We start from the raw sequence: 115343 nt of genomic DNA on the forward strand, positions 1-115343 counted from the left end.
GATCGTGCAGTTACGGAGTTAGGTCGAATTGATATCTTGGTAAACAATGCAGGCATCATCCGTCGTAACGACGCCATTGACTTCTCTGAGCAAGATTGGGATGACGTGATGAATATCAACATAAAGTCGGTGTTCTTTATGTCACAAGCGGTAGCGAAACAGTTTATCGCGCAAGGCCAAGGTGGCAAAATCATTAACGTCGCGTCAATGTTGTCATTCCAAGGTGGTATTCGAGTACCATCTTACACCGCTTCAAAGAGTGGAGTGATGGGTGTGACTCGACTAATGGCTAACGAATGGGCAAAAGAAGGCATTAATGTTAATGCTATTGCGCCGGGCTACATGGCAACAAATAACACAGTAGCACTGCGCGCTGATGAGCAGCGTAATGCTGAAATTTTAGAGCGTATTCCAGCTGACCGTTGGGGCACTCCGGAAGATCTAGCGGGGCCATGTGTATTCTTGGCATCGAAAGCATCTGACTATATCAATGGTTACACTATTGCCGTTGACGGTGGTTGGTTGTCTCGCTAACAGGCTTAAGAGAAGGTGATGGATCTATTTTCTGTCGGACAGGTATTAGGTTTTTTGAGTTTTGGTTTAGGAATTTCTACCTTTTACCAAAAAGACGACAGGCAGCTCAAAATTTTAATGTTTGTCTTTAATATCAATCATCTTTTCCACTATTTACTACTAGGTTCAACCGTATCTGCCGCGGCAGCCGGACTGTCGGCAGCAAGAACGTTGGTATCGATACATACACGGTCCAAGCTTGTAGCAGTATTGTTCATTGTTGTTGCAGGTGGTATAGGGCAGCTTTGGTCAATTTTTGGCACGATGATCGGGACGTTCTCAATGTTTGTTCTCAGCGGCGTGGCAATGCGTATTGGCTTTTTGCTTGGTGCGACATGTTGGCTAATCAACAATATATTGGTTGGTTCAATAGGTGGTACCTTACTTGAAGCGACACTTATAGTGACGAACCTAGTAACCATTTATCGATTACGCAAATCAAGTGATTTGGTGTCTAGCGAATCACAAACATAATAGGTTTTTACACATGTTCGTATTCAATAAAAATGTGCAGTTAGAAGACTTAGGTGATGGTGTCAGCCGAAAGGTGCTTGCACACAACGACAACATGATGTCGGTTGAAGTCCATTTTGAAAAAGGTGCGGTTGGTGCTATGCATTCGCACCCACATGAGCAGCTTACTTATGTGCTGTCTGGCGCTTTTGAATTCACGATTGGCGAGGAAATGCACATCGTTAAGGCCGGTGACACCATGTATAAGCAGCCAGATATTGAACACGGTTGTGTGTGTGTTGAGGCAGGTACGCTAATCGATACGTTCACACCAATGCGCAAAGATTTTGTTTAAGATTAAACTAATGACGAGCCTTCTCGTCGGGGAACTACTATGAAAATTGCACTAATGATGGAAAACAGCCAAGCACCAAAAAATGCGATGGTTGCTTCTGAACTAAACCTTGTGGCAGGTAATTTAGGCCACGACGTATTCAATGTCGGTATGACAGATGAAAACGACCACCACCTAACTTACATTCACCTAGGTATCATGGCGAGCATCCTACTGAACTCAAAAGCAGTAGACTTTATCGTAACTGGCTGTGGCACAGGCCAAGGTGCGTTGGTGGCAAGCAACCTTCACCCAGGTGTGGTATGTGGTTACTGCTTAGAACCATCAGATGCATTCCTTTTCAACCAAATTAACAATGGTAATGCTATTTCATTGGCGTTTGCGAAAGGCTTTGGTTGGGCTGGAGAGCTGAATGTTCGTTATATCTTCGAAAAAGCATTTACTGGTGCTCGTGGCGAAGGCTACCCTGTAGAACGAGTTGTACCTCAGCAGCAAAACGCAGCAATTCTTAATGATGTTAAGGCTGCTGTTTGCAAGGACGTTGTAGCATCACTAAAAGCGATTGATCAAGATCTAGTCAAGCAAGCTGTTGGTGGCGCTCAGTTCCAAGAATGTTTCTTTGCTAATTGCCAGGTCACTGAAATTGCTGAATACGTTCGCACTTTGATTGATTAATTTGATCTGACTTAAAGTGGCCTCAGAACTCCTTGAAATTTTATATCTGAGGCTGCTTCAAATCAAACGTAGCACCACTTATTGGCTATTTTATTATTTGTTTTGATGTCCATATCGGGATTTGGCCAGCCAGTGTTATCATTGGTTTTTTTATTTTTGATAGTCAACAGACTTATGGTCGTTGTCTCATAGTTTCACTAGCTTTCCTTTCTCATTCTCATTCTCATTCTCAAAAGCAAAGATTCACATTGAACGGAAAAGTCTATTCTTAAGGTGGCATCTGAAGTCTATTATTCCAAGCAAACTATGCCGTTGTATCATTGGCATTTGCGAACAAACGGTTAGTGTGTAGGCTTATTTTCATTGAGCTCCCTGTTAGATGCATGGACTTGCTTTGGACGCTTAATGTCTTGACTGTCATCTGCTGCGTAACTGTGTAACTGCGTCGGCGGTTGAGGTAAGTAAATTTGAGCTGGGTGCGGTTTCGTTAAAAATAGCGGTTAGAGCGGATGTTTTTTTCCTTATTATCCCATCATGATTGATTTTTCAAAAAGAAATTAGCCCCATGGCCAAAGCTCGTGGGGCATAGTTTCCATAAGCGGGGGGGCGAATTAGTTAACGTGCGCAACCGCACCTTTAACCAACTGACCTAGTTCATCCCAGCGACCCTCGTCGATAAGGTTGGCTGGAACCATCCAAGTGCCGCCGCATGCTAATACAGACTTAATGGATAGATAATTATCGACATTCTTTAGGCTTACACCACCTGTTGGCATAAATTTCACTGGGTATACGGCTGTTAGTGCTTTTAGCATACCCACACCGCCAGATGGCTCTGCTGGGAAGAACTTCAACGTACGCAGACCCATTTCCATTGCTTGCTCAACAAGGCTTGGGTTGTTTACTCCAGGCACGATTGGTACGTTTTTATCGATGCAGTATTGAACCGTGCGTGGGTTGAAGCCTGGGCTTACGATAAAATCAACGCCAGCTTCAATCGCTTGGTCCACCTGTTCGTTGGTAAGAACGGTACCCGCGCCAATCAGCATTTCTGGATACGCTTGACGCATTGCAGCGATTGCGTCTGCTGCGCATTCGGTACGGAACGTGATTTCTGCGCAAGGCATGCCGTTGTCTACTAATGCTTTACCTAGAGGAATAGCATCCTCCACTTTGTTAATGGCAATGACGGGAATCACTTTAAGGCTTGCTAGCTGTTCATTTAGAGTTGTCATTTGTTTTGTCCTACTAATCAAGAGTTGGCGTTGCTGTATTAGGAATGATTGCACCGCGGTACTGAATCACAGTTCCGGCGACTTTGTGTCCTATTTCCGCTGATCTAAATGCATCACCACCTGTTAGGCGCTTGGCAAGATAACCGGCGCTAAATGAGTCCCCCGCAGCTGTGGTATCAATAACGGAGTTAACTGGCTTAGGCGCGACATACTCTGCGCGACCTTCGCTAAGTACTAGGCACTCTTTTGCGCCACGCTTGATGGCAATTTCAGAGACGCCTGCTTGCTGAGTGCGTTCAATGCACTCATCTAGACATGTGTCACCGAATAAGTATTGATCATCTTCGAAGGTGAGCAATGCGGTATCCGTGAAACCGAGCATCGCAAGGTACGTGCGCTGAGCGGTATCTCGGTTCGCCCATAATTTTGGTCGATAGTTGTTGTCAAAGAAGACGCTGCCGCCTTTGGCCTTGAACTTCTCTAAGAAGCTAAACAGGGTGTCACGTCCAGTGTCAGTTAAAATAGCCAAGGTGATGCCGCTTAGGTAAACCGCATCGTAATCCATCAATGAATCGACAAGGGATTGGCTCTCTGGCTGATCGAACACGAATTTAGCCGCTGCATCGCCGCGCCAGTAAAAGAAGGTGCGTTCGCCAGTTTCATCGGTCTCGATGTGATAAAGGCCGGGCATTTTGTCGTCTAGACGCAGTACCTGATCGGTATCAATGCCCTCTTCAGACCACGCTTTTAGCATTTCAGCAGAGAAAGGGTCATTACCTAATGCGGTAATGTAGCTCACTGAAATGTTGTAATTTTTCGTCAAACGAGAAAGATACAGCGCGGTGTTTAGTGTATCACCACCGAAACTTTGCTTTAGTAGTTCTTCTTTGCGTTGTAGCTCCACCATGCATTCGCCGATGATCGCTATTTTGTATTGGCTCATAGTCAAATATCCAGCTTGAGAGTGACCCGTTTTATCAGTATTTACTGAGTTAAAAACGTTTGGTAAGTATCTGATTTTAAATTTCTAACTGATTGTTTCTTTGTATGTTTATTGTGTTGATAAACGTTAGAGCGTAGATGTTGACTAAAGGATGTCGTGTTTAGCATGGTTTTACCATCATCCGCGCCTTCAAGAAGTAATTAGAGGTTGCATTTTATTTGAAACAGCGTTCCAGGTAATTGTAATCTATCAGCGTAACTTGAAGGCGAGGTAGTAATATTTCTACTTTTAACCATTAACTGTGATTTGAGTCGAGTTTCATTGTTGCGGTCATTGAGTTCCGTATGGACGGCGAAACCAATAGGACTAATCGCAGTGAATGAATAATCTGTGATGTATAAGGAGTGATATAGAGCTCATTGATACTGTTATTATTGTAGGTTACTTTGCTTTCTTATTGTTCGCCGCTTTAGTGTTCAAGCTTTTTGCCACAGATAGTTCGAGCTTTATCCGCGGTGGTGGAGCAATGATGTGGTGGATGGCGGGCGCTACTGCTTTCATGACACAGTTTTCCGCGTGGACCTTTACGGGGGCTGCAGCCAAGGCCTATGAGGATGGGCTGACAGTATTGTTCATTTTTTGGGGTAATGCCTTTGGCTTTTTCGTCGCGGCTGGCTATTTTGCTCCCCGTTATCGCAAGATGCGCGTTGAGACGGCTATGGAAGCTATCAAGGTTCGGTTCGGACGAGCATCTGAGCAAGTTTATACCTGGCTCTCTTTTCCTTTGACTATTATGTTTGCGGCGATCTGGTTAAACGGTTTAGCGCTTTTCGCAGCCGCGGTTTTTAACATTGATCTTGTAGTGACGATTGTTGGCGTTGGTCTAATCGTGAATTTTATTGTCACGAGTGGCGGCTCGTGGACTGTGTCTGCGACTAGTGTCATTCAACTCATTTGTTGGTTGCGATTAGGGGCATTTGCGTTGCTCGAAGTTGGTGGGCCAGTGACACCAATAGATGTTACCCAACCTATAGTTATATGGGTGCTAATTTGAGTTATTGGCAAGTGTTTTGGCTTTGGGTTGTGATGATGCTACTTAAGCAAACTATCAACGCGAATAACGCGCTTTCTTGCTATCGATTTTTGGTGACAACGAACGAAAGATGAGCAAAAAAGCAGCCTTGTTCGCTGGTATCCTATTTATTTTTGGTCCTGTCATGTGGATTGTCCCTCCGTGGGTGACTGCGTCGATGGAATGGATCTTATGGCGTTATTTTGTTGGCAGGGACTCATCTCTGTCGGTATGGGAATGTAAAGGCTACCTCGCCGGCCCCCACAACAGATTAATTACGCTTTTCAGCCTGTGTGAATTGTTGGCTTTATTTTTGTCGAATCTTGGTCGTTAAGCTCCCGAACTATTGTTCTCACTGGTTGTACTATTCGTCTGGCACTACGACCCTAAAAGGGAGGTGTGCCCATCACCTTAAAGCCTACTTCATTTGGTGTTCACTAAACTGGGTGCCGACCGTCGCAAAAATCATCCCTGATTACACCAAAAACAGACATGTTTTTTCCAAGGTGATTACCCTATATTTGAGCTATGAACTAAACGTAATTATCACCGAAAGAAGTAGAGGGATAAAAATGGATTCAGATAAAACGTGGGCAAATAACGCTTGGAAAAGTGTGTTTGAGAAAGTTAAATTTACTAGTGAAGACATTTCAGTACAGTTTCCTTCCATGACGTCTGAAGGTAGGTATGAAGATACCCACGCTCCTTGGGCTTGGGTTGTCGGTTTTTGGCCTGGTTTGTTGTGGCTGCTTTATGAGAAAGAGCACTACCAGCCATTCAAAGGCATCGCCATAGCACGCGAGAACACGATGGATGGCCCGCTTGATGAATATGTTAATATCCACCATGATGTTGGCTTTATGTGGCAACTTACTTCAATCAAGCAGTATGAACTATTTGGCAACGAGCGTTCTAAAAATCGTGCACTTAGAGCAGCGAGTCACCTAGCGAGTCGATTTAACATCAATGGACGTTTCTTAACCGCTTGGAATAAAAATGATGTAAGTGCCGCAGACCCGAAAGGTTTGAGTATTATTGACAGTATGATGAACTTACCTCTTCTCTACTGGGCTGCTGACCAACTAGATGCACCGCGATTCAAACTGATTGCCATGGCGCACGCAGATACTGTGCTTAAAGAGTTTATTCGACCAGATGGTTCGGTAAGGCATATGGTTGAGTTTGACTATATTACTGGTGATGTGAAAAGCTACTACGGTGGTCAAGGCTACAATGAGAATTCTGCGTGGAGTAGAGGCGCATCGTGGGCGGTTCATGGCTGTGCATTAAGTTATAAATACACTAGAGAGCCAAGATACCTAGAAGCGGCCATGAGAACCGCTGACTTCTTTATTGACCAGTTACCTGAAGACGCAGTCCCACATTGGGACTTTAGAGCTCCAAGAGATGAGAATACGCCAAGAGATACTTCTGCAGCGGCGTGTGCTGCGAGTGGTATGTTACTCATCTCTGAGCTTGTTGAAGATGAAACAAAGAAAGCACATTACTTTGAAGCCGCCAATAGGATCCTAAAGAGTCTTTATGACAACTACTGTACAGCAGGCGAGGATAATCAGCAGGGAATCTTAACTGGAGGGGCGTTCAACTGTCCGAAAGGTTTGGGTGTTAATTGCTCTCTCATCTATGGTGACTACTACTTTGTAGAAGCTCTATCCAAACTGGTGGCAAAACTCTCGGTTGAGAAAGAAGAAACTATCGCCCAAGAAGCGGCGGTATGATAGTCAGTAATAGATAGTAAATTCTACGTTACGATCTATGAATAAGAACGCCTGATCTGGAATTTCGGGCGTTTTTTTATGCGCCGAGCATAGCACCAACCTAGGAGGTCAAAGCCCTCTACGTGCCTTATCGAGCAGGACACGTTAGCTTATGCAAGGGTGTCTATCGTGAGGTGGAATCTGAAGGAAGTAAATGGCAAAACATAGCTTGACGAACAGATATCTGATAGTAGGTATAGTCAGCTTGGGTAACCTAGCTACAGATAGAATAGCCCGAAGTCGCGAATAGAAGTGCGACTATGTAAATCAGACTGAGCTATGAGAAAGGGGATATCTTACCTCGGGAGTTCTTAACAATTGTCCCTTAGACTAGGCTAGTAGTGATGCTAGACAAAGATTGATAAGAAATCAGCAGAGTGAATAGAAATTTTTAAGCTAAGTTACCCTCCTAGCAACTGTTTAATTCGACACATCGCTGCTTCTGAAAGTGAACGTTTGTGGTATCCATACCGCACTTTTCAATACTTATTTGAACCATATAATTTTTGGCAGCCCACGGCGAGATTTCGATGGCTCCCATAATCTTATTAGCAGTGTGACATAATCTAGTGTCATAAGAACCATCACCAGCCACCGCAAGGATACTTCGGCGTATTTGTTTTCGTAAGTTCGGGAGTACCTATCGATATGTAATCGTTGGTAAAACTAGCTCGGCGGCAATGAACTCATGAGTAATTGTATCGACTGGGATATGAAGCTTTCGCCAAACTCTACGCTTGCCATCCGTCCCGTTTTTTGCCTTTCCATTCGCCTTTTCCATAAACCTTAAGGCCAGTAGCATCAATGGCTATGTGCTGTATCGCTCCTTTCGTTTTAGTCTTCAATGAAATCTCAACTTGTTTGGCTCTACGACTGATACAGGTGTAATGCGGACACCTTAATGGTACATGGGCTAACCTAAATATTGAGTCGATAAATCCTTGCAGCGCTCTCAGTAGCATAGAAAAAACCGTTTCACCATGAGTGCCGTCGTGATAGCTAAATCATTGAACTGACGTGGTCACCGGCGCTTATTCTGTTTGTTTTACACTGACTCTCATCAATCTAAAAGATCAGAGAGCCATGAGAGGTAGTGGGTGTGGCTGGTCAGGTCGCAGGTTCTGGATTTATTCCACTGAATTACGCAACAAAGCCCTAGCTATTAAATGATGATCCTAGTCAGCACCATTAACGTCATTTTATGTTTGAGTCGAATCGCCAATTACACCGTAAATTGCGACATCTCTTTATTGAGAGCGACTACATTTTGCTTCAACTCTTCGCTAATCCTAGCGACCGAATTCACCTCAGATTCAGTATTATTCGTAAGCTCAAATAAGCCATGTAGATTAGAATTTAACTCTTCCGTAACCGAGGTCTGCTCATTGGCAGCCGTCGAAATCGTAGCATTTACCTCATTCAACAAAATGATTGCTTGATTAACCCGAACCAGGGAATGGTTAGATTCTTCCGTGACTGTTTTAGCATGAACACTCGATGCTCTACTCACTGTCATAGATTCCACAACATTATTCGCGCTAATCTGCAGTTTGTCGATCATCACACGAATCTCTTCGGTGCTAGCCTGGGTCCTGCTGGCAAGTGTTCTTACTTCATCCGCTACAACTGCGAACCCTCGCCCTTGATCACCTGCTCGGGCAGCTTCAATGGCGGCATTAAGAGCCAGCAGGTTCGTTTGTTCAGCTATTTGTTGAATCACCTCAAGTACTGAGCCGATTGCTTCAGTCTCTTGTCGTAACTCATTCATTGCATTGGAGGACAGATGAATATCTTCATTGAGCCTGCTCAGTTCTTGCACAGCATCGCATAGCGAAGCAGATGTTTTTGTTGCTTCCTCTGTTGCCTTATTAGCAGCACTAGCGGCTTGAAGGTAAGGAATCTGAATGATTCCTTACCTGAACGATCGCGGCATAACTCACGTCAGAATGAGTCGCTGACTCATTTAACTTCTGCTCTACAATCTAAACACGGATGTTTGTTGAACACTTTCATGCTGTTTTCGCTATTTCAGATACACCCATCCTGTGAAACGCCTAAATTGACCTGATTTGGGCTTGAACCAGAGCATGGTGGACCAGCTCTGACAGCGGCTCCCCAGCCCTAAAGCGAAGAAACGTTAAACGGTGCCCACAAAGAATGCACTCAAACGGATCAACCTTCACATACCCTTTCAACATGGCGGCGTAGCCGGGCATTTCAGGTGCGTCTTTAGGGGCGATGCCTAAGGCATCGTAGACCTTAGGGAGCATCTCACCACGACGTCGGTTTGATAGAAAACCGAAGTATCGAATCATTTTGAAGTGCTTATCAGGAATATGCTCAATCATGCGCTCTATCAGAGCTTCTGGACTCAAAATGAGGGATTCCGTCTGACCATTCCTATGATTAAGATAATCAAATGTCACTAATCCTCCTTGGAAATCATGTCGTAACCTAGACGCCGATATCGGTGGCCGCTTTAGGTATCGACCCATGTAGGTCATGGTGGGGGTCACATTGGCCGTTTTCTTAGCAAAGTGCAGTTTCCATCGACGGCAATATTGGCTGGTTAAAAATCGGGACCAATCTTGCTCATTACGAATGAAAGGGCAGCCCTCTCCACTCAAGTCTAACTCTGAGTAATTGGAGCTGAGAAGTTGAGTGATGGCACCGCGCCAACACTTCTCAGTGGTCTTAGCTTTAAAGAAAATGGGCTTCCATAGACCTGTCTTCTTACATAAACCCCCACGGGTGACAGACAAATGGATGTGCACATTCCAATTCAGCTTTCTGCCGTAGGTATGAAGTGCACAGAACACGCCAATATCGATATCGAGTTGCTTTGCCCATCCTAAGAAGATTTTGGCTGCACAACTAAAGAGATGATTGAGAAGAAAACGATTATCCCGAAAGATTGGCCACAGCGTGTGAGGAAGCGTCAACGTAACGTGTTGATACTCACACTCAGGAAAGACATGTTGTTGCTTTCGTATCCACCGCTCTGTGGCTTTTATGCCACAACTGCTGCAAAAGCGAGATTTACACGTCTGGTGAATGTATTTGTGATGGGTGCAGTCAGCATGACTGCATCGATACTCTTTAGAGCCAAAAGCAGCGGTACTGCAAGCGAGCATCTTGGTGACGTTTTCAATGACGACGGTTCGGAGGGTTTCTCGGTACTTATTGAGGTAGTTCAGCCAAGTATCGTTGGCATTGAAGAGTTGTTTGATGGTAAGTGTTCACCAAACCCTATTGACATAAAAACTGTGACCTCTAGCACTTGATCCCACTTTAGGTATTGAGTGATCATTTTTGAGCTTCATCATAGTTATATGACTAGAAAAAAAGCTCCTAAATACCAAGACGCACCACCTAAAATCTCTGATCTGAATGAGGCTAAGGTGCTTATTGATGAGCTGTGGGAACAGCTCCGGCACTATGAAGATAAGCTTACCACTAGCTCCAAAAACTCTTCAAAATCGCCCTCATCAGACAGTCCTAAAGATCGCCATGAGCGAAAAAAGATGAAAGCTCTGGTGGTCGCAATTCGAGAGGAGCTAAAAAAGGCCACACAGGGCATCAACGAAAACTTTCCCCGTTAAAAGACACGGATATCATTATTGATTGCTTCCCTGATAGTTGTCCTTGTTGCGAACAGTCTGACATTGATGTTCATGACGGCCCTTACTACCGACACCAAGTCTTTGATATTCCCAAGCCCACTGTCGATATCACCGAATACCGTTTATTTTCAGGTCAATGTCGGCACTGCAAAGAAGCCGTCAAGGCTCAAAAGCCTGACGATGCATCGCAAGGGATTATAGGGCCGAACTTATTAAGTTACATTGGGGTTCTTGCGGGGCAATATCACCTCAGTGTTCGAAAAATCCAATCTCTTCTCAAAGAACAGCTTGGCACAACCTTTTCAGTTGGCGCGATCAGCGAAGCTCAAACGAAAGTCGCTTCAATGCTAACGCCATTACATCAAGCGATAAAACAAGCATTAAAGAAAGCGCCTTTGATTCATGCTGACGAGACCTCTCATCACCGAAATGATGAACAAAGCCTTCGCTGGTGTTGGTTAGTGGCAAGTGATGACCTTGTCTATGAGCAAATACTTTATTCGCGCTCGACCTCATCAGCGAAAAAGGTCATTGATGAAGACTATGCAGGCATTGTGGTCAGCGACCAGTGCCCTAGCTATAACTGGATAGCCGCAGACCGTCATCAGTTATGTTGGGCACATGTGAAGCGTAACCTTCAGCAAATGGCGGATTATAGTGGCGGTGGCCACACCGCTTATATTGGCAGACATCTTTGTTTGCTGACGAACGCCATTTTCCATACTCGGCATCGTTATGAACAAGATGAGTTAAATTATGCGCTGTACTTACGAAGAATGCGTAGGTTGCAGAAATCGTTCGATCATTGGTTGAGCAAAGGGACTGATGTCATGGTCAAGCGATATCGGGGGCGATGCAAGTTACTGCTCAAACATAGAGAGAGCTTGTGGGTTTTCCTCAAGAAAGCGTCAATCCCCTTAACCAATAATGAAGCTGAGCGATGTATTAGAGGTTTTGTAATCCAAAGGAAAATCAGCTTCGGAACGACCTCGGATGCAGGCGATAAATTCCGCAGTAGGATACATACCCTCATCGAAACCTGCAAAAAACGTGGCTTGTCGACAATGTCAGTGTTGAGTGAGATCATCACGGCTGTTGTGGCGAAGAGACCGTACCCCAACATCTTTGATCTATAGGCTGTTCCCCCCGTTAATATCGAGTCAAGTTACCTTGGTGAACGATTACCTTATTTGAGCCGTATAATTTCTGGCAACCCACGGCGAGATTTCGAGGGTGACCACGCTCCCAAAAGGCAGCCCCTTCTCTTGGGGGAATAAGCGCAATAGCTCCCTTAATCTTAATAGCAGCGTGACACGCTCTCGTGTCGTAAGCGCCATCACCAGACACCTTAAGGATACTTCGGCGTGTTTGTTTCAGTAAGTTCGGGAGTACTTCTCCATCTGTAACCGTCGATAAACTTAGCTCGGCGGCAATGATCTCATGAGTGTTGGTATCGACTGCAATATGCAGCTTTCGCCAGACTCTACGCTTGCCATCCGTCCCATGTTTTTTGACTTTCCATTCACCTTCGCCATAAACCTTAAGGCCAGTAGCATCAATAGCTAGGTGCTGTATCGCTCCTCTCGTTTTAGTCTTAAATGAAACCTCAACTTGCTTGGCTCTACGACTGATGCAGGTGTAATGCGGACAACTTAACGGTACATGGGCTAACCTAAATATCGAGTCGATAAATCCTTGCAGCGCTCTCAATGGCATAGAAAAAACTCGTTTGACCATGAGTGCTGTCGTGATAGCTAAATCACTGAACCGACGCGGCCTCCCGCGCTTATTCTGTTTGCTTTGCGCCCATCCGCTTATTGCTTCTTCATCAATCCAAAAGGTCAGAGAACCACGGTTAATGAGTGATTGGTTGTATTGCTTCCAGTTAGTTGTTTTGTAACGTGGTTTAGGCATAGGGCTACGAGATAGAGTGGACGTAGCTGCTCAGATCGTAGGTTCTTGATTTAGTTCCATTGAATTACGCAACAACGCCTGTTACCTATCCCCGTAGCTTCAATCGGGCCAATAATGACCTCACGGTCGGTTTCTGCTTTTATCAGTTCATTGAGGAACTCATTTTTGCATCCACCGCCAATAATATTGATAACACTAATTTCCTGGCCGGTTATCTCAGATATTTCATCAATATATTTCTTGTAACAGCTTGCCAAACTACGGTAGACGCACGCACTGACTTCTCCTACTGTCGACGGTGGTATTTGGCCCGATTCTTTACAATAATTGACTATTTCCTCGATCATATTATCGCTTACAAAGAATCTTTGATCGTTCACATCAATTACTGAAGTAAAGTCTTTAGCTTCTCGAGCTAGCTTGACTAGTTCAGAGTACGAATATCTATGATCCAAATTTCGCGACACTTCTTGGACAATCCACAACCCCATTATATTCTTCAAGAATCTATAGCGCCTGTCGAAACCACCCTCGTTGGTGAAGTTCTTCAATCTTGACTGTTCGTTGACTATAGGATCGAGCAACTCCTTGCCTAACAGTGACCATGTACCCGAACTAAGAATGACACCGTTATCTTCTATGTTCAAAATACTAGCTATAAAAGCAGCTCCGGTATCGTGAGTGGGGGGTAGAATCACTTCACAATCAAAGCCGACTTCATCTACTAACTCTTGTGTTAACTTGCCGACTTTTGATAACGGAGGAAGTGCTTCATGAAATACCTCTTTTTTAAGACCAACAAATTCAATCAGCTCTTCGTCCCATTTATTGGCTTCGACGTTATAAAGTTGTGTGGTGGTGGCATTAGTATATTCGTTGACTTTTTTCCCCGTCAGTAAGTAATTTAAGTAGTCAGGAATCATGAGGAATGATTTGGCTTGTAACTTAACCTCCTCTGGGAGTTTCTTTAACTGGCAGATGGTATTGAAGTCCATAAATTGAATACCAGTTTTGGCATAGAGCTCCTCATCACCAATTTGTGAACAAATCTCGTTCATAACGCCATTGGTTCGCTTGTCTCGATAAGACACTGCATTACCAATCAAACGATCATCACTATCAAGAAGGACAAAATCTACCCCCACGTATCGATACCAAGTGCTGTTGGCTTCTTTCCCAATTTTGCACACTTCTTTAGGCCGGTTACTATTTCAGAGAACAGATAACCAAGATCCCAGCAAAGCTGATCGTCTACATTAAAGATTTGATTTTCAAATCGATGGATTTCTTCAATCTTGAGCTTGCCATCATCTAGATGGCCCAACAAGTGTCGTCCGCTTGAAGCACCAATATCAATTGCTAAAAAGTAATTCATTACAACCTCCAATCGTCACTGATCGTTGATTATAATTGGGTAAAACTGTCCTATAAATACAAAGCTTTGCACTCCAAAACATCATTTTTTGCTAGATAGCCTGACCGTTGTCACAACTTGTCTTGGCAACGCGTATAGCGCTATGTTGTCGACTCCTCCGTGATATGGTTGCTTAAACAATAGCGTACGGATAACGAATGAATACAAGATGATCTTGTCGATGGCAAGGATAATCACCCCATCGTGATCGATACCAAAAAAAACACACCTCGAACCGTGCCATTGGAGACTGAATTCACACTTAAAACGCGGGTTCAATTATTTGTTTTTTTTTTGTGTATATTTAAATATCAGTACGGCGCATCGCAAAAGTTGGTCGTTAGAAAGGCAATATTTGCGCAGTGTCACACGAGTAAACTAGGGACTAAGCGGGGTTTATTATGGAAAGAGGACTGTACGATTTCATGGAAAAGATGAGGTCTACCACTATTGAAGAACAAGCGATAATCAATGAAGTTTCAGGCATCGATAATAGCATTTTTACGGATAGATACCGAAACATCATATCTTTTGATAAAGTTTGTCCAAAAGGGAAGATGATATCCATAAGAAAACATACTCGTTTTATCCATTACCCTGAACATAGCCACGATTACGTAGAGATCTGTTATGTACTGAGCGGGCGTTCGCTACAAGTTGTAGAAAATGAAGAGGTAGAGTTACAAACAGGGGATTTATTGTTCTTAGGCCCAGGAGTCACGCATGAGATATATCCTACTGGAGATAAAGATATCTTAATTAATTTTATTATCCATAAAAAGTTCTTTAGTTATATCTTTGAATTTATAAGTGAAAACTGTAGCTTATCTAACTTTTTTACTGATGTCGTGTTTAAAAAGTCCTCGACCTCAGCGCTAATTTTTTCAACCAAAGGTAATAATAGGCTTGAGACGTTGCTCAATGAGATGCTTTCAGAGTTAGACGGTGACGAGCCTCTAACCGAGCCACGTGTTAAGTTCCTACTCGGTATCCTTGTACTTGATCTGACGCTTGAAAAACCCCAGCGAATTGAAAAAGTGACTTATGATCAAGGTGTTCTTTGCAAGGTCATCACCTATATGGAGAAAAACCTCAGATGTGCTAACTTAAACGAAATTTCTGACCAGTTAAAAATGAAGAATTACAATCTTTCTAAGCTTATAAAAAAAGAAAGTGGTGTAACATTCAATAATTTATTAAGAGAGATCAGGTTTAATAAATTTTGCGACATTATTAAAATAAAAAACATTAGCATTAATGATCTAGCAATAGAGGTCGGTTTTTCAAACACCAGTGACTTCTATAAAAAGTTTAAGGCTAAGTTTGGTGTATCTCCAAGAGAATATCGAAACACTCATTAATATATCGGTGACATTTATTTTTATTTGGTTGCGTAATTCCTTGGAACAAAACCAGGAAGTTACGATCTGATTAGGCTTAAGTTGCTGAATTCAACTTAATAGTAAATGTGATCTGTTCCAGCCAGAAATCGGGCTTAACTAAGCGATATATTGTTGTCCAAAGTTAACTGGGTTTAGATACCCAAGAGCACAGTGCCTTCTAGTCCAATTATAACAAACCTCTGTGTATTCGAAGATCGCTTGGCGCATATCTTCTTGTACTGAGTAGCCTTGTGACGGTACTTAATCCAGTAATGCCCACTTCGAGAAACCCCGAACAGTTTACCCATACGGACAACACTGAAGCGCAGTAGGTCTTAGAGCATAAATTCGTAGCAATCTACTTTAGATTTTTCGCGAAGTAGATTACGGCCTTTACTATATCTAGCACTTTTGGTTGCTCAGTCAATTGTCTGTTGAGCTAGGACTTCAGCGGCTAGATATTTTTCCCGCTTACTAGTGCTAGTGTCTTTCTTGACCGCCCCACGCAGCAGTAGATCTGAGATTCGTGTAAGCCGAGTGTCTCGCTCTGAAGCAACCCCTACTTTCTCTGCTAGCTTCAGGGTTTCTGCTTTAAATCCAGAAAATGGATAACACGTCTTTTCTTGCTTGTCATGGTTCACCACTTTAGTGATTGTACTCACTTAACTCAGTGTCCAAAACTGCTGGTACGGGTCACTAAAGCAATATGAGGCCACATCTCAGCCTAACCTCAGCCCCAGCATGAAAACGTCAAATGAAGCGCACAAAAAAGCCAACAGCTAACTCTGTTGGCTTGATGAGATACTGTTAACGTATTTAAGGTAGATACATATAGAACACCCTGATTATTGCTGGCCCGCTACCGTAATGACAGTAGCTTGAGCACTCTCTCCGCGAAAGCCATGGTCTCCACCAAGCTCGTAACCATCCTCAAAGCTTTCAAAGTCGTTATCAAACAAAACCGTTTCACCTGTCACCGATTTTACGTTATCTACAAGCACTTCGTGAGAAGATACTGTCTTTTTAGCCGCAATTCGAACCGGCGACGGTGTCGCCTGAGCGGCCTACGGCCGAAAACAAAGAGACTCAACCTACTAGGGTGCTTTACATGGATCGTTTATCCTATAGGTCATGCATCCGAATAAGCCCATCAAACGTAATCGTTCACCAAGGTAACTTGACTCGATATTAACGGGGGGAACAGCCTATAGATCAAAGATGTTGGGGTACGGTCTCTTCGCCACAACAGCCGTGATGATCTCACTCAACACTGACATTGTCGACAAGCCACGTTTTTTGCAGGTTTCGATGAGGGTATGTATCCTACTGCGGAATTTATCGCCTGCATCCGAGGTCGTTCCGAAGCTGATTTTCCTTTGGATTACAAAACCTCTAATACATCGCTCAGCTTCATTATTGGTTAAGGGGATTGACGCTTTCTTGAGGAAAACCCACAAGCTCTCTCTATGTTTGAGCAGTAACTTGCATCGCCCCCGATATCGCTTGACCATGACATCAGTCCCTTTGCTCAACCAATGATCGAACGATTTCTGCAACCTACGCATTCTTCGTAAGTACAGCGCATAATTTAACTCATCTTGTTCATAACGATGCCGAGTATGGAAAATGGCGTTCGTCAGCAAACAAAGATGTCTGCCAATATAAGCGGTGTGGCCACCGCCACTATAATCCGCCATTTGCTGAAGGTTACGCTTCACATGTGCCCAACATAACTGATGACGGTCTGCGGCTATCCAGTTATAGCTAGGGCACTGGTCGCTGACCACAATGCCTGCATAGTCTTCATCAATGACCTTTTTCGCTGATGAGGTCGAGCGCGAATAAAGTATTTGCTCATAGACAAGGTCATCACTTGCCACTAACCAACACCAGCGAAGGCTTTGTTCATCATTTCGGTGATGAGAGGTCTCGTCAGCATGAATCAAAGGCGCTTTCTTTAATGCTTGTTTTATCGCTTGATGTAATGGCGTTAGCATTGAAGCGACTTTCGTTTGAGCTTCGCTGATCGCGCCAACTGAAAAGGTTGTGCCAAGCTGTTCTTTGAGAAGAGATTGGATTTTTCGAACACTGAGGTGATATTGCCCCGCAAGAACCCCAATGTAACTTAATAAGTTCGGCCCTATAATCCCTTGCGATGCATCGTCAGGCTTTTGAGCCTTGACGGCTTCTTTGCAGTGCCGACATTGACCTGAAAATAAACGGTATTCGGTGATATCGACAGTGGGCTTGGGAATATCAAAGACTTGGTGTCGGTAGTAAGGGCCGTCATGAACATCAATGTCAGACTGTTCGCAACAAGGACAACTATCAGGGAAGCAATCAATAATGATATCCGTGTCTTTTAACGGGGAAAGTTTTCGTTGATGCCCTGTGTGGCCTTTTTTAGCTCCTCTCGAATTGCGACCACCAGAGCTTTCATCTTTTTTCGCTCATGGCGATCTTTAGGACTGTCTGATGAGGGCGATTTTGAAGAGTTTTTGGAGCTAGTGGTAAGCTTATCTTCATAGTGCCGGAGCTGTTCCCACAGCTCATCAATAAGCACCTTAGCCTCATTCAGATCAGAGACTTTAGGTGGTGCGTCTTGGTATTTAGGAGCTTTTTTTCTAGTCATATAACTATGATGAAGCTCAAAAATGATCACTCAATACCTAAAGTGGGATCAAGTGCTAGAGGTCACAGTTTTTATGTCAATAGGGTTTGGTGAACACTTACAGCGGAACATCCATTAGCTCAAAGATAGAGTCGATAAAGCCTTGAAGAGCACGTAATGGCAGAGAGAATATACCCTTAATCATCAGGGCAGTTTCAATTGCTGTATCAGAGTACTGGAAGCCTCTACCACGCTTACCATGATGGGTTTTGCATCGCCATGCATCTACGGCTGAATCATCTATCCAGAACGTAACCGAACCACGTTTGCACAAAGCCTTATTGTACTCCGCCCAGTTAGTTATCTTCTTTTTAGCTTTACCCATATCACCACCGCTCTAACCATTACAAAGGATCAGATCGCAGGACTTGGAAAAGGTTCAATTGATTTAGGCAACAACGCCATTTTGAGGGCAAAATTTGCATAGTGCGTGGGTTTAAATAACAAAGAGATGTTCGCATTTCTGGATGACCAATGTGAATCGCGTCAAAAAATGCAATCAGTAAGATGATTCTCCTTTGAAACCTTAAAAAATTGCAAACAAATGAGCCCGCCTTGAATGACGGGCTCATGTAATCAACGTAATGGTGTTAACTACCCAAGCGACTTGATATACAAAGTGAGCACATCGTCAGGGGTCATGCTGACGGGGTTGCCTCCGGCGCACGGGTCTGCCAACGCACTATCCACCCAGACTTTCACATCATCTTCTGTGACACCTAGCTGGCCAAATCCAACGGGGATACCAACACGCGAGCTAAGTTCACGGATCGCCTTCACAGCTTCGATACTCGCCTGCTCTTCAGATATTCCATCAATTTTACACCCCAGAGCAACAGCCAGTTTGGCAAATTTCCCTATCCGATGTGGTCGGTTAAACTCACACACTAGTGGCAAGAGAATAGCGTTACAGACCCCGTGTGGTAGGTTTTTATGTGCGCCTGCTGGATGTGCCATGGCGTGAACCATACCCAATCCAGCACTATTAAATGCCATACCTGCTAGGAACTGACCTAATGCCATCTTCTCTCGCGCTTCGATATTTGAACCATCCTCTACAGCATGAGGTAAGTATTGACTAATCACGCGAACAGACTCTAGCGCAGAGTGATCGGTTAGGGTGTGTGCACCTACTGAAACGTAAGCTTCGATAGCATGAGTCAGGGCATCCATACCAGTTGCTGCCGTAACATCAGCGGGTAAGCCAACCATAATGCTAGGGTCATTCACAGAAATATCCGGAATAATATTGCTATCGATAATAACGCACTTTACTTTGCTCTTTTCATCGGTAATGACAGCATTACTGGTCACCTCTGCAGCAGTACCTGCCGTGGTATTGATAGCAAATAGTGGTACGCCTTGATTCTTTACATTGTTCACCCCTGTATAACGAGTGATTGGTTGTGGATTCGCAGTCAGGATCTTTACAGCTTTCGCGGTATCAATTGCACTACCTCCACCAAATCCAATAATGTAGTTCGCACCGGACTCTTTGTATGCCTGATAAGCACTATCAACAACGGCTACAGTTGGATTTGGAACCGTATCCGTGAAACAAGTGAAAGACAAATTAGATTCTTTGAGCGCTGTAATCAGTGGTTCAAGTAAACCCAGATCTTTTAATGCATTGTCCGCAATAATAAAGCCATCACCAACCTCTTTGGAGACTAAATGACAAACCAATTCGTTGATCGCATTTTCGCCAGAGATATTTATTTTGGGTAGTGCCAAAGTAAATGCCATATTTAATCCTTGTAATTAACAACAATATATTTACAAATAATCACAGGTCGACTTTTTAAACTCGACCTACACTTTTAGGAACGCTGATTCACCAGCGACAGTAATTTAAAGCAAACTCTAAGCTCGATATCTAAAGCATTAGATATGCAATCAAACTAACCAAAATAACAATCATGGTCGCCGAATAAACGTGACGTTCAGACATGTGTTTCATCAAATGAGCAGCCACAGGAACGCCAAGAAATGAACCGATAAAAAACAAGATTGCGGTATGAATATCTGACTGTCCACCCTTTGCATAACCAGCTGCGGCAATGGCAGACAGACACAATGCCAATACTACCGAAGAGCCAATGGCTTTCTTAATATCCAAATGCAACACATTGTTGAGTACAGGGAGAAGCAAAACGCCCCCACCAACACCCGTCGAACCCAAAACTGAACCACAGAACATGCCAGAAACAATCGCTTTTTTGGTGTTTGTTTTAGGCTCTGAAATTAAGCCCGGCTCAACCTTAGACATGCTTTTGTATTTAGAGAACACTGAAACCAGTGACCCAACCATCACAATTGTCACAAGCCAAGTCACCATCTGTTCTGTACTTTGCGAGTAAAGCGGATGTGTACTGTAGTAAACTACCAGCTGAGTGACCACCAATGTAACCGATACCGCACCAACAAACAGTAGCGCTATCTTGTTCCAAGATACGTTCCGAGCTTTTATATGAACTAGGGAAGCGTTGATCTTAACCATCGCTGAAATCAAACTTGCTGTGCCGACCGCCAACACGGGAGACATTCCGCAAAATAACTGCAACATTGGTATTAACAGCACTCCTCCGCCAACCCCGGTTAGCCCTAAACATAAACCAAAAATGCTTCCTAAAAGCAGCTTCAAAGCCACTGCATCCGCAGACCACACGTTCATCAACAGCTCATTGAATGGCATAAACCACCTTCGTTAGCACTAAAAACAAAACACCTTTTTACTAAAAACAATCTAACGTACCAATTAGTGTTTAGTTTATGGCGTTGATCATATTTCTTCTGTTTTTTTTGCAGTACACTATCGCTTCCAGTAACACGCAATGACGGCAGTATGACGATACCGATACCAACATCACTGAAAGAGATGACCAGTAAACTCACCGTTTGCAAACAAGAAGCTGTCTACTTTAGTAACAACAAAGCATCTGGGTTTTATCGCGTTGAAAGTGGATTTATAGGGCTTTACCAAGTGGCAGAAACCGGAAAAGAATCGTTACTCAGACTGTACGGGAAGGGCTCATACTTCGGTTATCGCTCTCTGTTTACTCATCAGCGCTACCCAGCGACGGCTAGAGCGATGGAGAACAGTGTTGTTAGTCGAGTAAATATTCACACCTTTGAAGATCTGCAACAGCTGGCCCCTTCACTAACCAAAGCGTTAACGACCGAAGTTTGCCAAGAGTTAGGGGAAGCTGAGCGACGTCTTGTTCAATTTAGTGCTTTCAACGCTAAAAACCGAATAATCGATGCGATACAGCATTTCTTCGCATACTACCCACACTATCCCTGGACTTATCGCGAAATTAGCGAGTACAGCGCTACCGACGTGACGACTGTGATTCGTTTTTGTAAATCACTCAAACAATCCGGAGTGCTGAGCATGCACCATCGCAGCCCCCATCCTGCCGATCTATCAAAGCTCACGAGTCTTAACTCGTTGTCCAAGGAAAAAGTAGAATGAAAAAGTTCCGCTCTAAAAAATCACCATGGCGGGAGCAAGGTAGCGCTCCGGATTATCGCTTCTCACTCGCCAATGAACGAACTTATCTAGCATGGATTAGAACATCACTTGCTTTGTTAGCGGGCGCTATTGCTCTCGATCAGCTGACTCCGGAACTAGCGAACCCACTTGTGCGACTGTTGCTCTCGTGTTTTTTATGCCTCTGCTCTGGAGCGGTCGCTATCTATGCTTATCGACGATGGTCTCGCAACGAACAAGCGATGAGGCTAAACCAAGACCTCAAATACACATCGAACATGAAGATTATTAGTGCAACCATTTTAGTGCTCACCTTCATTATCACGTTGGCCATCACTCTATGAGTGCGGTTAAAGGGCTACAGTTTGAACGTACTGCTCTATCCTGGCTACGAACTCAGTTGGTTCTATTTGCCATTGGTGTGGTATTGCTAAAGGTCTCGATAACTCAAGATGCCACTCTCACATATTTATGTGGTGCAACCGCAATGCTGGTTGCCATCATGTGCTCTTTCTCCCATGCGCGAATTATCAAGTTTTTAACTTCAATAATAATAATGCTGATAGCAGTGACCTACGCCCTAACCATGCTATCTGATGTCTTCATAGGAAAACTACAATGAACCAAATTACCAACTGTCATGTGATGGCCAAGCCATCTGGCTCGGTATGTAATATCGACTGTGACTACTGTTTTTACCTAGAGAAAGAAAAACTCTATCCAGATAGACAAAAAAACTGGCGTATGGATGAAGAAACGCTTGAGGTGTTTATTCAACAATATATCGACGCGCAGCAGGGCGATACCGTTCAGTTTGCATGGCAAGGGGGAGAGCCGACACTACTCGGTGTGGGCTTTTATCGCACCGTACTTCAATTGTGCGAACGCTATCGGGGTAATAAAACGATTTCTCACGCCTTTCAAACCAATGGGATTTTGATCAACGATGAGTGGTGTGAGCTCTTCAAGCAAGCTAACTTTCTTATTGGCGTTTCAATAGATGGCCCTGAAGATCTACATGATGCCTATCGCACCAACACCAGTGGTAAGGGGACTCACAGTAAAGTCGTCGCAGCAATCGAGCTATTGAAAAAGCATCAAGTCGAGTTTAATACCCTCACGGTTGTCAATGACAAGAACGTCAAGCATCCTCTCAGGGTCTATCAATTTTTAAAAAGCATCGGTTCGAACTTTATTCAATTTATCCCATTAGTTGAACGACAAGAATCTGATCAACTGACAAACGATACCTGGTTAGTAAATCCAGACCAAAAATATGGAAAAGTCACACCTTGGTCTGTCCAACCCGTTGATTATGGTCAATTCCTCAATACAATCTTCGACTACTGGGTAACCAAGGATGTTGGACACGTCTTTGTTCAACAATTTGATACCACATTAACCACTTGGCTTGGTCAACCCAGCCCTATATGTGTATTCGCACCTCGATGTGGGCATGCGTTTGCCATCGAAGCAAATGGAGACCTTTATCAATGTGACCACTATGTGTACCCAGAGTACAAACTAGGCAATATCCATGACCGCACCATCCTTTCGATGAACAATAGTCAAGAGGCCATCGACTTCGGACTCAACAAGTCAAAACAACTGAATAGCAAGTGCCAATCATGTCGATATCGATTCGCCTGTCACGGCGGCTGCCCGAAACATCGATTTTTGCCTGGACCAACAGGGGAACTCGACCATAACTACTTGTGTGAGGGCTATTATAGTTTCTTCGATCATTCTCAACATGCGATGGCTTATATGGCGAAGCTAATAAAGAATGGTAAGTCCCCTGCAGAGATCATGGCACAGTTTGCCAATAAACAGGCTGAGAAAGTGAGTAGAAATGACGCCTGCCCATGCGGCAGTGGCAAGAAATACAAACGCTGTTGTGCATAACAACTAGGTGAAAACCCGCCTTCTTAGAAGGCGGATTTGACTTTTAGTCCCCTCCAGAGGAGAAGCTCCGCGCATTTAGTTCGTGTTCAACTCCAATAGAGGTTCATACTCAACGTCTTTTTTCTTGCGGTATAATACCAATTCCATTAATTAACTTATCAATCTAGTCCAGTCTCTAAAGCAGAGAGATTGGACTCTGCGTTTATCTTCACAAAAACTGTTCCAAGCTTCGCACACCGAGTTCACTATATCGTTATAGTTCTCAAAACACCGATTCGCTAACCTGTACTGACGAAGCCATTGCCAAACTTGCTCTATTGGGTTTAATTCTGGTGAATAGGGCGGGATATGGATTATCGTGATGTTCTTAAAGTGATTGGCTAAGTGTGTTTGATGCCAGCTTGCTTGATCCATAATAATCACTGAGTGTTTACCAATAGGTGTCGCCGTTGAGATCAATTCAAGGTGCTTCGTCATGGCTTCCATGTTGCTTAACGGTGAAACAATCGCTTCAGCTTCGCCCGTATTGACACAAATAGCTCCAAACAAATAAGCGTACTCAAATTGCTGCTGTTGAACGGCTCTAGGTCGAGTTCCTTTTTCAGCCCAAATCTTGGTTGTGGTATTGCGCTGACCAAATCTAGCTTCGTCTTGAAAGCAAACAAGTACTTCTTGTAAGTGGATATGGCCAGGGATCTTAAGGATCGTTTCTATTTGGAATTTTTTTAAAAGACTCTTGGGTTTCTTCTGATTGTTTTGGGTGCTTTGAACGCGTTGTTATCCAGCTCAAGTTAAGTTCATGCAACAAGCGGTATACACCGGATGGTTGGTAAGAAACGTCAAATTCATCAAAGATGAATTGTGCGATATCACTCCCTTGTAAACGCCCACCTTCAGGTTTTATCGCATTTGAAGTGACGTATTCTTTAAGGTGTGCTTTTTGCTCAGTAGTCAGTCTGGAAGGCCTTCCCGTATGAGGTTTTTCTGTTAGTCCCTCAACGCCATAATCGAGATAGGCTTTTATCCATTTGTTCACACTAAGGCGACTGACTTTAAGAAATGAAGCGATTTCAGTTCGATTTTTACCATCAATAAAGTGAGATGCGGCGAGTAATCTTAGTCTTAACCTAGCGTTGGAGGTTGTGCTGATAAGTTTTGATAAATCTGAGTTCATATAGACTCCTTTCAGAGTCCATATTAGATCACAAATTTAATGGAATTGGTATAAATACCACGTGGTGTTTATCCCGAAGAAAAGACAAAAAATGATTTACGGTGCAATCAGGAAACACTTAGGTGCAACATTTCATGAGTTAGCCAAACGTAAAGGCGTAACGATAGAAGAGGGGCATTTGATGAAAGATCATGTTCATATGTGCATCAGTGTTCCGCCACAGTATTCAGTATCTAATGTTGTTGGTTATCTCAAAGGCAAGAGCGCTATATCGATAGCTAAGAAGTTTCGAGGCAGGCAGCGAAACTTTAATGGTGAGCACTTCTGGGCTAGGGGGTATTTTGTATCTACAGTCGGTTTGGATGAAGAGACAGTGCTTGAATATATAAGAAATCAAGAACAGGAAGATGAGCAGCGTGATCAATTGAAGTTTGGGATCTAGCGCCTTGGGCGCTTACTGAAGCCCTTAGAGGGCGTCATCCAATAAGCCTCCGGCTCTGCCGGAGGTCATTTAACTATAAAGTTCATTAGGGCTTGCTAACTAGATCTAATGACCAAATTTAATTGGTCATTAACTTATTGATATAAAGAGTAAGATATGAAATCTGCAGCTTTACTTCTTGCATCGGGATACGAGGAAGGAGAAGCGATAAATATTATTGATATTCTTCGTCGTTTAGGCATTAAATTAACTATTTTATCGTGTGAAAATGACATTTTTTTGACTTCTTATCATGATGTAGTGATTCGTGCGGATGATTATTTGTCCAATAACATTGATGCCATTTATGACGTATTAATTTTAGTTGGTGGGCCACCTAATACAGATAAACTGGGATCTGATTGTACGGTTATTAACATTATTAAAAAACATATCAATGCCGGTTCATATATCGCCGCGATATGTTCATCTGCAGCCAAAGTTCTGGCGAAAAATAATCTATTAAATAATCATCATTATGTTTGTTGTAGTGACTTTTATAAAAGTTTTAGTGATGGTATTTATACTGATTTCCCACTCGTTTTGGACGGGAAATTTATAACGGCGTTGTTGCCTAAATCAATTGAACCTTTTCCAAGTCCTGCGATCTGATCCTTTGTAATGGTTAGAGCGGTGGTGATATGGGTAAAGCTAAAAAGAAGATAACTAACTGGGCGGAGTACAATAAGGCTTTGTGCAAACGTGGTTCGGTTACGTTCTGGATAGATGATTCAGCCGTAGATGCATGGCGATGCAAAACCCATCATGGTAAGCGTGGTAGAGGCTTCCAGTACTCTGATACAGCAATTGAAACTACCCTGATGATTAAGGGTATATTCTCTCTGCCATTACGTGCTCTTCAAGGCTTTATCGACTCTATCTTTGAGCTAATGGATGTTCCGCTGACCTCTCCCGACTACACCTGTATTAGTAAACGCTCGAAGACGGTTCAGGTCAAATATCGCAATAAATCTAGAGGCGCTATTCGCCATATAGCCATTGATTTCACTGGGCTTAAAGTCTTTGGTGAGGGTGAGTGGAAAGTAAAAAAGCACGGTGCAGAAAAACGCAGAACATGGCGTAAGCTGCATTTAGCTGTAGATGTGGATACTCACGAAGCTATTAGTGCGGAAGTCAGCCTTGTAAATGTTGGCGATAGTGAAGTGCTACCGACGTTGCTCAACCCACTACGCAGAAAGGTCACAGCCGTATCTGCCGATGGAGCTTATGACACAAAAAGTTGCCACGAGGCTCTGAAAAATAAAGGCTGTACTCCGTTGATACCCCCTCGAAAGAATGCAGCACCTTGGGAGGACGGTCACCCCAGAAACGAAGCAGTAGCAGCTCTGAAAAATGGGACAATAGCGGAGTGGAAAGCTGAGTCTGGATATCACTATCGTTCAATATCTGAGACCGCGATGTCCCGATACAAGGGACTAACAAGCGGTAAATTGAGTTTGAGATGTTACAACGCTCAAGTGGGTGAAATCATGGCGAACGTCAAGGCTATAAACAAAGTCATAGGACTAGGTATGCCCGTCAGAAACTAACGGATAGTCGTATATGGCATCGTTGTTCTTCAAGATGATTTGATCAACAACGCCGTTAATAGTTAATAAAAAACAAATAAGGATATTTTGTAAGTGTTCACCAAACCCTATTGACATAAAAACTGTGACCTCTAGCACTTGATCCCACTTTAGGTATTGAGTGATCATTTTTGAGCTTCATCATAGTTATATGACTAGAAAAAAAGCTCCTAAATACCAAGACGCACCACCTAAAGTCTCTGATCTGAATGAGGCTAAGGTGCTTATTGATGAGCTGTGGGAACAGCTCCGGCACTATGAAGATAAGCTTACCACTAGCTCCAAAAACTCTTCAAAATCGCCCTCATCAGACAGTCCTAAAGATCGCCATGAGCGAAAAAAGATGAAAGCTCTGGTGGTCGCAATTCGAGAGGAGCTAAAAAAGGCCACACAGGGCATCAACGAAAACTTTCCCCGTTAAAAGACACGGATATCATTATTGATTGCTTCCCTGATAGTTGTCCTTGTTGCGAACAGTCTGACATTGATGTTCATGACGGCCCTTACTACCGACACCAAGTCTTTGATATTCCCAAGCCCACTGTCGATATCACCGAATACCGTTTATTTTCAGGTCAATGTCGGCACTGCAAAGAAGCCGTCAAGGCTCAAAAGCCTGACGATGCATCGCAAGGGATTATAGGGCCGAACTTATTAAGTTACATTGGGGTTCTTGCGGGGCAATATCACCTCAGTGTTCGAAAAATCCAATCTCTTCTCAAAGAACAGCTTGGCACAACCTTTTCAGTTGGCGCGATCAGCGAAGCTCAAACGAAAGTCGCTTCAATGCTAACGCCATTACATCAAGCGATAAAACAAGCATTAAAGAAAGCGCCTTTGATTCATGCTGACGAGACCTCTCATCACCGAAATGATGAACAAAGCCTTCGCTGGTGTTGGTTAGTGGCAAGTGATGACCTTGTCTATGAGCAAATACTTTATTCGCGCTCGACCTCATCAGCGAAAAAGGTCATTGATGAAGACTATGCAGGCATTGTGGTCAGCGACCAGTGCCCTAGCTATAACTGGATAGCCGCAGACCGTCATCAGTTATGTTGGGCACATGTGAAGCGTAACCTTCAGCAAATGGCGGATTATAGTGGCGGTGGCCACACCGCTTATATTGGCAGACATCTTTGTTTGCTGACGAACGCCATTTTCCATACTCGGCATCGTTATGAACAAGATGAGTTAAATTATGCGCTGTACTTACGAAGAATGCGTAGGTTGCAGAAATCGTTCGATCATTGGTTGAGCAAAGGGACTGATGTCATGGTCAAGCGATATCGGGGGCGATGCAAGTTACTGCTCAAACATAGAGAGAGCTTGTGGGTTTTCCTCAAGAAAGCGTCAATCCCCTTAACCAATAATGAAGCTGAGCGATGTATTAGAGGTTTTGTAAGGCTTTGTTGCGTAATTAAATTTAGAGATAGAGCCAACCCGTTTCGCTTGTTTCTTAGTCAATGCGACAAGTTTCAGGCATACCTAACCCAGTAAGCTTGTTCAACGCTTTTATCATCGCGTAAGTTTCACCCACCTGGGCATTGTAATTTCTTAAGCTCAGTTTCCCTCCTAGCAACTGTTTAACTCGATACATCGCTGTTTCTGAGAGTGAACGTTTGTGGTATCCATACCGCTCTTTCCAATACTTATTTGAGCCGTATAATTTCTGGCAACCCACGGCGAGATTTCGAGGGTGACCACGCTCCCAAAAGGCAGCCCCTTCTCTTGGGGGAATAAGCGCAATAGCTCCCTTAATCTTAATAGCAGCGTGACACGCTCTCGTGTCGTAAGCGCCATCACCAGACACCTTAAGGATACTTCGGCGTGTTTGTTTCAGTAAGTTCGGGAGTACTTCTCCATCTGTAACCGTCGATAAACTTAGCTCGGCGGCAATGATCTCATGAGTGTTGGTATCGACTGCAATATGCAGCTTTCGCCAGACTCTACGCTTGCCATCCGTCCCATGTTTTTTGACTTTCCATTCACCTTCGCCATAAACCTTAAGGCCAGTAGCATCAATAGCTAGGTGCTGTATCGCTCCTCTCGTTTTAGTCTTAAATGAAACCTCAACTTGCTTGGCTCTACGACTGATGCAGGTGTAATGCGGACAACTTAACGGTACATGGGCTAACCTAAATATCGAGTCGATAAATCCTTGCAGCGCTCTCAATGGCATAGAAAAAACTCGTTTGACCATGAGTGCTGTCGTGATAGCTAAATCACTGAACCGACGCGGCCTCCCGCGCTTATTCTGTTTGCTTTGCGCCCATCCGCTTATTGCTTCTTCATCAATCCAAAAGGTCAGAGAACCACGGTTAATGAGTGATTGGTTGTATTGCTTCCAGTTAGTTGTTTTGTAACGTGGTTTAGGCATAGGGCTACGAGATAGAGTGGACGTAGCTGCTCAGATCGTAGGTTCTTGATTTAGTTCCATTGAATTACGCAACAACGCCGTTTTGTAATCCAAAGGAAAATCAGCTTCGGAACGACCTCGGATGCAGGCGATAAATTCCGCAGTAGGATACATACCCTCATCGAAACCTGCAAAAAACGTGGCTTGTCGACAATGTCAGTGTTGAGTGAGATCATCACGGCTGTTGTGGCGAAGAGACCGTACCCCAACATCTTTGATCTATAGGCTGTTCCCCCCGTTAATATCGAGTCAAGTTACCTTGGTGAACGATTACGATATTTTTTATAAATCGTGAGCTAATTCAATCTTTATTTTTCACTTTAATGTTATTGACAATTTCTCAACGCACCTCTACCACTTTATAAGTGATTTTTAAAAAGTGTTATTTTTAAAAATGGATTGTTGTTTTTTATACGAATATTTTGCAGCTTTATTAAATCCATTATTTGCAAAAATTGACATGTAGAAGTTCAAAAATACGCATTTCATGCACGACGATAAATTAGCTTAAATTAGAACATCACGAATTAATAAAAAACACCAATAACATGATAAATTTCATTAACTAATTTAAAACCAGATGATAGATGATAGATGACAGATGATTAAATTAAGCATGAAAATAAAGGGCGACATTAATTTCAGCCCTATAGTCTGAAATTAAACACGACAAAACGTCCCTGGAAAGTCATGAATCAGCATGTTCGGAACAATATTTACTCTCCTGAACTACGCTCATCTGAGCCATCGAAGAATTGTCAGCCTAAGTTTCATACTATCTGACAACAAAGATATCACTTATTTATCAAAAGCTTACATACCAAACATCAAATTGAATGGGTATGAATACAAAACTTACGTGAATCAATATAAATATAGGATGGAAATATATGAAAATAATATTACGGCTATTTTTTGCTTTTTTAGCAATTTCTAGTAGTTGGACACAAGCTTCAGAACTACCCATAGTAGGTTTAGCTCATGTTGCGTTTCAATCTTCTAGTTTGGAACGAACACGAGTTTTTTACACTGGGTTTACAGGATATGAGTACGCTTTTTCTGTAACTGAAGAACAACCAGCATGGTACCTAAAGGTAAATGATGATCAGTTTATTAAATTGGTTCTAGCTCCAACCCCAAGTAAAATACAGGACGATAAGCTTATTGAGATAGCTCTACAAGTAACTGATGCTAAAAAGACTTTTTCGTTACTTAATAGCAAAGGACTTAAACCGACTAAGATTAAGAAACGAAAAGATGGAACTTTAGCCACAACTATTAAAGATCCTGATAATCATATTATTGCATTTGTTGAATATACGAAAAATAGTCTTCAACAGAAAAGTAAAGGGAAATATTTAGGCCAACGTCGAATTGCTAATCGTATGTGGAGAGCTAGTTTTATTGTGTCAAATGAAGCTAAATCTCAAGATTTCTACACAAAAAAGCTTGGTTTTAAAGAGGAATGGCATGGAATTTCAGCTCATGATAATGCCAGTAAATCTGCTTTTTTGAAACTTCCAGGCAATCGAGGAGATCTTCTTGAATATGTTGTCATTAACAAGAAACCAAGCCGTTCACAATTTGATGAGATGCAACACGTTACTTATCTAACTAAAGATATTGCTGGCATCTATGAAGAAACAGGGAGATATGGGCGCCCTAACCTTGACAAATATGCAGTAGAGAAAGATTCATTAGGAAGACCTTTCTTTAATCTTTACGATACAGACGATATTCGTGTTGAATTTATACAACCAACTCCAACCTCATCGACTATTAAACAGGAGCAGTAAATGAAAACTGTTGCTTATACTCTAACGTTTTTTGCTTGCTTTTTAAGTTTTGGTCAAGCACATGCGGGAAATTCTGACGTAAAATATTATGGTGCAGATAAAGGAGCCTTAACAATTACTAAGGCGAAGATTAAAAGTCACGATAAAGATGTTTCCCCTGCTTACTTGAAGCTTATAAACGAAGCAGATAGCGCGCTTAAATTAAAATGTCCAACAGTTACTGACAAAACTATTAGTGCTATTAGTGGTGATGTTCATGATTACTACAGTACGGCTCCATATCTATGGCCAGATCCAAGTAAACCGAATGGTCTCCCTTACATGCCAAGAGATGGAATGATCAATCCTGAATCTCGAAATCCGTTATACACAGATAAAATGCGTTTAGACCAATTTGGGAAGATGATAGATTCTCTATCTTTAGCTTACTACTTCAGTGATAACACTAAATACGCTGAAAAGGCTGCGAGCTGTTTACGTACGTGGTATATCAATCCAGCTACTCGCATGAATCCAAATATAAATTATGGGCAAGCAGTTCCTGGTCTCCTTCCTGGGCGAGGAATAGGTATCATTGAAGGTAAAGCAATAATTTCTACTATTGATGCTGCGTCATTACTTGATAGTTATAAAGAGTGGGCTCAAGCAGATAAAACAGCCTTACATAAATGGAGTACTGAATATTTTGATTGGTTACTTACCAGTGAAAATGGTCAAGAAGAAGCCAATATGAAGCAAAATCACGGTAGTATGTATGATCTACAAACTGCTCGGCTTGCATTAGTTTTAGGTCTCAATGACACCGCTAAATCTATTCTTGAGCAGGTTAAGAGTAAACGAATTGCCTTACAAATTGAACCTGACGGTGCACAACCGATGGAGCTTCGTCGAACTAAAGGTTTTCAATATTCGTTATTTAATCTTGAATCCTTATCTGAGTTGGCTCAACTTGGTCAATGGGTAAACGTTGATTTATGGAACTATGAAACTAATGATGAAAGAGGTATCTTAAACGCAATTGAGTTTATGCGACCTTATGTTGAAATTCATAAAGATGGTGTTCCTCTTCCTGTATGGCATTATGAACAGATCCATGCGCTTACACGTGAACGAGCTGCACCATTATTTAGAATGGCTGCAAACGTTAATCAAGATAAACACTATGAAGCTATTGCTTCTCAATTTGAAAAATTTGCAAATAGCCGCGTACAGCTGCTTCGTCCTAGCCGAATTCAATAATTAAACCCGAAGTTTATTGGAATTACTCACATAGGTTGACAGTAACAACGGTATAACCTCTTTACTCAACCAATAGTAAAGAGGTTATATCCTATACGAGACTACAATTTCTTGCTCCATACTCGAAGAAATTGTAAGCACCATGTGGTATTTACAAAAATTGATCTACGAACAATCAGGAAACTTATCCCGTTTAGTTTTACAATTATCATCTATCATGCAATACGACCATATTAAGTTAAATGACCTCCGGCAGAGCCGGAGGCTTATTGGATGACGCCCTCTAAGGGCTTCAGTAAGCGCCCAAGGCGCTAGATCCCAAACTTCAATTGATCACGCTGCTCATCTTCCTGTTCTTGATTTCTTATATATTCAAGCACTGTCTCTTCATCCAAACCGACTGTAGATACAAAATACCCCCTAGCCCAGAAGTGCTCACCATTAAAGTTTCGCTGCCTGCCTCGAAACTTCTTAGCTATCGATATAGCGCTCTTGCCTTTGAGATAACCAACAACATTAGATACTGAATACTGTGGCGGAACACTGATGCACATATGAACATGATCTTTCATCAAATGCCCCTCTTCTATCGTTACGCCTTTACGTTTGGCTAACTCATGAAATGTTGCACCTAAGGGCGTTGTTGATCAAATCATCTTGAAGAACAACGATGCCATATACGACTATCCGTTAGTTTCTGACGGGCATACCTAGTCCTATGACTTTGTTTATAGCCTTGACGTTCGCCATGATTTCACCCACTTGAGCGTTGTAACATCTCAAACTCAATTTACCGCTTGTTAGTCCCTTGTATCGGGACATCGCGGTCTCAGATATTGAACGATAGTGATATCCAGACTCAGCTTTCCACTCCGCTATTGTCCCATTTTTCAGAGCTGTTACTGCTTCGTTTCTGGGGTGACCGTCCTCCCAAGGTACTGCATTCTTTCGAGGGGGGATCAACGGAGTACAGCCTTTATTTTTCAGAGCCTCGTGGCAACTTTTTGTGTCATAAGCTCCATCTGCAGATACGGCTGTGACCTTTCTGCGTAGTGGGTTGAGCAACGTCGGTAGCACTTCACTATCGCCAACATTTACAAGGCTGACTTCCGCGCTAATAGCTTCGTGAGTATCCACATCTACAGCTAAATGCAGCTTACGCCATGTTCTGCGTTTTTCTGCACCGTGCTTTTTTACTTTCCATTCACCCTCACCAAAGACTTTAAGCCCAGTGGAATCAATGGCTATATGGCGAATAGCGCCTCTAGATTTATTGCGATATTTGACCTGAACCGTCTTCGAGCGTTTACTAATACAGGTGTAGTCGGGAGAGGTCAGCGGAACATCCATTAGCTCAAAGATAGAGTCGATAAAGCCTTGAAGAGCACGTAATGGCAGAGAGAATATACCCTTAATCATCAGGGCAGTTTCAATTGCTGTATCAGAGTACTGGAAGCCTCTACCACGCTTACCATGATGGGTTTTGCATCGCCATGCATCTACGGCTGAATCATCTATCCAGAACGTAACCGAACCACGTTTGCACAAAGCCTTATTGTACTCCGCCCAGTTAGTTATCTTCTTTTTAGCTTTACCCATATCACCACCGCTCTAACCATTACAAAGGATCAGATCGCAGGACTTGGAAAAGGTTCAATTGATTTAGGCAACAACGCCCCTCAAAATTACCAAAAATTATCATTTAACTTAGCAAGTATAGATTGTAACTTTACTATGTTGGTTTTAATTGATGGTGAAATTAATTCTCAAAATGAAATTTTTGTGGCTCATAAATAAATGGAATAGATTGTTTATTCTAATTTTTCATGTCACTTATTTATTCAAATGAGATTGTGATTAATGTTCGGATAAAACGGGCAAATTAAAATAAATTACGTTGAAATAAAATAAATGAAAGGGAAGAAACATGATTGATATAGCAATCGTACTGGTTTACTTTGGCTTCCTTGTGGCAATTGGGGTCTTATTTAAATCCTTCAGTAACTCCACAAGTGATTATTTTCGTGGGGGCGGTAAAATGCTGTGGTGGATGGTGGGTTCCACATCATTCATGACAGCGGTTAGTGCCATGACGTTTACTGGCCACATGGGGAAAGCATTAACGGGTGGATTCGCAGTAGCGACAACAGTTTTTTATGCAAATGCACTTGGCTACCTGTGTAACTATCTGTTTTTTGCTGCAAAAGCGCGTCAAATGCGAGTGGATACACCACTCGAAGGCGTACGCATGCGATTGGGTGCCGTGAATGAGCAGGTTTTTACATGGGCTAACGTACCATTAAGTGTTCTTCAGGCCGCGATTTGGATCAACGCACTTGCGGTATTCTGCAGTGCAGTCATTGGGCTTCCTCTAGAATTAACAATCGTAGTTGCCGGTTCTGTTGTGTTGTTTATGTCTCTTGTTGGTGGTAGCTGGGCTGTTATCGCATCAGACTTCATGCAAATGATCATTCTAACGACAATGACGTTGGTAACAGGTGCTGTTGCGATTTGGAAATCTGGTGGCTTAACACCATTGCTTGATGCAGGCCTTCCTGAGCAGCCATTCATTGGTGACGGATACAACCACGCATACTTGTTTGTTGGTTGGTTTATCTTCATGTTTATTAAACAGTTCTTTAGTACGAATAACATGGTGGATTCATACCGTTATATTGCTGCAAAAGACACCAAAAACGCACGAAAAGCGGCTATTCTAGCTGGTACCTTGATGCTTATCGGTCCACTACTATGGTTTGTTCCAGCTTGGTATGTGGCAGCTCACTACCCGGATACAAGCACTTGGGGCTTGGATGGTTTGGGTAACAAAGTCGCCGACGCGACCTATTTTATGTTTGTAAGTCGCGAAATGCCCGTCGGAATGGTTGGATTGATGCTCGCTGCTATGTTTGCTGCAACCATGTCTTCGATGGACTCAGCGTTAAACCGAAATGCAGGTATTATTCTCAAGAGTGTATATCAACCATATTTCTGTAAAAATCACTCTGAGTCACACCTCATTTTTGTGAGTAAACTGCTGACGGCTCTATTTGGTATCATCATTGTTTCAGCGTTGTTCCTAACATCATTGAAACAGTTTGGTCTGTTTGATTTAACGATGTTGGTGAGTACGCTAATCGGCTTCCCAATCCTTATTCCGTCGATCATGTGTTTCTTTGTCAGAAAAACACCTGATTGGGCAGGCTGGGGTACGGTTATTGTAGGTATGTGTGTGTCAGGATTTATTGCCATTGTTCTAACACCGGAAGTACTACAATCAATTTTAGGTTTAGATCAGCCACTGACGTCTCGTGAATACACAGAAATGAAGTCGGTAACGTTAGGCTTGATAGGACACATGTCGATTACACTACCGTTCTTTGTTTGCTCACAGTTCTTTTATAAAGGACTACCAGCGAAACGAGAAGCTGAAGTTAAACAATTCTTTACCAACGTAGACACTGAAGTTGTCGTTGAAGATTGTCCAGAAAGTGTTGCGATGGATAATAAGCAAAACACTGTACTAGGTAAGATGGTACTTATCGCGTCTGTCTTTATCCTTTGTCTGACTCTCGTTCCTAACCCTTTGTGGGGAAGAATGCTGTTTGTCTTTATCGCAGCAATTCTAGCACTTATCGGTACCTTGTTAGTTAGGTCTGAACGTAAACTTGAAAGTACAAAAGTAACTCAATCTTCAGCAACCGTTTAGATATAAGATAATACTGAAACCCTTAATGAGTTAATTCCCATTAAGGGTTTTTGGGTTTACAGCGAACCATAGTTATTTTTACATCTGGGATTCTAGTTTTGTGGGCAAATTATGATATTGCTATGGGCAATAAGTTACCTTGTTGAGTGGTTATTTATATCAATTAATTAGGTAAGATAGATGCGGACGCCTTACTTTCTACTATGACAATAAAAATATTCATATAAATAGTAACTTAAATAAGATGAGACAAACTTATGAACCACAGTCATTTAACAAAAAACCTATCTCTCTTGATTCTCAGCTTAGTATCGAGCACCGTAGCCGCCGAAGACTGTACTTCAGCGCCGATAAACCCAAAGGGTGATACAAGCAAACTTCAAGCTGCGCTCCAACAAGCCACCAATACAGGCACTGAACTGGTACTTACGGGTACTTATTACATCAGTCAAGATACAAAAGTTTACTTGAGAAACGATCTTAAAGTAGATGCTAGCGAGGCTAGCTTTATTGCTACAAAGCAGTTGGATGGTGATATGTTTAGTTTCGATACGCACACCTCAAAATCGGATGAGTGTGGTGGCGCGAGTGTGCTAGCGAACTTTGATTGGACTGGTGGCACATTCAATATGTCAAAAGCCAAGGTTTCTACTGTTGTTCCACTTCGCTACAAAACCCCTGCGGGAAGAGAGGGAACAAAGCAGACAGCAGATGCGCTTTCAATCCGAGGTGCGACAAATTCAGGCAGGAGCAAACTTAACGAGTTACTTATTGAAGATATTGTTTTTATCGGTACTGAAAATGACACTGACCCTTATTATCTAGCTGGTGGAGATAGCGGAATCCTCATGACGGGGGCACTAAAAGCAATTATTAGAAACAGCAGCTTCTTTGGCGTTCGTGATGCAGCAATCTATGTTTCTGCTGGGGGCGTATCAGGAGAATATGGAGATCACTTCACACTGGTTAACAACTACGTTGAAAGAGCTTATGATGGCATCACGAGCAAACGAGGCGCTGATAATATCAAGATGCAAAACAATATCATGAACGATGTCGTAGTAGGTTTGAGTATCAAGAGAGTGTATGACGGTTGGACTGCAACCAACATTCATATTTCTGAAAATAGTGTGTCAAACTCGGTTAGACCGATTAGTGTAGAGCGAGCTAATGATGTTGTGATAGACAGTAATCGTATCGATAATCTTGGCTCTATTGTTGCTGATTCTCCGAAACCAACAAACAAGTATGGGCAGCAATATGAAGGTATCGCACTCAACGGCGCTCAAGGGAGTAATCGTGTGACGAACAATATAATCAACGGAATCACGCAAGACGACTCACGCGAGAAAGATACAACGACATGGGGTATTGTCCTTCGTCCGGAAGATGGTCGAGAAACAACGAATGTTGTTATCGAGGACAACAGTTATTCTAGGCTCGATAAGTGGGTAAATAGAATATCGCTTTAGTCTGCATTTGAGAGTGTCTCTTTTTATCTGAGTGGCTCTTCAGGTTTCGCGACCACGATGAATCCAAAGAGCTAGATTGGGTAATGGTGATACCCGAGGTTCTTAGAAATGTTACGAGCCGCATGATGCAATGAGCTAAAGTAATCGCGTTTTCTTTTTTCATCAAATCGATTTGTCGGAAAAGAGATTGAAATTGCCGCTGCGGCTTCTCCAAATCGGTCAAAAACTGGCACTGCAATACATCGTAACCCTGGCTCTTGCTCTTCAATATCTTCCGCATAATGTTGATGTTTGACCCAATCTAGCTCCGCTAGCAGATGCTCTACAGTTTTGTGTGTTTTGTCTGTGTGAGCTTTGAATTCCACAGGAGAGAGTAGCCCCCTGATTTCGGACTCAGAGAGGTAACTCATGATAATCTTGCCAATTGCGGTACTATAGAGAGGAGCTTGTCGCCCGATTCTAGAATGCATTCGAAAGTGATAGTTTGAATCTACTTTGTGAAGGTAAATGATCGCATCTTCATCGATCACGCCTAGGTGAACGGTTTCATTAAAGGCACTGCAGACAGTCGCCATTTCCTTGTTTGCTGCGTCGACAAGATCAACATGAACAAGCGCTTTTGAACCAAGCTCAAACAGCTTGGAAGTTAGTTCGTACTTCTCTGCATCCCTATTTTGCTGCACAAACCCTAAACTCGTCATCGTTTGTAAAAAACGGAAGGTCGTTGCTTTCGACATCCTCAATTGCTTTGAGAGCTCAGATAGGCCAGCCTCTTTTTGGTCCGCTAAGGCAGAGACGATATTAAATACCTTTAGTACTGAGGAGACGGCTCCTGGCTGGGTTGTTTTTTCCATTTCATGCCCTCGGCTTCGTTTAAATCAAAAAGTCATCACATATAGTTTTGCTAACTCTGCGATCTCATTTTGATAAACTTTAGTGTTGAGTAAAAGGCTAAGGTTTGCAGTGTTGACTGGCAGATTTAGTGCTAGCCTTAATCATTCTAGCCAGGGAGCGGCGTTATAGGTAATTAAGCTTGTACTAGCGCAAGTAGAGGTCTGGTATCAGTTGCGACAAAGACAAGCTTTACCTTGCACTTTGAATATTCACGTATTAGTAGGTCAATGCAAAGCCTGATGGTTATATCTTTGAGTTAAAAGAATGTAATGAAAAAAGGATTTATCAGATTTTTTGATCTAACTGATGAATGTCCTCTTTATGATCACAAAGCGATTCGGGAACACATCTTTGATCAAACTTAATTTTCAGATATTGAGCTTTCGTTCATGTAATCTAATACAGAAATGGTCAAACTATTGTCCTCCGACAAGATGTACCCTAGGAGTTCTTCTGGTGGCATTCCATTTACTAAAAGATGTATTTTGGCCGCAAGTTCTTTCATTTCTTTCAGAATGTCTGCCGCAACTTGTGCTTGTTCAATCAATTGAAGTGCCTTATAGATAAAGTGGAAATTTAGCTCGTTACTGAACCGCTACGAAATCGATGGACACAAGCATGCCTGTACGATTACCCAACTATTAGCATATTGAGTCATAAAGGAAATTTGATCAAATAATGAGATTCAAGAATGTTGCGAGTAATGACCCTAAGTAAGAATGAAGCAAAACCTTCTCAGAACGAAAGACAAACGACGATAAAAAGCATCGAAAAGTTTCGAGCTTTATTGTCGAGGGAACAAACTATCAATCTTTGTTGTTCCCCAATGTTTTAAAAGGCCAACAAAGTTGGTTTTGGAGGAACCAAGCATACTGAGTTGTGTGGTAAAAAGGTTCGGTTTCGTTAGTTATTAGCGCATCAATGGATAATAAGTGAATCGAGGGGTAGACCTTGGTCAGTGATTTGCTATCACTGACCAGTCGTTTTATGTACTTTACTTAACTCTACCCAAACACGATCGGATTCTTTCTTGTTGGACTCCTGAAGCCACTTGCCGTAGATCTTCGCAACCATTGTAATATCCGCGTGACCCATTTGTTGGGCAAGGTAGCTAATATTGATGTTTGCATGAGTGATCATCCAACTAGCGTAAGTGTGTCGGAGTTGATATTGATTGCGGTACTTTATACCAGCATTATCACAGAGCGAGCGCCAAATTCGACCGATGCCACGAAGCCCGTAGTAATCATAGTCACTTCCTTTTTGAACTCGGACCGCTTTAGGATTGAACACAAAATGGAGTTGTTCACATCTCTTTGCCTTACCGGGTAACTCCACTGCATACTCTTTCGCTGGAAATGAGTCCGTAAGTAGAAGCTGTGACTTTAAAGCTTCAATGGCTGGTGGTAATAGATCTACATGTCTCTCTTTATCGGTTTTGGTTGTTTTCATGCCACGGTCTACATAAGTCGATCTGCGGATGTGGAGCGTGCGCTTTTTAAAGTCGACATCCTCCCATGCTAGTGCACATAGCTCACCAGTTCTAATGCCTGTATAAGCAAACAAGGTAACTATGTTTCGGTGCTGTAACTGCATGCAGTTGGAGATTGCATCATGAACTTCTTCTATTGAGAATGGCTCGATATTCGGCTCACTTTCCTTTACACGAGCTAGGATAGTAGAGAGGTCTCGGGGTACATACTCCATAGTGAAAAGCCATTTAAGAAATGCATTCACCGTGACTAAGTTACGATTAATTGTTCTACCACTGCGGCCATTAACAAGTTCTCTTTTATACTGCGCTAATGATCTAGGTGATAGGGTATCAGTACTGCGGTTACTACCGTAGATCTTGCAGAAATCTCGAAGTACCCAGTCATAACGTTGTAGTGTAGAGCGCCTTACATCTATAGAAACCTCGTCGATGTATTGCGCGGCTAGTTGGCTGATCTGTTGACCTTTAGGCCTCCCAAACCCATGCTTAGAATCAGGGAAATGCTGAGCATAATTGAAAGTGCCAATCTTCATCTCATGCAAGATAGTCTGGCGCTTTCCTGCTGCAAATTTTATGTTCTGCTTAGTTGGACTTAAGCCGAGAGCTTCTCGGTAACGCTTACCTTTGTAATAGAAGACAATTCGTAACGTTGAACCGTGACACTCAATACCCGATGGTAGAGCTATTGATAAGTTCGATGCCATCTGTTCCACTCCTCTATATCGGCCATCCATGTGCCATTCACTTTCTTGAAAACCGTAGATGGATAGACACCTTCGTGAATTCGGTTGCGTAATGTCTTCGGAGAGAGACCAATAAGCCCCGCAGCTTTGTTAAGCGTTATGATGGCTACTTGTGTGTTGTTCATAAAAGCCTCCGATTTATTTGTTCGGAAAGATGCTATCGGATTCAACATAGTGAACTGAGCCACAATAACCTTGTGGGTTTGTTTCACTTGCCTTAGCGTAATTACGGTGGTGCTTGTCAATTAATTTAGAAAGTGGATACATCAAATAGTCCGAGCATGATTGAGTACCCAATTGAATATCATCGTGGACGCAAATACCGCCACTTGTTGACTGGGATAGATGAGAAGAGAGGCAACGAACTTCAACGTGGTTATAGCTACCATCGACTTTATTGATCAGCGTGAGACAAGACCTTCCAACATCGATATTGTCGATAAAGTAGTGATCTGTTAGTAGTAACCCGGCTAGGTGAAGTGCTTTTTGGTCGGTCGTTGGGAGCAGGGCATCAGAAGTTTTAAATAATGACACTGAGGGGTAATGAGAACCGGTTGATAGCTCAACCGTAAGACCGTTAATAAGAGTGTTGCCATTACTATATTGCTTTTCGATCTCTTCAAAAAACATCTGGTAGATCATGTAAGGAATAGTGATTTGTTGCCCAGGTGAATAGCATACGCCATGAGCAGCTAGCCAGTCAGAAAAACCATATTCTGAGAGTCCTAGTGAATTCTTGAACTCGTCTAGACAACCAATGGTCTTATTGAATTTCGTTGTGTTCATGCCACTGTGCAGCAGTTCATCAATCGTCAAAAAAGGAGCTTTACACAGCACCTTTGATACATAGTCAAGTAGGCGAACTTGCTCCTCAGTTACTCCCATGTTGAATACTGGTGTGAAACTGACAGAGCGGGCAAAGGTCTCTTGCTGTTCGAGTAAGTACATTACGGCATTACGTTGGTATTGATTGAGTGTCTTCACTGGTCTACCCCTCAATTAAATTAGCACCCAAAGGTCATTATTAACCCTCTTGAGGTACATAATAGTCCTCGATTATTTGCTGTCAAGGTTCTTTTTGATTCTCTAGGGTGTTATTTTATGGCTATAAAGGTAGGTTAAATTGAAGGAATAGATTTCGGATAGAAATTTTGCGTATAATGAAAAGATAATTCAGCGAAGATATCCCTATGATTAAGTGCCATTTATCGACCATTATGGGGTCGAAAAAATTAAAAGTATCTGATGTAGTACGAGCGTCTGGAATCAACAGAAATACTATTACTCGCCTTTACCATGAAACGAACAATCGGATTGATTTCGATACTTTAGATATTCTTTGTAAGTACTTAAATTGTACGGTGGGGGAGTTACTGGAGCGTGTCGATGAGAGTGATCTAGCAGAAAAATAAGAGCCAAACGTTGCTGATGCTATAAAGCATCGCGCTCGCATCAGCAACGTTTGGAGTGTTAGAGAACAGCCAATTTTTCCTGCCAATGACCAGTGGTTTAATTGCGCGTTCAGCGCGATTATTATCGATAGATAAGTGACCATCGTCGATATAACGAATGAGTTTAGGCCATTGCCCGAGTGTGTACTTTATCGCTTTGCCTAGTGGGCTAGAGCCTATCACCTTCTGGGTTGTCATCCATTGGTAAAGATCATCCAGTATCGGCTTGGCAAGCGCTTGACGCTCTGCTTTTCGCTCTTCGGCAGGCGCACCTTTTAAGCGTGATTCTATCCCGCAGAGTTTTTGGGTTTTAGCCAGCGCCTTATCAGCCTTACCTTTACCTTGAAGTTTCTTCGCGTCCATGAACTTGCGACGAGCATGCGCTAAGCACCCCACATTGGTGACTTTATGAAGTCCATCATAAGCTGCGTAGCCATCGGTTTGTAGATAACCGTTGTAGTCACCTAAACAGTCCACGGGACACGCCCTCGCGCGACTGTTTTGGTAGTCGTACAAGGCGATATTTTTCACATTAGGCAGTGCCGCTTCGGGCGAGTCAGCGCCTGAGCAGTATAGCCACATATAACACTGCTTCTCTTCTTTGAGCACATTGAGCGGCGTTTCATCCGCCTGAACCACCACTTGTTGAAGTAGGTGCTCCTTCAAGGCGGCATACAGCGGGGCGAACTTCTCGCTGACTTGGATGACCCACCTTGCCATCGTAGTGCGTGAGAGATCGATACCCGACTGGGTAAGCAGCGATTCTTGGCGATAAAGTGGCATTGCGTATTGGTACTTACCAAGAGTGATGCTGGCCAACAAACTTTCTGTGGCGAAGCTTTTAGGAATAAGGCTCTGAGGGGATGGTTTCTGAACGATACGGCTGCTGTCGCTTGTTTTCTCGCACTGGCGGCAAGCGTATTTAGGGCGAACATATTCCAACACCTTGAGTACCGCAGGCGTGAACTCAAGCTTCTCGCTACGGTCTTCACCGATTTTATGCAGGTTATGATTGCAGCAAGCGAACGGCTTTTCATGGTCGTCTAAATCGAGTTCGATAACCTCACGAGGTAAGGTCTTAGGCAGAGGTTTACATTTTTCGTTGTGGTGATCGTCGTGACTTCAACTTCTTCTTCCTTAGCGGCTTCACATTCCGCTTCGTTGAAGAGATCACTTTGGGATTCATCGTAAGGCTTTAATGCCTCCGAGCGTTTCGCGAACTGGCGCTCTTGTTTCCACTCATTTTTCTCCGACATCAGAGCGGCTACCATCGCTTGTAGCTCGGCAATATTTTGGCTTTCTGGGTTGATATTTGGCGTCTTTTTCATGGCATTGATTATACTGAAATCGCGCCGTTAACGCTTGGTTAATAAGGCTTTATTCTCGATTGACTCATTGTAAAATAGTTTATTTTCACGGGTTCATGGCCGATAGCTGTGAAGCCTGAAAGCAGTCTATCAAGCTCAAATTGTGTCAGGGTAAACACCTGATTGTTCTCTTTTGAAGGCCACTTATACTTGGCTTTTTCAAGGCGTTTGTACCAGAGGGCGAAGCCTGTTTTATCCCAGTACAGCACCTTAATCTTATCGCGCTGTTTATTGGTAAATAGGAACAGCGCACCGCTGCCAAGAGGCAAGTCCGTGTCATTTTCGATAATCGCGGCAAGACCATTAATGGATTTTCTAAAATCGACGCTTTCACGATAAAGGTAAATGTCTGGCGGGCTGAGCATGCCTTTCATGACAATGCTCCAATGAGTTCAGCAAGATAGGTGGCTGGCGTACCTTGAGGAATGCTCAGTTCCACATCATTGATGGTAAGTGTCATGTTCGCCGTGGCTATCTGCGCCTGATACTTGGTTGTCTTTTCAACGATTTCAGCTTTAACAAATCCGACAGATTCCGATTGGTTTGCTGTTTGGAGTTGACGCCGCTTGGTAAAGAACGTGGATAAACTCAGTCCATGTTGTTCGCAAAAAGCGCGCTGGGTAATATTGCTGCTTTCATATTGTTCAAACAGTGTTTGCCATTCTAGGTTGGTGCGTCGTTTTGCCATTTCAACTCTCCTTTGGGTTGGAGAGTTGATCTTATTCTTCATGCTGAAAGATTAGAATGCGGGGTTCATGACACGCTTACGGACAAAGACATCGAGGCTGTAAGTCCAATGAACCACTTCTGAAGGCCTGAACCAAGGTTTTAGATAAACGGGTAACAAATTCTCAGTGTGTGCGGAGTCTCAGTAAAGAGTAGAAACCCTACAGCTACGTTAGGAATAGGTGGAGAAGTCGGAAACGGATCTGCAACTAACGAAGAGAGGCAAGACACAGTGGCGTTGAAGTTAGGCAGTTCATCTAAGCCAACGAATGTTGGTATACCTTGGAACCGGCGTATGCGACCCACGCTTGTACGGTGGTGTGAGAGAACGGAGGCCGCGAGGCCTGCTCCTACTCGATTGGAGTTGACGCCGTTTGGCAAAGAACGTGGATAAACTCCGCACTGCTGCTTTCATATTGCTCAAACAGTGTTTGCCATTCTAGGTCAGCGCGTCGTTTTGCTATTTCAAATCTCCTTTGGGTTGGATAGTTGATCTTAGTTTTCGTGCTGAAAGATTAGAATGCGGGTTTTATGATGCGCTTACTTTACATCAATATAGAAGTGAAAGTTATCGCAGTGGCTCGTTGTTACGGGTGTCATCAACACATTATTCTTCTTTTAGTAGTAAAACAAAGTGCTTTCTACGTTCATTATTTGTAAAAATGACGCGATTTTTGTCAATGTCAAAGCCCCAGAGTAGTTCGCCGTCAGAATAGTTTAAGACAGAAACCAAAGACCATAAGCTCAAAGATATAGGTGTTGCTAACGTGTTGGGTGGAATCGGCATTGGGTAATCAATAGATGAATGTACATTATCCTGCGAGAGACTAAGAGTCGTGAGATCTGATTGAAAGTGCTGATCTATATGTAACCGAGCTTTTTTTTCATCGTTGGCAACATTGAGGTTTACCAGGGTTTCTTTCAATGTGTGCGTACTAAATGAGTTGAAATACTCATTGTCCAGTGAACGGAATTGTTCGGCAACGCTTGCTCCATCCCAGGTGGGTTGAGTTTGTCTAAAAGCACATTGCCATTGACCTCTAGACAAAGATAAGTGGGACTGACAAATATCAACCCGAACTGAGCCTGAAACCTGACTTAGCAGACCCGTTAATTTGCTAAGGGCAGATATGTTGATGTGTGCCAGTCGGTTATTATAGGCGAAATTTTGTGTATCGCATTGTATATCAAGCTCTTGGCTGGCAAACCATTGAGATTTCCGTGAATACAAACTGATGTAATTATGTGACTCATTTATTTTAGGCTCTAGAATTAGCTCGCAGCTTTTAAATTTGTTGTTATCCGGTTTGATGTCGCCTCCTTCTTTAGCCAATAGCTCAATCAATTTGAGCTCTTTGCAGAGCGTCGCTGCATCGACTTTAAACGAGCACTCATTGCCATTAAATAGAAAATCATATTCATTGAGTTTTCGATGCTCGATAGATTGAATACTGTAACGTGGACCCGTTCTATTCGTGATCTTAGGAGTATATGCTGGTGGCTCAAAAAGTGATATTTGTGATGGGTGAGTTTCTTGGTAGGTTGCAATATAGATTTTATTTTCATCTGGCAGTCCCAGCCATACAGGTTCATTAACGCCTACCTTACTAAGTATTGAAACGAACCCCCGAGCGGGCACCTCTAAATAGCGGTTTTTGAGAAGAGTAGATTGTACGATTGGCCACCGATAAGTCGCATAGAGACCTGAGTGAACGGATAAGTGAGTGCTGATTTCAAGAACTTGTTTTTGGACATCAATATATACACCAAAATAAACGTGGGTGGAGTCAGTCCCAATAATGGCTCTGACCATGAACTCTAATAATTTAATTCTACCGCCTACTTCTAACACGAGACTGTTGCGACATTCCATTAGTACCCTTTATCCTTTACAAAAATGAGAAAATCAAAGTAATCAATGATTTGTTTGATAATTAGTTCAATATGAATCCATAATGGCCACCTAAGCCGATAAGGACGCAATGCAGCAGTGAGTTGCCCACTGATTTCAATTTCAAAAATAGGCGAACCAAATTTTTGTATTAGCTTTTGCCACTGATCTATTGATGTGGAATGAGCGTCCCCGACCAACTTGATGGCAATTGGTTGCAGGTTGAGTGATTGGTAAATGGTCAAAGCGTTGTGTAACTCTCTATACTGGGTAATGTCTCGTTTTTGGCTGAGCAACCGAAGAAATTTTTCGCATCGGTTTCTCATTCTGTTTAAGTTTTTGAGAGGCTTGGTGTGCCATGTGTCTAGGTGCAACGATAATGTCAACCACGCACTGGCTTCGTTAGCTTTGGGGATGAATACGTTAGGAGCGCACTGAGTGGATTGTAACCATGCAATTAAAGTACTGTTGCAGTCTTTATCGTCAGCGTGATGATGCAGTTTTACGAGCTCAGTCGTGTAAACGGAAAATGGGAGATTACTACTAATACGGGGGGCATTGTCGACGAACGTTGTCGAAATATCGTAATAAGTGCTCACACCCCAATGGTGTTTGACCCAATGGCGTAGAGAGTCTAGATGAACAATACCAGTTAGGCTTCTGTCGTTTTCCGATTGAAATAGCTGTTTTTGACGCTCGAAGCCATAATTTGAGTCTGATGTCCAATAGCGAAGGGCTGCTTTGGTGACAGGACGCGGCTTTGCGTTGATTACGATAGAGACCCAGTCTAATAAATGAAGGTAGCTTCCAATCGTTATTGAAGGCGACGCATGACCGAGTTGGCTACTCACCCAACTGAGTATAGAAAAATACGGTGTTAACCTCTGACCACATATTTTGAATGACTGTTTGATTTTTTCTCTCTGTTCACTGGAAAATAGAACGTGTTGATTGAAGTGTAATTTCGGTTCAATGGGAGGTTTAAAGGCTATGACCGACAATAAATAGGTCCAATTGTTAGCAGTACAGTGTCGTAATGAATGTGTGACCAAATCAGGATCTTTGAGTTCATCTCTTAGGTACTCGATAAATATCTTCTCTTGATTAGCATACAAAGATGAATCAAAAAGCGTATTATCTTCGTCCTGTGTTGACCTTAAAATGATACGACGCTCGTTTATTAAAGTGCTGATACTTTTAAGTGCATGATTTGGAATCAGCGCCAATGGGATCTTCCGGTGCGCGTTTTTTGACTTTCGTTTTTTAGCATCAGTAACATAAAGCAATCCGGTATTGAAATCGATGTCCATTATTTGTAATGAAAGCGCTTCATCTTCTCTTAACCCTGCGTAGTAACAAAGCTGCATAAATACGACAATCGGAAGAGGGCTATGGGCATGAGGTGGGTAATAACGACGACATAAAGCATCAAACATGGCTGGCGGAATATAATGTACGCGGGTTAGTTGTTCATGATGAGAGAGCTCTAAAGCGTCGACCTCAATCCTAGGAAAGTCATCGAATTGTCTACAGTACGTTAGGAATCGAATAACGGTACGTTGTCTATCGTTGTTTTTTAATGCATCAAGCCCATATTGGCATCGCGCTTCAAGCTCATGCAGTGGCAGATCTAACACCCCATCCTCAAATCCTGCGACCTTAATAAAAACACTAATGGCCGATTGATAGGTGAGCAGTGAGTCAACAGCAAGTGTGGCCTTCCAAGGTGATCCATATAGAAAAAGGCTCGTTATCCAGTGAACGGGTAGTGCAATTGTCCAATGGTGCCTTTCATTCTGTATGCGTATTAGTGAAGACTTACAGTACTTGGCAGCGGCACTTCTCCGATCTTGAGTTGGGGATTGAGTTTTAAATTGTTCAAGTGCTTCCCTAAGTTGTCGATGAGTATTTTTCGACCTTGATTTATCTTCGCTGGTGAGAGTGTTATTCCAAATAATGCTACTGGTAGGCAAAACTTTAGGTGATGGTCTACTTGGCTCTGGGTTCTCAACTACCGTTCCTGCAAATGTTCTTACGAAGGTATGCGGTTTTAATGGGTGATGATTTTGCCATAAATGACTTATCCCTTCAGAACGGTCTAGTATCGACAAATTCTGTACCATCGCATCGATGGGTAGTGCCTCGATAAGTGTTGCGATGTGCTGTGGGTACTGGAATTTAGCGAATGTTTTCCAGTCTATTAAGCTCTCCTTAAGCCGTATTTTTTGACGTGAACAAGGCAGTGCGTTCATGGTCAATTGTACGCGTCTTAATGCGAGAATCGCCTCTTCTACTGCGTAGATTCGTCGATTTGAATTGGGGAGTAATGTACTGACAATAGGGTAAGTACCAATAATTGTTTGCCATGCTTCGTTCGGTAGCATAATGAGCGCCTCTAACTCCTGCATTGTTTTCAATTCACAGCGATAGGCTACGGTTAAAATCGCATGCCCTAGACTTGCGCTCTCGATATTGACAAGTGGTACAGCTGACACCTTCGATGTAGGGTGATGGTTGAAAAGACAATCCTTTAATGCCTCGATAACCCTTATAGGGGGAGTGGTGTCATTAAATAGAGGTTTCTCATCTCGAAGTGGCAGGGAAACAGTAGGGCTGAATAGATTTGGATTTAGCTGCTGGTGAGCCTCATACAAAGTGATAAGTACATGGCTAGTGGCGCGCAGTTCATGTGCAGTTTCCGCTTGCGCCGTGAGCAGCTTTGCTAGTTTTTTAAGAATGTGTTTCGGTAAATCGACATTTTTGTAAAATAGGCGAGATTCCAATTTATAAGCTCGATGAATGACGATAATGAGTGCATCTCTAAGCTCGGAAGGCTCCGTATCAGGCAGTGCTGTGTCAATTTTGAAAATCCACTCTTCTAGACTACCTAACATCCGCCCCCCTTAGGTTTATATTGCCGCATTTTGTTCGTGATAATGACATCCCATTTTTCTACTGATGCCCAGAAACCATGAGTATGGTTAGCAGCATTGTAATGCTTGACTTTTTTTTGCATTCGCCGTTGTACTTCTACCGAAGTACTTATCGAGCACAATGAGAATTCGCCTAAAGTATTCTGCCCACGCTTGTAGTGATTCATTTTCTGATTGAGTTCGCTCTGTTGAAAATCACCATGGGGCTCTAATGCTATTTGGATAATTTGATGTGCGCATAAGTGACGAAAACTACCAGGGTCAATTGGTGCGAGGTATCTCTCACTTAATCGACTAATGACTTGAGGAGACATCGCTTGCCACTGGTCATCAATCAGCACAGACAAACAGGGGGCGTGAGAAGGGCAATAATGAGGCCTGAGATTTTGAGAAAATTTCTGATAGTCTTGCAGCAATCCTGATAACTCTTCAGATAATATAAGTAGTCTTCTTTCTTCATTATGGTGTACTCGTTTATCTTGCACTACCATGATGCCCGCACTCCAGGCGCAGTTTTTATCGAGGGGGTAAGGGGCTTTTACGGGGCGCAGTGCAAGCTCAACCGCAGTGCGAATATGCAAGTACAATCCAATCCGTTGTGAGCAGTCAGTGTCAGAGATTTGTCTATCTTGGCTTTCTATTGGTGAGAGTAATGCTTCAAATAAGTCTCGAAAAAGCGTATCTCTGAGAGTAATCGCACTGCCGATCTGCTGATGAAAAGTGTCATTAAGAGTCGAACCACTGTCTGTTTGTGAAGACCATCCAAGCTCATTAGGTACGCCAACAAGCGTTATAAAATGAAACCAATGCCGATTAAGCAAAGATGAAAACGCGGATGTTTCAACATTCACATAGTGCATGAGTACGCTGCCATTTTGATTCAAGTAGTCGCTCCACACCGAAGGCAATGATTGTGCATAAAAGTGCTGAAAGGCATGGAATAGAGCATTTGGGGTTACTTTAAAAGGGAAGGTTGGTTTGCTTTCTTTTATTAAAGTTGAGAGCCATTTATTTTGTTCACTAGCAGATCGAGCAAGCGCCGAATCAAGTGAGATGTTGTGTCGCTTATTTGCGGGCAATGTTCGTAATATCAGATTCAACAGCGTCCCTAAAGGCCAAGGAAGTTTGAGTTCAATATAAGTTTGGTTTGAGTAATACTGTTTGGCTCCCTGTGGGGCTTGCTTACCCTTGAATAAGTGGCGAGTAGATAATCGAAGTGAGGATGCACAGTCTCCTTTTTTATCAAGGATGTAGGTAATAGAGGTGTCTTCTGGTGAGTCTCCGAGTTTATTGGCTTGATTGAATAATATGGGATTGAATTTGATGTTCCCTAACAATAACCGTAAGAAAAATAGAAACCAACAAATACGATCTTCCTCGGTAAGCCGATTGAGTTGATTCGTAAAAAGTTCGGGGCAATGATGAGTTAGCCAGCATTGCAATTCGCTCGGTGTTAGTGCTGCCATACTCATTGGCAGTTTTTGGTTGTTCCGAGCAATAGCGTTCTCAACTCCAACTCGATGAAATTGATAGTGTCTTTTTGCTTGATCGTGGGTTAATGAAGGTGAGCCTTTGAATGTGGGATCGTCTAATTCATAAAAAGCACTTTTTTCATTGCCATCTCTATCTACAGGGGTACAAACAGTGATTGATTGACCCAGCGCTGTCGTCATGTTGTCTTTGTATTCATTGTCACTTTTATATGGGTGGTATGGTTTCCGTTTTCGAGTTGGGTGAGGTGGGGAAATAAAATAGTGACTGAACCTACGCAGTTCAGGGGATGAGCGGCATAAGTTTGACAGTTCAATTTGAGACAGCTCTTTAATGTCACTTAATATGACGGTATCTTCTTGAGATAATGTTCGCCTCGCATTATCAAAGTCCAATAATTGTTCATAAGTCAGATTTTCCATGCAGAGTTGCAAGCGTGCTAGCAGCCAGAGCCAAGTATTCTTTTGCCCTTCATCTGGTATGGAGTGGATAAAAAGCAGTGTGCTGTAGAGTGGGTAGTCGGTGAGGTGTGTATTTAGTTCAGACCTCTTAGCATTGCATGGAATAGTTCTGATATCTTGATTATTAATAGACATGCAATGGCATAGTTCATCAATGCAATTTTTTAATAGGTATAGTCGATTCTGTTGCAACTGGTTAGGGTGATTTGTAAGTTGAACATGGATATCTAACCAGCGATAGATAATGCTCTTATAAGAGTCGATAAAGCGAATACTGGCAGGAGTAGGGCACAGTTGCCATAAATAATTGAGACCTATTCGCCTATGTTCTATGTGCAGAGTGCTTGCAAACTCTGGAGATAGGAAGTCTAGATAGACTCCTGATTGGGTTAAATCGACTGGAAATACGTTAGATTGTTGTAGAAACCACATAGCAATCTTCCGTTCATTTTTTAGTGTTATTTGAAGGTATTTGTCGCGTCACTTTTTGCCACGTGAAATCGCCGGAGTGGATATGTGCTTCTGGAGATATTTCTTGTGATTCAGTTAATTGCTTATGATGCCGACGCAGCAAACTACGCTCACAATTTATTAGTTGGGCCCACTGTTTTTGGTTTAAGAAGGGAGAGTAGTCACTGTTGATTTGCTCTTTCCGTTTTTGTTCGAGTCCATAGAGATCTTTATTATTTATGGAAGACAGGTGTTTAAGGATGAGTCGTGTATAGATATGTTGGTTAACTTCAGCGATGCTATTGACTACTTCAACAGTGATAGAGACTATTTGCGTTTCTGGATAATGAGAACGAAGCCAGAGGAGTTCATCGAGGTACTCGACAGGGTAGAGTTTTCTTCTGTATTGAACGACTTTTATTGGGCTTATGCAGGCGATAAGGCAGTCTAAAACATGCGGATGTGCAGTAAGGTGATTCAAGTAACGAGCGATTTCATCATGTGGATATATCTCAGTCTGGATGTTGATTTTTTTTAATGAGATTGCCGTTACCATAAATGCCCCACCTAACCGCACAGTGTTATGTAACGTTTATGTTACCAGACTTATTTATGAGACGTAAAGGTTTTTGGTTGAAATTTAACCGCAATGAAAGAGGGAGGACTGTTAAAAACAGAGTTTTTCAGTTAAGCAACGTTTTAATTATGCAGCATAAATGCAACATTATAAGTCAGGTTTTTGCTTAACATTTAAGATTTTTGTTTTAAATTTATCGCCCCAAATTCGCCCCAAATAGAGGTTGTTTTATAGCAAGCTATTGAAATTAAATTACTTTTTTTCTTGGTTCGTAAAATGTTCGAAACTTGGTACAAGATGGCTTCACTAATCCAGTCAGGTCTAGATCTAACGCCAATCATTACTCACCACTACAAAGTGGACGACTTCCAGAAAGGCTTCGACATGATGCGTTCTGGTATGTCAGGCAAAGTCATTCTTGATTGGGAATAGCGCTAAAATAGTAGACGGTTTAGCTCTCTATTGACGTTCAAAAACAGTTAAATGTTAAAATTAGCCTCAATTTAGCCCCAAATTGCCCTAAGGTTGTTGGAGGTTAAAATGGGGCTTTTATGTTTATATTTGAGTTGGTTAGAACGGCGATGGTATGGGTAAAGCGAGAAGAAGATAATCTAATTAGGCAGAGTACAGTAAGGCTCTGTACAAACGAGGTTCGGTTAGGTTCTGGGTAGATGACTCGGACCCGTCATGGTGAGCGCATTATAGGCTTCCAGTACTCAGGTACAGCGATTGAAATCGCCTTGGTGGTTAAGGATACTTAAGTGTGCCTTAAGGCTTTGTCGACTCGACGGACCTCAAAGTCTTTGGTTCATGGAAAGTGAAAAAGCATAGTGCAAAAAACGCAGAACATGCGCAAATTGCACTTAGCTGTTGATGTCGACAACTATGAAACTATCAGTGTTGAAGTTAGCCATTGTCAATGGTGGCAATAGTGTGAAGTGCATACTACCTACATTACCCAACACACTACGCAGAAAGGTCACCACCGTCTCTGTCTATGGAGCATATGATACCAAACATTACCACGAGACTTTGGAAAAGAAAGGTTGTATCCCGTTGATACCGCCTCGAAAGAATACAGCCCTATTAGAAATAGTACTTTAAGCGTAAGCGTGTGCCCAAATCATTAGCACTTTTTTCTGTATCATTTTGAGAGTATTGAGAATAATAAGCACCTAAGTAGGTATCAAAATTATCAAATCCTAGCACCTGTTTGAATTCATATGACGTATAAAAGGTATCAAGTGAACCAGATGGTCTATTTAATATACCATTCTTATTAACATCATTTATGCCCTTAATATAGCCCAAACCAAATCCATATACTGTAGTATTAACTCCTATAGAGCGGTCTGTTTCATCTTCAGCATTCATTTGAGCATAGTTAGCTAGTACTGAAAAGTTATCTGTAGAATAACCTGTCGTTACACCAAAACCAATTCGTTTGCCGATGTCTTTACCATTAACGACGATAGTGTCTGAAAGCACTTGGGCTTCCATACCTCCTGAAATGGTGAAGCCTTCATTTGTGTATGTAACTACAGGACGAACATACAGAGAATCATCAATTGTTGTTTTTGTTATGTCTGCGATATCAGAGCGTTTGCCAAACACAGTAGAAACTTCAACTGTAATATTCTCAAAATATTGAGTTATCATTATTTGCCCCGCTTCTTTTGCTCGACCGCGTCCTTCTTTCATTTCATAAAGATAGAAATTTGGTGTCAAAATTGAATTGTCTGCAGCATCACCTGCATTATTGACAAAAATATCCTGCCCTTTAGGGAATAGGTCGGCGGCTTCAAAACGTCCCACTTTAAAATCAGTGTTATTTCGTGACAGGTTTAGCCACACATCATCGACTCCGACTTCACCTTCGGTATTATACGTAGGATTAAACTTGAATGATAAAGTATTAGATCCAAGCGTTTTTTCTCCCTCAACTGCAAAAGATATACGACCGTCCTGATTGAAACTTGTACCTGGGTCAGTTACTTTTAATCCATTTTCTGTATCAGTTTTTCTAGCGTTAAAGTTTAATTCGACATCACCACTAAAAGTAACTTGTCCGCCTTTTGCATAATCAAGAGTCGTGCCTGCTGCATAACTTGATGAGGCTAGAATAATAGAACTAGTTAATAAACTTAATTTCACTGCTTTCATTTTATACTTCCTGTTTATATTAAATGCGATTAACTTAAGGCTTTGATGCCTAATTCAAATTGAAGGGAGGTGCGTATTCATTACACCAAAGGTTAACGAATCTCAATGTGCTTTATTTTTGACAGACACGCTCTGTGTGATGCTAATCACCTTTGTGTGTTTTTAACGCGTGTTAAATATCTCTATCGATCTCCTGTTTTATACCGTTTTACAAAAGCTAGCGAGCCAACAAAAAACTATTTAAATGAAGATTCGCATACTAGCGCTTGCACACTTTAAAGAAGGCCACTCGCGTACTCAAATTGCCAAATATCTTCTAGTTAACTGAACCAGTGCGAATAAATGAGGTAACCTTTTTTTGAAGAAGGTTTGGAAGGACTTCAAGAGAAAGCCCGCGCAGTTAGATGTTCCTACTTCAATGAAGAACAACGACAACAACTCAGCGAATTTATAAAGAAAGAAGCCTAATCACCTTCTGGCGGGTGTCTTGTCGATAGCGATATACATGACTATATCGTTAAACACTACCACCCTAATTCCATCTATTATCTCCTCGACCACATTAGGTTTTCTTGGATAACTTCTCGTTCAAAACACACTCGGGCTTATATTCAGGGATATCTATATTGTTTTAAGTTCGACTTTTTCTTGTATATTTTCTGAGTGATCAACAAATAAAGTATTATTCCCCCAAACTTCTTCATATTTATATCCAGTTAGATCTTCAACCACAGTGCGACTTTCATCTGTAACATCAGCCATTGAACCACCACTTTTCAAACGGTCAATCTCAGAGATAAGTATGCTATGTGTATGCTTATTTAGGTTATATTTGAAAACTGTAAATAACGCGACGAATAAGCCACCCACGACGCCAACACAAAGTATCCATGCCATCATAGTATTCAATGATTCTGGTTGTGCACTTGAGTTTTTCACTAGCCCACCTAAATCAAGCAATACCCCTAATAACATCATGCTTAGTGCTTGGGTAAATTTTCTCATCAATGTCATGAATCCCGCATAAGTCCCTTCACGACGCTGTTTGGTTACAACCTCATCAACATCAGGAATAAATGAGTATAAGCTCCATGGTAAGAAATAAAGAGGACCTTTAAACACCACAAAGAATACCGTAGTAATAGATATAATGGTCGTCATCATAGTTGAATCGAAGTCGGTATAAGAAAGCAATGTAATTATAATAATGGATAATAATACTACTCCATAGCAGATCGTAAACATCTTTCTTGGACCTAACTTAATTAAGAACCATGCTGATAAAAAACCTAGAGGTAAAGATATAAAACCACCTAAAGCCATGCTGTCTGCGACTACCACTTTATTTAAATTAAGTGAATATAGAACCCAAAAAACAAATATCCCACCGAATAAATCTAATGCCGTAAAAGAGCTAATGTAAATGACGAGATGTTGACGCCACGCTCGGATTTTTAATGTGGAAAATGATTCATATATAGTTGATTTGATCAGTTGCCAAGCAACACCTTTTTTAGATTTATCTATATTTAACCTAGAAACCTCTTCAATGTTACATGTCTCATCTATATCACTACGTTCCCATGTGCATAGATAAGTAACAAGAAATGCTATTGCAAATATAATGCTAAATATAATTGCGTTATAGAAAAAGACGTCTGGGTCATGTTCACCTAAGTATTTGAATAGCTGTCCTGGAATAAAGTTTGCTAATGTATATGCTAATCCAGCCCAGATAAATCGCCAGTTAGCCATGTATGAACGACTATTAAAGTCTGTTGTCATTTCAGTTGGCAGTGTTTCCCAAGGAATTAAAACCATAGTTGCAACAGTTTCTATTGCTATGATCATTAACAAATAATAAAGATAGGGCATGTCAGTAACCCAAAGTGCAGCATAAATAGGCACTAAAGGTATTGCTAGCAATAAGAAAAAACGTCTACGCCCGAAGCGACGGCCTAGTCGAGTCATACCAAATTTATCAGATATCATCCCCATGATTGGATTTAAACCAGCATCAAGAATTCTTGAAATAGCAAAAATTGATGCTGCTTGTGTTGCGGATAACCCAGCATAAGTAGTTAAAAAAATCATGTACCAAGCAGAAATAACAGCAAATGCTCCACTGCCAAATAAGTCGGTCATACCATAACCGACATAGGTTAACTTATTGAACTTTTTCTTCTTCATAATCTCGCTCTGCAATTTATGTTTAAATTATTTTCAATCGATAAGTTATTTATCTTATAGAACGAGAATATATTCATGTACCCAGTTGTTGCTGTGATGGTAATCACGTAAATCATTTATGGTAATAAATCATAAAAGCGATGTTAAAAATATGAATTCTTAAGGTGTTTCATTATTCGTTACAATTAACACATAGGTTTTAACTAGTTGAAAAATGTAAAACCTCAGTTTACTAATTAAACGTGATATTAAGGATGTAGCATATGAAAATGAATTTTCGCTGGTACGGTGAAGGCAATGATGAAATAAGTTTAGACAAAGTAAAACAAATCCCAGGTGTCGAAGGCATTGTTTGGTCATTACATGATATGGCGGCTGGGGAGTTGTGGCCCGAAGAGAAGGTGAAGCAAGCCATTAACTATATCCAGCAGCATGGTTTTAATGCCGATGTGGTTGAAAGTGTTAACATTCACGAAGACATAAAGCTAGGCTTAGGATCACGAGACCAATACATTGAAAAATATAAAGAAACATTACGGTTACTTGGTAAATATGGAGTAAAAGTTGTTTGTTATAACTTTATGCCTGTTTTCGATTGGACACGAAGTGATTTATATAAAGACCTACCTGATGGTTCAAATGCGTTATTTTTTGAAAAAAGCAAGATATCTAAAATAGACCCGATTGAACTTATCGAAGATATGGCTAAAAATACTGATGTCACCATGCCTGGTTGGGAGCCGGAACGACTATCTCATTTACGAGAAACTTTCAAAAAATATGAAGGGTTTACCGCGGAAGATTTATGGTCAAATCTGAAACACTTTTTACAAGAAATAATCCCTGTTGCTGAAGAGTCAGGGATAAAAATGGCTATTCACCCTGACGATCCTGCATTTCCAATCTTTGGCTTACCTAGAATTATTACCAACAAGGAAAATATTGGCCGATTCCTAAAGTTGGTCGATAATCCACATAACGGTCTGACAATTTGTACGGGCTCACTTGGCTCTATTGCTAATGACTTAGTTGATATTATTGATAGTTTCCATGATCGTATTCACTTTATGCACATTAGAAATGTCAAACGCTTCGACAACGGGGACTTCATTGAAAGTTCACACCGTACTTGTGATGGATCTGTTGATATCACAGGTGTCGTTCGAGTACTGCATAAACATAACTATGAAGGCTATGTAAGACCGGATCATGGTCGTCATATTTGGGGTGAGGAACAATGGTCTCGTCCGGGATATGGTTTATATGACCGAGCACTCGGCATCATGTACATCCATGGCACTTGGGACTCGTTAGAGCAATTAAAAGGTGAAAAGGCATGAATACAATTCGTAATTTCGCAGCGTTAACTTCTCATGCTGAACAAAACGATATTCAATTACAGTTACCCAAATACGATCGCAGCAAATTAGAAACCAAAATTGTTCACTTTGGTTTCGGGGCTTTTCATCGCGCTCACCAAGCGTTAATTCTGGATGAATTACTTAATCGTCAGGGTTCATCACAGTCACTTTGGGGCATTTGTGAGGTTAACCTATTAGGTAATAATGAATTAATAGAACAGCTCAGAACGCAAGATCATCTATTCAGTGTGCTAGAAAAAAGTCCTGATGGTGACACAGTTAAAGTGATTGGTAGTGTAAAAGAGTCACTAACACTCTCTCTCGATGGGTATCAAGCCATTCTAAATAAATTATGTGAGCCACAAATCTCGATTGTTTCAATGACGGTGACCGAAAAAGGCTACTGTATTGATGCAGCAACGGGGAAATTGGATCTATCGCATCCTGTAATTCAAGCTGACTTAGCGACACCAGAGCAGCCTACATCAATGCTTGGCTTTCTTGTCATTGCACTCAAGTTGCGTAAAGATTCAGGTTTAGCGCCTTTCTCCATTATGTCTTGTGACAACATTCAAGAAAATGGCCATATTACCCGTCAAGCCGTGTTGGATCTGGCCACTGCCCAAGACCCAGTATTGGCTGTATGGATTGATGAAAATGTCACGTTCCCCAACACTATGGTTGATCGAATCGTGCCTGCTATCACACAACAAAGTCTAGATGATATTACTCATTCATTAGGTTTGAACGACTCTGTCGGTATTGCTTGTGAACCTTTTTTTCAATGGGTAATTGAAGATAACTTTGTTAATGGCAGACCAGATTGGGATAAGACGGGTAACGATAAGATCTGCGCGCAATTTGTCGGAGATGTTCTACCTTTTGAAACCATGAAACTGCGTATGCTTAATGGTAGTCATTCCTTCTTGGCTTATCTTGGTTATTTATCTGGGTACAAGACCATTTATGAAACGATGCAAGATAGTCGATTTAAACAAGCAGCTTTAAATCTTATGTTAGATGAACAAAAACCAACGCTCAGTGTTCCTGCAAGTTTTGACTTGCAAGGTTATGCTCTATCATTGGTTAATCGATATTCTAATCATAAAATTGAGCATAAAACTTGGCAAATCGCTATGGATGGTAGCCAAAAACTGCCTCAGCGCGCACTAAAGTCCATAGAAGAACTTATTCAAAATAATAAGAATTACCGCTACTTGGCATTACTAGTTGCGGGATGGATCCGTTATGTCCGTGGTGAAGATGAAGATAATCAACCTATTGATGTTCAAGATCCTTTAGCCAAAGAACTCAAAGCACTTGCAACTGAGCATTCATCTTTAACGGGCTTGGATCTAGTGAATAGATATCTTAATGTTAGTCAAATCTTTTCTCAGAGCTTAACTAACAACAAAGCCTTTCAAATTGAGGTGTCTTCTTTCTACCAAGCTTTGTGTGAGAAAGGTGCGAAAAAGACCGTTCATGACTTAGTCAATCTTTAAACTAATACTCAACAATATAAATAAAGAGAAAGCTATGGCCTCTTTTTTAACAGAAAATTTTTTATTGAGTAATGATACCGCTCAACAGCTTTATCATGAATACGCCGCTCTACAGCCTATTTATGATTACCATTGTCATTTAGACCCTAAGGAAATTGCTGAAAATCGTCGCTTTGACAATATCAGTCAAATTTGGCTTGAAGGTGATCACTATAAATGGCGAGCGATGCGCTGTGCTGGAATTGAAGAAGAACTTATCACAGGGCAAGGTTCTGACTATGACAAGTTCATAGCTTGGGCACATACTGTTCCTAAAACGTTAGGGAACCCGCTGTTTCATTGGACACATTTAGAACTCAGAAATCCGTTTGGCATCAAAGATATGCTATTAACGCCAGAAACTGCTGATAATCTCTGGCACCACTGTAATGAATTACTTGCAACTCCCGAGTTTTCTGCACGAGGGATAATGCATGCAATGAATGTCAAAATGGTTGGTACAACAGATAATCCCATCGATTCTCTGGAACACCATCGAGTTATAGCAAGCGATCCGTCAATGACATGTAAAGTGTTACCAAGTTGGCGTCCTGATCAAGCCTTTAAAATCGAATTAAATGGCTTCAGCCAATATTTGAAACAATTAGGTGATGTAACAGGTATTAAAATCACCCGCTTTACTGAGTTGCTTCAGGCATTAGATATACGTTTACTCCATTTCAGAGCACATGGCTGTCGCGCTGCCGATCATGGCATAGAAACGATGCGTTTTGCTGACATTCCTACAGAGTCGACATTAGATACTATTCTTTCGCGTCGTTTAAACAATGAGTCGCTAACCGAAACAGAACATGCTCAATTTTCAACTGCAGTCCAAGTATGGTTAGGTAAGCGCTATGCTCACCTCGGTTGGGTAATGCAACTCCATCTAGGAGCTCAGCGGGACAATAATACCCGTATGTTAAATCTAGTCGGTAACAATAGTGGCTTCGATTCTATTGGTGATCAAAACTACGCTTGGGAACTGGCTCACTTACTTGACGAGATGGATAAAACCGATGAGCTCCCTCGCACGATTTTGTATTGCTTAAACCCACGAGATAACGAAATGTTGGCAACCATGATTGGTAACTTCCAAGGTGGAGGCATTGCCGGGAAAGTTCAATTTGGTTCAGGTTGGTGGTTTAACGATCAAAAAGATGGCATGCGCCGCCAAATGGAGCAGTTATCACAATTAGGCTTAATCAGCCAATTTGTTGGAATGCTGACCGATTCCCGTAGTTTTTTATCGTATACTCGTCATGAGTATTTCCGCCGAATACTTTGCAACATGATTGGCCAATGGGCTGAACATGGTGAAGTCCCGAATGATATTAGCTTACTTGGAGAAATGGTGAAGGATATTTGCTTTACTAATGCGCAACGCTATTTCGAGCAAAGAGACTAATTGTCTCCCTTTTCTATAAACATGAAAGCTACCGATAACGTATTGGTAGCTTTCAGTGCACAGTCAGTAAAAATTATAGCTAACTCATTGTTACTCCAATTTTTATGTTGATGGTGCCGTTACGGAAATTTGACCATCATCTAGGAGGCTAATGATTCCACGTAGTTCTGAGTTCTTGACGTTACCTGCATGTGAGTGATTGTATCATAGGAGCTTAAAATCATTTCCCCTACTAAAAAAGTAGGGGAATGAGATTAATTAAAATAAGGTTGAATGGTTTCAATACTTCCATCTTCTCGATGAGTTAATTCAGCCATTTTCATACTTCTTAGATGAGTCTGACCACAAGATAAGCTGCTGTCGTGATAGAACAGATAATATTTACCGTTAAACTGCGCAATAGAGTGGTGAGTTGTCCAGCCTAAGACTGGCTCCAATATAATACCTTGATACGTAAAGGGACCATAAGGTGAATCGCTGGTGGCATAGACTATTTTATGAGTATCGCCGGTAGAATATGAGAAGTAATAAGTACCGTTATACTTATGTATCCAAGGCCCTTCAAAGTAACGGCGATCTAGATCACCGGCTTTAAGCAATTGACCATTTTCATCGAGAATTTCAATATCATGCACTTCTTCAGCTAATTCCGTCATAGAGTCGGCTAGTTTAGCTACTTTAGGCTTTAGGGCGGGTTCATCGTCTGAAGGGTAGGATTCTTCTCTCCATTGACCTTGAGTCCAGTGTTGTAATTGTCCCCCCCAAATGCCCCCAAAATAAAGATAATATTGATTGTCATCATCTTGAAAAACGGCAGGGTCAATACTGAAAGTACCTTCTATATGAGTGTCCATTGGTGTGAAAGGGCCTTGTGGTCGATCACTGATAGCAACACCAATATGAAAGATACCTTGATAGTTTTTAGCTGGGAAAAAAAGGTAATACTTACCGTCCTTTTCTGCAGCATCAGGGGCCCACATTTGTTTTTCAGCCCATTTAACGTCTGTAACATCAAGCGCAACGCCATGGTCTGTCACGATTGAATATGGCTGTTCTAATGAAAATACATGATAATCCCGCATCGCAAAATGAGAGCCATCATCGTCAAGCGGCTCAGCAGTTTCGATGTCGTGTGATGGATAAATATAAATTTTACCATCAAATACGTGTGCAGATGGATCTGCTGTATACATATGAGTAACGAGTGGCGAAGAGATTGGTTTTAATGAAGCGGCTCGTTCAACATCTTGTTGATTGACCGCTTCAGCGTCACTGAGTACAGGGAAGTTCAAATGCGTCATGCCTGATTCCTTCATCGAAAAATCTAATAAATAAAAACTACTCTGAAAATGAGAGCAGCTTTGACCGTAAGTTCTATTTGTAGATAAAGCTGTTTACAATGTTCTCCAAATACTCTTGTTTTCCTGATTGTTTGACAGGTTGAATATTGTTATCCATTGCAAACTTGGCCAGATCTCTTAATGACATTTCACCACTTAAGATTTTCTTACCTATGTCTTCATTCCAGCCGGCGTAACGCTGAGCAATGTTCTTAGATAATTGGTCATTTTCAATCATTTTAGCGGCTCGTTCTAGTGATAATGCCATAGTATCCATTCCACCAATGTGGCCGTGGAATAGGTCTTCAGCATCAATAGATGGGCGACGAACGCGTGAATCGAAGTTAAAGCCACCTGTCGTAAAGCCACCTGCTTTTAAGATTTCATACATAACGAGCGTGTTTTCTTCAACGCTATTCGGGAACTGGTCTGTATCCCAACCCAGTTGAGGATCACCACGGTTTGCGTCGATAGATCCAAGCAAGCCGAGAGATGCCGCGGTAGCGACTTCATGTTGGAAGCTATGTCCAGCAAGGGTTGCATGGTTAGCTTCAATGTTTACTTTAACTTCTTGCTCTAGACCGAAGTCTTTTAAGAAACCATAAACCGTAGCGGTATCGTAATCATACTGATGCTTGGTGGGCTCTTGTGGTTTCGGTTCAATTAAGATCGTACCTCTAAAACCAATTTTATGTTTGTGCTCAACCACCATTTTCATCAAGCGGCCTAATTGCTCACGCTCTTGACGAAGGTCAGTATTGAGTAGAGTTTCGTAACCTTCACGACCTCCCCATAAAACGTAGTTTTCACCACCTAGACGTTGTGTTGCACTCATAGCATTGAAGATTTGTGTCGCCGCGTAAGCGAAAACTTTAGGATCTGGATTTGTGCCAGCACCTGCCATATAACGAGGGTTAGAGAATGCGTTAGCCGTACCCCAAAGCAGTTTTAAGCCGGTTTCAGATTGTTTTTGTTCCAGTATATCGACCATTTCAGCGAAGTTATTAACGTATTCCTTTATAGAGTTGCCTTCAGGAGCCACATCAATGTCGTGGAAACAGTAATAAGGGACGTTTAATTTTCTGAAGAATTCGAAAGCAGCATCGGCTTTCATTTTTGCCATTTCCATTGCGTCACCTGTTTGGTGCCATGGGCGGTCGAAGGCAGGATTACCAAAGATATCGTGTCCTTGCCAGCAGAAGTTGTGCCAGTAACAAGCAGCAAATCGCAAATGGTCTTTCATTGACTTACCAAGAATGAGTTTATCTGCGTCATAATGGCGGAATGCAAGAGGCGTCGTTGATTCGCTACCTTCAAATTTTATGGGAGCTATATTTTTAAAAAATTTACTCATGGGAATGACCTTTTACTAATAAGTAAGTAATTAATTACATTCTTACTATCTATTACTTTGGGGGGAGGGCACAATTATGAATTTTTTTTATTTAATTCTGATATTTCTTTTGTTAGGTATTGCTTGTTATCAAATTATTAATAATTTCTGCAATCATGGAGCCTGCAATTTGATAGCCATCATAATTTAAATGCAATCCATCCGGCATTAAATCCTTATTTATAGAACCATCTGGCATAATAAAAATGTCACCAAAATATTCATAATGGTATTGTAATTTTGACGAATATTTAGATAACAGATGATTTACTTCTTCAATTCTGCTTTGGTAGTCATTAATATAATCATCAGGGGCTCTAGGATACAAACCAATGACAACAATATGTGCTGTATTTTTTTGTTTGATTTGAGTAATCAGGTCCAAAATTCCGGTCACAATAGAACGATTGGAAGGATTGTGAGGGAGGTTATTTGTGCCAATTTGCAGTATGATTACTTGAGGTTCGAAATGATCCAATTCACCATTTTCAACTCGCCACATAACATGTTCTATGTGATCACCACCTATACCTAAATTTAATGGGTGATACTTAGAAAAGTATTTGTCCCAAAGATCAGGGACTTCTTCCCAGCGACGAGTTAAGGAATCGCCAAGAAAAACTACATCGATGATATTTTTGTCAGGAATGGACAGGAAACTTTGGTGTTTAGCTAGAAAAGTGTCATCTTTCTTGATTTGTGGTTTGATTTTCATAACAACTCTTAGGGATAGGAGCTGTTGACCTAATGTATTGGTACATTAGGTCAGCAGTTTGAAGTGTTAATAAATTGTTCGTTTTTGATTATCATTAATACCGGACTTTCTTAAAAAATAAGTATTAATAATATCCCGCCATTGCTGAGCACTTTCAAGTTGCTGTATTAATTTTTCACGAACTTGACCAAAGTCTTCTTTGCTTAGTAAATCTTCAATCTGATCCCAACAGTTTAAATAGCCTTCAACTATCTCAACACCCTCAAAGTGACTGTCGTAAATGTGTTGAATAATGGTTTTTCCCGAATGCAACTGATGTGTGTAGGGTAGGTGATGGAAAAACAACACCAATTCATCAGGACAAGTTGCTAGATTTTCGAATTTCGCCTGATTTTTAGGATGGTATTGAGTAACATAAGCCGTACCATCTAAAGTACGGTTTACACCTATCCCCTGACAATCAGCAAAATGGTAAGTTCCCCAACGGTCATATTCGTAGCCATCGACATTAGGACCATAGTGATGACTAGGGTTTACCATCCAACCAACACCAAGTGGGGCGGTATAACTTTCATAAGCTAGCCAAGACGTATTTAGGATATGGCAGATATTATCATTAACTTCTTGGTTGTTGCCAAAGGTAAGGGTTGTCCATTCTTGAGCAATAGATTCAGGTGAAATTTGATTGTCCCACGCAAGGCGACCATAGCTGTAGAAATTTGCTTGAGCTAGTTTGTGACCACACCAATTAGTATTGTCACCGATATTTGAAACAGCTGCGATCCCGCTAAATTTATTTTGATTCAATTCGCCATCAATAAACCGACGAATAGTGCTGCCTTGCCCCATTAAATGAGTATCAAAATTTAAAATATCCTGCCATTGATGGGCGAGATAACAAATATGAATTTGTTGACCGGTATACTCTTGAGCTATTTGAACTTCCATTATGCAGTTAGTATTTGGCATTGCGCCCAATAAAGGAGAGATAGCTTCTCTTACTTGGAAGTCCATTGGACCACTTTTTATTTGTAAAACTACATTGTCATTAAATTGACCATCAAGTGCGATAAAGTGATCATAAGCTGCGCGAGCACGATCCGTTTTTCTATCACGCCAATCTTGTTGACAGTTATAAACGAAGCAACGCCATATTACAGTTCCACAAAAAGGCTCAATAGCATCTGCGAGCATGTTGGCACCATCAGCATGGCTGCGACCATAGCTAAAGGGACCTGGTCGTCCTTCAGAGTCTGCTTTGACAACAAATCCGCCTAGTGCTGGAATATGTTGATATATAATTTCTGTTTGTTTTTTCCACCAGTTTTTAACTTGCTCATTGAGAGGATCACAGGTATCTAATTGAGATAAGGTCATTGGACTAGAAAAATTAATGGAGAGGTACATCTTAATTGCAAATCGCTCAAAAATATCAGCAAGTTTTTTGAGCTTTGGTAAATATTCAGGTGTGATGAGCCTTGATTCGAGAGCATGAACATTTACATTGTTAATCGATACCGCATTGAGACCTACGGAAGCCAACAAGCGAGCATATTCTTCAATACGGTCTAAATCAGTGGTGACGTCATAATTTTCAAAAAAGATCGAATCTCCAGCATAGCCACGTTCAACACTCCCCATGAAATCATCTTTATTCATGTTATCCCAATGGTTGATCATGCGAATTTGGCTTGAGGGGGATGATGAATAATCATTGATACTTTGGTTTAAGGATAAGCGACTAAGTAACTGGTAAAAACCATAAAGTAGGCCTGCGCTATTGGTTGCGACGATGAAAGTTTGTTGTTCGAGAGTCTTGATATGAAAAGCTTCATTTGAAGATAGTAGGTGGAATGGCTCCTGAAATTGAGCGGGCAGTTTATCACGTAATGCAAATACTAATTTGGCTTCAGTTGAGTATTGTGTTTCCAGTTGGATCTCACTATTTATGTGTTGCAGTTCCCGTTGTAAGTTGTTGCCGATTAGAGAATCATCAAGTAACGAAATAATCCCATCAAAATAGATGTTAATACGGTCTTGATCTAGATGAGTAAACCAACAAGGGTCATTATTAAAAGCTAATTTCATGTTTAATTTTCCATTCATATATATCTTTGTGGGTAAATATAAGGGAGGTGGCGGCAGAAAAATGTGATATCAATTAAATTGAATAAATAACATAAAGTAGATATGAGATTTAGCAAATCATTAGTGCTGATCTCATATTGACTTACAATGTTTGTTCATTTCGCTCATTGTTGATCAACAACGCTTTTTCTATTCGAAAAAATGTTGGAGCAGTCCCGTATTTTTATAGCTACAAGATGGAAAGTGTAGGTACGCCAATAGCTTTCCATTTTGGTTCTCGATTCAAATTTGATTTTGGCTTAAGTCACACAAGCTTTGACTACAGTCACACAGTATGGAATAAAACGGACTATAGCTTTGATGAGCCAGTCACCTTGTCTATTGACATAACTAACACAGGTGAACGCGATGGTGCAGAAATTGTGCAATTTTATGCTCTCGATCAAGTTTGCTCTCATGTTTGGTCGCTCATCACAAGAAATAAAGTCTCGACATGCCATAACAGTTTAATCTGGCAAAAAATGTATTACCAAGAGATTGGAGTATGACAACAGTACCTGCGCATCTTTTTTTACAGTAATGAAATACCCAAATTAAGATTAATCGATTCGAAATGAATTTTATAAAAGATAGATGTGCCTTGGATCACATTAACTTTTTTTATTAATTAGAGACTAAAAAAACATAATAGAAAACAGACGGTTTAAAGAGCAATATTTGATTATTCAAAATGATTAGGATAATTGATTATGACAGATTTAAAAGTGATGAGTTGGGGTGAATACCAATTGTTCTCTTTAGTTAATCAACAAGGCACACAAGTTGATATTTCTGACCTCGGTGGTTTAATTGTCAACTTTTATGTTCAAGATCAGCATGAGCAAACCCGAAATATCGTTCTAGGGTACGACACTCCTGATGAGTACCTTGATGGAGCATGCTATTTAGGTTGTGTTGTCGGCCCTTGGGCAAACCGTATCGCTAATGGTCATTATTCAATTGACGATATTGATTTTACACTCGATCAAAATGAAAAATCCAATCACTTGCATGGTGGTTTAGCTAATTTAGGAGCAAAACGCTGGGCTGTCGAAATCGTTAATAATACAACATTAAAACTCGCGATAACACTCGATGCTGATGAAGCGAGTTACCCACATACCATAGATTTTGTGGTGACCTATCACTTGTCTGAAACCAACGAACTCCGTATCTGCTTTGAAGCGATGCCACACGGAAAAACCCCGATTAATATGACACAACATACTTACTTTAACTTAAATGAAAGTGAAGATGTGTTGAATCACAAAATCCAGATCAACTCTGACCGTTACCTAACCGTAGATAGTTGCGCAATCCCATTAACTAAAGTGTCGGTTAAAGACACGCCATTCGACTTTCGTCAACCTGTTCTAATTAAACAGGCTATGGATCTAAACAATAAGCAATTAAAAGCTGCTGGTGGTTATGACCACTGTTGGTGTTTTGAGGCAATCGAATTGCAGGCGAATGCAACTCTTTCAGAAGAAACATCCGGCCTTCATTTGCATGTAGCAAGCGACCAAATTGGTATGCAGTTTTACACCGGTAATTTTTTAAACAAAGAGCCTGGTCGTCATTCACAAATTTATAATAAGCATGCCGGTGTATGTCTCGAAACTCAATGTTATCCAAACCAGATCAACATGGATAATAAGCAAGATTGTATTTATGGCCCAAACAAGTCGTACCGCCATAACGTTGTATATCAAGTACTAACAACTCAATAGATAGAGATAATTATGATTAACATTCCTCAAGTAAATATGGGCATTGTTGCTGTTAGCCGTGACTGCTTTCCGATTTCACTATCAAAGCAGCGCCGTAACAACGTAGTAGCACAGTGCCAAAAAAAAGAGATTAATCTTGTCGAGCTAGAAACGATCATCGAAAACGAAAGTGACATGCTCAAAGCACTCCAAGAAGCGAAAGATAAATCAATCAATTCTCTTGTTATCTACTTAGGTAACTTCGGGCCTGAAGGTCCATTAACTCAAATGGCACAACGTTTTGACGGCCCTGTTATGTTTGTATCTGCAGCAGAAGAGTCAACGGCGTGCTTGAGTAATGATCGTGGTGATGCCTACTGCGGTATGTTAAACGCGTCTTACAGTGCAAACCTTCGCAATATTCGCCCTCATATCCCTCAGTACCCAGTAGGTACGCCGGAGGAAGTTGCGGTGATGATCGGTGACTTTGTTCCGGTAGCCCGCACGATTCTAGGACTAAAAGGTCTTAAAATCTTCAGTTTCGGTCCTCGCCCCCATGACTTTGTTGCATGTAATGCACCAATCAAAGCGCTGTTTGACTTGGGCGTTGAGGTCATGGAGAACAGTGAATTAGATTTACTGGACTTATTTCAACAAGCTGAAGGACACCAAGATATTCCTGGTATCGTTGCTGAGATGGAGCGTGAATTAGGTGATAACAACCCATACCCAGATCTACTCCCTAAACTGGCACAATATGAAGTCGCATTACTGACATTTCACGAGCAAAACTTAGGGGCTTCAAACTTCGGTATTTTCGCTAACAAATGCTGGCCATCATTTGAGAAGTTCTTTGGCTTCGTTCCTTGTTACGTTAATGCTCGTCTTGCTGAGCGTGGTATTCCTGTCGCTTGCGAAGTCGATATTTACGGCGCACTGTCTGAGTACATGATTACTTGTGCTACCAACCACCCAGCCACTTTGTTAGATATTAACAATACCGTGCCCAAGGATATGGTTGAAAACGCCACAGACCAAATGGGCAGCTACACAGAGAAAGACCTATTTATGGGTTTCCATTGTGGCAACACTGCGCCAAGTTGCATGAAAAACTCACAACTTCGTTTCCAAAAAATCATGCACAGCTTGATGGAGCCGGGACTTGAGCCAAATATTACTCGAGGTACGCTTGAGGGCCAAATTAAAGCAGGTGAAGTTACGCTGTTCCGTCTTCAATCTACGGCAGACACTAAGTTACGTTCCTACGTAGCACAAGGGGATATTCTCGATATTGACCCTGAATCATTTGGTTCTATTGCGGTGTTTGCTATTCCTGAAATGCAACGTTTTTACCGCCACGTACTCATTCAGAAACGTTACCCACATCATGCGGGTATTGCTTTTGGTCATGTGGGTAAAACACTTTATCAAGTGCTAGATTTGATTGGTGTTTCTGATATTGATTACAACCAACCTGTACATGAGCGCTACCCAAATGAAATACCAAGTGTTTTTCTTGGTTAATGCCAATGTAAAATAAGTAATGAAAAAGGGCTTTAAGAGTGATCTTAAGGCCCTTTCGTTATTTATTCTATTGAACGAGATGTCTAACACCAACTAAGTACTTTACAGTTGACTATAATAGGATGAGAAAGTGCCGTGCTCTAGGGTATCAAAGCTTAAGTCCAATAAACTTTGAAAGCAAACTGTCGCTTAGTGGAGAGGCCTACCTGTAGCGATAAGAGTTTTGTTAGTCTTTTTGTTCACATCGAAATTCTTTCGGAGTTCGATTTAAATTCTTTTTAAAGACGGTATACATATATTGTAGAGAAGGGTAACCACAAATCTCGGCTATATCAGAAATAGGTAATGATGTTGTTTTAAGTAAAACACATGCTTTATCTAATTTAGAATTATGAATTTCTTGATGAATAGAATGTCCACGCTCTTCTTTGAATCGTGATTCCATATTTGATCTGGAAATTCCGACATAATTTAAAACTTGATCAACTTTGATTCCTTTGCATGCATTTTGACGGATAAAATGCATAGCCTGAATAACATAGGTATCTTTTAATGCTTGATAATCTGAGCTTTGACGTTGATGCACTTTTGATGGTGGAACTAATACACGTTCATAACCTTTTTTCTGATTGAGAGGCGTATTCTCATTTGATTTAGTAGTGATATGTTTGTGTAATATTTTAGCGGCTCGATATCCCATTTCTTTACAGCCTTGAGCGACAGAGCTAAGAGATACTCGAGTTAAATATCTAGCCAGCTCTTCGTTATCGATACCAATTATCGAGACTTTGTCCGGCACCATAAGATTAAGATGATCACAAACTTGTAAGAGATGACGAGCTCGGGAGTCTGTTGCAGCAACAATCCCTGTTGGGGTGGGAAGCATCTGAAGCCAGTCGGCAAGGCGATTCATATCATATTGCCAATTATGGGGACTCGTATCGCTACCTCGATAAATAGAACAGGCGTATCCTTCTTTTTTTATGATTTTACTAAAGGCTCGTTCCCTCTCGGTAGCCCATCGTTTATTGTCAACATCTGCAAATCCATAGAATGCAAAATTTTGTAATCCTTTGTCTTTTAGATGCTTAAAGGCTAGTTCGACTAAAGCTTCGTTGTCCGTCGCAACATAAGGCACATTAGGGTAGTCATTCATATCTTGATAAGAACCGCCTACACCAACGATAGGAATCGAACTGTCGGCGAGTAACGCTGAAATATCAGGGCTATCGAAGTCAGCGATAATCCCATCGCCTTGCCAGGCATGAATGTTTTCAAGGTGAGTCGTAAAATCATCCTCGAGAAAAATATCCCAATCACATTGGGATGCTTGCAAATACTCCCCGATCCCTTCAATCACTTGACGGTCATAAGTTTTGTTCGCGTTAAATAACAAATTGATACGAAATTTTTTATTCATATTTTCGGGGGGCTCTTATCAATAATTTAGCTGGAGTTTATCAGTCGACCTGATTTTTAGGTGTGATCTTGCACACGTTCATGAAATCCCTGAAATTGACTACTAAATAACGTAATTGTAAGGGGCGATCAATACATCAATACTCTCCATCAGTTACAAACTTTCAGCAAAGGCAAGGCAAGCTAGAGCGCTAAAGAGGACAAATTATGTATATTGGTATCGACTTAGGTACATCAGGTGTTAAGTCTATTGTAATGTCTCGTGATGGGGATATTCTTGCTTCTCAAACGATAAAATTAACGGTGTCGCGTCCCTTGGAGCTATGGTCTGAGCAAGATCCTATGGATTGGTGGCAAGCGACATGCGAATCGATTTCTGGTTTGTCGAATCAAGTTGATTTAGCACAAGTGAAAGCCATCGGTTTATCCGGTCAAATGCATGGTGCAACATTGCTTGATGCTAATGGTGATATCATTCGGCCTGCCATTCTATGGAACGACGGTCGCTGCGCAGATGAGTGTCTTCAACTAGAAGCAGAGGTGCCAAATAGCCGATCTATCACGGGCAATATCATGATGCCAGGGTTTACTGCACCTAAGTTAAAGTGGGTGGCTAATCATGAGCCTCAATTATTCGAGAAAATAAATAAAGTATTGTTACCAAAAGATTACTTACGATTCAAAATGACCGGAGATTTTGCCTCTGACATGTCTGATTCGGCAGGTACACTTTGGCTAGATGTTGAAAAACGTGATTGGAATAACGACTTACTTGCTGCAACGGGTCTTTCGCGTCGCCACATGCCGAAACTATTTGAAGGTAATGAAATCACGGGCGCTTTATCTCAAGACGTCGCCGCTCTATGGGGAATGAAGCAAGTCCCAGTGATTGCTGGTGGTGGTGATAATGCTGCCGGAGCCATTGGTGTTGGTATCATAAGTCCAGGACAAGCGATGCTATCACTCGGCACATCGGGGGTTTACTTTGCCGTCAGCGACACTTTTGTATCAAACCCTGAATCCGCTCTACACAGTTTTTGTCATGCTCTGCCAAATACTTGTCACACTATGTCGGTCATCTTAAGTGCCGCGTCTTGTTTACAATGGGTTGCGGATCTTACCGATTTCGATGATGTCGGCAAGATGCTGATCGAGGTGGAAAATCATGCCGATACTTCTTCCAATGTTGTATTTTTACCATATTTGTCAGGAGAACGTACGCCTCATAATAATCCGAATGCAAAAGGAGTATTTTTCGGGATGAGCCATACAACCACTAAAGTTGAATTAGCTCTAGCTGTTCTTGAGGGCGTAGGTTTTGCCTTTGCTGATGGTTTCGATGCTCTTCATGTGACCAAAAACATACCAGATGAAGTTTCATTAATTGGCGGTGGTGCTCGAAGTCAATTTTGGCGTCAAATGCTTGCTGATATTGTAGAGATGCCACTAGTTTATCGGAAAGGTGGAGATGTTGGTCCTGCATTGGGGGCGGCTCGCCTTGCTATTTTAGGTATGGAGCCTAATGCAAGTTTACAGGATGTATGTCCTGTACCAGAACTCGTGCAAAGACACGAACCTAATATTGAAAAAGCGGCTTACTATCGAGCTAAACGTAAGGTATTTCAATCACTTTATACCAGACTCCAGGATCTATTCTAACCAGAAAAGCGTCATGGGCGTTTAGAAGAGATTGAGTTTTAGTACTAGAATTTTTAAATAACATGAGACAATTACCTGAAGTATAGGCAATGTTCTTTATAAAAAAGGCGACAGTGAAAACTGTCGCCTTTTTGATTGCTCGTCCTAAAACTAAAATGGGGAATATGACTGAGGCTGATATTGCCCACATAAATTTTACGTTAAAGGACTATCAACCTAATGCTGCGGCCTGCATGATTAAGCCACAGATATAAGCGCCGTATGTACCCAACGCGTAACCAAGTACAGCCATTAGGATACCGACTGGAGCCAAAGCAGGGTGGAATGCAGCAGCAACGATAGGAGCAGATGCAGCGCCGCCTACGTTAGCTTGGCTACCGACCGCCATGAAGAATAAAGGTGCGCGGATCAGTTTCGCCATCACGATCATGATAACCGCGTGAATTGTTAACCACGTAATCCCAATAAAGAAGTAACCTGGGTTATCGAAGATCGCCGTGACATCCATTTGCATACCAATGGTTGCGACTAGGATGTAAATAAAAGCAGACCCTACCTTAGATGCGCCACTGTGTTCAAGGCTACGTGTTGATTTGAAGCATGAAGCGATGAGTGCGAATGTCGTTACCATTACGATTAACCAGAAGAATCCAGACGTAAGACTGTACTGTGCCAGTTCTGGAGCATTGGTTGAAATCCATGGTGCAATGATGTCGCTAAAGAAGTGTGCTAAACCAGTAAGACCGAATGCAATGGCAGTGATCTTCATTAGATCGGTTGTTGTGGTCGGGCGAGCGTTTTCATCTTGATACTTAGATACCGTCTCTTTTAGATCTTCGATTGATGAAGTATCCGCTTTTAACCATGCATCAATCTTTTTATGGCGACCGGCCATGATAAGCAAGACAGCCATCCAAATATTGGCACAGATAACATCAACCGTAATCATGGCAGAAAACAGTTTGTCATCAACTTCAAATACTTCTTTCATTGCCGCTTGGTTTGCACCGCCACCGATCCAAGAGCCAGCCACCGTGGTTAGACCGCGCCATACATCACCAGAAACAAGATCAGGGTTAATTTGATCGATAATCAGAATCGCTAATGGTCCACCAATGATGATACCGACAGTACCCGTTAAAAACATGATGACGGCTTTAGAGCCTAACCCAAAGATTTTGCGTAAGTCTGCCGATATGATGAGCAGAACGAGTGCACTTGGAAGCAAGTAACGGCTTGCAACAAAGTACAGTTTAGAATTTGAAGCGTCGATGATGCCTAAGCTGTTCAGTAAAGAGGGAACAAAGTAGCAAAGTAACAAACCCGGAACGAACGAGTAGAATTTTTTTAGTGCGCTATTTTGGCTACTTTCCGTGATAAAAACGCCGCCAAGAATTACAGCTAACATGCCCATTATTACAGCATCATTAGTAATCATTATTATTATCTCCTTTTAGGTGGGCGTAAACGCCTCACTTTTTTGAAGTGCAGGACTATACCGATAACCGCTATTGGTTACAAACTGTAACGACAGACATATATTGGAAATATTTATGTTAATTTTATGAGGGTTAAACTTGTGAAGAAGATGATTCCGCCATTGATTTTGTGAATGTAGCATGGTGAATTACAAGGTGAAGCTGGGTATATGCAAGGTGATTCAACCGTGAAAAAACGGACGCCATGAATTGGGGGGAGACATTGGGTGGCTAAAAAAAGCGCATATTAAACCCGCTAACAAAAGAACTTATAATTCGGTGTTATGTTTCAATAATGTAAAATTCAATTCATCTTTACCGATGTATTCACCAATAAAAATAATGGTTAAGTCACATAAATTTTAGAAATTAATTATCTAAACAGGCTTTATATCGCTAGGTTGGCGCTTTTTTAAGCGGATTGTGTTGGCACTTGGAGGTGTCTATAGCAAGTGAAATGGCCCACAATCACTAAATCAGGTTTTATCTCAAACAGATTTAAGGTCAATCAAAAAGGATGAATAAGATGACGTATTGTCCAAAAAAAACGGCCCAAATGAAGGGCCGTTCTTATCTGTAAATGACGCTCTAAATAGACTTAAGGTCGTTAGCGTTCACTTCAACTTTTTGTGCCGAATAATTAAGTGCGATCTGCGAGATACGCTTCGTAGTCAGGAATTTCAATACTCACTTCTTGTTCAAGCAACGAAGAGTTAAACAGGAAATTTGCAGTTGCACGGTTTGTTGCCACTGGAATATTCCACACACTTGCTATTCGCAGCAAGGCTTTCACGTCTGGGTCGTGTGGAACTGCGTTTAGTGGATCCCAGAAGAAAATCAACATGTCGATTTTACCTTCCGAGATAAGTGCGCCAAGTTGTTGGTCGCCGCCCATTGGGCCACTGATCATGCTCTTGATGGCTAAACCTGTTTCTTTGCTTAGTAGAGAACCCGTAGTGCCCGTTGCATAAAGGAAGTGACTTTGTAGTTTTTCTTTATTTTCTGTAACCCATCTTAGTAGCTCAGGTTTAAAGTGATCATGAGCGACTAAAGCAATATTCTTATGCGTTGGCATAGTACGCGTTGTTTTTTGCATGAATGTTCCCTAATTATTGTTCGTGTTTTTTATTGTTATTGAATACTTTACTCAATATAGCATTATGGATTTACGCTGAACACAGGGCGGAACTCAGAAGGTGACAGAGAGTCCGCAATAACTTGATCTTTGAGTGTTGTAGGAGTCAAAGCTTCTATCGTTGGCACGCTGTGTTTTTTATAAGGTTGATCTCGCAAGTAGCTGACGGCTTGTTTTACGGATAAACGACCTTGCGCGACCATCTTATCTGTTGGAGCAAAGAGGACTTTATTTCGCAGTAGCCCCCTGTAAACTCCGTGGCTCAAATAACTCGAAATCAGACCGATGTCATTGGTTTTTCCTGCAGCTCTAAGCTCACTGATCGCCGCTTCAATAGCGACGGCACTGCCAACAATGTATTTTATGTTGGGTTGCTCTATCACTTGTTGGACCAAATTTCTCTGCAGTTCTTTGTCATTATCAGCCCAATAGTTGACCGCGATCGTCACATCACTTGATTGGATTGCATCGTAGAAACCTAATGCGACTGGTTTAGTGCCGCCACTTGCTTGAGGCCCCAACAACAGAGCGATAGGGGTGTTTCCTGATCCTTTAGGGTGTAATTTCGCCAGATATTCACCCACTTGGAAACCCATTTGGTACCAGTCCACCCCCACCGTACCTTTTAATATCTTTTGTTGTTCTGTATTGAGGACCAATTCATTCACGGTCGCAAACACAGGTGTCGAACCAACCCAGTCGCTGAGATTGTCACGGTACGCATCTGGTGAAACTGTGCCTAAAATAATGGCGTCAGCGCCCCATTTAGTGCAAAGCACCAGTTGCGAGGTTTGCTTATTTACATTTGGATATCCACCGGCTTCTAATACTCTTAGTTCAACCTGTTGATTTTCTGCTTCAGAAACCATGCCATAATTGACCGATAGCCAATAGGAGTCTTTTAAATGCGGGTAAATAGCACAGATCTTTTCTTTTTGGTATTTAGAATTTGAAGGTTTGTTTTGGATTGTCTGCTCATTGGCATATGCCGAAGAAGCCAGGATAGCCAGCAATGAAAGAAGATATTTAGAAGCCAAGGGTTTAGAAAGCATGAATTGCCGTTTTATTGGTTTTAGGTAAGAAACACTGCAAAATATAGCGTATTCTGCATGGGTAAAGAAGAACGTTTTAAGGTTTAGGTTTTATGTTGTTAGCTTCAGCAAGTATTGGACGCAAGCTGCTGGCCTCATTTTTAGTGATGGCGATGCTCGTTCTTTTATCTGCATTAATCGGTGTTTCTGGGTTCAGTTTTGTTGCAAAAACGGAAAGAAATGTTGTTGATTCGGCATTGCCAGCGATGATCGAAGCTCGTCAGGTTTCTGAGTTGAGTAACCGTATTATTTCGTCAGTACAAACGCTTTCCAATGCGAGAAATGAAGCCGAAAGAAAAGAGGCTGGTACTGTGCTGTTCGAGCAACTTGACTCGCTGCTTCAGCATATCAAAGAACTTGGCGTCGACAGTTTTGATTCTCAACTCCTCGATAAACTTGAAAACAATGTCCAAAGTGTCATTAACACACTGGCTGAGCTGGGTGTGTCGGTTGAGCGTAAGCTATGGTTAAACAAAGAGCTTTCGTCTCGTGTCGAAGAGATGCGCTTACTTGCTGAAGAGCTCGAACAGCTAACACGAACCCAAGTTTTGAACACGGCAACCATTGCGGTTGCTAACGTGACGCACATCTACGACCTGCTAGAAACCCAACAAACCGATAAAGCATACCAAGCTCTAGATGCGCTTGTTGAGGTTGACCTTGATTTATCTGAGCGTTTGCATGAATTGCATTTGCTGGCGTTCAAAATGCTTAATCAAATTGAAGAAACGCAAACCGTTACCAACGTTGAACGTATTCATCAAATCCAATCTGAATTTGAATCGAACCTAAGAATCATGGCGCGCCGCGTGAAAGCGGTCGAAGATCCTACTCGTTCAGCGCAGATGACTCAGCTTCTTGAAGAGCTAAGAAAGCGCCAAGTCGTTTTCGATATTTCTTTAGAACAATATGAGAACAACAAAAAGTCCGAGTTTTTGATGCAAAATACGTTGCAGTTGTTCTCTCAGTTGAACACTACCGTCAACCAACTTATCGATGACTCGAATTTGAGTACAAAGAAAGCGGTCGATGAGCTGACATCAACGCTGAGTTTGGCGCAATGGTCACTCTCGGTTATCTCCATTGTTGGTCTTGTTATTGTTGCCTTTATTGTGTGGCGAGTCGTGTATATTTCGGTGGTTAAACGTCTTACCGAATACTCTTCAGCCTTAATGTCTATTGCGCAAGGGCGGCTGAACATTGATATTTCGGTTAAGGGTAATGATGAATTGGCTCATATGGGGGAAGCCATCATTACCGCGAGAAATACGGCTCAAGCGTTGCAAGTGGTTGCCGTCGGTGAAGCGAAAGCGAAAAGGGAGCTTGAAGAGCACAAAGAGCATCTTGAAGAGTTGATCACTGAGCGTACTTATCAACTGCAAAAGACCAACCAAAAGCTCAACGTTGAGGTAACGAATCACGCTAAAGCCCGTCGTGCTGCTGAGCAAGCAAGCCGGGCAAAATCGGCTTTCTTAGCGACGATGAGCCATGAAATCAGAACGCCTATGAATGGGGTGCTGGGTACGGCAAGATTACTGAAAGATACGGGGTTAAATCCATTGCAGTCTGGCTACGCCGATATCATTAATCGCAGTGGTAAGAACCTACTTTCGATTTTGAACGACGTGCTTGATTATTCGAAGATAGAAGCGGGTCATCTAGAGATCCGAGTTGCTTCTTTTGATCTTCATCAGATGGTTCATGATACTTATCAGTTGATGGAAGGACGTGCAGCAGAAAAGCAACTCGAGTTTAACTTCCACATTGAGAGTGATGTGCATCGTTACTGGCGTGGTGACGTGACACGTATTAGCCAGATATTGAATAATTTGGTTGGCAATGCGATCAAGTTTACCGATAGCGGGGAAGTGGATATCTTTGTTAGTTTAGATGTCGAGGACCAGTATCGCGTTATGTTTGAGGTGTCAGACTCAGGTGTTGGTATCCGAGCCAGTGACCACCAGTGCTTATTTGATGCATTTAGCCAAACAGACAGCGGACGCAATAAGACGGGCGGCACAGGCTTAGGTTTAGCCATTAGCCAAAGTATTGTATTCGCGATGAATGGCGACATTGGTGTCCATTCTGAAGAGGGCGAGGGGAGTCAGTTTTGGTTCTCTGTTCCACTTGAATTAGGTGAAAAAGTGGAAACTAAAGTGGTGGCTGTTGAAACCTGTATTCGCGCGAAGGTACTGTTAATCGAAGATAATCCGGTTAACTGCATTGTTGCTGAAGGGTTCTTACATAGCCTAGGGCATGAGGTGGTCATCGCGACAACGGGCCAAGAAGCTCGAGCTATTTATAGCGAACAAGCCTTCGACATTGCATTGGTCGATATTAACCTACCGGACTGTGATGGTGTGGAATTAATTCAGCAACTCAAAGGGGGAGTTGTGATGTCGTTAGATATTCCACAGCCGTATGCTCCACCGATGATTGCGGTATCGGCTCATGTTTTTAATGAAGAAGTGGAAAGCTATTTAGCCTCTGGATTCGATGGTTTTTTACCTAAGCCGTTAGAAAAAGAGGCCCTTGCTCAGCTTATCGTGACCCAACTTGATGGCAAAACTTTACTCCTGCCGCAGCCCGAGCCTCACAACTCTATATGTCGCTCAGATGGTACGCTTCAGCAGGACAAAAGCAACGCGTTGTCTTTATCGCAAACTACGAGTGTTATCTCTGATCTTGCGATTAAGGCTTCGCCAACGGAAGATCCAGGAGAAGCGACCGTGAAACTGATTGATACCAATGTCATCAAGGGCGACTTGTCCATCCTTGGTTTAGAAAAAATGAAGCAGATTGTAGGACTATTCGAAGAGAGTAGTCGTGTTACGTTACGTGAAATGGCCGAAGCGAGTAATTTGGGCAATGGTCGTGAAGTGAAATCGCTCGCTCATAAATTGAAAGGTTCCGCCGGCAGTTTAGGTCTGTTGCAACTTTACAATGCATGCCAAGTTATAGAGGCAAGCAGCGATCCACTCATTGAATATCAAAAGAAAGATAGCGAGTTGGCGGCGTTGGTTCAAGCGTCTATCGAGGCGTTGCAAGCGCAGATCTAAACACGGATTAAAGTGGCGTCAGAACCTTCCAGTGAGCGAGCTAAATTAGAATAGAAAAACCGCCAAAGTCGTCGTTCTTAAATGAAGACATTGGCGGTTTTTGTGTAACAGTGCTTGGTTTAATCCCTACTTTTGATGAATACGTGTATTGATGTCAAGTGTATTAGCGGTTCTCAAAGCGGTTGTAATCTAACAGGCCGTATTCAATCGGTTGATTTTGTTGATACCAACGATGAACTCGGTCACTGAACGGCCAGAATTCGCTTGAGCTGCGTCGTACTGCAAACTGATCCAGTAATGCTACATAGTCTGCTTCTGTCTTTAAGTTTTGCAGCGTTTTCACCAGAGTGGGTATCTCGCTCTCGGTTAAAGATAGGTAAGCCGCAGGGTAGCTACCGACAACACCTCGCACAAGCGTCAGGTCATCATTGGCGTAATCACGGTTACTTTCTTCATTAAACAAGCTAGAAATGTTGCTGTGCGCATTATTGTGAATCATGGTGAAAAGCTGTTCTTCGCCGTTTTCGCCCTCTATCATGATCATCACTAATTGAGGGACATGACGGAGGCCTTCTCCCTTGATCAAATTCACTTGGTTCAGCAGTGCTTCATTCTTTCGACTAAAACCGGTTTCGATAATATCAAAGCGATGATCGAGCACAGGCGCGAGTTTATCTTTAATCATATCGAGCAGTTCACGCTTTGGATCAGCAGTTTTATACACCACGTTAGTTGGCTGATCGAAAGGCGCAACGTTGCGTTGTAGGAAGTCACTTAATTGGACACTCTGATTTTTATACCAGCTCGAATGCTCTATGTGTCGGATATCTTTCGGCAATAATGTTAAAAAATTACTTTCACCTTCTAAGCGTAAAAAATCCATAAACATGCGAGTCATTAACTGGTGGCCGAAGTTACCGTACACGTCAAACCCGGCGACCAGTAGATAATGAATACGCTCTAATAATGCGTAGTCTAAGATCCACGCTGTTTTAGGCTGAGGGCCCACTAGTCCTTGGACAACGGAAGCACTGTCAAAGTGTCTGAATATGGTGAGAGCCGCGTTAGGGTTTGTGCCGTTGCCATCCCAGATCATGCTCGTGTCTAGGTGTACGCCACTTTTAAACCACTGGTTGGCGAAGTCTGATTTCGCATTTAGGTATTGCGCTTGTTGTTTTGCGTATCGTACCCAGTTCGTCACAGGTAAGGTGTTGCTTTTGAGTTCACTCGGTAGCTTTAAGTTTTTCTTTTGGCTCGCGTAGAAAGCGTTAATCTCCGGTACATCGGCTTTCTCGGGATCGATGAAGAAAACCCAAAAACGATCGTTAATCACATTCAAGGCTAATTGCCCACGACACACCGGCCCTTTGATAAAAGCCATGATGGTGTTTTGCGCGTTGTCTAACATGAAGTGAAAGCGTGAGTTTACCGGTAGCGCTTCAAATGATGTCATTGGGTTTGCCGAAACATCAATGTTGTAACTAGGAAGTTGTTTTACAACGTAGTTGGCATCAACAAACCAGGTGTTCCACTTTTGTAGACGTTCTTTATTTAACGCAAAAGGCATATGCGTTTTGTCGACGATAGTGCCTTGCTCTGGAATGATTCGATAATAAACACGATCTACATTTGGATCGTCGTAAGGACGGCGCGTTGTGATGCGTTGTACCGCTTCTCCGGGAGGTGTTGCAGAGCGCACAATAGTAAAGAAACGGGGTGGCTGCGCTAAATCAGAAAAATAAACGTGAGATAGAAATAGGTGTTCATAGATGTAGCGAGCTGAAAGTTGGCTTTTATTGTCATTCTTATTTAAAAAGCTTTCGTAGACATTAACGAGCTCTTGTTCTGCTTCATTTAGCGGAATGTGGGCATTCATCAACGCGCCATTTTCCAACCAACTCATTAGAGTCGCGTATTCTGTTTTATCTAAATTCGGCATCCCATAAGGCATTCCCCACGTCGGGTAATCTCTTTCGTATTGAGCATATTCTTCAATCGTTGGACATTGTTGATCGCGATCCGTTGAAAAGTCGAAACCTGTCAGTTGGGGTTGCTCTGGAAGAGGGTGATTCTGTTTCTGCGTCAACAGACGAGAAATCAAACCCGCTTCGAGGTTCGCAGTTGACGTCTGATCCCGCTCGTTCAGTACAGGATGGAAGTCCGCATCGCGCCACCCTTGTGTGGTGAATGCATCTTCAAACAACCGAGTCGGGGCTGATGCCGTTAAACGGGTGCCTTGATAAACGAGAGCCTTGGTCGCACCACGGTCTATGCCTTCCACTGAAGACATCTTGAGTTGGCAAGGAGCGTCATAACAAGCGTGACAAACTACGCATCGCTTATCGATGATGGGTTTTACTTCGTCAATGAAGAACTGTGCTTTAGCGGAAAGAATAGGCGCTTGGCGCTCGCGGACTTGTTGTTCACCAAACAGTTCATCGAAGTTTAAACCCGCGTAGACGGCACAACCTGAGAAGACACTAACTAAAGCTAAAATGAAGAGTTTTTTCAAATTCATACGTATTTAAATATTAAGCATTTTCTCTAATTATATCGAAAATGATTGAAAATGCTCATGTACTAACGGTTTAAACACGAAATACGAGAGAACAAAATGTGTGGACGAATATGAGCCAGTGACCGGATACAAAAAGAGCCTAACCCTAAGGTTAAGCTCTTCAGTAACACATTCAATGTTTTCTATTGATTAAGCTTGTGATGCTTTTAGTTCAGCAACTTTAGCTTCAGAGATTGGTTTAGTGATGATGGCGAGAACAATACACACTGCCATCATAACGGCAGAGATTGTGTAAGCTAGGCCGTAACCTTCGCCGTTTGACATCGAGAAGCCAACAACTGTGGCACCGATAGCGCCGCCGATACCCCATGCCGTGTAAAGCACGCCGTAGTTAGTACCGTAGTTTTTCAGGCCGTAGAATTCAGCAGTCAGTGTTGGGAATACAGCTAGAAGCGTACCGTAACCAACAGCTGCGATAGCCGTACCAATGATTAGCGTGAATTCAGAGTTGAACGTAGCGAATAGAGCCATGTTCGCGCCTTGAAGGATGAACGCTAGAAGTAGCGTACGTACACCACCGATTTTATCTGCAAGCATACCCGCAGCAACACGGCCGCCTGAGTTGAATACTGCAAGGATAGACGCTAGGTAAACGGCGTTTGGCAGGTTAGCTTGAACGCTAGCAATCGTCGTGATGTTACCGATGATCATTAGACCAACAGAGGCAGCGAATGCGTACATGATCCATAGAGAGTAGAACTGAGGAGTCTTCAGCATGACTTTCCAAGTTAGGTCTTCAGTCTTCTTAACCGCTTTAGGCGCTTGGCCTGCTTTTACTTTAGGCTCAGCTGGCGTGTAATCCGCTGGTGGGTTGTTGATTGTTGCGGCTAGAGGTACTGCGATTGCAAGTACACCAACCCCAAGGATCATAAAGCTCGTTTGGATACCCATGCTGTCGATTAGCGCAGAAGTTACGGGTGCTAGGTAGATAGCCGCAAGACCGAAGCCTGCTGCGATAAGACCGTTAACCATCCCTTTCTTAGAAGAGTGGAACCACTTCATTGCTGATGGAGAAAGACATGCGTAACCGAAGCCGATACCAGCACCTGTCATCACACCGAACGTGATGTTCAGCATCATAGGTGTTGTAGCGAAACCAGAAGCAATCATACCAAAGCCGGTAAGCGCTGTACCTAGGATAAGGATCTTACGTGGACCCATACGGTCTTGTAGGATGCCCGCAACAAGAAGACAAACCGAGAATGTGATCGTAGCAATAGCGTAAGGTGAAGATGCTTCAGCAGCACTCCAACCAGCTTCAGTGACTAGCGCTTTATTAAATACACTCCAAGCATACAGGATGCCAAGACAAAGGTTGATACAGAAGCCTGCTAGCAGGATACGTGTTGCTTTATCAATCTTGCTCATTTTTATTCTCAGTTTTGTCATCGGTTAGGTGAAGCCACTTAACTGAAGACGGGTTATTGTGATGTTTATTAAAAATTAGTTTGCGTTTTCGGTGGTTGACGCAAAAGAGCGCGGATTATAACCAATAAAAATGTGATTGGAATCTCTTTTTCTATTTTCGGCCAATTAAATCCTTGTTGTTAATGAGTTGTTTGGGTTTGGTGTTTGAATTGCTCTTGCTACCTTTCTGTTTTGTTACTTTTAACGACCTGTCTTTAAGTGTTTTCGTATGACCACCTCTTTAATTGGTGTACGTTTTGTGCTGATATCACAAAGTGACGAATAATTTCATGTATTTTCTAATGTTGATTTTATGTAACAAGATGGGTCGAGGCAGCGCATTTTCGGTTTGAGGCAAGGAGTAGCGTACGGTTATAAAAAACAGTATGTTAAGCAGTTGTTAATGGGTTTTTTGTGAGTGTTTCTGCTTACATTTCGATCGCTCTAAGGGGTTGCGTTGTTGAAAAAAAGTGGGAAAATAGAACTGCAAACTGAGTTTGCATATTTGAAAAAGGTTGTATTTCCAACTGAAGGCGAGGTGAGTATATGAAACTGTTTTTAATTCTATTGATGTCCATTTCCGGTGGTTTTGCTGCCGCTGATCATATTCACTCTTTCCTGTTTGGCTTTTATATCGCGACATTGGCTGTGGGTTGTTGTTACTGGTTTGCATTCCGTAGCACGCGTTTCCCTGCTTTAGCTTTAATGCTATTAATGTGTGGCTTTTTTGCGAAAATCGCTGTTACGGTTATTGGCGTTTCTTGGGGTATCTCGAATGATGTTATTCAATCGCCATTCATTTTCTCGTTGTCATATCTGTTCTTCTTGATTGTGGTGAGTTACGTTTGGTTTGCATACCGCGATAAGTTGACTTTAAAAAAACGCGCTAAGCGGGTCGAAGAATCTCGCAAACAAGCGGCAGCCTAACCTTATTTGATTTTAGAAAGCCTTCTTCGGAAGGCTTTTTTGATCTCACCTTAATCGCGATGTAAAGGCTGATAAAATAAACCCCAGCATGTCACCATACTGGGGTTTATTGTTCTCTAGTCTCTAATAAATTTAGATCAGGAAACGTGTTACTTCTTCATCATTTTAGCAAGATCGGCAAAAGGGTTATGAGTTGCCGTTTGATGATCATCGAGGCGCGCTTTTGCATCGACACCATAGCGCTCATGGTCAGTGTATTTGGAGTGTTCATGATCGTGGCAATAGAGACACAATAGCTCCCAGTTACTGCCATCCTCAGGGTTGTTTGTATGGTCGTGATCTACGTGGTGAACGGTCAGCTCTCTTAAATTCGAATAAACGAATTCACGCGCACATTTACCACAAACCCATGGGTACAGTTTTAGTGCCTTTTCACGGTAGCCTTTCTCTTGGCGAGCATACGCTGCACTCGAGCCTGTGTAATCAGAAGACATTGCCAAATCCTTATTAATTTGTAATCTCTCGATTTTATCACAGCTTTTCGCAACCAGCAGGCCTGTTGTCGCGAAATGATGCGTTCACTTTATCGATATAGAATGAGTGCATAGCTTTTCTAAGAATGATTTGGTAATGCGGTTATGTCTTTCTGGAATAAGCCATGCTTAACAGTTTGAAAATAAATCGTATTCAGGGGTTTTAACCAAGAGTATGTGACCTAATATCAGTGGGTGAGACCCTATATTAATAAGGAAATATCATGTCACAACAATACACACCGCCAAAAGTTTGGGTTAACGATGCTGCAGGTGATAACAAGTGGGCAAATATTAATAGTCCTGAATCTGGTGCTCGATTTGATAAAGAGCTTCCGGTTGGTGACCATGCTTTGCAACTGTATTCTCTTGGCACACCGAATGGCCAGAAAGTCACCATCATGCTCGAAGAGCTGTTAGCGGCAGGGGTTAAAGAAGCTGAATATGATGCGTACTTGATCAATATTGGTGAGTCAGACCAATTTTCTTCTGGTTTTGTTGGTGTAAATCCAAATTCGAAGATCCCAGCTCTGCTTGATAAATCAGGCCGCGAAGAAGTTAATGTTTTCGAATCTGCATCCATCTTGATGCATCTTGCGGAAAAATTTGGTCATTTCTTACCTAAAGAAGGGGCTGCACGAACGCAAGTGATCAACTGGTTGTTTTGGGCGCAAGGTTCCGCTCCCTTCTTAGGTGGTGGTTTCGGTCACTTCTACGCTTACGCGAATGAAAAGCAAGAGTATCCAATCAACCGTTTCGCAATGGAAGCGAAGCGTCAACTCGACGTGTTAGATAAGCAACTTGCAAACCACACCTTCGTTGCGGGTGAAGAGTTGAGTATTGCTGATATCGCGATTTGGCCATGGTACGGCAACCTTGTTTTGGGCAAGCTGTATGACGCGGCAGAGTTCCTTCAAGTAGACGCTTATACCAACGTAGTTCGCTGGGCGAAAATGTTAGCAGCACGCGAAGGTTTCCAACGTGGTCGAGTGGTTAATCGTGCATTTGGTGAAGAATGGGAGCAAGTACCAGAGCGTCACTCAGCTGAAGATATTGATTCGGTGTTGAAGTTACGTCCGTAGTCATATAACGCTTTCTCTATAGATACATTACTTGAGTCTGTTTTCGAACGCTTTGAACAACAGACTCTCGCTCTTCTATTTCTCATTGAGCCTTCCGAAAGCAAGTCTAAAATCCAGCTATTTAGCTTTAGCTATTAAAGGCGGTTTAGGTATAAACTTGCCTCATCAGAATTCTAAAGGATGGTGCTATGTACCACGCTCATATCTATTTCCCTCTGCGGTTTGCAGAGCTGGCGGAAACGCTGCGTCAGAAAATTTTAACCGACCGTAAAGATGTATTAGAGACTTTCCCATTGGTCCAGCGTTTGGTGGGTCCACATAAGATGCCAATGTTTGAGATTCATTTTGCTGACAAAGAGTCGGGTATTATTGAATGGCTTGAGCAAGAGCGCGGTGATATGTCGGTGTTGATTCACCCTGTTACGGGTGGTGAAGAAACACTAGACCACACTGTTCGGGCGATTTGGCTTGGCCGTGAGCTGGGTGTATTTGAAGAAACGCTAAGTAGCTAAGCTAATATACTTGTGTTGTTGTGATTTCTTTCAAAACGGAACCGTTCATGAATTAAAAAGGCTCCTCAATTGAGGAGCCTTTGCTTTATGGGAGCCTAACAGACTCGGGGGATTAAGCCTCTGCTGTGACTTTAGTGTCGCTCGCCTTTTTAAGAGCGGCATAACCAAAGCCTGTTACTGCTGTACCGGCTGCAATCGCCACTAGGTACATTAGCACTGGAGAGATGGCTCCAGGAATCAGTAATACGAACAAGCCGCCGTGTGGAGCCATAAGTTGTGCACCAAACATCATTGATAGAGCACCCGTTAGTGCGCCACCGGCCATACAAGCTGGGATAACACGCATTGGGTCTTTCGCTGCGAATGGAATCGCGCCTTCAGAGATGAAACACAGACCAAGAACGAATGATGCTTTACCTGCTTCACGCTCGCCAGCTTCAAACTTGTCTTTCACTAGGAAAGTAGCAAGGCCCATACCTAGAGCTGGCACCATACCTGCGGCCATGATGGCTGCCATTGGTGCGTAAGTTTGTGAAGCCAGTAGACCAACACCAAATGTGTAAGCCGCTTTGTTTACTGGGCCACCAAGGTCGAAACACATCATTGCGCCTAGAATCACACCCAGAAGAATCGCGTTAGACGTTCCCATGTTGTTTAGGAAGTCTGTCATAGCGCTCATCACACCGGCTACAGGGCCACCGACGATGTAAACCATCACCAAACCAGTGAACAAACTCGCGATAAACGGAATGATCAGAATCGGCTTGAGAGCTTCCATCGATTGTGGAAGTTGAACCTTGTCGGCAATGAATTTCGCTGCGTAACCGGCAATGAAACCTGCTGCGATACCCCCTAGGAAACCTGCGCCCGTAGAGCTCGCTAGCATACCGCCGATCAGACCCGGAGCCAGACCCGGACGGTCAGCAATTGAGAATGCAATGAAACCAGCAAGAACAGGGATCATCAGTGCGAACGCAGAACCACCACCGATTGTCATCAGTGCCGCTGCTAGTGTGCCTTCTTCTTTAAACGCTTCGATACCGAATACGAAAGAGAGTGCGATGATCAAACCACCCGCAACGACCACTGGAAGCATGTGAGAAACACCGGTCATTAGGTGCTTGTACACGCCTTTCTTCTCGTCAGTCGGTGCTGAATTTGAAGACGCTGTGTGTTGGTATGGTGTCGCTTCTGCGAAGGCTTTTTCCATCTCTTGCTTTGTTTTCTTAAGCGCAGGACCCGTGGTCGTTTTGTATAGCGCTTTGCCGTTAAAACGATCCAGAGGCACATCGATATCTGCTGCGATGATAACCAGATCAGCGTCTGCGATTTCTTGGTCTGTCAGTTGGTTTTTCGCACCGACAGAGCCGCGAGTTTCCACTTTGATTTGGTGACCTAGGCGTTTGCCTTCTGCTTCAAGCGCTTCAGCGGCCATAAAGGTATGTGCAACACCCGTAGGGCAAGCGGTAATCGCAACGATCTTCTTGCTGCCTGTAGCAGGTGACGTACCAGTCACTTCAACAGCGCTTTCAACTTGTGAAGCGTCTAATACTGTTGCTTCTGCTACTGCTTTCTCTAGGAATGCTTTTGCATCCGCTGTGCATTCAGAGATAGCCGCTTGGTACACTTTCTTGCCGACAAAGCGCGCTTTATCAACGTTTGTGTTGGCTGCGATAACCACAACGTCGCTGCTGTCGATAGCGTCTTGCGATACGGTTGAGTCAGGTAACACGCTTGATTGACATTCAATAGCGGCGTTCCAACCCAGTGCTTCTGTCGCTTGCTCTAACAAGCCTGCTGCGATGATGCTGTTTGCTACGCCACTCGGGCAAGCTGTGATAATGGTAATATTCATAATAAACCTTTTGTCCTATTTGCTTGTGTCTAACTGGCTAGTTGGAGCACTAAGCGACTGTAATTGGATATTTTGTAGTACTGAATCCAGCTCTTGTTGGCTGGTAATGCCCACGCCTACCTGTGAAACGGCTAGAGCAGATAGGGCGGTGGCGAATTGAATAAGTTCTGGTTTTGGCATCTGTTGCATGTGACCCCAACATAGGCCAGCAACTAAGGTGTCGCCTGCGCCTACCGTGCTAACCACTTGCATACGCGGTGGTTGAGCATGTAACCATTCACCTTGGTTTAGCCACATCACGCCTTCTGCGCCAAGTGACACCACGATGTTCTCAATACCTTTTTCACTTAGGGTTTGACCCGCGTGTTGGCATTGGTCACGTGTGGTCAGTTCAGCGTTGAACAGCTGAGACAGCTCTTCATCGTTTGGTTTGATTAACCAAGGTTGTGCATTGATACCGGCTTTAAGTGCGTCACGGCTGCTATCAAATAGCACCTTCTTACCTAAATCGTGTAAACGTTGAACCCAAGAAGCGCAAAGCTCAGGAGAGATGCCTTGTGGCAAGCTGCCAGCAATGACGAAGTAATCGTGCGTTTCAGCTAATTCCAATAAGGTTTCTTCAAACGCTTTAATCGCGTCAGCGTCAACAGGTACACCTGGGAAGTTGATGTCGCTTACTTGGCCTGAATTTTCTACCAATTTTACGTTGATGCGAGTTGCGCCGTCGACACGGATAAAGCGGTCCGTTGCGCCCATCTGTTCGAACAGTTGGCAGAACGCTTCTTCGTTATTGCGACCAAGGAAGCCCGTTACGGTCACTTTCGCGCCAAGCTCTGAAAGCACTTTCGCTACGTTTACGCCTTTGCCCGCTGCGTGCAACGAGCCTTTGTTTACGAGGCTCACTGATCCCACGTTCAGTGCGTCGATAGCGCCTGTCAGGTCTAGAGCAGGGTTAAGCGTTACGGTAACGGCTTTGATTTGTTTATCAGACATATCGACTCCTTAACCTTCGCCAAGGCCTGAAGCGATAGCTTTGCCAATCGATTCAAGTGCTTGTGCTGCGTCGTCACCTTCAGCAACAAACTGAAGTTGGTGGCCGTGTTTAACGCCAAGAGCGATCACTTTCATCAAGCTCTTCGCGTTCACTTCTTTTCCGTCGCCATCAAGGTTTGAAACACGGATAGTGGATTCAAACTTCTTCGCTTCAGCGACTAGCATTGCACCCGGACGAGCGTGGAGGCCGTGTGCGTTTTTGATTTTGAATACAGCACAGTTGTCATCGTCCTGAGACGCTGTAGATACCGCTTCACCTTTTAGAAGGCCAATCACTTGTGCGGCATCAGCGGTTAACAGTTGTTGCTGTTTACCTTCGAAAACCATCTTGCTTAGGTTTGCCAGAATAGATTGGTGTGCGCTGTTGCAAGCAGCAAATGCCACCAGTGCTTTAACAGGTGTGCCTTCAAATTCACAATGGTTTGCAGTTGAAACGAACGATACACCAGTGCGAGTGACGCCTTTATCGCTGCCCAACAACCACAGGCCTTGGCCTAGGTGAGTCGGTGTTTTCGTTACTAGGTCAGCAACGAATGCGTTGTCTGTGCAACCTGTGTTCTTAAGTAGGCCACCCGCAACCGCCGACATTTGAATCATGTCGCTTGCAGGGAACAGTAGTTGAACTAAAGAAGCGTCTAGGTCGGCCTCAAGCTGAACTTCGCCTTTAAGTAGGGCGATGATTTCGTCTTCGGATTTCGCTTGTTTTAATTTCTCTTCAACACCGTCAGCTGCCAGAACCTTGGTCAGTTGCTTAAGGATGCCTAAGTGCTCGTCAGATTTCGCAGCAATACCAATCGCCACGTAAACACGGTTGCCGTCTGCCCAATCAATACCTTTAGGGAAGTGGTGTACCGCAACGCCGGTCTCTTTTACTAGGCCACGAGTATCAGTGGTTCCGTGAGGAATCGCGATGCCGTTACCTAAGAACGTAGAATTCTGGTTTTCACGGTTCAGCATTCCTTCAACGTAGCCAGAGTCAACTAAGCCTTTCGCGGTCAGGTCGCCAGCAATGTTCTGGATAGCTTTGAATTTGTCTTCGGCAGTTTGGCCGAGAGTGATGTCAGATTTTGATAATTTAAGCATGGTGCCTCTTTAGCGTATTGCTTGAGAATTTGTGTATCGCTACGATTCAGTCTAGAGCAAGAATTAGTGAACTTTACTTTTCACTCTTTGCTTTGCGCCTGCTGAATCGGTTCAGCATTCAGGGTAAAAAAATTCAGCAAAGCCGATTTTGGTTTTCAAAATAATTTTGCTGCTTGTCGTTAATCGGTTTCGCTTGGTAAATAGAGAAAAGTTGGTTAACGAACATTGGCTCTCAATTCATTCAAAAGGATGATTGAAGTCACTTTTCAGATTTTGCTGAATCCTTTCAGCTTTCATACTGAATCGATTCAGCTTATAATTCAACTAATCCTAGGATCCGATCATTGGTTATATGATCCTACGCACAAAATACAGGTCACCCATATGACACTTGATGAAATTGCCAAACTAGCTGGTGTATCGAAAACCACCGCCAGTTATGTGATCAACGGCAAGGCGCAGAAATACCGAATCAGTGAAAAGACGCAGCAAAAAGTAATGGCAGTGGTGGAAGAGTATAACTACCGACCGGACCATGCGGCTTCGTCGTTGCGCGCTGGGAATAGCCGTTCATTTGGTTTGATTATTCCTGATCTGGAAAACAGCAGTTACGCGCGTTTAGCTAAATTAATAGAGCAGAACTCCCGTAAGGTGGGCTACCAGATTTTGATTGGTTGTTCCGATGATGATGCTGAAACCGAACGCAAAGTGGCAGAAGCTTTAGTGAGCCGTCGCATCGATGCCTTGCTGGTGGCGAGCTCAATGCCAGACGCCAATGAGTTCTACTTGAAACTGCAAAATTCAGGCACACCGGTAATCGCAATTGACCGTCCGTTAGATGATGAGCATTTTGCTTGTGTGATCAGTGAAGATTTCGAGGCTGCATTTGAACTGACGCATTCGATTCTTGATGACAGCATCCATAGCCTTGGCTTGATCGGCGCATTACCTGATCTGAACATTTCGCGTGAACGTCAGTTGGGTTTTGAAGCGGCGAACAAAGCGCATACTCAACAAACAGGGCGAATAGAAAACAAGCCGATGGTTGTGGGTTATGGTGAGCACTTTGACCGAGAATCGGGGCGTGAAATTTTTGAGGGCTGGATTGCAAAAGGCACGGTGCCCGATGCAATTGTGACGATGTCTTACACCTTGTTAGAGGGCGTGTTGGATGTGATGGTTGAAAAGCCAGAGCTGATCAATCAAGTAAAACTGGCGACCTTTGGTGATAACCGACTGCTCGACTTCTTGCCTTTTAAAGTCCATTCACTGCCACAGCAATTCGAAGTGATTGCTGATAGCGCTTTTGCATTGGCATTGAACGCGTCAGCGAAACGTTACCAAGCTGGTATTGAGTTAGTGCCAAGAAGCTTAGTTAGACGAGGCTAAACGCGGGTAACTTGAATTTAGCGGTTAGCTTGACTTCATCATTAGCGTCTGTAATGCCGCGGTAGGGTTAACTTTGAATGCTGCTTAGGCTTCGACTTAAGCAGCATTGATAGCTTTTAATGGTGTGATGAGTACTAAAGCGCTTTTACACTGCTTCGTTCGACAAGAGTGGGTTCAAGTTCAACGACTTGCGGGTAGGCGTCTGGTGTTTTTAATCGGTTTAGTAAGGTATCGACTGCGGCTTTACCTAAACGGTGTTTTGGCTGGTGGACAGTGCTTAACGCGGGTGTCATGTATTTCGATAAGAGGATGTCATCGTAGCCAATAATAGACAGATCATTCGGAATTGATGTGCCATCTTGCGCCGCCGCGTGAATCACACCCATCGCCATCATATCGTTGCAGACGAACAAGGCTGACGGCATTTCACCACGAGCTTTCAGTCTTTGATAAGAGTCAAAACCACCGTCACATTCAAAGTTGGATTCAACAATCCATTTAGGGTTGATCTCTAAATCGGCTTCTTCCATTGCTTGCTTAAAACCATGATAACGCAACGACGCTTGATTTCGGTGAAGTGGGCCGGTGATACAACCAATTTGAGAGTGGCCATTATCGATCAGGTGTTTGGTTGCCATATAGCCACCTTGATGCGAGTTGTCTTGGATCTTATCGCTCGCAAACAGCATCGGGCCCCAGTCCATGACTACAACAGGCAGTTCTGGGTAGCGCTCGAACACATCGATATGTTCACCTTCAAGGGTAGAGCACATCAGCATCAAGCCATCGACACGCTTTTGCAGCAAGGTATCGATAGAGGACTTCATGCGCTCACTGTCGCCTTCTGTATTACACAGGATGAGGTTGTAGCCCTTTTCGTAGCAACGACGCTCAACACCTTTCACTACTTCGCCAAAGAAAGGGTTAGTGGATGTGGTCACTAACATGCCCAAGGTTTTGGTTTGCTTCATCTTCAAGCTGCGAGCCAATGCAGAAGGCGCGTAGTTAAGTTCTTTAGCCGCACTGTTAACACGCTCAGCAATTTCTTCACTGACAAAGCGTGATTTGTTGATCACGTGGCTCACGGTAGAAGTCGAAACCTTTGCGAGCCGTGCGATGTCTTTCATTGTTGCCATAAAAAATCCTTGTGGGAATAACCTTCCACGTTGGGCGATATTCTGCCTGAAAACAGGGGCTTATGCTTGTTATTTGTTGTTACTGAATTTGAAGGCTAACATCCGTTAACCACGGTTTAGCTCAGGAGTTAGGCCTCAAATAGGTATCAAACTAAGCAGACAGTTGCTCTGCCAAAAACGCATCGGTTTCAGTACGGCTTGGAATCGACGTTTGAGCACCAAAGCGTGTCACAGAGATAGCAGCAGCAGCGTGGGCAAATTTAATCGCACGCTCTAGTGGCATATCTTCAAGCAAGCCTGTCACCAGTGCGCCGTTAAAGGTGTCACCAGCAGCGGTTGTGTCGGTCGCTTCAACACGAAAGCCTGCGATTAATTCACCTTCGCTGGCTTCATTACCTTGACCGCGATGACTCACCCAAACGCCTTTAGCGCCAAGGGTGATCATTACTGTCTCGATGCCTTTAGCATGCAGAGCCAACGCCGCCTGATGAGCTGATGCGTTGTCCGTCACGGTAATGCCTGTCAGCACTTCTGCTTCGGTTTCGTTTGGTGTAATCACATCAACACAAGCAAGCAGTGAATCCGATAATGGACGAGCAGGTGCGGGGTTTAGAATCACTTGTGTGCCACTCTCTTTGGCTACTTTTGCTGCGTATTCGATGCCTTCAATGGGCGTTTCAAGTTGAGTCAGCAGGTATTTAGCCGTGCGAATCTTTTCTAAGTGTGGTTCGATTTGTTCACAAGTCAGCTTGTTATTGGCTTCCGCAGAAAGACAAATGCTGTTTTCACCCGTTGCTGATACTTGGATCATCGCGATGCCCGTTGGCGTGTTGTCTGCAACGATAACACCGTCGATATTGATGCCATCTTTAGCAAAATCTTGACGAATGTTGATGCCAAATGGGTCGTCACCAACACAGGCGATGAAGCCAATGTCTGCGTTTAATCTTGCTGCCGCTACGGCTTGGTTTGCGCCTTTACCGCCAGGGATGACTTGATAGTTACCGCCAATCAAGGTTTCACCTGGACGAGGGAACGAAGGAACTTGCAGTACGTGGTCAGCGTTAACACTACCTAAAACAATCAGTTGAGTCATGATACGAGCCTTATGATATATCGTATTTGAAAATGCATGGGTCTTTCTCATTGTACAAATTGCACGTCTCGCTTGAGGGCGGAATGAGAAACAGCGATACACTGTCGGTTTTTGATTTTTGTCTTGAGTCAGTGAGCTAATGGGCCAATGAGCAGGGAGATAGGGGACTCCCTGCTTAATTAGATTTCAGCGCTAAACAGGATTACTCAGTAATAAACAAGCTTACTTAGCAATGATTTTTAGAGGTACGGGTACGTACTTGTCTACGGTTTCGCCTTTTAGTACTTTGTCTGCTATTTCGATACCTAGAGAACCGATTAGGTCAGGCTGTTGTGCAACCGTTGCGCCCAGTAGGCCTCGGTTAACCGCCGCGATGCCGTCTTCAGTGCCATCAAAGCCAACGATCATTACCTTCTTACCTGAAGCTTGAACGGCACGAAGTGCACCGAGTGCCATTTCATCGTTTTGCGCGAATACTGCTTGTACATCTGGGTTAGCGGCAAGCAAGTTTTCCATTACGTTTAGACCTTTAGTTCGGTCGAAATCAGCAGGTTGGCTTGCTAGGAGTTCAAGATCGCTGCCGTTTACTGCGTTCATGAAGCCTTCACCACGTTCACGAGCGGCAGAAGTCCCAGCGATACCTTCAAGCTGGATTACTTTCGCTTTTTCGCCCACTTTTTCCATGATGAAGTGGCCAGCCATTTCACCACCGATTACGTTATCAGACGCGATGTGGCTCACTACGTCACCACGGCTTGCACCACGGTCTAGCGTGAGGACTGGAATGTTTGAGCGGTTAGCCATGCGAATTGCGTTAGATACGGCGTCTGAATCCGTTGGGTTAATTAGGATTGCTTTAACACCGCGAATGGTTAGATCTTCAATGTTCGACAGCTCTTTGCTTGGGTCGTTTTGAGAATCAAGAACGATAAGCTTGTAGCCTAGCTCTTCTGCTTTCGCTTCTGCGCCATCTTTCATGGTTACGAAGAATGGGTTGTTCAATGTAGACAGAACGATGGCCATTGTATCTTGCGCCTGTGCAGACACAGATACCGTTGTAGAAAGAAGAGCAGCAGAAATAAGAGTCGCTAATTTTTTCATGGTGTAAGTCCTTTGTGTAGGGTGAGCTAGAAGGTGAGTTCTAGCTCGTAGTTACATTATTTATAGATTCTAATATTTTAAGGTAAAACAAACTGTTACTTTTATTAAACTAGAGTGTTACTTGTATTAACCTAGAGTGTGAATAGGTTTTATTTGTTTTTGTTATCGACCAATACCGCCAGAAGAATAACCACTGCTTTTGCAATCATCTGGTAGTAAGAAGATACGTCTAATAGGTTTAGGGCGTTGTTTAGGAAGCCGATAATCAATGCACCAATCAATGTGCCCATAATGCGACCACGACCGCCGGCTAAGCTTGTGCCACCCAGTACTACTGCGGCGATAGCGTCTAGCTCATAACCCATACCTGCAGTGGGTTGAGCTGATGACAAGCGAGATGCGACGATGATGCCGGCAACCGCGGCTAACAGACCACAGATTGCATAAACGCCGATTTTTACTTTGTCTACGTCGATGCCTGATAGGCGAGTGGCTGATTCGTTGCCACCCAGAGCGTAAACGTAACGGCCAAAGCGTGTGTGGTTAAGCAGGTACCATACCGCTGCGAATACCACGACCATGATCCATACTGGAACTGGAACGCCCATTGCGTAGCCTGTACCGAACCAAGCGAATGCGTCTGCTGTGTCTGTGAAGCCAGTAGAGATAGGACGACCGTCGGTGTAAACCATGGTCACGCCGCGCAATAGAGTCATAGTTACAAGCGTTGCGATGAAGGCTTGAACCTTACCCTTGGCGATAATCACACCACTGATAGCACCTAATGCTGCACCGGCTACAAGAGCGGTTGGCACCGCTATCATGACAGGGATTTCCATACCAATCATGCTGGCTGCGAATGCCCCACACAGTGCCAGTACAGAGCCAACACTCAAGTCGATACCCGCGGTTAAGATAACCAGCGTCATACCTACAGCGATAATGGCGTTAACCGAGGTTTGGCGCAGAATGTTGAGGATGTTGTCGACGGTAAAGAAATTCGGGTTTAAGAAAGAAACGACAACAATCAAGAAGATCAAAGCAATTAATGACTTTTGATCAATCAGCCACTCTTTGCTGATTAACGGTTTTTTCTTTGGAGCTTCAGTTGTTTTGCTCATGGTTTTAGTACTCATGCTGCGTCCTCGTTGATCTTTTTACCGACCGCACACGCCAGTAATAATTCTTGGTTTGCTTCTTTAGCATCAAATTCACCGCTTACACGGCCTTCATGCATCACCATGATGCGGTCACTCATTCCTAATACTTCTGGCATTTCAGATGAGACTAAGATGATGCTCATGCCGTCGGCTTTAAATTTATTAATGAGTTGGTAAATCTCTTTCTTCGCACCGACATCGACACCGCGTGTTGGCTCGTCGAGAATCAGTACTTTTGGTTTGGTCATCAAGCCCTTAGCGATAGCCACTTTCTGTTGGTTACCACCAGAAAGGTTGCCAATAATTTGTTCGCGAGTCGGGGTTTTGATGTTGAACAGTTTGATGAAGTCATCAACCGCAATCACTTCGTCTTTATGTTGGATTTGACCGCTTTTTGTCAGTAGGTCAAGCGAACATAACGACATGTTTTCTTTAACAGAAAGCCCTAGAACTAAGCCATCACCTTTACGGTCTTCAGAGATGTAAGCAATGCCATTGGCCAAGCCGTCTCTCGGGCTGACAGGGTTGATGGTTTTGTTTTCTAGGTTGATGACACCGCGTTCACTTGGAAGGGCACCGTAAATCACTTTCATCAGTTCAGTACGACCTGCCCCCATTAAGCCCGAAACACCCAAAATTTCACCGCGTTTTAGTGTAAAGCTTACATCGTGAACACCAGAACCCGTCAGGCCAATCACTTCAAGACAAGTTTCACCGTGGCTCTGGCCGATACGTGGATATTGTTCGTCTAGCTTACGGCCAACCATCATTTCGATTAGGCCATCTTCGTCGGTGTCCTTTACTTCACACTGACCAATGAACTTACCGTCACGCAGCACGGTAATGTCATCACAAATCTCGAAGATCTCTTTCAAACGGTGAGAAATGTAAACAATGCCACAGCCTTCATCGCGCAGTTCGTTAATCACCTTAAACAGAGATTCAGTTTCGGTATCGGTGAGCGCATCGGTTGGTTCATCCATGATGATGACTTTAGATTCAAACGATAGGGCTTTCGCGATCTCTACCATTTGCTGCTCACCAAGGCTCAACTGACCTAAAGGTGTTTTTGAGCTGTGTTTCACGTTAAGGCGTTTAAGTAGCTTGTCGGCTTCTTGGTACATCTCGTTCCACAAGATGCGACCCATAGTGCTCGTGATTTCACGACCTAAGAAGATGTTCTCGGCGATGGTCAACTCAGGAATTAGATTCAGTTCTTGGTGAATAATACTAATGCCTGCTTGTTGAGAATCACGCGGCCCTTTAAATGCAGCAGGCTTTCCTTGGTAGGCGATCGTGCCGCCGTCCAAGTGATAGATACCCGTAAGCACTTTCATGAGCGTTGATTTACCTGCACCGTTTTCACCCATTAACGCCATTACGCGTCCTGGATAAACGTTGAGGCTTGCCTTATCCAGTGCTTTCACACCAGGGAAGGCTTTCTCAATTGAGCTAAGTTCTAAAATGGCTTGAGTCATGTCGGTTCCTTTACTCGGGGCCAGTTACATTGGGTTGTTCTGTGTTTGTTCAGCAATGACGCTGGACTGCCGTTACGCTTGAGTTAAAACGCTAAACTAGGTTTAAAACGTGACGCCAGCTTGGAAAATAACATTTGCATAGGGTGTGCATTCACCGGTGCGAATCACTGCGCGGCTTTCATGCGTACGCTGTTTGAATTCTTCATGAGTGATGTAAGTAATCGAAAGTGATTTACCACAACGTGCTTCTTCAGTTTTGATTAAATCAATCAGCGCAGCGTGGTGTTCAGGGCTTACTTTCGCAAACTCTTCAGCAATCACAACCCCTTCAATTTGAGATTCATCCAGCATGGTTTTTACCGTTTGCTGAAAGCTTGGAACACCATGAGTTAACGCAAGATCAATACGAGTTACGTGGTCTGGAATAGGCAGGCCCGCGTCGCAAATCGTGATTTCATCTGTGTGACCAAGAGTCGCCACTAGGTAAGAGAGTTCAGAGTTTATTAGGGTACTTTTTTTCATATCACGACCTATCAAAAAATAACGTTTGATGGGTTGAGAACAGCTCAAGAAAAAGCCATCGAAACGTTTCGATATTGATAATAATGTGTGATTTATCATTTGCACGTTTGATTGCTTTAGAGTGTGATAATGATCATCGAAACGTTTCGATTGAGCTCATTTTGTTGATCAATGTCACTGATTATTGATAGGTTGAATGAGTTGCTTGTGATTGAGCTCTTTAATTTTATCTTACGTCTCTCGGATATGTGCGGTGACAGAAACAACAGCATGGTCCGTACTGAATTGGTCGTGTTCAAAACTTGGATTAATGAGGTGATGGTCGAGTACTGTGTAGCGAGAGAGCTCCATTAAGCTGGATGAGTTCCGACAATCAAACTCATTCGACATCAAAATGTAGTCCAGTACCGATCCATTAGCGCCGTAGTAATGGGTTGGTTTACGTTGTTGAAGCAAGTCTTCTTGATGCAGTTGATGGTACAGATCCCAGCTGTCTTTTAAGCGGAAGTGGGAAAGCCAATGCTTGCTGTTTTCGTCTCGGTTGATTGAATAACTTAATAGCCCTTTAAACTCATCGTGGAATAGAGGCTTGTTAAAGTCACCCATCAACACAACCGGTTGATCAGTCTGATGACGTTGATGGGTGATGTATTGATGCAGCATCTGAGCTTCTAGACCGCGCTGGACACTTGATAGCCAAGCGCCAAGTTGTTCTTGGTGGAAGCGGGTGAGCGTGTCACTTTGTGGTTTTTCGCCTTGCTGAGCGTTACCCTTATCGACAAGTTCCACTTTTGGCTCTGTCGGACGTTGTGATTTAAAATGTACAACATAGCAGTCGGTTGTACCTAAATGGGGTAACGTAATCGTCGCGTGAACAGGTGTTCGGTTGAATGAGAAATTGTCGCCAAGGTTGAAGGCTGTCAGTAACGTCGAATCTGGCGTAACAGGTTGCACCTTTTCAATCGGATAACGGGAAGCAATACCCACAACCGGTGAGGTATACATATAATCATCTTCAACGTGCGCGTTATCGACGACTGCAAAGTATGGGTAGCCCAACGCTTCCATGAGTCGCTGCAAAGATTCAGGGCTGAATATTTCTTGAAAGCCAATCACATCGCAATCTAATGATTTAATCGCTTGAGCTATCCAATGTTGCTTCTTCTGCCATTCCTCGAAGCTGTAGATGTTCTCAAAATCATAATAAGCATTCGGTGGCTCGAGGTAGTTCAACAGGTTGAACGTCGCGAATGTTATTTGGTTTGGTTTGTTCAAGGTTGAATCCTATTGAAATCACTCTTTTAAGGATATCTAAAATACTGAGATATTGTTCGGATTTAGTTAGTTATTTTCATTTGATCTAGCGAAGGTTGCCGTTTTCTGCTTAGATTCTCTCAATTCGATGCTCTTTAGGTGTCGAGTTTAATTTTATATACGATCAATCGATCGTTTTTTTATGGTTTCACAATGAAAAAATATACTTCTCTCGTTCTTGTGCTGCTGAGCGTTTTCTTTTCTACGTCATCGTTGAGTCATTCCTTAGAACCTCAATCTATTGAGCAAATTGAATCTCGTGTATCGGCACACATTGGTATTGCTGTTTATGATTCTGCGACTAAGCAAACATGGAGTTATAAGGGCGACGAACGCTTTCCGATGATGAGTACCTTTAAAACCCTGGCTTGTGCGAATCTTCTTTATGATGCTGAAAACAAAGGGCTGGATTTGGATTCAAAGGTCAACATTAAGTCTGAAGACCTCATTGTTTGGTCTCCAGTGACTAAAGAGCTAGTCGATAAAGGCATTTCACTTAGAGATGCGTGTAACGCAACCATGACGATGAGTGACAATACCGCCGCAAATATTGTGCTAGGTGGAATAGATGGACCCAATGGCTTAACTCAGTTCCTGCGTTCTATTGGAGACAGCAATACTCGTCTTGACCATTTGGAGCCAGAATTGAATCATGCTCGACCTGGTGATGCTCGCGATACCACAACACCGAATAGCATTGTGATGACGTTGAATGAGTTGATGTATGGCGATACGTTGTCACAAGCGTCCACATCGACGTTAAAAGGCTGGATGATGGGCAATAAAGTGTCTGACGGAATGCTGCGTTCTATCTTGCCTAGTGGTTGGAATATTGCCGATAGATCGGGTGCTGGGGCTTATGGCTCACGCGCTATCACGGCTATCGTATGGAGTGAAACTCGCGCTCCGTTGATCATCAGTATCTCTCTTACGGAAACCAAGTTAACCATTCCAGAGCGTGACACGGTGATTAATGAAATTGGTGAACTTATCTTTGACGCGTATCTCGTGCAGTAGTTAATACCCACATCTAATCGTTAATCTTACACAATCACGCGCTAGCCACAGGTTCAGCCATAGCGCTAGCGCGTGACATTTCTTAGAACAGTCACGAGTAATTTGTAAATAAAGCGTAAGACTTATGTTGCTGATGGTTTTATTAGTTATTACATGATGTTAGATTTGATTCTATACTTGTTTTAACGGCATGCATTCAAAGCCGATAAATCAAGCTGAATATTGAATTCATGACATTTGAAGGGAGAGTCAAATGGGAACAGATCTTCGACGCAAGGCCTCGCAGCGCACTCAGTTTTTCAGGTTAAATTTAGCCTCATGTGCAGTCATGCTGCCGCTTATTGCTCTACAACCCTCCGTTACTTACGCATCCGACACCGAATCCACTCCCGCCGTCACCGTTATTGAGACCACACAACTGGTTGGTTTTGGTGAAGCAAAATACCCAGCCGATTTTACTCACTTCGATTACGTTAATCCTGATGCGCCAAAGCAAGGCAAAGTGACCTATGGCAGCATAGGTACCTACGATAGCTTTAATCGATTCGGTTCCCGCGGCGTTGCAGCCAGCTATTCCGGTGAACTTTACGATACCTTGATGTATTCTCCGAACGACGAGATTGATGCGTATTATCCATTGATCGCTTCTAAGGTACGCTACGCCAGTGATTTCTCTTGGATGGAAATCGACATCAACCCAAACGCTAAATTCCAAGATGGTGAACCTATCACCGCACACGATGTCGCCTTCACTTTTGATAAATTTTCAAAAGAGGGGGTGCCTCAGTATCGTGTGTATTACAAAGATATCAAGTCAGTAAAAGCGGTCTCTGATTTGTTAGTTCGTATTGAAATGAACACGCCAAACCGCGAGAAACTGTTCAGCTTTGCGCAAAGCACGCGTGTATTACCGAAACATTTCTGGAAAGACAGAAAGCTATCTGAGCCTCTCAGTGAACCCCCCGTTGGTAGTGGTCCTTATAAGGTCATCAGCTATAAATCGGGCCAAAGTGTGACCTACGGTTTAGACGAAAACTACTGGGCTGCGGATCTACCTGTTAATGTTGGTCGCAATAACTTTAAGCAAGTGCAATATGACTACTACCGTGACGATACGGTAATGCTAGAAGCTTTTAAAGCAGGAGAGTTCGATCTTCGAATTGAGAACTCGGCTAAGTTCTGGGCCAACTCGTATACTGGGGCGAACTTTGATAAAGGCTATATCGTCAAAGAAGAGATCAACCATGAAAAGCCAGAAACGACTCAAGGCTTCATCTTCAATATCCAGTCTCCGGTATTTTCGGATCCTAAAGTGCGTGAAGCGCTAACCTACGCGATGGACTTTGAGTGGATGAACAAGAATATGTTCTATGGTCAGTACAAACGGACGCGCAGCTACTTCCAAAATACCGACTATGAAGCGAAGGGCTTGCCAAGTGAAGCTGAAGTGGCGTTGTTGTCTCAGTACAAAGACCAAATTCCGGCGCGTGTTTTCACCGATGAATTCCAGCCCTCAGTCACCGATGGCAGTGGCCGAATTCGCAGCCAGATGCGTACCGCTTTCAAATTGCTGAAAGAGGCAGGATGGGTGCTGAAGAACAAAGTCATGACCAACGAAAAGACCGGTAAGCCGATGTCATTTGAGTTGTTGATTTACAGCCCAACCATAGAACGTATCGCAACGCCGCTTCAAAAGAACCTGAAGCGCATGGGTATTGAGATGAAAATCCGTACCGTTGATACCACTCAGTACATCAAACGTCTTCGCGACCGTGACTTTGATATGGTCTCTTCATCGTTTGCTGCCAATTTTTATCCTAGTCCGAACTTAATGATCGTTTGGAATTCTAACTACATTGATTCGACTTACAATACAGCGGGTGTGATTGATCCTGTGGTGGATGCGTTAACAGAAGAAATTGCGCGTAACCAACAGCATCCTGATAAGCTTCTAACACTCGGCCGTTCACTTGACCGCGTATTACAGTGGAATTTCTACACTATCCCGCAGTGGCACGTGGGCGAATACCGCGTAGCGATGTGGGACAAGTTTGAGCGTCCGGCTGTATTGCCTAAATACGATTTAGGCATCGATACGTGGTGGATTTCAGAAGAGAAGGCAGCTTTGCTTCCTGAAAAACGTCGCTAGGGGTGAGTTAACATGGCTGCGTACATATTTCGACGCTTATTGTTGGTGATCCCCACGCTGTGGGCGATCATCACCATTAACTTTTTTATTATCCAGATTGCTCCAGGAGGTCCGGTAGAGCAGGCCATTGCTCAACTAGAAGGACACAATTCCGGTATTATGGAGCGCTTTTCTGGTGGTGGACAAGAAGTTGATTTAAGCGAAAGTGACCAAGCGTCTGCCAGTGGCTATAAAGGCTCTCGCGGGCTTGATCCTGAAGTGGTTGCAGAGATCAAAAAGCAGTTTGGTTTTGATAAGCCGGTTCACGTTCGCTACTTTGATATGTTGAAAAATTACGCGACCTTTAACTTCGGTGAAAGCCTGTTTAAGGGCGGTAACGTGATTGATTTGATCATCGAGCGACTGCCTGTTTCCATTTCATTAGGGTTATGGAGTACCTTAATCATCTACGTGATCTCGATACCTTTAGGCATTATGAAGGCGATACATCACGGATCCCGCTTTGATATTTGGTCGAGTGCGGTGGTGATTGTTGGCTACGCCGTTCCGGGCTTTTTGTTTGCGATTATCCTGATTATTTTGTTCGCGAGTGGTAACTACTTCAGTTGGTTCCCATTGCGTGGTTTGGTATCGAGTCACTTCGACCAGCTTAACTGGTATCAGCAAATTGGCGACTATTTCTGGCATTTAGCTTTGCCTATCTTTGCGATGGTCATCGGTGGCTTTGCAACACTCAGCATGCTGACCAAAAATTCCTTCCTTGATGAAATTAATAAGCAATATGTGGTGACCGCACGAGCAAAAGGTTTGGACGAGAGCAGCATTCTCTACAAGCACGTTTTCCGTAACGCGATGTTGATCATTATCGCCGGTTTTCCGAGCGCATTTATTAGTATTTTCTTCACGGGTTCTATGTTGATTGAAGTGATGTTTTCACTCGAAGGTATCGGTCTGCTTGGCTTTGAGTCGACCATTCAGCGAGATTACCCGGTGGTGTTCAGCTCTCTCTATATTATGACCTTGCTCGGCTTGCTGCTGAGCATTATCTCCGACCTGACGTATACCTGGGTTGATCCTCGAATTGATTTTGAAGCGCGTTAATGGCGAATGAATAAAAAGGTATTGATAATCAATGTTTAACAACCCTTTAGCTGAAGCTCGTTGGTTACGTTTTAAAGCAAACAAGCGTGGTTTTATCTCCCTTTGGATATTTACCATTCTGTTTGGACTGAGTCTGTTCGCCGAGATGATTGCCAACGATAAGCCACTTTTGGTTTCTTATGATAATCAGTGGTTTGTACCCATTATCAATCAGTATGCCGAGACCGAGTTTGGTGGCGAGTTTGAAACCGAAGCGGATTACAAAGACCCGTATGTTATCGAACTTATTGAAGACAGCGGTTACATCGTGTGGCCAATCATTCCGTTTAGCTACGATACGATAAACTTCGATATTTCAGGCGCGGTGCCATCGGAGCCAGATTCAGTCAACTGGCTCGGAACCGATGATAAAGGGCGCGATGTGTTAGCTCGCATCATTTATGGCTTTCGTATCTCTGTTCTGTTTGGTTTCATTCTGACGATTGTATCGAGCGTGATTGGTGTGGTTGTTGGGGCGACCCAAGGTTACTACGGTGGTTGGGTGGATCTGTTTGGTCAGCGCTTCATTGAAGTTTGGTCAGGGATGCCGACCCTGTTCTTGCTGATCATTCTATCGAGTTTTATCGAGCCGAACTTCTGGTGGCTGCTCGGAATTATGGTGCTGTTCAGTTGGATGAGTCTGGTTGGCATTGTTCGCGCCGAGTTCTTACGCTGCCGAAACTTTGATTATGTACGTGCCGCGCAAGCGATGGGTGTTGACGACAAACGCATTATGCTTCGTCACATGCTACCCAACGCGATGGTGGCTTCATTAACCATGATGCCGTTTATCCTTTCAGGCTCGGTCACCACATTAACCTCATTAGATTTCTTAGGCTTTGGTCTTCCTGCAGGTTCGCCTTCATTAGGTGAGCTGTTGGCGCAAGGTAAAGCGAACTTGCAAGCGCCTTGGCTTGGCATTTCTGCTTTCGTCGTGCTTTCACTGATGTTGACGTTACTGGTTTTCGTTGGTGAAGCGGTGCGTGATGCCTTCGATCCACATCAACAGAAGTAAGGATAGGTGATGACTTCAAATACAGTTCCTACTTCAAGATCAGCAACAGATTGTTCTGACAAGTCTCCAGTTCTAACCATCGATAAATTGTCGGTAGGGTTTGGAAGAAAGAAGGCGATAGAGCAGGTAACACACGATGTTTCGCTCGAAATATACAAAGGTGAAACACTGGCGTTGGTCGGAGAGAGTGGTTCAGGCAAATCGGTTACCGCTAATTCAGTATTGAAACTGCTGCCTAAAGGCTCAGCCCATTACTTGAACGGTAAGATTAATTTCTCTGGTACCGATATTCTGAGTTGTTCTGAAAGGCAATTGCGCGGGATTCGTGGTGGCCGCATCGGCATGATCTTCCAAGAACCCATGGTGTCGCTGAACCCGCTTCATCGAATTGATAAGCAACTGATTGAAACTCTTGCGATTCACCGAGGAATGCGAACCAACAAAGCGCAAGCCTTGGCGATAGAATGGCTTTCAAAGGTAGGTATTCGCTACCCAGAGCAAAAGATCTCCGCTTACCCACATGAGTTATCCGGTGGAGAGCGGCAACGTGTGATGATCGCAATGGCATTGATCAACGAACCAGAGCTGCTTATTGCTGACGAGCCGACGACCGCACTGGATGTGTCAGTACAAGCGCAGATCCTCGACCTTCTTAAAGACCTGCAGCAAGAGCTGGGTATGGCGATGCTTTTCATCACTCATGATTTAAGTATCGTTCGTAAGATTGCCGACAGAGTTGCAGTAATGAAAGACGGTCGCTTAGTCGAAAGCAACGACTGTCATACCCTGTTTAATGCGCCAGCTCATCCTTACACGCAAAAGCTTATCAACTCTGACCCGAAAGGCTTGCCTGTTCCTGTATCACCCGACAGCAAACCGCTACTCGATGTAAATCAACTGCGTGTTTGGTTCCCGATCACGGGCGGTTTATTCAAGCGAACCATTTCTCATGTTAAAGCTGTCACCGATATGGCGTTCACCTTGAAGAAAGGGCACTCAATCGGCCTGGTGGGTGAGAGTGGTTCTGGTAAATCGACGACCGGTATGGCGATACTTAAGCTGGTGGATAGTGAAGGGTCAATTATCTACTCGAGTGAACAGTTACAAGGTTTAGACCGCAAACAGATGCTTCCGTTTAGAAGCCGCATGCAAGTGGTCTTTCAAGACCCGTTCTCAGCATTGAATCCAAGAATGTCGGTCGCTCAGGTGATTGGTGAAGGTTTGTTAGTGCACCAACAATTGGATGACAATGAACTCGATCAACGCATCTGTGACGTAATGAAAGAGGTCGACTTAGACCCAGAAACTCGTCACCGTTATCCAAATGAGTTTTCTGGCGGTCAAAGGCAGCGTATTGCGATTGCTCGTGCTTTGATTTTAAAGCCAGAGTTTATCTTGCTTGATGAGCCAACATCGTCATTGGACAGAACCGTTCAAGCTCAAGTGTTGGATTTGCTGAAGTCACTTCAAGAAAAGTATGGCCTGACCTATTTGTTTATCAGTCATGATTTGAATGTCGTAAAATCTCTATGTCATTACACCATAGTGATGAAAGCTGGCGAAGTTATAGAGAAGGGGGACACTGAGACTTTGTTTGGTAATCCGCAACATGAATACACCAAGCAACTCGTCAGTCTTTCGAATATCGGTGGGGCGCTATAATGCAGGGGTTGTGGTTAAAACTGATGAGGTTCTGTTGAATTCAACATGGTTATTTTGACGTTTTACGATTACACTGCGGCCACTATTTCAGAAGTACATATTTAGGTAGAGGTCACCATGGACCAAGAACATTACGAAGACGCTGATTACGAAGGCCAAGAGCTCGGTGAAGAAGGCGAAGAGATTGAAATTGAAGCCATTGGTATTGATGTTTCTAGTCAGCCAATTGAGCTCTACAAAGTGTTTAAAATTGCTAACCTAGTGAGTGGTGGCGGTGAAGCTAAACACATCATCTCTGAAGGCTACGTAGCGGTAAATGGTGAGCTGGAAACGCGTAAGCGCCGTAAAATGTACGATGGTGATTTCTTTGAATTCAACCAAGAGTACTATGTAGTGGTATGTGATCAGCCAGTACAAGAAGAATCAGAAAAGCCAAAGAAGAAAGAAGCGTCTAAAAAAGATAATAAGGCGAAAAAAGGTCAGTCTAAAAAGGATTCTAAGAAGAAAGAATCTAAGAAAAGCACAGCAGAAATGTTGAGTGCTAAGGCTGAACCTAAGAAAGAGAAAAAAGAGAAAAAAGAGAACAAACCGAAAAAGAAAGCGGATACGCCAAAGCCCACTCGTGACGACAAAAGCGGCCGTAACTCAATTGAATTCTTCTAAGATTTAAGCAACATTTCACCTCACTTCGGTTTGGTGTTCAACCACTCTTAAAAGGCTCACTATTTAGTGAGCCTTTTTTGTCACTAAATTTTTTTGTCATTACATTAGGTGGGATAGTGAGTGGAGCCGTTAAGGGGGAGGGGACTGTATTTGTGGTTAGAGGTGTATGGATAGAGTTCAAATAGTGTTGGATAAAGGTCTAGTCCTGATGGACATTTATGGCGTGGGTAAAAGAATGTTCTGATAAGGGATATGTTTAGATATTAGGTTAGGCGAAGCTGAGGCGCGCTTATTTGAGTGGATCACACGGGGCGTGTTGATGTGACTTAGAATCACCGAAAGCAGAGAAAATGTAGTCTACCAACTTAAATAAGTTTTAAGTTGGTAGACTATTTACATATCAATAACTATTGACGTTTTATTATCAGTGACGAGTGCGAGAAGAAGTAAGTTCTACAGCACGTAACTGAGCAATGGCTTTTGCAAGTTCAAGTTGAGCTTGCGCAAAGTTAACGTCAACATTGCCTTTATTAATATTTTCTAGAGCAGCACGTTTTGCTTCTTCTGCTCGAGCGCGGTTAATGTCTTTACCATGCAATGCAGTATCTGCTAAAACCGTCACAACATCCGGTTGTACTTCAAGCAAACCACCAGAGATATACAGCACTTCTCCCTCTGATTTAGGGTCTGTAACAAACACGGTTACCCCTGGCTTAATTTTACTTAGAAGTGGAGAGTGACCAGGGCGAATACCCAGCTCACCGTCAGCTCCAGAAACGGCTAGGGCATGTGCCGGGCCTGAAAACAGTGTACCTTCCGCACTTACGATATTAAGTTGAAATGTATTATCTGTAACTCCGATAGCCATGATGCACCCTACCTCTTAGATTGATTTTGCTTTTTTAAGCACTTCGTCGATAGACCCACAATACAAGAATGCTTGCTCTGGGATATCGTCATATTGACCGCTTAACAGACCTTTAAAGCCTGATAGAGTTTCGCTTAACGGTACAAATACACCTTTCTGACCAGTAAATACTTCAGCAACGTGATAAGGCTGTGTTAAGAAACGTTCAATCTTACGAGCACGAGATACAGTCTGTTTATCTTCAGTAGACAGCTCGTCCATACCAAGAATCGCAATGATGTCTTTTAGTTCTTTGTAGCGTTGCAGCGTTGTTTGTACTTTTTGTGCAATGTCGTAGTGCTCTTGACCAACAACAAGAGGGTCCAATTGGCGAGATGTTGAATCCAATGGGTCAATTGCTGGGTATAGACCTAATGCAGCGATATTACGCGATAGTACAACGGTCGCATCCAAGTGGGCAAACGTTGTTGCTGGTGATGGGTCAGTCAAGTCATCCGCAGGTACGTATACCGCTTGGATAGAAGTGATAGAGCCTTGTTTAGTCGAGGTGATACGTTCTTGAAGAACACCCATCTCTTCCGCCAGCGTTGGTTGGTAACCTACCGCTGAAGGCATACGACCTAGCAGTGCTGATACTTCTGTTCCCGCAAGTGTATAACGGTAGATGTTATCAATGAACAATAGTACATCACGACCTTCATCACGGAAACGCTCTGCCATAGTCAGGCCAGTAAGTGCAACACGTAGACGGTTTCCTGGTGGCTCGTTCATTTGACCGTAAACCATCGCAACTTTGTCTAATACACCCGCTTCTTTCATCTCGTAGTAGAAGTCGTTACCTTCACGAGTTCGTTCACCTACACCTGTAAATACAGACAGACCTGAGTGAGCTTTAGCGATGTTGTTGATAAGTTCCATCATGTTGACGGTTTTACCTACACCAGCACCACCGAACAGACCGATTTTACCACCTTTTGCGAACGGACAAATAAGGTCGATAACCTTAACGCCTGTCTCAAGAAGCTCAGTGCTGTTTGCTTGCTCTTCATAAGAAGGTGCTTCACGGTGAATTTGATAGTTTTCTTTTTCGCCGATTTCACCACATTCATCAATAGGCTGACCAAGAACGTTCATGATGCGTCCAAGGGTCTCTTCGCCCACAGGAACGGTGATCGGAGAACCTGTATTTTCAACGGTTAGACCACGACGCAAGCCATCTGACGTACCCATAGCGATACAACGAACAATACTGCCACCCAGCTGTTGCTGAACTTCTAATACCAGCGAACCTGCTTCGTCGCCAGTTACTCTCAATGCATCGTAAACGCGAGGGCTATTATCGCCACTAAACTCGACGTCAACCACCGCACCGATAACTTTAACTATTTTTCCAACACTCATCTTTAAATCCTCAAATTCTATTTTTAACCCTACACCGCCTGGGCTCCTGAGACTATTTCACTCAGTTCTTGGGTAATGGCAGCCTGTCGCGCTTTGTTGTATACCAACTGCAAATCATCAATGAGTTGACCTGCGTTATCGGTAGCGGCTTTCATGGCTACCATGCGGGCTGCTTGTTCACAGGCGATGCTCTCAACGATGCCTTGATACACTTGTGATTCAACGTATCGGTGCAACAGTTCTGAGAGTAGGTCTTGTGGTGCTTGTTCATAGATGTAGTCCCAACGACGTGCCTTTCTTGCCTCTCCATCGGCTTCTGTATCAGAAGGGTGGGGGAGCAATTGTAAGGTCGTTGGTTCTTGAACCATGGTGTTGACGAACTGGTTGTAAACGAGATACAAACTGTCAATCTTACCTTCATCATAATGACCTAGCATCGCATTGACGGTGCCTAAGATATCTTCGAGTTTAGGTGTGTCACCAAGGCCAGCCACTTGTGCGATAACATTACCGCTGCGTTGGAAAAAGGAGATAGCTTTCGAACCAATTAAGGTTGTTTCTACCTCTACGCCTTTGGCGCGCCACTGATCCATATCTTCTAACACTTTCTTGAACAAGTTTGAGTTCAAGCCACCACATAACCCCCGATCGGATGAAATAATGATGTATGCAACACGCTTTGGTTCACGCTGTTGAAGATAAGGGTGCTGGTACTCCAGAGAACCCGATGCGACATGAGAGATAACTTTACGCATGTTCTCAGCATATGGACGTGTTAACGCCATATTGTCCTGAACTTTACGCATCTTACTTGCCGCAACCATTTCCATTGCACTGGTGATTTTCTGAGTGTTACTAACACTACTTATCTTGGTGCGAATTTCTTTAGTATTTGCCATTATCTGCTCCTATTTGTTTAGATTTCCAGCCAACAAACCGGAGCTTTTACCAAGCTTTCAACGCGACAAAGTTAGTCAACAGCTCGCCAAGAGCAGCATCAATTTCGTCGTTGTAGTCACCTTTAGCGTTGATTTTATCGAACAATTCTGGGCTTTGAGATTTTGCATAAGCAATAAGCTCTTCCTCAAAACGTGCGATTTTGCTCAACTCTACATCTGCCAAATAGCCTTTCTCTACAGCGTAGATAACCGTTGCTTGTTCAGCGACAGACATAGGGGAGTATTGCTTTTGTTTCATTAACTCTGTTACACGCTCACCATGGTCAAGCTGTTTGCGAGTTGTTTCATCTAAGTCAGAAGAAAATTGAGCAAATGCTGCTAACTCACGGTATTGAGCCAATGACGTACGGATGCCACCAGATAATTTCTTAATAATTTTACATTGTGCAGCACCACCAACACGAGATACCGAAATACCTGGGTCGACAGCTGGACGCAAGCCTGAGTTAAATAGTTGGGTTTGAAGGAAAACCTGACCATCGGTGATAGAGATTACGTTCGTTGGTACAAACGCTGATACATCCCCAGCTTGAGTTTCAATGATTGGAAGCGCTGTTAATGAACCGGTTTGGCCTTTAACTTCACCTTTAGTGAACTTCTCAACATATTCTGCATTTACTCTTGCCGCACGTTCTAGAAGGCGAGAGTGGAGGTAGAATACGTCACCAGGGAAGGCTTCACGACCCGGTGGACGTTTTAGTAGCAATGAGATTTGACGGTAAGCGACAGCTTGTTTTGATAGGTCATCGTAGATGATCAGCGCGTCTTCACCACGGTCACGGAAGTATTCACCCATCGTACAACCTGCATATGGAGCAAGGTATTGAAGTGCTGCTGATTCTGATGCAGAAGCGACAACGACGATGGTGTTTTTAAGTGCATCGTGATCTTCAAGCTTACGAACAACGTTCGCAATAGTGGATGCTTTTTGGCCAATTGCCACATACACACATTTGATGCCTGAATCTTTTTGGTTGATGATTGCGTCGATTGCTAAAGCAGTTTTACCCGTCTGACGGTCACCGATGATAAGCTCACGCTGACCACGACCGATTGGCACCATGGTATCTACGGCTTTGTAACCAGTTTGAATAGGTTGATCCACTGACTTACGTTCGATTACACCTGGTGCAATAACTTCTACTGGATCAAGTTGGTCAAAACTAATGCTGCCTTTACCATCAATTGGTTCACCAAGAGTGTTTACCACACGGCCTAAAAGTCCATTACCTACTGGTACTTCCAAGATACGACCAGTACCTTTTACTTTCATACCTTCAGAAAGGTCAGTGTAGGGGCCCATAACAACAGCGCCAACTGAATATTGATCAAGGTTAAGTGCTAGAGCGTACTTGCCACCAGGTAACTCGATCATTTCGCCTTGCATTACGTCAGCAAGTCCATTAATTGTGATGATACCATCACGAACCGATACTATCGTACCTTCGTTGCGAGCCTCGGTGCTCACATTAAATTTCGCGATTCGCTCTTTAATTAAATCGCTAATTTCGTTTGAATTTAATTGCATATTTGTTACCTATCTCGCGTGAAGTTGATTAGCTAATCGGCTAATTGATGTATTTAAGGAGCCATCGATGACGGTCTCACCCGCTTTGATTATGACCCCACCAACCAGTGTGTCATCGATAACCTGCTCCAGTTCAACCTGACGCTCTAATTTTTTCTCAAGTGCAACTGTTAGCGATGCAACTTGATCTTGTGTAAGCAATTCCGAACTTGTGACAGTGACAGGAATTACACGTTCGTGTTCATCCTTTAGCTCGCTGAACAAGTTAAACAGCTCTTTTACAACGGAAAGACGGCCATTCTCAGCCAAGACTTTGATGAGGTTTACGACGTGGTCGTCAACAAGTCCTTGGCAAATGCTAATGATGAGGTCAGCCAGCTCTTCCGTTTGTTGGGTGCGAGCTCCGTCTGCTGAGGAAATCTCATTCGCAATAGTCTCTTCTTCAGTGACAGCGACGAGAATTGACAGCATTGAGTGCCACTCTTGCAACTTGTTTTCACCTAAAGCAAAGTCAAACGAAGCTTTAGCGTAGGGATGAGCAATACTGGTGTAATCTGACATATTGCCTCCGTTTAGAGTTCGCTTATTAATTGGTCAACTAACGCTCGGTTCGTTTCAGAGTCGAGGTTTTTGTTGATCAATTTCTGTGCGCTTTCAATTACAGCGTCTGCCATACTCGCCTGAAGTTCACGGCGTATCTTTTGACGTTCGCCTTCTAGCTCAGCTCTACCTTGTTCTAAGATACGTGCCTTTTCTTGCTCAGCTTCTTGTTGAGCTAAGCTAATGATTTCGCTGCGGCGTTTTTTGCCTTGCTCAATCAGTTCAGTGACGTTTCTTTTCGCATCATCGATGAGCTGTGCGCCATTTGCTTTCGCCATTTCTAGCTCTTTCGCAGCATTCTCTGAGTGGCGTAAACCATCAGCGATTTCTTTTTGGCGCTCGTCTAACATCGCGGTGAGAGGGGGCCATACATATTTCATGCATAGCCAAACAAAAATCACGAATGAGATTGCTTGACCGAACATGCTTGCATTTAAGTTCATACCTTCCTCGCTAAATCTTGATTATTTACAAATCGATCTTTTAAAAGCTTTTTAATTAAGCTACGGCGAAGATGATGTATAGACCGATACCAACACCAATCATCGGTACAGCATCAACAAGACCCATCATGATGAAGAATTGAGTACGAAGCATTGGAGTAAGATCCGGTTGACGCGCAACGCCTTCAAGGTACTTACCTGCTAAGTTACCAATACCAGATGCTGCACCCGCTGCACCTAAACCGATCAGTAATGCACCTGCTACATATAAAACTGCGCTTACGATATCCATTTGTATCTCCGATAAATAATTGTTGGTTAAATTTTAAATTTTTTTATTGATTAGTGGTGTTCTTCTGTTGCCATCGCAAGATAAACAACGGTGAGTACCATAAATATAAATGCTTGTAGGAATACGATTAGTATGTGGAATAAAGCCCATGGAACACTTAGTGCCCATTGCATCCACCAAGGCATTAATGCGATAAGAATGAATATCATTTCACCCGCATACATGTTTCCGAATAAACGTAAACCTAGTGATATTGGTTTTGAAATTAGAGTGATTAATTCAAGAATAAAGTTAACAGGGTATAAAAGAGGGTTGTCAAACGGTTGAGTCGTTAGCTCTTTGATAAAGCCTTTTAAGCCTTTATTTTTAAATGTATAGGTTAACAGTAGAATAAACACACCCAATGCCATCGACATTGGTATATTTACGTCTGCCGTTGGCAGGTCTCTAAAGTGGCCAAGCCCCATTAAACGAGTCAATACTGGTATTAAATCGATAGGTAATAGGTCAACTGCATTCATTAACAACACCCAAACAAAAGTGGTTAATGCCAGTGGTCCAATTAATTTGTCCTCCGCTTGAAAAATTTCTTTAACTAGATTATTAACAAACTCAAAGATAACCTCGATAAAACATTGGAAGCGACCTGGAACACCGCTTGTGCCCTTGGTGACTACATATCGAAAAGCACCAATGAACAGTAAGCCTGTAATCCAAGATACCAACATTGAGTCAATGTTAAACGCCCAGAAACCATCACCTGAAGTTAAAAATGTTAAGTGATGCTCTATATATTCGTGAGCGGTAGTGATTTGATCCATACTACGCGTACTCCGATCTATTAGAAGTGGTAATAAATGGTGTCAAGAAGTATCCAACCATAGTGAAGATATACGCATATAATATTACTGGGTTATCAAGTTTTAAAAACTTAAATACCAAAATAAACATTAAAAACGTATATATTATTTTAACTACACGACTCATTTGCATTAAGTCGCGCAAGCTATAATTAGGATTTTTCCGTACCTTTAGGCTTGCATATATAAAACCAAGCAGTGGTGGAATTATCGCCATGACGATACCCAAAACTGAAGATTCCATATCTAATTTATTACCAAAAAACACTTCAAATAAAACTACACCGATGGCTAATATTACTTGGCAAAGAACGACTGTTTTAGCAGCAACAAGAATGTCGCTAGTGATCCCATCAAGCCTCATAAAAAACCTTCAATTAAGCAGTGTAACTTAATACAAAAAACAGACTCCATTTAACTTGTTTTTAAAAGCTAAATATTGGCTATTTTTCATACCCCCTGACGAAGCGAAGTGACATAAATCACAACCGTTTCGACATGGTATAAATTACGCTTAAACTTCTGTGATCTAAACGACAAATATCGATATCAATAATTCCATTTTTGGAAAAGTCGATTTTCATTTATGAGAATTATGTGTCTATAACAATATTTGTGGCCTTTTAAGGTGTTTTAATTTTGACTGATTCGGTTTTTTCTAAAAATCAGAGTCTAATATGAACTCAGTTCCATTTTTTGGTTTACATAAAATCAATGACTTATGAATTTTGTGAGGTTAATCTTTGAGCGATATGTTACTCACGATAAAATCAACATTTAATTCGCTGTGTAATCCATTTTGTGTCGACAGCTGAGTCATCACAACGCTTTGTGTTGCCTAACAAGCCTTTTATTCGCGTTGCTATACGGCTTTGTTGCGTAATTAAATTTAGAGATAGAGCCACCCCGTTTCGCGTATTCCTTAGTCAATACGACAAGTTTCAGGCATACCTAACCCAGTAAGCTTGTTCAACGCTTTTATCATCGCGTAAGTTTCACCCACCTGTGCATTGTAATTTCTTAAGCTCAGTTGCCCTCCTAGCAACTGTTTAACTCGATACATTGCTGTTTCTGAGAGTGAACGTTTGTGGTATCCATACCGCTCTTTCCAATACTTATTTGAGCCGTATAATTTCTGGCAACCCACGGCGAGATTTCGAGGGTGACCACGCTCCCAGAAGGCTGCCCCTTCTCTTGGGGGAATAAGCGCAATGGCTCCCTTAATCTTAATAGCAGCGTGACACGCTCTCGTGTCGTAAGCGCCATCACCAGACACCTCAAGGATACTTCGGCGTGTTTGTTTCAGTAAGTTAGGGAATACTTCTCCATCTGTAACCGTCGATAAACTTAGCTCGGCGGCAATGATC

At 42.8% G+C, this 115343-nt stretch carries 96 protein-coding genes and 11 pseudogenes (2 of these 107 running past the window's edge); 43 read left to right on the forward strand and 64 right to left on the reverse strand.

Annotated elements, in window-relative coordinates:
* The 4 genes in view from kduD to OCU36_RS17475 are tightly spaced (at most 39 nt apart) and all read left to right on the forward strand, a layout consistent with a single transcriptional unit that may run on beyond the window.
* Positions 1-534, forward strand: the 3' portion of a protein-coding gene (gene kduD, locus OCU36_RS17460; protein WP_065677435.1) for a 2-dehydro-3-deoxy-D-gluconate 5-dehydrogenase KduD. 228 nt of this gene lie to the left of the window's left edge; the window shows 534 of its 762 coding nt (coding positions 229-762); its start codon lies beyond the left edge, outside the window; it ends in the stop codon at positions 532-534.
* 18 nt (positions 535-552) lie between these two features.
* On the forward strand, positions 553-1047 hold the full coding sequence (locus tag OCU36_RS17465; RefSeq protein ID WP_261839797.1) for a YgjV family protein: 495 nt from the start codon (positions 553-555) through the stop codon (positions 1045-1047).
* A gap of 13 nt (positions 1048-1060) precedes the next feature.
* The gene (locus OCU36_RS17470; RefSeq protein WP_261839798.1) at positions 1061-1381 is read left to right on the forward strand and encodes a cupin domain-containing protein; all 321 of its coding nucleotides are present in this window, start codon (positions 1061-1063) and stop codon (positions 1379-1381) included.
* Between the two features lie 39 nt (positions 1382-1420).
* A complete protein-coding gene (locus OCU36_RS17475; RefSeq protein ID WP_250617735.1) occupies positions 1421-2056 on the forward strand; it encodes an RpiB/LacA/LacB family sugar-phosphate isomerase in 636 nt (211 codons plus the stop codon).
* A 611-nt stretch (positions 2057-2667) separates the two neighbouring features.
* On the opposite strand, the gene OCU36_RS17480 is transcribed toward OCU36_RS17475, so the two are convergent.
* Both OCU36_RS17480 and OCU36_RS17485 read right to left on the reverse strand, forming a co-directional pair.
* Positions 2668-3291, reverse strand: coding sequence for a bifunctional 4-hydroxy-2-oxoglutarate aldolase/2-dehydro-3-deoxy-phosphogluconate aldolase (locus OCU36_RS17480; protein ID WP_065677431.1), 624 nt, complete (start codon positions 3289-3291; stop codon positions 2668-2670).
* Between the two features lie 13 nt (positions 3292-3304).
* Entirely contained in the window at positions 3305-4234 is a 930-nt protein-coding gene (locus OCU36_RS17485; protein WP_065677430.1) for a 2-dehydro-3-deoxygluconokinase, read from the reverse strand.
* A 526-nt stretch (positions 4235-4760) separates the two neighbouring features.
* Between OCU36_RS17485 and OCU36_RS17490 the strand changes: the two genes are divergently transcribed.
* From OCU36_RS17490 to OCU36_RS17500, 3 genes are all read left to right on the forward strand, one after another.
* Positions 4761-5288, forward strand: coding sequence for a sodium:solute symporter family transporter (locus OCU36_RS17490; protein ID WP_240508203.1), 528 nt, complete (start codon positions 4761-4763; stop codon positions 5286-5288).
* Positions 5289-5397: 109 nt separating this feature from the next.
* On the forward strand, positions 5398-5640 hold the full coding sequence (locus tag OCU36_RS17495; protein WP_065677428.1) for a hypothetical protein: 243 nt from the start codon (positions 5398-5400) through the stop codon (positions 5638-5640).
* Between the two features lie 238 nt (positions 5641-5878).
* The gene (locus OCU36_RS17500; RefSeq protein ID WP_065677427.1) at positions 5879-7045 is read left to right on the forward strand and encodes a glycoside hydrolase family 88 protein; all 1167 of its coding nucleotides are present in this window, start codon (positions 5879-5881) and stop codon (positions 7043-7045) included.
* Positions 7046-7488: 443 nt separating this feature from the next.
* Here OCU36_RS17500 and OCU36_RS17505 read toward each other — a convergent pair.
* The 3 genes and pseudogenes from OCU36_RS17505 to OCU36_RS17515 form a co-directional block, all read right to left on the reverse strand.
* A pseudogene (locus OCU36_RS17505) lies at positions 7489-8105 on the reverse strand (IS5 family transposase); the annotation flags it as partial.
* 201 nt (positions 8106-8306) lie between these two features.
* Positions 8307-8903: a methyl-accepting chemotaxis protein gene (locus tag OCU36_RS17510; protein WP_261839799.1), complete on the reverse strand. Its 597-nt coding sequence runs from the start codon at positions 8901-8903 to the stop codon at positions 8307-8309.
* Between the two features lie 235 nt (positions 8904-9138).
* The gene (locus tag OCU36_RS17515) at positions 9139-10314 is read right to left on the reverse strand and encodes an IS91 family transposase (protein ID WP_261840742.1); all 1176 of its coding nucleotides are present in this window, start codon (positions 10312-10314) and stop codon (positions 9139-9141) included.
* A gap of 102 nt (positions 10315-10416) precedes the next feature.
* Here OCU36_RS17515 and tnpC (OCU36_RS17520) point away from each other — a divergent pair.
* A protein-coding gene (tnpC, locus tag OCU36_RS17520; protein ID WP_261838397.1) for an IS66 family transposase occupies positions 10417-11843 on the forward strand; the annotation gives its coding sequence in 2 pieces (ribosomal slippage) (positions 10417-10609 and positions 10609-11843; 1428 coding nt in all).
* A gap of 49 nt (positions 11844-11892) precedes the next feature.
* On the opposite strand, the pseudogene OCU36_RS17525 reads toward tnpC (OCU36_RS17520), so the two are convergent.
* The 3 genes and pseudogenes from OCU36_RS17525 to OCU36_RS17535 form a co-directional block, all read right to left on the reverse strand.
* Positions 11893-12621, reverse strand: a pseudogene (locus OCU36_RS17525) (IS5 family transposase); the annotation flags it as partial.
* A gap of 50 nt (positions 12622-12671) precedes the next feature.
* The gene (locus tag OCU36_RS17530; RefSeq protein ID WP_261839800.1) at positions 12672-13766 is read right to left on the reverse strand and encodes a rhamnulokinase; all 1095 of its coding nucleotides are present in this window, start codon (positions 13764-13766) and stop codon (positions 12672-12674) included.
* A complete protein-coding gene (locus OCU36_RS17535; protein ID WP_261839801.1) occupies positions 13757-13996 on the reverse strand; it encodes a hypothetical protein in 240 nt (79 codons plus the stop codon). The genes OCU36_RS17530 and OCU36_RS17535 overlap by 10 nt, the downstream gene beginning before the upstream one ends.
* Positions 13997-14436: 440 nt before the next feature.
* On the opposite strand from OCU36_RS17535, the gene OCU36_RS17540 reads away from it, so the two are divergent.
* Positions 14437-15396 carry an AraC family transcriptional regulator gene (locus tag OCU36_RS17540; RefSeq protein WP_065677420.1) on the forward strand — a complete coding sequence of 320 codons (960 nt, stop codon included), beginning with the start codon at positions 14437-14439 and terminating at the stop codon, positions 15394-15396.
* 138 nt (positions 15397-15534) lie between these two features.
* Here OCU36_RS17540 and OCU36_RS17545 read toward each other — a convergent pair.
* The 6 genes and pseudogenes from OCU36_RS17545 to OCU36_RS17570 form a co-directional block, all read right to left on the reverse strand.
* Positions 15535-15654 (reverse strand): annotated as a pseudogene (locus OCU36_RS17545) (IS3 family transposase); the annotation flags it as partial.
* A 2-nt stretch (positions 15655-15656) separates the two neighbouring features.
* A pseudogene (locus OCU36_RS17550) lies at positions 15657-16051 on the reverse strand (IS3 family transposase); the annotation flags it as partial.
* Between the two features lie 571 nt (positions 16052-16622).
* Positions 16623-18049, reverse strand: a protein-coding gene (gene tnpC / locus OCU36_RS17555; RefSeq protein WP_261839802.1) for an IS66 family transposase whose coding sequence is annotated in 2 segments (ribosomal slippage) — positions 16623-17857 and positions 17857-18049 — 1428 coding nt in all. Because the reading frame shifts where the segments join, the coding sequence is not laid out codon by codon here.
* A gap of 100 nt (positions 18050-18149) precedes the next feature.
* A pseudogene (locus OCU36_RS17560) lies at positions 18150-18413 on the reverse strand (transposase); the annotation flags it as partial.
* Positions 18414-18682: 269 nt separating this feature from the next.
* On the reverse strand, positions 18683-19834 hold the full coding sequence (locus OCU36_RS17565) for an iron-containing alcohol dehydrogenase (protein ID WP_261839803.1): 1152 nt from the start codon (positions 19832-19834) through the stop codon (positions 18683-18685).
* Between the two features lie 130 nt (positions 19835-19964).
* Positions 19965-20783, reverse strand: coding sequence for a sulfite exporter TauE/SafE family protein (locus OCU36_RS17570; RefSeq protein ID WP_261839804.1), 819 nt, complete (start codon positions 20781-20783; stop codon positions 19965-19967).
* A gap of 150 nt (positions 20784-20933) precedes the next feature.
* Here OCU36_RS17570 and OCU36_RS17575 point away from each other — a divergent pair, with 150 nt between their 5' ends.
* Genes OCU36_RS17575 through OCU36_RS17585 form a run of 4 tightly spaced genes read left to right on the forward strand, consistent with a single transcriptional unit; the run spans position 20934 to position 23486 of the window.
* Complete coding sequence (locus tag OCU36_RS17575) at positions 20934-21563, forward strand: Crp/Fnr family transcriptional regulator (protein WP_261839805.1); 630 nt, start codon at positions 20934-20936, stop codon at positions 21561-21563.
* Entirely contained in the window at positions 21560-21925 is a 366-nt protein-coding gene (locus tag OCU36_RS17580; protein WP_261839806.1) for a YidH family protein, read from the forward strand. Before OCU36_RS17575 ends, OCU36_RS17580 begins: the two co-directional genes overlap by 4 nt.
* Positions 21922-22203 (forward strand): DUF202 domain-containing protein, encoded by a 282-nt coding sequence (locus tag OCU36_RS20120; RefSeq protein ID WP_065677826.1) that lies wholly within the window; start codon positions 21922-21924, stop codon positions 22201-22203. The genes OCU36_RS17580 and OCU36_RS20120 overlap by 4 nt, the downstream gene beginning before the upstream one ends.
* Entirely contained in the window at positions 22200-23486 is a 1287-nt protein-coding gene (locus OCU36_RS17585) for an anaerobic sulfatase maturase (protein ID WP_261839807.1), read from the forward strand. The genes OCU36_RS20120 and OCU36_RS17585 overlap by 4 nt, the downstream gene beginning before the upstream one ends.
* A 150-nt stretch (positions 23487-23636) precedes the next feature.
* Here the strand turns inward: OCU36_RS17585 and OCU36_RS17590 are convergent.
* A protein-coding gene (locus OCU36_RS17590) for an IS630 family transposase (protein WP_390206953.1) occupies positions 23637-24660 on the reverse strand; the annotation gives its coding sequence in 2 pieces (ribosomal slippage) (positions 23637-24207 and positions 24206-24660; 1026 coding nt in all).
* 61 nt (positions 24661-24721) lie between these two features.
* Here OCU36_RS17590 and tnpA (OCU36_RS17595) point away from each other — a divergent pair.
* The 5 genes from tnpA (OCU36_RS17595) to tnpC (OCU36_RS17615) all read left to right on the forward strand — a co-directional run bounded on the left by tnpA (OCU36_RS17595) (position 24722) and on the right by tnpC (OCU36_RS17615) (position 28227).
* Complete coding sequence (tnpA, locus tag OCU36_RS17595) at positions 24722-25102, forward strand: IS200/IS605 family transposase (protein WP_261839808.1); 381 nt, start codon at positions 24722-24724, stop codon at positions 25100-25102.
* A 156-nt stretch (positions 25103-25258) separates the two neighbouring features.
* Entirely contained in the window at positions 25259-25753 is a 495-nt protein-coding gene (locus OCU36_RS17600) for a DJ-1/PfpI family protein (protein ID WP_261839809.1), read from the forward strand.
* A gap of 29 nt (positions 25754-25782) precedes the next feature.
* A complete protein-coding gene (locus OCU36_RS17605; protein ID WP_261839810.1) occupies positions 25783-26691 on the forward strand; it encodes an IS5 family transposase in 909 nt (302 codons plus the stop codon).
* Positions 26692-26881: 190 nt separating this feature from the next.
* Positions 26882-27151, forward strand: a complete 270-nt coding sequence (locus OCU36_RS17610) for a DUF6444 domain-containing protein (protein WP_261839811.1) — start codon at positions 26882-26884, stop codon at positions 27149-27151.
* Positions 27152-27168: 17 nt separating this feature from the next.
* Positions 27169-28227: an IS66 family transposase gene (gene tnpC / locus OCU36_RS17615; RefSeq protein ID WP_261840743.1), complete on the forward strand. Its 1059-nt coding sequence runs from the start codon at positions 27169-27171 to the stop codon at positions 28225-28227.
* On the opposite strand, the gene OCU36_RS17620 is transcribed toward tnpC (OCU36_RS17615), so the two are convergent.
* On the reverse strand, positions 28187-29107 hold the full coding sequence (locus OCU36_RS17620) for an IS5 family transposase (RefSeq protein ID WP_261837391.1): 921 nt from the start codon (positions 29105-29107) through the stop codon (positions 28187-28189). The genes tnpC (OCU36_RS17615) and OCU36_RS17620 overlap by 41 nt on opposite strands.
* A 75-nt stretch (positions 29108-29182) precedes the next feature.
* Between OCU36_RS17620 and OCU36_RS17625 the strand changes: the two are divergent.
* From OCU36_RS17625 to OCU36_RS17635, 3 genes and pseudogenes are all read left to right on the forward strand, one after another.
* Positions 29183-29371: pseudogene (locus tag OCU36_RS17625) on the forward strand (IS66 family transposase); the annotation flags it as partial.
* Between the two features lie 665 nt (positions 29372-30036).
* The gene (locus OCU36_RS17630; protein WP_261839812.1) at positions 30037-30942 is read left to right on the forward strand and encodes a VOC family protein; all 906 of its coding nucleotides are present in this window, start codon (positions 30037-30039) and stop codon (positions 30940-30942) included.
* Positions 30943-32181, forward strand: a complete 1239-nt coding sequence (locus OCU36_RS17635; protein WP_261839813.1) for an alginate lyase family protein — start codon at positions 30943-30945, stop codon at positions 32179-32181. It abuts the gene before it with no gap.
* Positions 32182-32492: 311 nt separating this feature from the next.
* Here OCU36_RS17635 and tnpA (OCU36_RS17640) read toward each other — a convergent pair.
* Together tnpA (OCU36_RS17640) and OCU36_RS17645 are read right to left on the reverse strand one after the other, a co-directional pair.
* Positions 32493-32816: pseudogene (gene tnpA, locus OCU36_RS17640) on the reverse strand (IS200/IS605 family transposase); the annotation flags it as partial.
* A gap of 55 nt (positions 32817-32871) precedes the next feature.
* Positions 32872-33780, reverse strand: coding sequence for an IS5 family transposase (locus tag OCU36_RS17645; RefSeq protein ID WP_261839814.1), 909 nt, complete (start codon positions 33778-33780; stop codon positions 32872-32874).
* Positions 33781-34108: 328 nt separating this feature from the next.
* Here OCU36_RS17645 and OCU36_RS17650 point away from each other — a divergent pair, with 328 nt between their 5' ends.
* Together OCU36_RS17650 and OCU36_RS17655 are read left to right on the forward strand one after the other, a co-directional pair.
* Positions 34109-35890 (forward strand): sodium:solute symporter family transporter, encoded by a 1782-nt coding sequence (locus OCU36_RS17650; RefSeq protein ID WP_261839815.1) that lies wholly within the window; start codon positions 34109-34111, stop codon positions 35888-35890.
* Positions 35891-36147: 257 nt separating this feature from the next.
* Positions 36148-37362 (forward strand): right-handed parallel beta-helix repeat-containing protein, encoded by a 1215-nt coding sequence (locus tag OCU36_RS17655; protein ID WP_261839816.1) that lies wholly within the window; start codon positions 36148-36150, stop codon positions 37360-37362.
* A 71-nt stretch (positions 37363-37433) separates the two neighbouring features.
* On the opposite strand, the gene kdgR is transcribed toward OCU36_RS17655, so the two are convergent.
* The 5 genes from kdgR to OCU36_RS17680 form a co-directional block, all read right to left on the reverse strand.
* The gene (gene kdgR / locus OCU36_RS17660) at positions 37434-38216 is read right to left on the reverse strand and encodes a DNA-binding transcriptional regulator KdgR (RefSeq protein WP_261839817.1); all 783 of its coding nucleotides are present in this window, start codon (positions 38214-38216) and stop codon (positions 37434-37436) included.
* A 401-nt stretch (positions 38217-38617) separates the two neighbouring features.
* Positions 38618-38803: a hypothetical protein gene (locus OCU36_RS17665; protein WP_065677818.1), complete on the reverse strand. Its 186-nt coding sequence runs from the start codon at positions 38801-38803 to the stop codon at positions 38618-38620.
* A gap of 422 nt (positions 38804-39225) precedes the next feature.
* Positions 39226-40455, reverse strand: a complete 1230-nt coding sequence (locus tag OCU36_RS17670; RefSeq protein WP_261839818.1) for an Arm DNA-binding domain-containing protein — start codon at positions 40453-40455, stop codon at positions 39226-39228.
* Positions 40434-40619, reverse strand: a complete 186-nt coding sequence (locus tag OCU36_RS17675) for a helix-turn-helix transcriptional regulator (RefSeq protein ID WP_261839819.1) — start codon at positions 40617-40619, stop codon at positions 40434-40436. The genes OCU36_RS17670 and OCU36_RS17675 overlap by 22 nt, the downstream gene beginning before the upstream one ends.
* A 13-nt stretch (positions 40620-40632) precedes the next feature.
* Positions 40633-41478: a hypothetical protein gene (locus OCU36_RS17680; RefSeq protein WP_261839820.1), complete on the reverse strand. Its 846-nt coding sequence runs from the start codon at positions 41476-41478 to the stop codon at positions 40633-40635.
* A 206-nt stretch (positions 41479-41684) separates the two neighbouring features.
* On the opposite strand from OCU36_RS17680, the gene OCU36_RS17685 reads away from it, so the two are divergent.
* A complete protein-coding gene (locus OCU36_RS17685; protein WP_261839821.1) occupies positions 41685-41906 on the forward strand; it encodes a helix-turn-helix domain-containing protein in 222 nt (73 codons plus the stop codon).
* Between the two features lie 15 nt (positions 41907-41921).
* Here OCU36_RS17685 and tnpC (OCU36_RS17690) read toward each other — a convergent pair.
* From tnpC (OCU36_RS17690) to OCU36_RS17725, 8 genes and pseudogenes are all read right to left on the reverse strand, one after another.
* Positions 41922-43273 (reverse strand): annotated as a pseudogene (gene tnpC / locus OCU36_RS17690) (IS66 family transposase); the annotation flags it as partial.
* Between the two features lie 38 nt (positions 43274-43311).
* Positions 43312-43686: an IS66 family insertion sequence element accessory protein TnpB gene (tnpB, locus tag OCU36_RS17695; RefSeq protein WP_261839822.1), complete on the reverse strand. Its 375-nt coding sequence runs from the start codon at positions 43684-43686 to the stop codon at positions 43312-43314.
* Positions 43683-44000, reverse strand: coding sequence for an IS66 family insertion sequence element accessory protein TnpA (gene tnpA, locus OCU36_RS17700; protein WP_261839823.1), 318 nt, complete (start codon positions 43998-44000; stop codon positions 43683-43685). The genes tnpB and tnpA (OCU36_RS17700) overlap by 4 nt, the downstream gene beginning before the upstream one ends.
* A gap of 393 nt (positions 44001-44393) precedes the next feature.
* Positions 44394-44502, reverse strand: a pseudogene (locus tag OCU36_RS17705) (IS66 family insertion sequence element accessory protein TnpA); the annotation flags it as partial.
* 143 nt (positions 44503-44645) lie between these two features.
* The gene (locus tag OCU36_RS17710; RefSeq protein WP_261839824.1) at positions 44646-45911 is read right to left on the reverse strand and encodes a hypothetical protein; all 1266 of its coding nucleotides are present in this window, start codon (positions 45909-45911) and stop codon (positions 44646-44648) included.
* The gene (locus tag OCU36_RS17715; protein ID WP_261839825.1) at positions 45911-48823 is read right to left on the reverse strand and encodes a site-specific integrase; all 2913 of its coding nucleotides are present in this window, start codon (positions 48821-48823) and stop codon (positions 45911-45913) included. Before OCU36_RS17715 ends, OCU36_RS17710 begins: the two co-directional genes overlap by 1 nt.
* Complete coding sequence (locus tag OCU36_RS17720) at positions 48817-51246, reverse strand: hypothetical protein (RefSeq protein WP_261839826.1); 2430 nt, start codon at positions 51244-51246, stop codon at positions 48817-48819. Before OCU36_RS17720 ends, OCU36_RS17715 begins: the two co-directional genes overlap by 7 nt.
* 13 nt (positions 51247-51259) lie before the next feature.
* Entirely contained in the window at positions 51260-51820 is a 561-nt protein-coding gene (locus OCU36_RS17725) for a hypothetical protein (RefSeq protein WP_261839827.1), read from the reverse strand.
* A gap of 291 nt (positions 51821-52111) precedes the next feature.
* Here OCU36_RS17725 and tdh point away from each other — a divergent pair.
* Positions 52112-52273: pseudogene (gene tdh, locus OCU36_RS17730) on the forward strand (L-threonine 3-dehydrogenase); the annotation flags it as partial.
* A 205-nt stretch (positions 52274-52478) separates the two neighbouring features.
* Positions 52479-52933 (forward strand): annotated as a pseudogene (locus OCU36_RS17735) (transposase); the annotation flags it as partial.
* Here the strand turns inward: OCU36_RS17735 and OCU36_RS17740 are convergent.
* Both OCU36_RS17740 and OCU36_RS17745 read right to left on the reverse strand, forming a co-directional pair.
* Positions 52928-54004: a carbohydrate porin gene (locus OCU36_RS17740; RefSeq protein WP_261839828.1), complete on the reverse strand. Its 1077-nt coding sequence runs from the start codon at positions 54002-54004 to the stop codon at positions 52928-52930. The pseudogene OCU36_RS17735 and the gene OCU36_RS17740 overlap by 6 nt on opposite strands.
* A 621-nt stretch (positions 54005-54625) precedes the next feature.
* Entirely contained in the window at positions 54626-56194 is a 1569-nt protein-coding gene (locus tag OCU36_RS17745; protein WP_261839829.1) for an MFS transporter, read from the reverse strand.
* A 263-nt stretch (positions 56195-56457) separates the two neighbouring features.
* Here OCU36_RS17745 and uxuA point away from each other — a divergent pair, with 263 nt between their 5' ends.
* The 3 genes from uxuA to uxaC are packed head-to-tail and all read left to right on the forward strand — an operon-like array spanning position 56458 to position 60504.
* Positions 56458-57534: a mannonate dehydratase gene (gene uxuA, locus OCU36_RS17750; protein WP_261839830.1), complete on the forward strand. Its 1077-nt coding sequence runs from the start codon at positions 56458-56460 to the stop codon at positions 57532-57534.
* A complete protein-coding gene (locus OCU36_RS17755) occupies positions 57531-59057 on the forward strand; it encodes a mannitol dehydrogenase family protein (RefSeq protein ID WP_261839831.1) in 1527 nt (508 codons plus the stop codon). The genes uxuA and OCU36_RS17755 overlap by 4 nt, the downstream gene beginning before the upstream one ends.
* A gap of 34 nt (positions 59058-59091) precedes the next feature.
* The gene (uxaC, locus tag OCU36_RS17760; RefSeq protein WP_261839832.1) at positions 59092-60504 is read left to right on the forward strand and encodes a glucuronate isomerase; all 1413 of its coding nucleotides are present in this window, start codon (positions 59092-59094) and stop codon (positions 60502-60504) included.
* Positions 60505-60758: 254 nt separating this feature from the next.
* Here the strand turns inward: uxaC and OCU36_RS17765 are convergent, their stop codons facing one another.
* The 4 genes from OCU36_RS17765 to OCU36_RS17780 all read right to left on the reverse strand — a co-directional run bounded on the left by OCU36_RS17765 (position 60759) and on the right by OCU36_RS17780 (position 66040).
* Complete coding sequence (locus OCU36_RS17765) at positions 60759-61805, reverse strand: glycoside hydrolase family 43 protein (protein WP_261839833.1); 1047 nt, start codon at positions 61803-61805, stop codon at positions 60759-60761.
* 73 nt (positions 61806-61878) lie between these two features.
* The gene (xylA, locus tag OCU36_RS17770; RefSeq protein WP_261839834.1) at positions 61879-63198 is read right to left on the reverse strand and encodes a xylose isomerase; all 1320 of its coding nucleotides are present in this window, start codon (positions 63196-63198) and stop codon (positions 61879-61881) included.
* Positions 63199-63310: 112 nt separating this feature from the next.
* A complete protein-coding gene (locus OCU36_RS17775) occupies positions 63311-63952 on the reverse strand; it encodes a GDSL-type esterase/lipase family protein (protein WP_261839835.1) in 642 nt (213 codons plus the stop codon).
* Between the two features lie 66 nt (positions 63953-64018).
* Positions 64019-66040 carry an alpha-glucuronidase gene (locus OCU36_RS17780; RefSeq protein WP_261839836.1) on the reverse strand — a complete coding sequence of 674 codons (2022 nt, stop codon included), beginning with the start codon at positions 66038-66040 and terminating at the stop codon, positions 64019-64021.
* 749 nt (positions 66041-66789) lie between these two features.
* Here OCU36_RS17780 and OCU36_RS17785 point away from each other — a divergent pair.
* On the forward strand, positions 66790-67809 hold the full coding sequence (locus OCU36_RS17785; protein WP_261839837.1) for an aldose epimerase family protein: 1020 nt from the start codon (positions 66790-66792) through the stop codon (positions 67807-67809).
* 12 nt (positions 67810-67821) lie between these two features.
* A complete protein-coding gene (locus tag OCU36_RS17790) occupies positions 67822-69312 on the forward strand; it encodes an L-fucose/L-arabinose isomerase family protein (protein WP_261839838.1) in 1491 nt (496 codons plus the stop codon).
* A 226-nt stretch (positions 69313-69538) separates the two neighbouring features.
* Here the strand turns inward: OCU36_RS17790 and OCU36_RS17795 are convergent, their stop codons facing one another.
* Positions 69539-70732 carry a XylR family transcriptional regulator gene (locus tag OCU36_RS17795; RefSeq protein WP_261839839.1) on the reverse strand — a complete coding sequence of 398 codons (1194 nt, stop codon included), beginning with the start codon at positions 70730-70732 and terminating at the stop codon, positions 69539-69541.
* A gap of 206 nt (positions 70733-70938) precedes the next feature.
* Here OCU36_RS17795 and xylB point away from each other — a divergent pair, with 206 nt between their 5' ends.
* On the forward strand, positions 70939-72390 hold the full coding sequence (gene xylB, locus OCU36_RS17800) for a xylulokinase (protein ID WP_261839840.1): 1452 nt from the start codon (positions 70939-70941) through the stop codon (positions 72388-72390).
* 211 nt (positions 72391-72601) lie between these two features.
* On the opposite strand, the gene OCU36_RS17805 is transcribed toward xylB, so the two are convergent.
* The 3 genes from OCU36_RS17805 to torT form a co-directional block, all read right to left on the reverse strand.
* Positions 72602-73828, reverse strand: a complete 1227-nt coding sequence (locus tag OCU36_RS17805; RefSeq protein ID WP_261839841.1) for a DUF819 family protein — start codon at positions 73826-73828, stop codon at positions 72602-72604.
* A 680-nt stretch (positions 73829-74508) separates the two neighbouring features.
* The gene (locus tag OCU36_RS17810) at positions 74509-74964 is read right to left on the reverse strand and encodes a methylglyoxal synthase (protein ID WP_261839842.1); all 456 of its coding nucleotides are present in this window, start codon (positions 74962-74964) and stop codon (positions 74509-74511) included.
* Positions 74965-75026: 62 nt separating this feature from the next.
* The gene (gene torT / locus OCU36_RS17815) at positions 75027-76055 is read right to left on the reverse strand and encodes a TMAO reductase system periplasmic protein TorT (RefSeq protein WP_261839843.1); all 1029 of its coding nucleotides are present in this window, start codon (positions 76053-76055) and stop codon (positions 75027-75029) included.
* Positions 76056-76147: 92 nt separating this feature from the next.
* On the opposite strand from torT, the gene torS reads away from it, so the two are divergent.
* A complete protein-coding gene (gene torS, locus OCU36_RS17820; protein WP_261839844.1) occupies positions 76148-79153 on the forward strand; it encodes a TMAO reductase system sensor histidine kinase/response regulator TorS in 3006 nt (1001 codons plus the stop codon).
* Between the two features lie 163 nt (positions 79154-79316).
* Here torS and OCU36_RS17825 read toward each other — a convergent pair whose 3' ends face one another.
* Together OCU36_RS17825 and OCU36_RS17830 are read right to left on the reverse strand one after the other, a co-directional pair.
* Positions 79317-81671: a fatty acid cis/trans isomerase gene (locus OCU36_RS17825; RefSeq protein WP_261839845.1), complete on the reverse strand. Its 2355-nt coding sequence runs from the start codon at positions 81669-81671 to the stop codon at positions 79317-79319.
* A gap of 189 nt (positions 81672-81860) precedes the next feature.
* Positions 81861-83099: an L-lactate MFS transporter gene (locus tag OCU36_RS17830; RefSeq protein ID WP_261839846.1), complete on the reverse strand. Its 1239-nt coding sequence runs from the start codon at positions 83097-83099 to the stop codon at positions 81861-81863.
* Between the two features lie 585 nt (positions 83100-83684).
* Here OCU36_RS17830 and OCU36_RS17835 point away from each other — a divergent pair.
* Positions 83685-84065, forward strand: a complete 381-nt coding sequence (locus OCU36_RS17835) for an NADH:ubiquinone oxidoreductase (protein ID WP_261839847.1) — start codon at positions 83685-83687, stop codon at positions 84063-84065.
* A 149-nt stretch (positions 84066-84214) separates the two neighbouring features.
* Here OCU36_RS17835 and OCU36_RS17840 read toward each other — a convergent pair whose 3' ends face one another.
* The gene (locus OCU36_RS17840; RefSeq protein ID WP_017632311.1) at positions 84215-84559 is read right to left on the reverse strand and encodes a YajD family HNH nuclease; all 345 of its coding nucleotides are present in this window, start codon (positions 84557-84559) and stop codon (positions 84215-84217) included.
* A 263-nt stretch (positions 84560-84822) separates the two neighbouring features.
* Here OCU36_RS17840 and yghU point away from each other — a divergent pair, with 263 nt between their 5' ends.
* Both yghU and OCU36_RS17850 read left to right on the forward strand, forming a co-directional pair.
* A complete protein-coding gene (gene yghU, locus OCU36_RS17845) occupies positions 84823-85680 on the forward strand; it encodes a glutathione-dependent disulfide-bond oxidoreductase (RefSeq protein WP_261839848.1) in 858 nt (285 codons plus the stop codon).
* Between the two features lie 188 nt (positions 85681-85868).
* A complete protein-coding gene (locus OCU36_RS17850; protein ID WP_261839849.1) occupies positions 85869-86192 on the forward strand; it encodes a DOPA 4,5-dioxygenase family protein in 324 nt (107 codons plus the stop codon).
* A gap of 112 nt (positions 86193-86304) precedes the next feature.
* On the opposite strand, the gene fruA is transcribed toward OCU36_RS17850, so the two are convergent.
* From fruA to fruB, 3 genes are read right to left on the reverse strand one after another with little or no spacing between them, the layout of a single operon-like run.
* Positions 86305-88047 carry a PTS fructose transporter subunit IIBC gene (gene fruA / locus OCU36_RS17855; RefSeq protein WP_261839850.1) on the reverse strand — a complete coding sequence of 581 codons (1743 nt, stop codon included), beginning with the start codon at positions 88045-88047 and terminating at the stop codon, positions 86305-86307.
* Between the two features lie 15 nt (positions 88048-88062).
* Entirely contained in the window at positions 88063-89040 is a 978-nt protein-coding gene (gene pfkB / locus OCU36_RS17860; protein WP_261839851.1) for a 1-phosphofructokinase, read from the reverse strand.
* A 9-nt stretch (positions 89041-89049) separates the two neighbouring features.
* Positions 89050-90183: a fused PTS fructose transporter subunit IIA/HPr protein gene (fruB, locus tag OCU36_RS17865; protein ID WP_261839852.1), complete on the reverse strand. Its 1134-nt coding sequence runs from the start codon at positions 90181-90183 to the stop codon at positions 89050-89052.
* A 384-nt stretch (positions 90184-90567) separates the two neighbouring features.
* On the opposite strand from fruB, the gene cra reads away from it, so the two are divergent.
* The gene (gene cra / locus OCU36_RS17870) at positions 90568-91572 is read left to right on the forward strand and encodes a catabolite repressor/activator (RefSeq protein ID WP_261839853.1); all 1005 of its coding nucleotides are present in this window, start codon (positions 90568-90570) and stop codon (positions 91570-91572) included.
* 134 nt (positions 91573-91706) lie between these two features.
* Here cra and OCU36_RS17875 read toward each other — a convergent pair whose 3' ends face one another.
* The 7 genes from OCU36_RS17875 to OCU36_RS17905 all read right to left on the reverse strand — a co-directional run bounded on the left by OCU36_RS17875 (position 91707) and on the right by OCU36_RS17905 (position 99340).
* The gene (locus OCU36_RS17875; RefSeq protein ID WP_261839854.1) at positions 91707-92708 is read right to left on the reverse strand and encodes a substrate-binding domain-containing protein; all 1002 of its coding nucleotides are present in this window, start codon (positions 92706-92708) and stop codon (positions 91707-91709) included.
* 151 nt (positions 92709-92859) lie between these two features.
* On the reverse strand, positions 92860-93804 hold the full coding sequence (rbsK, locus tag OCU36_RS17880; RefSeq protein WP_261839855.1) for a ribokinase: 945 nt from the start codon (positions 93802-93804) through the stop codon (positions 92860-92862).
* Between the two features lie 222 nt (positions 93805-94026).
* On the reverse strand, positions 94027-94905 hold the full coding sequence (rbsB, locus tag OCU36_RS17885) for a ribose ABC transporter substrate-binding protein RbsB (protein WP_261839856.1): 879 nt from the start codon (positions 94903-94905) through the stop codon (positions 94027-94029).
* A gap of 149 nt (positions 94906-95054) precedes the next feature.
* On the reverse strand, positions 95055-96041 hold the full coding sequence (gene rbsC, locus OCU36_RS17890) for a ribose ABC transporter permease (protein ID WP_229648140.1): 987 nt from the start codon (positions 96039-96041) through the stop codon (positions 95055-95057).
* On the reverse strand, positions 96038-97543 hold the full coding sequence (gene rbsA, locus OCU36_RS17895) for a ribose ABC transporter ATP-binding protein RbsA (RefSeq protein ID WP_261839857.1): 1506 nt from the start codon (positions 97541-97543) through the stop codon (positions 96038-96040). The genes rbsC and rbsA overlap by 4 nt, the downstream gene beginning before the upstream one ends.
* A gap of 102 nt (positions 97544-97645) precedes the next feature.
* A complete protein-coding gene (rbsD, locus tag OCU36_RS17900) occupies positions 97646-98065 on the reverse strand; it encodes a D-ribose pyranase (RefSeq protein ID WP_017060853.1) in 420 nt (139 codons plus the stop codon).
* A gap of 231 nt (positions 98066-98296) precedes the next feature.
* A complete protein-coding gene (locus tag OCU36_RS17905) occupies positions 98297-99340 on the reverse strand; it encodes an endonuclease/exonuclease/phosphatase family protein (RefSeq protein WP_261839858.1) in 1044 nt (347 codons plus the stop codon).
* 192 nt (positions 99341-99532) lie between these two features.
* On the opposite strand from OCU36_RS17905, the gene bla reads away from it, so the two are divergent.
* The 6 genes from bla to OCU36_RS17935 all read left to right on the forward strand — a co-directional run bounded on the left by bla (position 99533) and on the right by OCU36_RS17935 (position 107025).
* Positions 99533-100396, forward strand: a complete 864-nt coding sequence (gene bla / locus OCU36_RS17910; protein ID WP_261839859.1) for a class A beta-lactamase — start codon at positions 99533-99535, stop codon at positions 100394-100396.
* Positions 100397-100649: 253 nt separating this feature from the next.
* On the forward strand, positions 100650-102545 hold the full coding sequence (locus OCU36_RS17915; protein ID WP_261839860.1) for an extracellular solute-binding protein: 1896 nt from the start codon (positions 100650-100652) through the stop codon (positions 102543-102545).
* A gap of 12 nt (positions 102546-102557) precedes the next feature.
* A complete protein-coding gene (locus OCU36_RS17920; protein WP_261839861.1) occupies positions 102558-103646 on the forward strand; it encodes a microcin C ABC transporter permease YejB in 1089 nt (362 codons plus the stop codon).
* A gap of 31 nt (positions 103647-103677) precedes the next feature.
* Positions 103678-104700: an ABC transporter permease gene (locus OCU36_RS17925; RefSeq protein WP_261839862.1), complete on the forward strand. Its 1023-nt coding sequence runs from the start codon at positions 103678-103680 to the stop codon at positions 104698-104700.
* A 9-nt stretch (positions 104701-104709) separates the two neighbouring features.
* On the forward strand, positions 104710-106362 hold the full coding sequence (gene yejF, locus OCU36_RS17930) for a microcin C ABC transporter ATP-binding protein YejF (protein ID WP_261839863.1): 1653 nt from the start codon (positions 104710-104712) through the stop codon (positions 106360-106362).
* 117 nt (positions 106363-106479) lie between these two features.
* Complete coding sequence (locus OCU36_RS17935) at positions 106480-107025, forward strand: RNA-binding S4 domain-containing protein (RefSeq protein WP_261839864.1); 546 nt, start codon at positions 106480-106482, stop codon at positions 107023-107025.
* Positions 107026-107449: 424 nt separating this feature from the next.
* Here the strand turns inward: OCU36_RS17935 and OCU36_RS17940 are convergent, their stop codons facing one another.
* The 10 genes from OCU36_RS17940 to OCU36_RS17985 form a co-directional block, all read right to left on the reverse strand.
* Positions 107450-107893, reverse strand: coding sequence for a F0F1 ATP synthase subunit epsilon (locus OCU36_RS17940; RefSeq protein ID WP_261839865.1), 444 nt, complete (start codon positions 107891-107893; stop codon positions 107450-107452).
* Between the two features lie 15 nt (positions 107894-107908).
* Positions 107909-109294, reverse strand: coding sequence for a F0F1 ATP synthase subunit beta (gene atpD / locus OCU36_RS17945; protein WP_261839866.1), 1386 nt, complete (start codon positions 109292-109294; stop codon positions 107909-107911).
* Between the two features lie 29 nt (positions 109295-109323).
* Positions 109324-110193 (reverse strand): F0F1 ATP synthase subunit gamma, encoded by an 870-nt coding sequence (gene atpG / locus OCU36_RS17950; protein WP_261839867.1) that lies wholly within the window; start codon positions 110191-110193, stop codon positions 109324-109326.
* 46 nt (positions 110194-110239) lie between these two features.
* Positions 110240-111781, reverse strand: a complete 1542-nt coding sequence (gene atpA / locus OCU36_RS17955; RefSeq protein ID WP_261839868.1) for a F0F1 ATP synthase subunit alpha — start codon at positions 111779-111781, stop codon at positions 110240-110242.
* Between the two features lie 9 nt (positions 111782-111790).
* Positions 111791-112342, reverse strand: coding sequence for a F0F1 ATP synthase subunit delta (locus OCU36_RS17960; protein WP_261839869.1), 552 nt, complete (start codon positions 112340-112342; stop codon positions 111791-111793).
* Between the two features lie 11 nt (positions 112343-112353).
* Positions 112354-112824 carry a F0F1 ATP synthase subunit B gene (locus OCU36_RS17965; protein WP_261839870.1) on the reverse strand — a complete coding sequence of 157 codons (471 nt, stop codon included), beginning with the start codon at positions 112822-112824 and terminating at the stop codon, positions 112354-112356.
* A gap of 55 nt (positions 112825-112879) precedes the next feature.
* Positions 112880-113116: a F0F1 ATP synthase subunit C gene (gene atpE, locus OCU36_RS17970; protein ID WP_004730405.1), complete on the reverse strand. Its 237-nt coding sequence runs from the start codon at positions 113114-113116 to the stop codon at positions 112880-112882.
* Positions 113117-113166: 50 nt separating this feature from the next.
* Positions 113167-113937: a F0F1 ATP synthase subunit A gene (gene atpB, locus OCU36_RS17975; protein WP_261839871.1), complete on the reverse strand. Its 771-nt coding sequence runs from the start codon at positions 113935-113937 to the stop codon at positions 113167-113169.
* A gap of 1 nt (position 113938) precedes the next feature.
* The gene (locus OCU36_RS17980) at positions 113939-114340 is read right to left on the reverse strand and encodes an ATP synthase subunit I (RefSeq protein WP_261839872.1); all 402 of its coding nucleotides are present in this window, start codon (positions 114338-114340) and stop codon (positions 113939-113941) included.
* A 558-nt stretch (positions 114341-114898) separates the two neighbouring features.
* Positions 114899-115343 carry the final stretch of an IS5 family transposase gene (locus OCU36_RS17985; protein ID WP_261839023.1) on the reverse strand. The gene runs 476 nt beyond the window's last position, so the window shows 445 of its 921 coding nt (coding positions 477-921); the start codon falls outside the window, past its right edge; the stop codon is at positions 114899-114901.

The sequence above is a fragment of the Vibrio artabrorum genome, from assembly GCF_024347295.1.
Classification (GTDB): domain Bacteria; phylum Pseudomonadota; class Gammaproteobacteria; order Enterobacterales; family Vibrionaceae; genus Vibrio; species Vibrio artabrorum.

What these genes read in the sequence shown, in the direction of transcription:
- OCU36_RS17465 (WP_261839797.1), top strand. Translation starts at nt 553, where the DNA reads ATGGATCTATTTTCTGTCGGACAGGTATTAGGTTTTTTGAGTTTTGGT.
- OCU36_RS17470 (WP_261839798.1), top strand. Translation starts at nt 1,061, where the DNA reads ATGTTCGTATTCAATAAAAATGTGCAGTTAGAAGACTTAGGTGATGGT.
- OCU36_RS17475 (WP_250617735.1), top strand. Translation starts at nt 1,421, where the DNA reads ATGAAAATTGCACTAATGATGGAAAACAGCCAAGCACCAAAAAATGCG.
- OCU36_RS17480 (WP_065677431.1), bottom strand. Translation starts at nt 3,291, where the DNA reads ATGACAACTCTAAATGAACAGCTAGCAAGCCTTAAAGTGATTCCCGTC.
- OCU36_RS17485 (WP_065677430.1), bottom strand. Translation starts at nt 4,234, where the DNA reads ATGAGCCAATACAAAATAGCGATCATCGGCGAATGCATGGTGGAGCTA.
- OCU36_RS17490 (WP_240508203.1), top strand. Translation starts at nt 4,761, where the DNA reads ATGATGTGGTGGATGGCGGGCGCTACTGCTTTCATGACACAGTTTTCC.
- OCU36_RS17495 (WP_065677428.1), top strand. Translation starts at nt 5,398, where the DNA reads ATGAGCAAAAAAGCAGCCTTGTTCGCTGGTATCCTATTTATTTTTGGT.
- OCU36_RS17500 (WP_065677427.1), top strand. Translation starts at nt 5,879, where the DNA reads ATGGATTCAGATAAAACGTGGGCAAATAACGCTTGGAAAAGTGTGTTT.
- OCU36_RS17535 (WP_261839801.1), bottom strand. Translation starts at nt 13,996, where the DNA reads ATGAATTACTTTTTAGCAATTGATATTGGTGCTTCAAGCGGACGACAC.
- OCU36_RS17540 (WP_065677420.1), top strand. Translation starts at nt 14,437, where the DNA reads ATGGAAAGAGGACTGTACGATTTCATGGAAAAGATGAGGTCTACCACT.
- OCU36_RS17565 (WP_261839803.1), bottom strand. Translation starts at nt 19,834, where the DNA reads ATGGCATTTACTTTGGCACTACCCAAAATAAATATCTCTGGCGAAAAT.
- OCU36_RS17570 (WP_261839804.1), bottom strand. Translation starts at nt 20,783, where the DNA reads ATGCCATTCAATGAGCTGTTGATGAACGTGTGGTCTGCGGATGCAGTG.
- OCU36_RS17575 (WP_261839805.1), top strand. Translation starts at nt 20,934, where the DNA reads ATGACGATACCGATACCAACATCACTGAAAGAGATGACCAGTAAACTC.
- OCU36_RS17580 (WP_261839806.1), top strand. Translation starts at nt 21,560, where the DNA reads ATGAAAAAGTTCCGCTCTAAAAAATCACCATGGCGGGAGCAAGGTAGC.
- OCU36_RS20120 (WP_065677826.1), top strand. Translation starts at nt 21,922, where the DNA reads ATGAGTGCGGTTAAAGGGCTACAGTTTGAACGTACTGCTCTATCCTGG.
- OCU36_RS17585 (WP_261839807.1), top strand. Translation starts at nt 22,200, where the DNA reads ATGAACCAAATTACCAACTGTCATGTGATGGCCAAGCCATCTGGCTCG.
- OCU36_RS17600 (WP_261839809.1), top strand. Translation starts at nt 25,259, where the DNA reads ATGAAATCTGCAGCTTTACTTCTTGCATCGGGATACGAGGAAGGAGAA.
- OCU36_RS17605 (WP_261839810.1), top strand. Translation starts at nt 25,783, where the DNA reads ATGGGTAAAGCTAAAAAGAAGATAACTAACTGGGCGGAGTACAATAAG.
- OCU36_RS17610 (WP_261839811.1), top strand. Translation starts at nt 26,882, where the DNA reads ATGACTAGAAAAAAAGCTCCTAAATACCAAGACGCACCACCTAAAGTC.
- OCU36_RS17620 (WP_261837391.1), bottom strand. Translation starts at nt 29,107, where the DNA reads ATGCCTAAACCACGTTACAAAACAACTAACTGGAAGCAATACAACCAA.
- OCU36_RS17630 (WP_261839812.1), top strand. Translation starts at nt 30,037, where the DNA reads ATGAAAATAATATTACGGCTATTTTTTGCTTTTTTAGCAATTTCTAGT.
- OCU36_RS17635 (WP_261839813.1), top strand. Translation starts at nt 30,943, where the DNA reads ATGAAAACTGTTGCTTATACTCTAACGTTTTTTGCTTGCTTTTTAAGT.
- OCU36_RS17645 (WP_261839814.1), bottom strand. Translation starts at nt 33,780, where the DNA reads ATGGGTAAAGCTAAAAAGAAGATAACTAACTGGGCGGAGTACAATAAG.
- OCU36_RS17650 (WP_261839815.1), top strand. Translation starts at nt 34,109, where the DNA reads ATGATTGATATAGCAATCGTACTGGTTTACTTTGGCTTCCTTGTGGCA.
- OCU36_RS17655 (WP_261839816.1), top strand. Translation starts at nt 36,148, where the DNA reads ATGAACCACAGTCATTTAACAAAAAACCTATCTCTCTTGATTCTCAGC.
- kdgR (WP_261839817.1), bottom strand. Translation starts at nt 38,216, where the DNA reads ATGGAAAAAACAACCCAGCCAGGAGCCGTCTCCTCAGTACTAAAGGTA.
- OCU36_RS17670 (WP_261839818.1), bottom strand. Translation starts at nt 40,455, where the DNA reads ATGGCATCGAACTTATCAATAGCTCTACCATCGGGTATTGAGTGTCAC.
- OCU36_RS17675 (WP_261839819.1), bottom strand. Translation starts at nt 40,619, where the DNA reads ATGAACAACACACAAGTAGCCATCATAACGCTTAACAAAGCTGCGGGG.
- OCU36_RS17685 (WP_261839821.1), top strand. Translation starts at nt 41,685, where the DNA reads ATGATTAAGTGCCATTTATCGACCATTATGGGGTCGAAAAAATTAAAA.
- tnpB (WP_261839822.1), bottom strand. Translation starts at nt 43,686, where the DNA reads ATGAAAGGCATGCTCAGCCCGCCAGACATTTACCTTTATCGTGAAAGC.
- tnpA (WP_261839823.1), bottom strand. Translation starts at nt 44,000, where the DNA reads ATGGCAAAACGACGCACCAACCTAGAATGGCAAACACTGTTTGAACAA.
- OCU36_RS17710 (WP_261839824.1), bottom strand. Translation starts at nt 45,911, where the DNA reads ATGGAATGTCGCAACAGTCTCGTGTTAGAAGTAGGCGGTAGAATTAAA.
- OCU36_RS17715 (WP_261839825.1), bottom strand. Translation starts at nt 48,823, where the DNA reads ATGTTAGGTAGTCTAGAAGAGTGGATTTTCAAAATTGACACAGCACTG.
- OCU36_RS17720 (WP_261839826.1), bottom strand. Translation starts at nt 51,246, where the DNA reads ATGTGGTTTCTACAACAATCTAACGTATTTCCAGTCGATTTAACCCAA.
- OCU36_RS17725 (WP_261839827.1), bottom strand. Translation starts at nt 51,820, where the DNA reads ATGGTAACGGCAATCTCATTAAAAAAAATCAACATCCAGACTGAGATA.
- OCU36_RS17740 (WP_261839828.1), bottom strand. Translation starts at nt 54,004, where the DNA reads ATGAAAGCAGTGAAATTAAGTTTATTAACTAGTTCTATTATTCTAGCC.
- OCU36_RS17745 (WP_261839829.1), bottom strand. Translation starts at nt 56,194, where the DNA reads ATGAAGAAGAAAAAGTTCAATAAGTTAACCTATGTCGGTTATGGTATG.
- uxuA (WP_261839830.1), top strand. Translation starts at nt 56,458, where the DNA reads ATGAAAATGAATTTTCGCTGGTACGGTGAAGGCAATGATGAAATAAGT.
- OCU36_RS17755 (WP_261839831.1), top strand. Translation starts at nt 57,531, where the DNA reads ATGAATACAATTCGTAATTTCGCAGCGTTAACTTCTCATGCTGAACAA.
- uxaC (WP_261839832.1), top strand. Translation starts at nt 59,092, where the DNA reads ATGGCCTCTTTTTTAACAGAAAATTTTTTATTGAGTAATGATACCGCT.
- OCU36_RS17765 (WP_261839833.1), bottom strand. Translation starts at nt 61,805, where the DNA reads ATGACGCATTTGAACTTCCCTGTACTCAGTGACGCTGAAGCGGTCAAT.
- xylA (WP_261839834.1), bottom strand. Translation starts at nt 63,198, where the DNA reads ATGAGTAAATTTTTTAAAAATATAGCTCCCATAAAATTTGAAGGTAGC.
- OCU36_RS17775 (WP_261839835.1), bottom strand. Translation starts at nt 63,952, where the DNA reads ATGAAAATCAAACCACAAATCAAGAAAGATGACACTTTTCTAGCTAAA.
- OCU36_RS17780 (WP_261839836.1), bottom strand. Translation starts at nt 66,040, where the DNA reads ATGAAATTAGCTTTTAATAATGACCCTTGTTGGTTTACTCATCTAGAT.
- OCU36_RS17785 (WP_261839837.1), top strand. Translation starts at nt 66,790, where the DNA reads ATGACAGATTTAAAAGTGATGAGTTGGGGTGAATACCAATTGTTCTCT.
- OCU36_RS17790 (WP_261839838.1), top strand. Translation starts at nt 67,822, where the DNA reads ATGATTAACATTCCTCAAGTAAATATGGGCATTGTTGCTGTTAGCCGT.
- OCU36_RS17795 (WP_261839839.1), bottom strand. Translation starts at nt 70,732, where the DNA reads ATGAATAAAAAATTTCGTATCAATTTGTTATTTAACGCGAACAAAACT.
- xylB (WP_261839840.1), top strand. Translation starts at nt 70,939, where the DNA reads ATGTATATTGGTATCGACTTAGGTACATCAGGTGTTAAGTCTATTGTA.
- OCU36_RS17805 (WP_261839841.1), bottom strand. Translation starts at nt 73,828, where the DNA reads ATGATTACTAATGATGCTGTAATAATGGGCATGTTAGCTGTAATTCTT.
- OCU36_RS17810 (WP_261839842.1), bottom strand. Translation starts at nt 74,964, where the DNA reads ATGCAAAAAACAACGCGTACTATGCCAACGCATAAGAATATTGCTTTA.
- torT (WP_261839843.1), bottom strand. Translation starts at nt 76,055, where the DNA reads ATGCTTTCTAAACCCTTGGCTTCTAAATATCTTCTTTCATTGCTGGCT.
- torS (WP_261839844.1), top strand. Translation starts at nt 76,148, where the DNA reads ATGTTGTTAGCTTCAGCAAGTATTGGACGCAAGCTGCTGGCCTCATTT.
- OCU36_RS17825 (WP_261839845.1), bottom strand. Translation starts at nt 81,671, where the DNA reads ATGAATTTGAAAAAACTCTTCATTTTAGCTTTAGTTAGTGTCTTCTCA.
- OCU36_RS17830 (WP_261839846.1), bottom strand. Translation starts at nt 83,099, where the DNA reads ATGAGCAAGATTGATAAAGCAACACGTATCCTGCTAGCAGGCTTCTGT.
- OCU36_RS17835 (WP_261839847.1), top strand. Translation starts at nt 83,685, where the DNA reads ATGAAACTGTTTTTAATTCTATTGATGTCCATTTCCGGTGGTTTTGCT.
- OCU36_RS17840 (WP_017632311.1), bottom strand. Translation starts at nt 84,559, where the DNA reads ATGTCTTCTGATTACACAGGCTCGAGTGCAGCGTATGCTCGCCAAGAG.
- yghU (WP_261839848.1), top strand. Translation starts at nt 84,823, where the DNA reads ATGTCACAACAATACACACCGCCAAAAGTTTGGGTTAACGATGCTGCA.
- OCU36_RS17850 (WP_261839849.1), top strand. Translation starts at nt 85,869, where the DNA reads ATGTACCACGCTCATATCTATTTCCCTCTGCGGTTTGCAGAGCTGGCG.
- fruA (WP_261839850.1), bottom strand. Translation starts at nt 88,047, where the DNA reads ATGAATATTACCATTATCACAGCTTGCCCGAGTGGCGTAGCAAACAGC.
- pfkB (WP_261839851.1), bottom strand. Translation starts at nt 89,040, where the DNA reads ATGTCTGATAAACAAATCAAAGCCGTTACCGTAACGCTTAACCCTGCT.
- fruB (WP_261839852.1), bottom strand. Translation starts at nt 90,183, where the DNA reads ATGCTTAAATTATCAAAATCTGACATCACTCTCGGCCAAACTGCCGAA.
- cra (WP_261839853.1), top strand. Translation starts at nt 90,568, where the DNA reads ATGACACTTGATGAAATTGCCAAACTAGCTGGTGTATCGAAAACCACC.
- OCU36_RS17875 (WP_261839854.1), bottom strand. Translation starts at nt 92,708, where the DNA reads ATGGCAACAATGAAAGACATCGCACGGCTCGCAAAGGTTTCGACTTCT.
- rbsK (WP_261839855.1), bottom strand. Translation starts at nt 93,804, where the DNA reads ATGACTCAACTGATTGTTTTAGGTAGTGTTAACGCTGACCACGTACTG.
- rbsB (WP_261839856.1), bottom strand. Translation starts at nt 94,905, where the DNA reads ATGAAAAAATTAGCGACTCTTATTTCTGCTGCTCTTCTTTCTACAACG.
- rbsC (WP_229648140.1), bottom strand. Translation starts at nt 96,041, where the DNA reads ATGAGTACTAAAACCATGAGCAAAACAACTGAAGCTCCAAAGAAAAAA.
- rbsA (WP_261839857.1), bottom strand. Translation starts at nt 97,543, where the DNA reads ATGACTCAAGCCATTTTAGAACTTAGCTCAATTGAGAAAGCCTTCCCT.
- rbsD (WP_017060853.1), bottom strand. Translation starts at nt 98,065, where the DNA reads ATGAAAAAAAGTACCCTAATAAACTCTGAACTCTCTTACCTAGTGGCG.
- bla (WP_261839859.1), top strand. Translation starts at nt 99,533, where the DNA reads ATGAAAAAATATACTTCTCTCGTTCTTGTGCTGCTGAGCGTTTTCTTT.
- OCU36_RS17915 (WP_261839860.1), top strand. Translation starts at nt 100,650, where the DNA reads ATGGGAACAGATCTTCGACGCAAGGCCTCGCAGCGCACTCAGTTTTTC.
- OCU36_RS17920 (WP_261839861.1), top strand. Translation starts at nt 102,558, where the DNA reads ATGGCTGCGTACATATTTCGACGCTTATTGTTGGTGATCCCCACGCTG.
- OCU36_RS17925 (WP_261839862.1), top strand. Translation starts at nt 103,678, where the DNA reads ATGTTTAACAACCCTTTAGCTGAAGCTCGTTGGTTACGTTTTAAAGCA.
- yejF (WP_261839863.1), top strand. Translation starts at nt 104,710, where the DNA reads ATGACTTCAAATACAGTTCCTACTTCAAGATCAGCAACAGATTGTTCT.
- OCU36_RS17935 (WP_261839864.1), top strand. Translation starts at nt 106,480, where the DNA reads ATGGACCAAGAACATTACGAAGACGCTGATTACGAAGGCCAAGAGCTC.
- OCU36_RS17940 (WP_261839865.1), bottom strand. Translation starts at nt 107,893, where the DNA reads ATGGCTATCGGAGTTACAGATAATACATTTCAACTTAATATCGTAAGT.
- atpD (WP_261839866.1), bottom strand. Translation starts at nt 109,294, where the DNA reads ATGAGTGTTGGAAAAATAGTTAAAGTTATCGGTGCGGTGGTTGACGTC.
- atpG (WP_261839867.1), bottom strand. Translation starts at nt 110,193, where the DNA reads ATGGCAAATACTAAAGAAATTCGCACCAAGATAAGTAGTGTTAGTAAC.
- atpA (WP_261839868.1), bottom strand. Translation starts at nt 111,781, where the DNA reads ATGCAATTAAATTCAAACGAAATTAGCGATTTAATTAAAGAGCGAATC.
- OCU36_RS17960 (WP_261839869.1), bottom strand. Translation starts at nt 112,342, where the DNA reads ATGTCAGATTACACCAGTATTGCTCATCCCTACGCTAAAGCTTCGTTT.
- OCU36_RS17965 (WP_261839870.1), bottom strand. Translation starts at nt 112,824, where the DNA reads ATGAACTTAAATGCAAGCATGTTCGGTCAAGCAATCTCATTCGTGATT.
- atpE (WP_004730405.1), bottom strand. Translation starts at nt 113,116, where the DNA reads ATGGATATCGTAAGCGCAGTTTTATATGTAGCAGGTGCATTACTGATC.
- atpB (WP_261839871.1), bottom strand. Translation starts at nt 113,937, where the DNA reads ATGGATCAAATCACTACCGCTCACGAATATATAGAGCATCACTTAACA.
- OCU36_RS17980 (WP_261839872.1), bottom strand. Translation starts at nt 114,340, where the DNA reads ATGAGGCTTGATGGGATCACTAGCGACATTCTTGTTGCTGCTAAAACA.